Source organism: Pseudonocardia sp. ICBG601 (assembly GCF_020496245.1).
In genome coordinates, this window is sequence record NZ_JAHLJA010000002.1 from 854,491 (window position 1) to 960,000 (window position 105,510).

Sequence of the window (105,510 nt, forward strand, 5' to 3'; positions counted from 1 at the left end):
CGGCACGACGCCGAGCCGGTCGCCGACCGGTGCCGGGCGCGAGGTGGGGGCCGCCATCCGCCCGACGGTAGGACCGTCGCGTTACCCCGGTGTTGCCGTCGGCGAACGCGTCGGCCCCGCCGGACCTCAGAGGTGGTTGAGGACGAGGTCGTGCAGGTCACGGCTGCGCAGCACCCCGGAGCGGAACCGCCGCGCCAGGGGCCCGGCGACCGGCCGGCTGGTGATCAGCGGGATCGGCTGCTCGTGCCGCCCGCCGTGCGACCGCAGGGCGCCGTGCAGGCCGGACAGGTCGTGGTCGCGGGCCCGGGTCCCCAGCGCGACGTGCGCCGACGACGAGACCGCGAGGTCCCCGATCCGGTCGGCGGGGTGCTCGTGGACGGTCGCGGCGTCGGCGCGGTCCCACACCTCCTCGATCCCGGGCAGGGCGGCGAGCACGGCGCGGGCCCGGTCCCGCTCGGGTTCGGGCAGGTAGATCCACGCGAACGAGCCGAGCGCGCCGTGGTGGCGGACGTAGGGGTCGGTGATCGGGAGCACGACCTCGTCGACCGCGACCCCCGCCTCCTCCAGGACGTCGGTCAGGTAGTGCACGGTCGGCTCGCCGTCCGCGCCGTGCTTGGCGTTCATCCCGTGGTCGGCGGTGATGCCGACGACGAACCCGGCGTCGAGGTACTCGCCCAGCAGGGTGTCGAACTCGGTGAGGAACCGGTCGGACAGCTCGTCGCCGGGGGCCGCGGCGTGCTGCACGCGGTCGGTGAGCGAGACGTAGAACAGCCGGATCTCCGGCCGGGCGCGGTGCACGGCCAGGCCGATCCGCATGGCGTAGTGGCTCGCGTCCCAGTCGTAGATGCCGGGCGGGGCGAGTCCGACGAGCGCCGCGAGGTCGTCGATGCCGTACTCGGGGAGGTCGGCGACCCGTTCGACGCTCACGCTGGGCACCCCGCCGTGGCCGAGCAGCCGACGGAGCTTCTCCTTCGTCGTGACCATCAGGGTCGGCACCCCGTGCTCGGCCAGGACCGCGTGGATGCTCGGGGCGCGCAGGAACGCGGGGTCGTCGAACAGCTGCAGGGTGCCGTCGGGGAGGCGGCAGTAGTTGCCCGGCACCCCGTGCAGGGCGGGCGCGACCCCGGTGACGATCGAGAGGTTGTTCGGGTTGGTCAGGCTCGGCATCTCCGAGGCCCCGCGCCGGTACTCCCCGCCCTCGGCGAGCATCCCCGCGAGCCGCGGCACGATGCCGCGACGCAGCGCGTCGTCGAGGTAGTCGGGGTCGCCGCCGTCGACGGTGAGGACCACCGTCGGCCGGTCGGGAACGCGGTAGTGGCGGTCGTTGGCGACGATGGTGGTCATGGCGTGGTCCTCTCACGGGCGAGGGTGACGAACTCGGACTCGGGGCGGGTCAGCACGCGGCCGGTCCGCAGGACGAGGTGGACGGGTCGGGTGGCGGGGGCCGGTGCCAGGCCGAGCTCGGCGATCCGGCCGAGTCGCAGCGCGTCGTCCGCGGCCCCCCGGGGCACGCAGGCGATACCGAGTCCCGCGGCGACGGCGTGCACGATCGCGGCGGTGCCGCCGACCGTCCACACCCGCGTCCCGGGGATGCCCCAGCGCTCGAGCAGGTCGAGCTGGTAGGCGCGGGTGGTGGAGCCGCGTTCGCGGACCAGGACGGTGCTGCCCCGCAGGGCGGCCGGGTCGGCCGTGCCGCCGGCGAGCGGATGGTCCGCGGCGGCGACGACGATCTGGGTCTCGGAGGCGACGACGACGCTCTCGTGCCCGGGGCCCACGCCGTCGTCGGCGGTGACCGCGATCCCGATGTCGCCGGCGTCGAGCCGGCGCAGCGTCTCGGTGGTGTTGTCGATCCGCAGGTCGACGTCGACCAGGGGGTGCAGGCGGGTGTACTCGGTGAGCAGCCGCGGCAGGACGCCCTCACCGGCCGTCGCCGTCCCGCCGATCGCGAGCGTCCCGCCGACCGGCCCGTGTCCGAGCTCCTGGACACCGGCGACGGCCTCGGCGTAGAGGTCGAGCAGCCGGCGGGCGTGCTCGAGCATGGTGTCGCCCGCGGGGGTGGTCCGCAGCCTGCCCGTGTCCCGGGCGAGCAGCCGGGTGCCCAGCTCGGCCTCCAGCTGGCGCAGGTGCGCCGACACCGAGGACTGCGCCAGGCCCAGCGTGCGGGCGGCCGCGGTGACCCCACCGGCGTCCACGATGGTCACGAACACCCGCAGCCGTTGCAGGCTGGGGCCGCTCACGCCCGGTCACCGGCACGGCTGACCGCGTCGCCGCGCGGCCCGGGGACCGGCCCGCCGGCCGGGTCGTCGGCCGTGCCGCCGTCGCCGGCGGTCGCGTCGGGAGGCCCGGGCCCGGTGAGCTCCGGGAGGAGACCCGGGCGGCGGCCGGACATGATCGCCGTGACGTCCGCGGCGGTGGTCTCGCCCTGCCAGCGGGAGACGACCAGCCCGGCGACCGCGTTGCCCAGCGCGTTGACCACGGCCCGGCACTCGGACATGAACCGGTCGATCCCGAACACCAGCATCACCCCGGACACCGGGAGGAACGGCAGCGAGGACACCGTCGTGGTCAGCATGACGAACCCGCCGCCGGTGACCCCCGCGGTCCCCTTCGACGACAGGAGCATCACCAGGAGCATGACGATCTGGTCGCCGATCGACAGGTCGATCCCCAGGGCCTGGGCGATGAACACGCTCGACAGCGTGAGGTAGAGACACGTGCCGTCGAGGTTGAAGGAGTAGCCCGCGCTGACGGTGATCCCGGCCGTCCCCTTCGACACCCCGGCGTTCTCGAGCTTGCGGACGATGCCGGGCACGGCGACCTCCGACGACGAGGCCCCGAGCGCCAGCAGGATCTCCGAGCGGAAGTAGCGGAAGGTCCGCAGCGGGTGCAGGCCCACCAGCAGCAGCACCGAGCCGAGCACGACGACCACGAACACGATCGACGTCACGTAGAAGGTGGCGACGAGCGCCAGCAGCGACCCGATCGTCGCGGCGCCGAAGGTGCCGGTCGTGTAGGCCATCGCACCGAAGACGCCGACCGGGGCCGCGTACGTCACGAACCGGACGACGGTGAACAGCACCCGCGAGAGCTGCTCGATCCCGCGCGCCACCGGCCGTGCCGGTTCCCCGATCACCGCGAGCGCGATCCCGAAGAGCACGGCGAACAGCAGGATCTGCAGCACCGCGCCCTCGGCGAAGCTGCCGACCACGTTGTCCGGGACGATCTGGGTGAGGTGGTCGGTCCACTCCACGGCACGGCCGGTCTCGATGTGCTGTTCGACGTCCGGGTCGAGCGCGAGCGCGCCGGCGTCCGCCCCCATCCCGGCGCCGGGCCGCACCAGGTTCACCGCGAGCAGGCCGAGGACGAGCGCGGCGGTGGTGACGATCTCGAAGTAGACGATCGAGCGCAGCGCGACCGTCCCGACCTGCCGCAGGCTCGCCACGGAGGCGATGCCCCCGACGACCATGCAGAAGATGATCGGCCCGAGCACCATCGTCAGGAGCCCGACGAACGCGTCCCCCAGGAACTCCAGGGAGCGGCCGAACGCGGGCTCGACGAGCCCGGTGAGGGCACCGAGGACCATGCCCGCGAGCACCCAGACGTAGAGCTGCCGGTACCAGGGTGTCCGGGGGTGGCCCGCGCTCGGTCGTTCGGACATGGCTGCTCATCTCCAGGGGTGCGGGACGCGGGGACCTCCTCGGTCCCGCTGCGGAGTCTGGGCGGCCGACCCCGCCCCACCCGGAACGGCGCCGGGCGGGGCCGGGAAGTCCCGGGGGCGCGGAGGTGAACGGGCGATGCCGGCCATCGGCGGACCCGATGCCGCGGCCCGGCGCCTAGGGTCGACCGCGTGAGCGAGCGCTACCGGGTCGTCCCGGCGTCCTACGTCCTGCTGCTGCGCGGCACCGGTGACCGCACCGAGGTGCTGCTCCAGCTGCGCGCCGGCACCGGGTTCATGGACGGCCACTGGGCCGCCGCCGCGGCCGGGCACGTCGAGGCGGGCGAGGACGCGGCCGCCGCCGCGGTGCGCGAGGCCCACGAGGAGCTCGGCGTCACCGTCGACCCCGCCGACCTCGTCCCGCTGACCGCGGTGCACCGCACCCAGCGCAACGGGAACCCGGTCGACGAACGCGTCGACTTCTTCTTCACCTGCCGCCGCTGGACCGGCGAGCCACGCCGCGCCGAGGACGGGAAGACCGCGGGGCTGGACTGGTTCGCCCTCGCCGACCTGCCCGCCGACACGGTCCCGCACGAACGCGCGGTGCTCGACGCCCTGCGCGACGGCGGCGTCGCCGCGGTCCGCAGCCACGGCTTCCGGTAGCGGCCTACTCCGGGTCGACGAGCTGGATCTCGACGGTGACGTCCGGGCTGTCGGTGTCGTCGGGGTCGATCGCCCAGTGCAGCACCCAGTCGACCTCGTAGTCGTCGCGCCCCCGGCCGGGCGGGGCGAAGTTGACCCACTCGCCGGCCCGGGGCAGCGTCTGGAACAGGCGGACGAAGTCGGGCTGCTGCCCGATCCTCACCCGCGCGGTGATCGGTGTCTGCGACGACGGGGAGCCCACGGCCGCGATGCTGCCCGACCGGCGCCCCGCGCGCCACGCCCGCCGGGTCAGGGCCGGACGGCGCCCAGGAACCAGCGGTCCACCGAGAACGGCTCGTCGCCGCAGGACGCGACGCCCGACGCCCACGCGTCGACGTCGGCCCGGGTGAGCCCGCACCGGCCCGGCGCGGCGTCGGCGACCATCTCCCGCAGCGCGGCGCCGTAGCCGGTGGAGGCCGGCCCGCGCATCGGCATCCGGCGCGTCCACTCCCCGTCGAACCCGGCGCGCTGCAGCAGCGGGCCCAGCTCGTAGGGCAGCCGCGACCGCGGCACCGTGGTGCACCACGCGTCGCGGACGCGGCGGTGCCGGTCCTGCCCGGGCCCGGGCCAGTGCAGCGAGGTCCAGTCCGTGTCCAGGACCAGCAGCCGCCCGCCCGGGCGCAGGACCCGGTACAGCTCGGCGACGGCCGTCGGCAGGTCCTCGAGGAACTCCAGCACCTGCAGGCAGGCCACCGCGTCGTACGGCCCGCCGGGCAGCGAGCCCGGACCGGCCAGTGCGCGCTGGGTGACGACGGCCCGGGTGCCGCACCGGCGTCGCGCCAGCGTCACCATCACCGGGTCCGGGTCGACACCCGTGGCGCCCGGACCGACGGCCCGGGCGACCTCGTCGAGCAGCTGTCCCGGTCCGGTCCCGACGACCAGGATCTGCTCCCCGGCCCGCGGACCCAGCAGCTCCAGGGTCCGCTCCCGTTCGGTGCGGGCCTCGGCGGTGTCGTAGGTGTCCGCGACCCGCCGCGCGCTCGCGGCGTCGACCGGCAGCATTCCGGCTCCGTGTCTCACCCGCCGGTGTAGCGCGCCGACTCGATCAACGCCTCCACCGACTCGGGTGGTACACGGAACGAGCGCCCGAAGCGCACCGCGGGAAGCTCCCCGGAGTGCACCAGCCGGTACACCGTCATCCGGGAGACCCGCATCCGGTCCGCCACCTCCGCCACGGTGAGGAACGGCGCGTCCTGCCCGGACCGTTGCTCCGGGATCCCTGCCGCCATGCTGCGCCCCTCCTTCGCCGACCCGCCCCCAGGTCGACCTCTGATCACCGAACGCAGGGACGGTAGCGCGGATCGGGCCACCCTCCCGGTGCGAACATGTCCCACCCTCGGGTGGACTGTCCGGAAACTGTCGGCTCTCGGTGTCCGACCGGACACGCGGGGTGATGATGTGACCCCGTGGAGGGTGCCGCGGGCCCGGACGCCCGTGTGCGGTCATCTATCGTCGGGAGGTGACCGCCGCTCCCACCGTGACCGATGACGACCCGGACGGCGACTGGACCGCGCCGGGCGTGTTCCGCAGCGCCCCCGGCGTCTACCGGATCCCGTTGCCACTGCCCCAGGACGGGCTGCGCGCCGTGAACGTCTACGCACTCGCCGACGACACGGGCTGGACCCTGATCGACTCCGGCTGGGCGATCGACGAGGCCCGCGACCTGCTCGGCAAGGCGCTGGCCGCGCTGGGCTCCGGTTTCGGCGACGTCCGTCGCTTCCTCGTCACCCACGCCCACCGCGACCACTACACCCTGGCCGCGGTGCTGCGCCGCGAGTACGGCACCCGGGTGCTGCTCGGCGCGGGGGAGCGGCCCAACCTGGAGATCATCACCGATCCCGACCGCCCGCAGGGCGAGCCCGACCGGACCCGGCTGCTGCGTGCCGGTGCCGCCGGCCTCGTCGACGAGCTCGGCCGGGCCGGGCCGTGGCCGCGCCCGCTCCCCGAGGAGTGGGAGGCCCCCGACGAGTGGATCGCCGACCGCGCCGCCATCGCCGTCGCCGACCCGGCGGGCACCCGCTTGCTGACCGCCGTGGAGACCCCGGGGCACACCCGCGGGCACCTCGTGTTCGCCGACGAGGCCCACGAGCTGCTGTTCGCCGGGGACCACGTGCTGCCCCGCATCACCCCGTCGATCGGCCTGCAGCCGTCGCCGGTGGCGAGCCCGCTCGGGCAGTTCCTCGACTCGCTGCGCCTGGTCCGGTCCCGGCCGGACGCGACCCTCCTGCCCGCGCACGGCCCGGTCGGCGGCAGCGCGCACGCCCGCACCGACGAGCTGCTGGCCCACCACGACGTCCGGCTCGCCCAGTGCCGCGACGCCGTCGTCGCGGGCCACCCGACGGCCGACGCCGTCGCCCGGGTCCTGCGCTGGACCCGGCGGGAACACCGGCTGGAGGACATGGACCTGTTCAACCGGACCCTCGCGGTCCTGGAGACCGGGGCGCACCTCGACGTGCTCGCCGACCTCGGGGAGCTGCGCCGGACCGAGGTTCCCGACGCCGCCACCGGGGTCGCCGTCGCCACCTACACCGCCTGACCCGCGCGCCGGGCCGCGACACGCCGGGCGCCGTTCACCCGGTCGTCGTGTCGGGGTGGCTCCTCGGAGCGGAATCGGGCAGAGTGAGGCCACCGGAGTCCACTCACGCCACGGAGGTCACCACACCCACACCCAGCACATCAGTACCGCGGGTCCGAGCACCGGCCGCGCTGCGCCGAGGACGTAGGGGAAGACGATCCTCGTCGACGACAGCGGAGGTTGGCAGTGAGCACACGCGGAGTGGTGTTCGTCCACTCGTCGCCGACTGCGGTCTGTCCGCACGTCGAGTGGGCGCTCTCGGGCGTTCTCGGAACGCGGGTCTCCCTCGAGTGGTCCGCGCAGCCGGTGGCGTCCGGTCAGATGCGGGCCGAGTGCACCTGGAGCGGTCCCGCCGGTAGCGGCGGGGCTCTCGCGGGGGCGCTGAGGGCCTGGTCGATGCTGCGGTTCGAGGTGACCGAAGAACCGAGCCCCGGCGTGGACGGGGAACGGTTCATGCACGTCCCCGGCCTCGGCATGTGGCACGGACGCACCAGCGCCAACGGTGACGTCGTGCTGCCCGAGGACCAGCTGCGCACGGTCATGGCCGAGCACGGCGGCGCCGGGCTGTCCCGGCGTCTCGACCAGCTGCTGGGCACGGCCTGGGACGACGAGCTGGAGTCCTTCCGCTTCGCCGGCGACGGCGCGGCGGTGACGCTGCTGACCCACCGGGTCGGCTGAGCCGAGCCGGGCCGGGCAGACTGTCGTCCCATGGGGGGCGAGGAATGAACGGCCGGGCCGCGATCACGGTCGGCGTGCTGCTGGTGGCGCTCGTGGCCGTCGGCGGTGTCGCGTGGACGGTGTCCGGGACGACCCGTTCCGGCGTCGCCCCCGCCTCCGCGCCGCAGACCGTGCCCGACAGCGGCGCGGGCAGCAGTGAGGTGACCATCAGCGCGGGCGCGGCCGAGCATCCGGCCGCCCAGCTGGTGATGCAGCAGGTGCAGCTCTACTTCAACGCGGTCAACGGCCGCGACCACGCGACCTGGACCCGCGTGGTGAACCCCGAGACCGCTGACCGGCAGCCCCGCGAGACGTGGCTGGAGGGGATCGGCTCCACCACCGACGGCACCATCCGCATCGACCGGATCGACTCCGCGACCGGCGGCGGTGTGCTCGCCCTGGTGCGCTTCATCAGCGTCCAGGATCCGAACGACGGCCCGCCCGGCCTGCACGTCGGCCGTATCTGCTGGCAGGTCGCCTTCCCGATGGCGGGCTCGCCGCCGCGGATGGACGTCGGCAACCCCGACGGGATCCTGCGCGCCCCCTGCTGAGCGGGCCGTGCGGGCCCCCGGCCGGGGACCCGCACGGAACCGTCAGGCCTTGGTGAACACCAGCGAGGCGTTGTGCCCGCCGAAGCCGAACGAGTTGTTGACGGCGGCGTCCACGATCATCTTCCGCGGCTCACCGGAGACGACGTCCAGCTCGACCTTCGGGTCCTTGTCGGTCAGGTTGAGCGTCGCGGGGACGATGTCGTCGCGCACGCTGAGCAGCGCGATGATCCCCTCGACGGCCCCGGCCCCGCCCACGAGGTGCCCGAGCGCCGACTTCGGCGCGGTCAGCACCGGGTGGTCGCCGAACGCCCGCTTCACGGCGGTCGCCTCGCCCACGTCGCCGACCACCGTGGAGGTGGCGTGGCAGTTGACGTGGACGATGTCGGAGGCGGTCAGACCGGCCCCGGCCACCGCCTTCTGCATCGCCCGGATCTGGCCCTCGCCCTCGGGGTCGGGCCCGGTGATGTGGTACGCGTCGGACGTCAGACCGATCCCGGCGAGGCGGCCGTGGACGGTGGCGCCGCGGGCCTTCGCGAACTCCTCGCGCTCGAGCACGAGCACGCCCGAGCCCTCGCCGAGGACGAAGCCGTCCCGCCCGGTGTCGAACGGCCGGGAGGCGCGCTCCGGGTCGTCGTTGCGGGTGGACAGGGTCCGCGACTGCACGAACCCGGCCACGGTGATCGGCACGATGCAGGACTCGGCGCCGCCCGCGAGGACGACGTCGACCTCCCCGTCGCGCAGCAGCTTGTAGGCCCAGGCCAGTGCCTCGGCGCCGGTGGCGCACGCCGAGGCGGGGGAGTGCACCCCGCCCTTGGCCTTGTACTCCAGGCTCACCAGCGCGGCCGGCCCGTTGGGCATGAGCATCGGCACGGTCAGCGGCGAGACCTTGCGCAGCCCGTGCTCCTCGAGCAGGTCGTCCTGCGCGAGCAGCGTCGGCGCGCCGCCGATGCCCGCGCCGATGACGACGGCGAGCCGCTCGGCCTCGACCGCGGCCCCGTCCTCGCCGGGGATCGCGCCGAGCCCGGCGTGCGCCCAGGCCTCCTTGGCGGCGACCATCGCGACCTGCTCGCACCGGTCCATCCGGCGGGCCTGCACGCGGGGCAGGACCTCGGTGGGCTCCACGGCGAGCTGGGCCGAGATGGACACCGGCAGGTCGAACCGCTCGGTCCAGTCGGCCCGGGTGGTTCCCACCCCGGACTTCCCGGCGAGCAGCGCCTCCCAGGTGGAGGCGGCGTCCCCGCCGAGCGGGGTGGTGGCCCCGAAACCGGTGACGACCACTCCGTCGGTCATGACGTCTCCTTCTCCCCGGCGGACAGCGCTACCGGTGCGTGCCCGCCGGTACGGATCACTGGTGCTTGGCGATGAAGTCGACGGCGTCGCCGACGGTCTTCAGCTCGGCGAGCTGGTCGTCCGGGATCTTGGCGCCGAACTTGTCCTCGGCCTGCACGGCGATCTCCACCATCGACAGCGAGTCGATGTCCAGGTCGTCCACGAAGGACTTCTCGGGGGTCACCTCGGCGGTGTCGATGCCGGCGACCTCCTCGACGATCTCGGCCAGCCCGGTGAGGATCTCGGCGTTGTCAGCCACGATGGTTCTCCTTGCGCGGTGGTTGGGTGCGGGTGCCAGGTCTCGGGTGCCCCGTCAGGGGCAGACGACGACCTGTCCGGCGTAGGACAGTCCTGCGCCGAAGCCTACGAGGAGCAGCACGTCGCCGGACCGTACCCGGCCGGCCGTGCGCATGTGGTCCAGCGCCATCGGGATGGACGCGGACGAGGTGTTGCCGGAGTGCACGATGTCGTCGGCGACGACCATGTCCTCCCGGGCGCCGTGGCGGCGCAGCTTCTTCGCGATCGCCTCGACGATGCGCAGGTTCGCCTGGTGCGGGATGAGCACGTCGATGTCGGCGGGGGTGAGCCCGGCCCGCTCGATCGCGTCCAGCGCGACGGGGGAGATCGCCGTCGTCGCCCACCGGAAGACCGCCTGGCCCTCCTGGTGCAGCTTATTCGTCGTCTCGCCGAGGACCCGGATGGTCGACGCGTGGTCGCCCGCGCTGCCCCAGCTGACCGGGCCGACGCCCACCTCGTCCTCCCCAGCCGCCGGTCCGAGCAGGGCGGCGCCCGCGCCGTCGGCGAAGATGATGCAGGTCGAGCGGTCGTCCCAGTCGACCCAGTCCGAGAGCTTCTCGGCGCCGATGACCAGCACGTGCCGGGCCGAACCGGCGCGGATCATGTCCGAGGCGACGGCCGTGGCGTAGCTGAAGCCGGCGCAGGCCGCGTTGAGGTCGAACGCCGCGACGCCGTTCGCGCCCAGGCCGGTCGCCACCTGGGCGGCGGCGTTCGGGATCGGATTGGGCATCGTGCAGGTCGCGACGATCACGGCGTCGAGCCCGGCCGGGTCGAAGCCGGCGTCGGTCAGCGCCGCCGCCCCGGCCGCCGTCGCCATGGCCGTCAGCGAGGTGTCGGCGTCGGCGATCCGGCGCTCGGCGATCCCGACGCGGCTGCGGATCCACGCGTCGTCGGTCTCGACCCGCTTCTCCAGGTCGGCGTTGGTGACCACGTGCTCGGGCTGCCAGCTGCCGAGGCCCAGGAAACGGGCCCCGGCGACGGTCGGGGTCGCTCGCATGGGGCTCACTTCCCGTGCTCGGAGATCAGGTCGACGGCGGCGTCGAGCTGCTCGGGGGTCTTGAGCGCCAGCGTCGGGGTGCCCTTGACCGCGCGCTTGACCAGCCCGGTCAGCGTCGCGCCCGGGGGCAGCTCGAGGGTCGCGCCGGTCCCGCGGTCGGCGAGGGTCTGCATGCAGGCGTCCCAGCGGACCGGCCGGGTGACCTGCGCGACGAGCCGGCGCAGCGCCTCGGCGCCGGTGTCGACGGTCCCGCCGTCGGCGTTGGACAGCAGCGTGAGCGTCGGGTCCGACACCGGCACCGACGACGCGTGGCTCTCCAGCGCGGCACGCGCGGGCTCCATGTGCGCGGTGTGGAACGCCCCGGCGACCGGGAGCTCCTTGACCCGCGCCTTCTCCGGCGGCGACGCGACGAGCTCGGTGATCGCCTCCTTCGCCCCGGCGGCGACGATCTGGCCCGCCCCGTTGCGGTTGGCCGGGTCGAGACCCAGCTCGGCGAGGCGGGCCAGCACGACCTCCTCCTCGCCGCCGAGCACGGCGGCCATCGAGGTCGGCGCGACGGCGCAGGCGGCGGCCATCTCACGGCCGCGGACCCCGGCGAGGGCGACGGCGGCGTCCTCGGTCAGCACGCCCGCGATCGCGCAGGCGGTGATCTCGCCGATCGAGTGCCCGGCGACGACGGTCCCGGACGGCAGCTCGACCCGCTCGCGCAGGCGGCGCGCGGCCAGCAGGCCCAGGGTGACGATCAACGGCTGGGTGACCGCGGTGTCGGTGATCTCCTCGGCGTCGGCGGTGGTGCCGAGACGCGCCAGGTCGAGCCCGACGGCGTCGGACCAGCCGGCCACGGCCTCCGCCGCGGCCGGGTCCTCCAGCCACGGAGCGAGCATGCCGGGGGTCTGGGCCCCCTGGCCGGGTGCGAGCAGGGCGATCACGGGGACATCACACACCTCTCGGGGGCGGCGCCGGGATACCGGTTACGACGAAGTCGGACCACCGAAGTTGTAGGAAACCTACGAACCGCAGGTGTGACCGGGGCCTCGTTACCGATCCGTAGGGGCCGGTGTTTGTAGGGTTCACGACAACGCCCCGCCCACCGGGACACGGACGCCGTCGACCTCCTGATCATGCTCCCCGGTCGGGTCCAGAGGAGTCAGCGGGGTGTGCGCGGCGACGGCCGGGCCGTCGGACGCGCGGGCGGTGCGGTCCGCGACGAGCGCGGCGCGCAGCACGAACGCCTCCCGCGGGTCGGTGGGGGAACGCCCGACGAGCTCGCCGATGCGGCGCAGGCGGTAGCGCACCGTGTTGGGGTGCACGTAGAGCGCGCGGGCGCAGCCCTCCAGGCTCGCCCCGCCCTCCAGGTACGCGGCCAGGGTGCGCAGCAGCTCGCCACCGGTGTCGTGCAGCGGGGCGAGGACGTCCTCGGCGAGCCGGCGCCGCGCGGCCGGGTCGCCGTGCAGGGCGCGCTCGGGCAGCAGGTCGGCGGCGTCGACCGGGCGCGGGGCGTCGGGGTGGCCGGGGGCCGCGGCCAGCCCGGCCAGTGCCTCGGCGACGGCGGCGCCCGCGGTGGCCAGGTCGGTGCTGGGCGGGCCGGAGACGACCGGCCCGGGCCCGAAGTGCGCCGCAACCTCGGCGAGCACCCGCGCGGTGACCGCGCTCGTCCCCGGCGCCGGCCCGGGCCCGGTCGGCGCCGGACGCGCCGAGGTGGTCTCGGCGAGCCGGTCGGCGACCCGGCGCGCGGGCCGCCCGGTCAGGTGCAGCAGGACCACCAGCCGTCGCCCCTGGACGCCGACGAGCACGTCGTGGCCGAGCCGCGCGGCGACCCGGCGCAGCTCCACGATCAGCTGCGGGGACTCGGGGCCGGAGCCGGGGGCGGAGCCGACCAGGCAGTGCACCGGGGCGGCGGGGTCCCAGCCGAGCGCCGCGGCCCGGGACACGAGCGCGCCGTCGGTGTCACCGCGCAGCACGGCGTCGACGACGAGTGCCTCCAGCCGGGCGTCCCAGGCGCCGCGGGACTCCGCGGCGCCGGCGTACACGGTGGCGGCGGCGAAGGCGATCTCCCGGCCGAAGCGCAGCACGGCCTCGGTGAGCTCGTGACGCTCGGTGCCGTCGTCGGCGAGCGGGGGCAGGTGCTCCTCGAACACGTCCGCGGCGATGCGGACCAGCTCGACGGTCTGGCGCAGGCTGATCCGCCGGGCCAGGTCGCGCGGCGCGATCCGGAACGCCTCGGCGGTGAGCGGGGTGGTGCGGTCGGGCTCGCGCAGCCAGGACACGAAGTTCGCGACGCCGGTCTGGGTCACCAGGGCCACGCCCGCGCGCTGGTCGGCGGGCAGCCCCGCGAACCACGGGCAGCGCCGCTCCATCTCCGCCAGGCAGGCCGCGGCCAGCCGGGACGAGGCGAGCTCGAGGCGGCGCAACGTCGCGTCCGCGACCGGGTGGCGGTGCACGTCGGGCAGCATGACACGACGATGGACGCACCCACAGGACACGTCACGCTGTACCGCGCGGGCTCACGGGCACGCACGGAGACCGGCTGGCTCGACTCGCGGCACAGCTTCTCCGCCGGGGCGCACTACGACCCGGCCAACACCCACTTCGGGTTGCTGCTGCTGCACAACGAGGACCGGCTCGTCCCGGGACGCGGCTACGACGAGCATCCGCACCGCGACACCGAGATCCTCACCTGGGTCCTCGACGGCGAGCTGGAACACCGCGACAGCACCACCGGGCGGACCGCACGGGTCGGGCCGGGCGGGGTGCAGTACCTGGGAGCGGGGTCGGGGGTGCGGCACTCCGAGTACGCGACGCCGGACGGGGGCGTGCGGTTCGTGCAGATGTGGGTGGTGCCCGAGGAGCCGGGCGGCGACCCGCGCCACCTCGTGCGTGCGGCGGACGCGGGGGAGCGCGGGGACACGGTCGTCCTGGCCTCGGGCCTGGAACGGCACCGCGAGGCGACCCTGCTGCCGCTGCGTCAGCGCGCGGCGGCCCTGTCGGTGGCACGGCTCGCGCCGGGGTCGGCGACGGAGCTGCCGACCGCCCCGTTCGTGCACGCGTTCGTGGTACGTGGGGGCGCGACGCTGGAGGACGTGCCCGGTGACGAGCTCGGTACGGGCGACGCGGCCAGGGTCGTCGACGACGGCGGCCGGCGGATCACCGCCGGACCGGACGGGGCCGAGATCCTGGTGTGGGAGATGCACGCGGCGCTGGGGTGGTGACACCCGGACACCGCGGAACCCGGCCGGGGCGCGCGGGGCCTCGGCCGTGACGGGCTGCTGCCGGTCACCACGACGGACGGGTGACCGGACGGCTCAGAGCGGCGTGACCGCGCTGGCCTGCGGCCCCTTCTGCCCCTGCTCGATGTCGAACGACACGCGCTGTCCCTCGTCGAGGCTCTTGTAGCCGTTCGTCTGGATTGCCGAGTAGTGCACGAACACGTCCGCACCACCACCGTCGGGGGCGAGGAAGCCGTAGCCCTTCTCGCTGTTGAACCACTTGACGGTGCCTTCTGCCATTCCCGCTCCCTGGAGATCATCGGCCCGGAGCACCTCGCCCCGGGACCGCAGGCCAGCGACGCACACGGTCGACGCCCTGGTCAGGACGGCGAGTCGCTAGGACGAGTGATCACCGCCACCGCCGTCGCGCGGAGCCTATCGTGATCTGCGCCGCCCTGGGAGGGGCGAAAATCGGCGACGGCCCGCCGCCCCGTGCGGGGCGGCGGGCCGTCGTGTGCCGGTGGGGTCAGGCGGCCCCGCCGTCGCCGATCTGCGGGCCGGCGGCCTGCGGGTCGTCGATCTTGTAGCCGGCCGCGGCCTCGGCCGCGGTCTCGGTCTTCACCAGGCCCTGCTTGGCCAGCACCGACAGCGCGCCGACGACGATCGACTCGGCGTCGACCGCGAAGTGGCGGCGCACGGCCGGACGGGTGTCGGACAGGCCGAACCCGTCGGTGCCCAGCGACAGGAACGGCGCCGGGGACCACTGGCGGATCTGGTCGGGGACCGCGCGCATCCAGTCCGAGACCGCCACGACCGGGGCGTCGCCGTGCTCGCCGTCGCCCAGCTTCTGGGTCACGTACGGCACGACCGGCTCGTCACCGGGCTTGAGCAGGTTGGCGTGCTCGGCCTCGACACCGTCGCGGCGCAGCTCGCCCCAGGACGTCACCGACCAGACCTCGGCGCGGACGTCCCACTCGTCGGCCAGCATCTTCTGCGCGGTCAGCGCCCACGGCAGCGAGACACCGGAGGCGAGCAGCCGCACCACGGGGCCGTTGCCCTCGGGCGCCGCGGCGAAGCGGTGCATCCCGCGCAGGATGCCCTCGCGGTCCACGTCCTCCGGCTCGGCCGGCTGGCGGTAGGGCTCGTTGTAGACCGTCAGGTAGTAGATGACGTTCTCGGGCTTCTCGCCGACCATCCGGCGCAGCCCGTCCTGGACGATGTGCGCGACCTCGAAGGAGAACGCCGGGTCGTAGGCGACGACGGCCGGGTTGGTCGCCGCGAGCAGCAGCGAGTGACCGTCGTTGTGCTGGAGACCCTCACCGGTCAGCGTGGTGCGACCGGCGGTGGCGCCGACGAGGAAGCCGCGGGCCATCTGGTCCGAGGCGGCCCAGATCGAGTCGCCGGTCCGCTGGAACCCGAACATCGAGTAGAAGATGTAGATCGGGATCATCGGCTCGTCGTGCGTGGCGTAGGAGGTGCCCGCCGCGGTGAACGACCCGACCGATCCGGCCTCGTTGATGCCCTCGTGCAGGATCTGGCCCTGCTCGGACTCCTTGTAGGCGAGCATCAGGTCGGCGTCGACCGAGGTGTAGTTCTGGCCGTTCGGGTTGTAGATCTTCTGGCTCGGGAACATCGAGTCCATACCGAAGGTACGGGCCTCGTCCGGGATGATCGGCACGAAGCGCGCGCCGATCTCCTTGTCCTTGATGAGCTCGCGCAGCAGCCGGACGAACGCCATCGTCGTGGCGACCTCCTGCTTGCCGGAGCCCTTCTTGACGAAGTCGTAGACCTTGTCGCCGGGGAGCACCAGCGGCTTGCTGACGGTCCGGCGCGACGGCAGCGGCCCGCCCAGCTGGCGACGGCGCTCCCGCAGGTACTGGATCGCCTCGTCCTTCTCGCCGGGGTGGTAGTACGGCGGCAGGTACGGGTCGGTCTCGAGCTGCTTGTCCGAGATCGGGATGCGCTGCTCGTCGCGGAACTGCTTGAGGTCGTCGAGCGTGAGCTTCTTCATCTGGTGGGTGGCGTTGCGGCCCGCGAAGTGCGTGCCCAGGCCGTAGCCCTTGATGGTCTTGGCCAGGATGACGGTCGGCTGGCCGTGGTGCGCGGTCGCCGCGGCGTAGGCCGCGTGCACCTTGCGGTAGTCGTGCCCGCCGCGCTTGAGCTTCCAGATCTCGGCGTCGCTCATCGGGTCGACGAGCGCCTTGGTGCGGGGGTCCCGGCCGAAGAAGTGGTCGCGGACGTAGGCGCCGTCGTTGGCCTTGTAGGTCTGGAAGTCGCCGTCCGGCGTGGTGTTCATCAGGTTGATCAGCGCGCCGTCGCGGTCGCCGTGCAGCAGCGAGTCCCACTCGCGGCCCCAGATGACCTTGATGACGTTCCAGCCGGCGCCCCGGAAGAACGCCTCCAGCTCCTGGATGATCTTGCCGTTGCCGCGGACCGGGCCGTCGAGGCGCTGCAGGTTGCAGTTGACGACGAAGTTCAGGTTGTCCAGGCCCTCGTTGGCCGCGACGTGGATCAGGCCGCGCGACTCGGGCTCGTCCATCTCGCCGTCGCCGAGGAAGGCCCACACCTGCTGCTGGGAGGTGTCCTTGAAGCCGCGGTCGCCCAGGTAGCGGTTGAACCGCGCCTGCATGATCGCGTTCATCGGGCCGATGCCCATCGAGACCGTGGGGAACTCCCAGAAGTCCGGCATCAGGCGCGGGTGCGGGTACGACGGCAGGCCGCCGCCCGGGCCGGCGTGGCTGAGCTCCTGGCGGAAGCCGTCGAGGCGGTCCTCGGACAGGCGGCCCTCAAGGAAGGCGCGGGCGTAGATGCCGGGGGAGGCGTGGCCCTGGATGTAGATCTGGTCGCCGCCGCCGGGGTGCTCCTTGCCACGGAAGAAGTGGTTGAAGCCGACCTCGTACAGGGTCGCCGACGAGGCGTAGGACGAGATGTGCCCGCCGACGCCGATGCCCGGCCGCTGCGCGCGGTGCACGGTCATCGCGGCGTTCCAGCGCACCCAGCGCCGGTAGGTGCGCTCGACGTCCTCGTCGCCGGGGAACCACGGCTCACGGTCGGTCGGGATGGTGTTCACGTAGTCCGTCGCGGTCAGCGACGGGACGCCCACGTGCTTCTCACGGGCGCGCTGCAGCATCGTCAGCATGAGGTAGCGGGCGCGCTGCTGCCCGGCGTTGTCCAGGACCGCGTCCAGGGAGTCCAGCCACTCGGCCGTCTCCTCGGGGTCGATGTCCGGCAGGTGGGCGGCCAGCCCGTCCCGGATGACGTTGACGCGGCGCTTGTCGTCGCCGGGCGTGCTGCTCTGCGCGGTCAAGGGTTCTCCCTGCCTGATTCCGTCGGTGGCCGGGATCGCCCGGCCCTGTCTTTCCGCCGCCGGCTGTGGGGCGACGTCGCCGGCCGGACTCGACGGTCGTGGCCGTGGCTCGGTCCATCGTGCCTGTTCCGGCGCGGTCCCGAAACTCGTCGTTCACGAAGTCGGGCTCTGGCCGCGAGGATAGGTACTACTCGTACGTAACTGAACGGAGGGCGGGGTGACCTGCGCGTCACCGGGCCGCGAACCGCGAGCCGGTTGCATCCGGTCGGGCCCCCGTGATCGGATGCCCCATCCGATTTCGCGCGAAGGGTGGCGCCCGCACGCGGAACCGAAGACGATGGACTGCGTGAGCAGCGTGAAAGGGGAACGAGTGGTGACCGCGGCAGATGCCGGTGCGTCCGACATCGCGGCAAAGCTCGGCATCGAGCCGGGCATGATCGTCCAGGAACTCGGGTACGACACCGACATCGACGACCAGGTCAGAGAGGCCGTCGAGGACACGACCGGTGAGGAGCTCCTCGACGAGGACGCCCAGGAGGTCATCGACGTCGTCCTCCTGTGGTTCCGCGACGGGGACGGCGACCTGATCGACACCCTGGTCGACGCCCGAACGCCCCTCTCGGACGAGGGCTTCGTGTGGGTCCTGACACCCAAGACCGGCCGTGACGGCCACATCCAGCCCTCCGAGATCGCCGAGGCGGCCCCGACCGCCGGGCTGTCGCAGACGTCCAACGCGACGCTCGGGGACGACTGGGTGGGGTCGAAGCTCGTGCCGCCGAAGCAGGGGAAGGGCAAGCGCTGAGCCCAGTCGTCGAGGGCGCGACCGCCCCGGACTTCGAGCTCCCCGACCAGAACCGACAGCCGGTCTCGCTGGCGTCGGTACTCGGGTCGGGGCGCTCGGCGCTGTTGGTCTTCTACCCGTTCGCGTTCTCCGGGATCTGTGGCGGGGAGCTGGCTGCTGTGCAGTCCGCGCTCGAGGACTTCCAGAATTCCTCAGTGCAGGTGCTGTCGATCTCGTGCGATCCCACGTTCGCGCTGGGAGCGTGGGCCTCGTCCGCGGGGTTCGGGTTCCCGCTGCTGTCGGACTTCTGGCCGCACGGGGCCGTGGCGTCGTCCTACGGGGTGTTCCACGCACCGAAGGGCATGGCGTTGCGGGGGACGTTCCTCGTCCGCCCGGACGGCACCGTCTCGTTCGCGGAGGTGAACGGGCCGGGGGAGCCGCGGGACCAGGACGGGTGGCGTCGGGCCCTCGGGGCCGTGTGAAGATGTCCGTCCCGGGCGCGTAGCTCAGCGGGAGAGCACTCGGTTTACACCCGAGCGGTCGCAGGTTCGAACCCTGCCGCGCCCACGCATCTGACCAGGGGCTCCAGCCCCCGGCAAGATCACCCGATGGCCCGCGTGACACGTTTCGTGACACGAAGGGCTCGTATCCTCGTGTCATGACACGGGCGAAGGCCGGTCGCCGGAGGCAGCGCGGGACGATCGACAGGCTGCCGAGCGGTGCCCTGCGCGTCCGCGTGTACGGCGGCCAGGATCCGGTGTCGGGGAAGCGGAACACCCTCGTCGAGGTGATCGAGCCCGGTCCGCGCCAGGAGGCCCGCGCCGAGGCCGCGTGGACGCGGCTCCTCGATGCTGTCGACGAGCAGCGCAGCCCCCGCACGAGCGCGACGCTGGACCAGCTGCTCGACCGCTACCTGGAGACCCTCGACGTCGACGCGACCACCCTCCGCGCCTACACCCGGTGTCTGTCCACCACGGCCGCAACGGCTACCGCTACCCGCCCGGCGCTCCCGATGTGCTGGCCGGGCATCTGGGCCGCCTGCCGGCCTGCTCGGACGAGATGGGCCGCGCCGGTCGGCGGAGTCCGGAGATCGTCGGAGGGCACACGCTCGACGCGACGTCGGCCGACTTCGAGGACGTCCACACCCGCGTGGGTTCGAGGCTGCTGAAGGGCCACTCCGCGTCGGCCCGCACAGAGGTCACGGCGTGGTGACATGTCCGACCCCGGTGGCCGGTCCGCCGGACACCTCACTGCGAGGCGTCCCCGACACCGACACCGACACCGCTGTCGCGCCGGGTCGGTGCGGTGCGGTGCGGTGCGAACCCGTCGGTGAGGAGCGCGAGACCCGCTTCGAAGGCGAGCTCGTGGTCGATCCGGGGGATCTCGGAGCCCGCGGCCTGCCCGGGAGAGGTGGTCTCGGCCTGCTCCTCCAGCACGGAGCCGACCGTGAACCGGCTCGCGGCGAGCATCGCCAGTTGCGCGTGCCGCTCTCCGAAGCCGGCGCCGATGAGGAACGCCATCTTGTGGCGGACGCGTTCCCGATCGGAGGGCCCCGGCCGAACACCCGCGTGCAGACGTGCACCATCGCGCCGCATCAGGAGTGTGCGACGGAAGCTGCGGTTGTTGTCGAGGAACCAGACGTACCAGTCGTCGGTGGGCGCTGGCAGAGGCGCGGCCGCGTGGGGCGCCATCGCAACCTCGGCCATCGCGCTGAGGAGATCCTCCTTCTTGCGGAAGTGGTAGTAGAGCGAGGGCTGCTCCACCCCGAGCCGTCGTGCGAGGCCGCGGGTACTGATCTTGTCCAGCCCCACCTCGTCGAGCAGGTCGAGTGCCTCGCGGATCACGGAATCCCGGTTCAGCTTCGCCACCCTTGACAGTCTATCGGTGATAGTCGGAGACTGGAACGGAATCTATCAGCGATAGATGCCGGGTGATGGGATCGCCATGAGTACGAGCTGTGAGACACCGCCGCTGCGGGTCCTGATCTGCGGTGGCGGAATCGCGGGGCAGGCGCTGGCGTACTGGCTGGGGCAGGGCAGACACCGGGTGACGGTCGTGGAACGTTTCCCCGCGCTCCGCGCCACCGGGGCCCAGGTCGATCTGCGTGGGCAGGGGATCGACGCGATCAGGAGTATGGGGGTGCTCGACGTGGTCCGCGAGGAGCTCGTCGACGAGCCGGGGGTCGCGTTCGTGAACTCCCGCGGCGAGCCGCGGGCGACGATCATGGCGAACGCCTCGGGGCGGGGTCGGCAGACGCTGACCTCGGAGTACGAGATCATGCGTGGCGACCTGGTCCGGATTCTCCACGACCTGGCGAAGGACGACGCGGAGTATGTGTTCGGGACCGGCCTGGACCGGGTCGAGCAGGACGACGAGAAGGTCACCGCCCACTTCTCGGATGGTACGACCGGCGAGTACGACGTCCTCATCGGTGCGGACGGTCAGGGTTCCCGCGTCCGTCGGGCGGCCCTTCCCGCCGGCGCGGCCGAGCCGTACTGGCAGGTCGGGATCCACATGGCGTACTGGTTCATCCCGCGTACGGGGTCGGACAGCAACATCCGCGACACCTACATGGTTCCGGGTGGTCGCCAGATCATGCGGCGAAGCCACAATCCCGAACAGACCCAGGTCTACTTCGTGCTCCGTGAGAAGTCTGCGGAGGCATCGGCGATACATCGCAGCCCGATCGAGGACCAGAAGCGGTTCTGGGCCAACCGGTTCCGCGATGCCGGCTGGCAGGTCGACCGCTTCATCGACGGCATGCGAGACGCACCGTTCTTCTACTCCCAGGAAGTTGTCCAGGTGCGTACCGACACCTGGTCGAACGGCCGCGTCGTCCTCGCCGGGGACGCCGCGCACTGCGCGTCGCCCTACAGCGGCATGGGAGTGTCGGCCGGTCTCGTCGGCGCCTACGTGCTCGCCGGGGAACTCAACCGACACCCGGACGATCTGACCACGGCGTTCGCGAACTACGACGCCACCCTGCGCCCGTTCATCGACGAGGTCCAGGCGAGCGTCAAGCCTGCCCTGCTCAAGCTCGGCATGCCGAAGAGCCGTGCAGCGATCACCGCCTTCCAGGCGGCGACCGCCGTGGCGACCACGCTGCGCATCCCCGAGCTTGTCGCCCGCTTCTCGAGTGAGGACCGTGGCGGGGACTGGCGACTGCCGCCGAGCCCGGTGGCGGGCCGGGAACTCTGAACTGGGCCGGCGGTACATCCCAGTCGGATGCGAGAGGCGATGAACTCGACCCCGAACGCGCGGCGCGCTCGGCTCGGCCCTCTGATCGCGCTGATCGTCACCGGCGGTTTCCCAGCCGGCTGGATTCCTCGCTGGTCGACGTCGGATTCTTCACGATCGCGGACGGCCTCGGCGGGTCACTCGCGGGCGCTCAGTGGGTGACGAGCGGGTATGTCCTGGCGTCGGCGGCGGCGCTGCCTGGCTGCGCCTGGTTGCAGCAGCGCATCGGACCGTCGCGGCTGCGGATGATCGCGAGCGGTCGCTGATCCGGACTCCTGACGTCGGCCGGGCGATGGGTCTGATCGGCAACACGCCCGACGCCTTCGGGTGGACCTGGCATCTGCCGACAGACCCTGACCGCCTCACCCATGAGCAGCTGAGCGGCGTCGCCTCCGACGTCGTCGGCCACCGCATCAGGCACTCGACGGTCCCTGGGCTCGTGTTCAGGACCGGGGGTCTGGTCGACCGGTCGGTCGAGGAGGCGTCCGAACTGCTTCCGCGCTACCGGGGATCGCCGCGATTCTCGGGTGATCGTCTCGCCCCGCGTGACGCGACTCGTGACACGAGAACGCCGCCACCGCCGGTGTCGACGGGGGTGGGTGGAGGTGGATTCGAAGGATCGTTGCAGGTGAGCTCTGCCGCGCGCACCCACCGGACACCTGTAAGGCGGAGTCACATCGACCACAGAACTCACGTCCGCCCGACCCTGGCGCGTGCAGGGGAGACGCCTGAGCCCCCGCGACCGCCCGGTCGCGGAGCGCCGCGACGGCGGCAGGAGGAGCTCGACGGCCCGATCCTCGCGCTCGGGCCGGAGAGGGGGCAGACCGGCTACGTCGCCCCGCGGAGCTGGGACGACGGGTGAGCACCGGTGCTGTCGGGAGCGGGCCAGGTGAAGCGGCTGTCGCCGGCGTAGTCCTCGCACCGGGCCCGGAGCGCCGTTGTGACCTGGCCGGGTGCATCGGCCCCGACGAGCAGCCGGAACGGTCCGTCGGGTGCGGCGACGTGCCGGCGGAGCGCCTCGACCGCGACGTCCACGGGCGCTCCGAGCGGCCCCTCCGTGTGCCACGGGACCTCGGCCGTCCCGAACAGCTCGCGACGCAGGTCGTCGTAGCCGGCGGAGGGGGTCGCGAAGTGCATCCCCGGGCCCGCCCAGTCCGTGTCGAACCCGCCCAGCTGGGCCACGGTGACGCGGATGCCGAAGCGTGACACCTCGCCGGCGAGCGCCTGCGAGAAGCCCTCCAGCCCCCACTTGCCCGCGTTGTAGAGACCCAGGGTCGGCATGGCACCGACCGCGCCGGTCGTCGAGATCTGGACGATGTGTCCCGCTCCGCGGGCGCGGAGATGGGGCAGCACCGCCTGGGCGACCCACAGCGGTCCCAGCAGGTTCGTGTCCACGATGTCGCGCGCCTCGGCCTCGCCGACCTCCTCGACCGCTCCGACGAGGCCGTAGCCGGCGTTGTTGACGACGACGTCGAGATGCCCGAACCGCGCGACACCGGCCGAGACTGCCGCCCGGACCGCGTCCCGGTCGCGGACGTCCGCCGTCGCCACGTGCAACGCCGACGGGAACTCCGCACGCAGGTCGGCGAGCGCGTCGGCCCGCCGGACGGTCGCCACCACCCGCTCGCCGGCCGCGAGCGCGGCCTGCGTCAGGGCCCGGCCCAGCCCGCGGCCGGCGCCCGTCACGAACCAGACGGGTCGTTCGGTCACGGGGCTCTCCTCGTCGCGACGCACACTCATGGCACCTACGATACGGAACGTTCCGTTTCGATCGCTATCCTGATCGCGTGGACGACGACAGCCGTGACCGCCCGCCGGTGCCGACCAGCCGCTCCGAACGGGCGCGCACGGCCGCGCTCGAGGCCGCCCTGGCCCTGGCGGCGGAGCTGCCGTACCCGCAGGTGACGATGGAGGCGATCGCGGCACGTGCCGGCGTCGGCAAGGCCACGCTCTACCGGCGGTGGCCCCACCGGGGGGCCCTGCTGGTCGACGCCGTGGCCCACCGCAACGCGCGCGCGGCCGTCGGCGACGGGGGGATTCCGGACACCGGTGACCTGCAGGCCGACCTCACCGCGGTGCTGCGCGCGGTCGTCGACGAGCTCGCGGTGCCCGCATGGGACGCGCTGCTGCGGGCGCTGTGCGTCGAGGCGCTCGTCGACACCGCGGTCGGTGCGCAGGTGCTGGAGGAGGTCTTCGCCCCGCAGATCGCCCTGTTCGCCCGGCGGTTCGCGACGGCGAGGGCCACCGGCCACATCGACGGTTCCGTGGGCGACGTCGAGGCGTTTGAGCTGTTCGTCGCGCCGGTCTTCCACCGGTGGCAGCTGCGGACCGGGGCGCTCGACCACGCCTACGCCGACGCCGTCGTCCGGCGCGCGTGCCGCGCTCTCGCGCCCCTGGTTACGACGAGAAGCGGGGGTGCAGCGTCGGCGCGCTCCGGTCGTACTCCGCGAGCCACTCCCGGCCCGCCGGGGTGAGCCGCACCCGTCGCAGGTCGCCGTCCGGCCCGCCGGCGGGCTCGACGTGGCCGAGCTCCCGGACGGTCGCGGCGAACTGCAGCGCGATCGACTCCTGCACCTCGGAGACCTCGCCCGTCCCGAAGACGACGGCGGCCGGAGCGGCGGCGTCGCCGCTCGCCTCCACCCGGCGCAGGAACTCGGCGAGCCGGGAGTCGGACTTGGCGCTCATGGGCCGACGGTAGCCGCCGGCACCTCACCGCGCGACGACGACGATCCCGTCCTCGTCGGAGTAGAGGATCTCACCCGGGGCGAAGTCGACCCCGCCGAACGTCACGGTGCCGTCGACCTCCCCGGCCCCGGTCTTACTGCTCTTGCGGGGGTTCGTGCCCAGCGCCTTGAGGCCGAGGGGGAGCGCGGCGAGTGCCACGCTGTCGCGGACGACCCCGTTGACGACGATCCCGGCCCAGCCGTTCGCCACGGCCAGGCCCGCGATGACGTCGCCGATGAGCGCGCAGTGGGTCGAGCCGCCGCCGTCGACGACCAGGATGGCGCCGTCACCGGGGCCGTCGAGCGTGGCGCGGAGCAGGGCGTTGTCGTTCTCGCACCGCACGGTCCGCACGGGGCCGGCGAAGCGGGAGTGTGCGCCGAAGGAGCGGAACTGGACGTCGCAGGAGCGGACGGCGTCGCCGAGGTCGTCGGCGAGGTCGTCGGTGGTACGGCGGCCCAGGAGGAACTGCGGGTCGATCGACATGGTGCCCACTCTCGTCCGGACCGGGCCAGGTGTCAGCGGGCGGGTTCCGGCGCGTCCGAACGGGGCGACGGCAGGGCCGAACGGGATTCCCGCTCTGTGACCGTGACCGCGCTCCGTAACCGGCGCGCGTCCGAATCGTTGAATCGGCACGGCTACCAAAGGGGGGCGTCGTGTCAGGACCGAGATGGGACCCGGACTCGGGTCGCTGGGTGCTCGGGGACGAGTCGTCCCCGGTGACCCGACGTGGACCTCGCCGATCGGTCGAGGTGATGGACCGGTCGGCCGACGTCGTCGAGGCGTCGGCCCGGGATCTCTCGCCCGAGGACCTCGTCGCCGGGATCGTCTTCCCGTCCGCCCGGGAGCCCGAGCCCCGGCCGTCCACGCCCCGTGGACGTCCCCGGTCGATCACGGAGCGTGATGATCTGGCTCGGCCAGGAGCGGGCCGGACCGACCACGGCTCCCGGCGTGGGCGTCGCCGCGCTCCGGAGACTCCCGGACCGGACGCACCCTCGGCCGATCCGTACCCCGAGGGACCGTTCGCCGGGGAGCTGCGCCCGAGCGCGACGACTCCGCCCCGGCCGCTCCCGGTGCACCGGCCGCCGACGCTCGTGTCGCCGCCCGGACACGTCCACAGTGGGCGTCCCCGGCACGGCGGACGGCGCCGGGCCGAGGACCGCGACGCCGGGCCGTACGGCGTGGACGGGTTCGCGGTCGCCGGTCCCGGCGACACCCCCGCGCCGTGGGACGGCCCGGAGCCCGGGCCGGGCCCCGACCTCCGCGACGGCCGGGCCCGGCCCGTGGACCCGCACGACCTCGGGTACGACCCGCGTGACCTCGACCTCGATCCCGACGAGGACGGACCGCAGCCCGACCCGGCCCCCGGTCCCGACGACGTCGTCGAGGACCCGCCGCGTCGTGGACGCCGCCGCGCCGTGCAGGAGGACGCCCGTCGACGCCGATGGCCGTGGGTCGTCGGCGTCGTCGCGGCGGCTGCCGCGGCCGTGCCGATCGGGCTCGCCGTGTTGGGTGGCACCGAGGACGAGACCCCGGCCGCGTGGCGCGAGGGTCAGGTCGCGTTCGGCGCGTCGACGGGCGGCGGCCAGCCCGGCGTCGTCCCGGCCACCGAGGTCGCCGCTGCACCCACGACGTCCGCGGCGGCCCAGATCACCTACGAGGTCACCGGGCCCGGCTCGGGGGTCACGATCACGTTCGGCCGGGGCACCTCGGTCGCCCAGGTCTCCGGCGCGGACCTGCCGTGGGAGCGCACGGCCCCGGCCGCCGGTGAGCCCACCGACTACTCGGTCACCGCCGCGGGCGGGTCCGGTGAGCTCTCCTGCCGGATCCTCGTCGACGGCGCCGTGATCTCCGAGGAGTCGGCCGACGGCGACTACTCCGCGGTGTCCTGCAACGGACGCCGCTGACGGCGGCCGGTCACCGGGGCCGCTCGTCCCGGAGCAGGGACGACAGCCGCTTCTTCGTCCTGTTCCGCTGCACGATCCATGCGACGTCGGGGTCGGACGTGTCGAGATCCCGGAACACCGCGAGCCCGGGGCCGGGATCCGCGGCGACGGCGACGCTCCAGCAGTAGCCCAGCGCCTGCCGCAGCGTCCGCACCCCGGGGCGCCTCCGGTGCTCGTCCGGCAGCGCGGCCAGCCACTGCGTGGCCCGGCGGCACACCGCGACCGCGGCCGCCGCGGCGTCCGGGCTCCGCAGCAGCCGCGGCTCGCAGATCGCGGCCACCGCGGCGCGCCGCACCAGCGGGTCCGCGTCCGCCGACCACCGCGACACGACGGTCAGGAGGGCCCCGGGATCGGCCTCGCCCAACAGCTGCAGGCCGAGCGCGACGCCCTCCCGTACCCGCCAGCGGTCGTCGGCGGCCAGCGCACGGGCGTCGGCCTCGCACCCGGGATCGGCCGCCCGCCGCCCGAGCGCCGCGGCCGCGCAGGTCGCCGGGTACTCGCCGCCGTCGGCCAGCAGCGCCCCGATCGTCGCCGCGTCCGCCCGACGGGCGGCCGCCGCGACCAGGGTGAGGTTCGCCCGCGGGCCGGGCAGGCCGGAGTGCGCGGTGAGATACGCGGGCCACCGACCGGGGGCCAGCTCCCGCAGGGCCGCGTCCCAGGGGGTTCGGGAGGTGCTCAGTGCGGCGTCTCCCGGAACCGCTTCCGCGACGCCTCCAGCTCCGCCTCGGCCGCCGCCCGGTTCGCCCAGTCGGCGCCCTCGACGCTCTTGCCCGGCTCCAGGTCCTTGTAGATCTCGAAGAAGTGCTGGATCTCCCGGCGGTGGAACTCGGGCAGGTGGTGGATGTCGCGCAGGTTCTCCAGGCGGGGGTCGTGGGCCGGGACGCAGAGCAGCTTGTCGTCGCCGCCCGCCTCGTCGGTCATCCGGAACATGCCGATGGTGCGCACGAGCACGAGGACACCGGGGAACAGCGGCTCCCCGGTGGTGACGAGCAGGGCGTCGAGCGGGTCGCCGTCCTCCCCGAGGGTGTCCTCGACGAAGCCGTAGTCGCCCGGGTACTGGGTGGCGGTGAACAGCGTCCGGTCGAGCCGGATGCGCCCGGTCTCGTGGTCCACCTCGTACTTGTTGCGGCTGCCCTTCGGCACCTCGACCAGCATGTCGAACTCCACGGGCTCCTCCGATGCGTTGGGCGTCAGGTGAAGGAGATACACGCTCGCCCGGCGGGGCGCACCCCTGCGGAGGAACGGGGACCCGGTCGGGCGGGCAGTATCGGAAGGGATCCGGTCGGCGACGACCGGGGACGAGGAGACCCGTGATGAGCAACCCGGACCGCCCCGGCGGCACCTACGCGCTCGCCGGACGCCCGGTCGCCCGCGTCGGCTACGGCGCGAGCGCGCTGGCCCGCCTGCGCGACGACCGCCCGGCCGCGGTCGCGCTCCTGCGCCGGGCCGTCGAGCTGGGGGTCGACCACGTCGACACCGCCCAGTTCTACGGCGACGGCCTGGTCAACGACCTGCTGCGGGAGGCGCTGCAACCCGGGGACGGCGTCGTCGTCGCGACCAAGGTCGGAGCCGACCCCGATCCGGGCGGTCCGTTCCCGATGCGGCTCGCACAGCGGCCCGAGCAGCTGCGGGCGAGCGTCGAGGACAACCTGCGCAGTCTGGGCACGGACCACGTCGCGCTGGTCAACCTGCGACGGCTGGAGGGGACCTCGCGGATCCGTGCCGAGGGCGACCAGCTCGTCGACCTGGACGACCAGCTCGCCGTCCTGACCGCACTGCGCGACGCGGGCACCATCGGCGCGATCGGGCTGAGCAGCGTCGAACCTGACATCGTGCGCCGTGCGCTCCCGGCGGGGATCGCCTGCGTGCAGAACGAGTACAGCCTCGTCGAGCGCGACGACGACGGGCTGCTCGACCTGTGCGCGGCGGAGGGCGTCGCGTGGGTGCCGTTCCACCCGCTGGGCGGGGTGCTGGCGGGCGCGCGCAGGGTCGCCGACGAGCCCGCGGTGCGCGAGGTCGCCGCGGCGGCGGGGGTGACGGCGTCGCAGGTGGGGCTGGCCTGGCTGCTCCACCGCAGCCCGGCGGTGCTGCTCATCCCGGGGACGGCGTCCCTCGCCCATCTCGAGGCGAACGTCGCCGTCGGGTCGCTGCGGCTCGACCCGGAAGCGCTCAGGGCCCTGGACGGTCACTGACCCGGTCGGACCACCCGGCCCAGCCGGAGAAGTCCAGGATCCCGGCACCGGTGAGCCGGTCGGCGAACGCGAACAGCGCGGACGTCGCGGACGGGTGCACGTCGAGCGCCTCGCGCAGCTGCGCGCCGACGCACGGCAGGTCGGTGAACACCGTCAGCCCCCAGACCGTGCAGACCTCACCGTCGGGGGAGCGGGTGAGCGGCCCGAGCGCCCGCACCCCGCCGAGCAGGTCGGCGAGACGCGCGTGGTGCGCCGGGTCGGTCGCGGCGGCGGCCACCGCACCGCTGGCGGCCCAGGCCAGGCCCTCGACGCGGTCGTCGGCCCGGTCCTCGACCCACGCCGCCCGCAGCGGCGCGGCGAACCGGGCGACGCCGTCGGCGAGGGGGACCCGGCCGGTGACGTGGTCGTCGACGAGGGCACGGTAGACGGTCTCGGCGTCGTCGAAGTCCACGCGGGCGAGGCTAGTTCCTGCGCTCCGCCTCCTCCCTGCGGTGGAGACGTGAATCGTCCTCCGGACCGATTCGCCGGACCGCGACGACGGGCAGGCTCGGTCTCGTCCCCGAGCCACCTGCGAAAGGCCCCACGATGACGACCGAGAGCCCGGCCATGGTCCGGCTGCGCGACGCCGTCGGCCGCACCGTCGCGGCCGGCACCGCCCGTGCCACCCTGCTGATGGACATGTCCGGGACCCGCGCCGTGGGCGAGGCGCTCCCGCGGCGACGGCGCCCGCTCCCGGCCCTGGCGCGGGCCGTCCTGCGCCGGGTGCCGCGGCAGGTCGTGACCAGCCGAGTCCTCGACCTCACCCGGCGCCGCGCCATGGTGGGCCACGACCACATCGCGTTCGTGCAGATCGAGGACCGGGTCTGGAGCGGGCGGCCCGGCCGCAGGCTCGACCGGCTGGGCCTCACCGATCCCGGCCGGATCGTCACCCCGCTGGCGGCGTTCGACCGGCTCGCCGACGTCACCGAGGCCCACGACCACGGCGTCGTCGCCGACCGCGGCGAGCGCTGGCGACGGCTGACCGTCACCACCGGCGACGGCGAGCCGGGCGAGGTGTGGCTCGACGGCGCCCACGTGCGCCGGATCCGGCTGCCGGAGCAGCGCCAGGACTCGACGACGGTGACGCTCGACGCGTTCGGCACCGACGTCGACGACCGCGACTGGACCCGGCTGCCCGGCTGAGGGCCCGGGTCAGCCGGCGGCCGCGGTCATCCGCTCGTTGTCCCGGCGCACCGTGCGGGCGGCGAGGAACAGCCCCGCCGACGCGATCGCCATCGACAGCGGCACGATCACGGCGAGGGCCTGCCGCAGCCCGTTCGCCGCGGCGTCGGCCGGGCTCGCGCCCGCGGCGAGGGCGTCTGCGGCGAACGCGTCCGACAGGGCACCGGCGATCACCGGCCCGACTGCGCCGCCCAGCAGGTAGAACGCGGCGAAGAAGACCGCCGTCGCCGTCGACCGCAGCCGCGGCCCGACGACGTCGGCGACGGCCGGGTAGGCCGAGGTGTAGTAGAGGTACTGCAACAGCCAGCCGGCGCCGAACAGCACGACGAACGTGCCCGTCGCCTCCGGTCCCACGGACAGCGCGAACCAGGTCAGCGGGACCGACACCAGCGTCGCGACCGCACCGACCAGCACCCGCGCACCCGCCCCGCGGCGGGCCGCCCGGTCCGAGACCCAGCCGCCGACGAGCAGCCCGACCAGCCCCGTCACGCCGACGACGACGCCGGTCAGCACCGCCGCCCCGGTCAGGGACGCGCCGAAGTAGCGCTGGAACAGCGGCACGGTGAACGTGTTGACCGAGTAGGCGGCGAGGTTCGCGCCGATCCCGGCGACGATCAAGAACCACATCGTCGGGACGGCCAGGATCCGCCGGAACGGCCGGTCGACCGGTGCGGGCGTCGCCTCGACCGTGGTCCTCGACGCCGGTTCGGACGCGCCGCGGCGGGGCTCGCGCACCAGGAAGAACCCGGCCGCGATGAGCAGCCCGGGGATCGCGGCCAGCACGAACGGGGCCCGCCACGTCCCGAACGCCTCGGCGATCGCACCGACCGAGAAGTAGGCGAGCACGAGCCCGACCGGCAGCCCGAGCTGGAACAGCCCGAACGCCCGCGCCCGCTTCCCCGCCGGGTAGAGGTCGGCGATCGTGGAGTTCGCGGCGGGCGCGTAGCTGGCCTCACCGATACCGACGCCGACCCGCATCAGCAGCAGCGAGACGTAGTTCCAGGCCGCGCCGCTCGCGGCCGTCAGCAGGCTCCACGCGACGATGCCCCAGCCCATGATCCGGGCCCGCGAGCGGTGGTCGGCGAGGCGCCCGAGGGGGAGCCCGCACAGGGCGTAGACGACGGTGAACGCCGCGGCCAGGACGCCGATCTGCAGGTCGGAGAGCCCGAACTCGAGCTTGACGGGCTCGGCGACGATCGCCGGGACGGCCCGGTCGTAGAAGTTGAACGTGTTGGCGGCGAACAGCAGCGCCAGCACCCGGCCGGCGTTGGGGGCCTGTTCGCCCTGCTCGGTGGGCAGGAAACGTTCCCGTTCGGTCGTCATGTGACCCCCGGTCCTCGGCGTGGCCGCGCCGTTGCGGTCACGCCGGTCAGACTGCCCGACGGGGACGAATCCGTCACCGTCCACGGCTCACGCCCTGCTCGGGGCCACCATCGACCGGGTCCGGTCCGCGGGGTGGTCGTGCGGGCGCAGCCCGACGGGGCGCCGGGAGCGCGCCGCGGCCGCGGCGAGCGCCGTCGCGGCCGCGACGAGGGTCACCGGCACGGCGACCACCCCGACCGGGAGGACCCGGTGCAGCGAGCCCGTCGCGGCGACGGCGAGCACGAAGACCGCGATGCGGGCACCGGCGCCGGGGTTCCAGCTGCGCCCGGCCGGGTCGACCATGCCCGACACCCAGTTCGTGACGACCCCGGTGAAGTAGTTGGTGGGGGTGCCGGCCGGGCCGATCCGGCGCAGCGCCGCCCCCTGCAGTCCCATCGCCAGGGTCGCCGTCCCGATCATCGGCTCCACGGGGAAGGCGTGTCCCGGCCCGCCGAGCAGCCACGCGAGGCCGAACGCGGACAGGACCGCGAGCTCCAGGCCGAGCGTGACACCGACGGCGCCCCGGGCCGGCAGCCTCCGCTCGGCCAGACCGGCCGTCACGGTGCCGGCGACCAGGCCCAGCACGTAGCCGCCCAGCGCCCAGGCCGCGGGGGCGAGCACCGACACCGACCCCAGCCCCCGGCCGAGCGCGACGAAGCTGCCGGTCATGGCGCTGACGACCACGTCGTGGAACGCCGTGAACGAGGCCCCGTCCAGGGCGCCCGCCGCCGCGGCCAGCAGCAGCGGTACCGCCGCGAAGATCCGGGTCGTCCGCTTGTCATGATCTGTGGTGAGCACGGCGGCAGCATTCGGCCGTTCGGCCTAAGGGGACGCTAAGTGGGGGGAATGATCAGCTCGCCGCCCGGCTGAGTCCCCGCCCACCCGGCCTGCGCGGTGTGCCGAGGACTCGGATGGTTCGATCACCCCATGCTGCGTGCCGAGCGGACGAGCGTATGGCGCCGCGACTACGAGTTCACACTGGACGGCGCGCCGGTCAGCACCTTCAGCTCGCACTGGTGGCGCTCCGGCGGGCAGATCCAGGTCGAGGGCCGCGAGTACCAGATCGGATCGACCGTGTGGGGCAGGACCTACACGATGACCGACTCCGCGGGGACCGTCGTCGCCACGGCGGAGCGGGCTGGTCGCAAGCACTGGACCGTCACCGCCGACGGCCGGTCCTACCGCTTCCGCCGGGCCTCGGTGTGGAGCTCCGAGCAGCACCTCGTCGAGGGCGACCGGACCGCCGGGACGATCCGGAAGTCGAGCTGGTGGCGCGGCGGGGCCGAAGCGACCTTGCCGGGTCTGAGCCTGCCGGCGCAGCTGTTCGTCGTCGCGGTCGTGCTCTCGGTGTGGGAGCAGCAGAACGCGGCCGCCGCGTCGAGTGGGGGAGGCTGAACCGGAGGGCGAGTGTCCGGACGGATCTGTCCCCGGCCGGCGATGCCGCTTCCGGCACGATGCCCGCTCCGGGTCAGGACGCCACGACGCTCGCCGCCCGGAACGTCTCGCCCGGCATGGCGCGGCGCAGCTTCCAGGTGATCGCGATCGGCTTGCTGCCCTGGTGGGAGACGTACCGGCAGGCGCCGAGGCACAGGAACGGCGCGCCCGGGCCGGTGTCGTCGCCGGGGGAGTCCCGGACGAACAGCACCACGTGGCTGCCCTGCTCGGCGTGGGTCAGGTAGCGCCGGCCCATCCCCGTCTCCGGGGAGGCCGCGTTCTGCGACTCCCAGTGGAACAGGTCGGGCTGCAGCGCGAAGTCCCGGTACATCGTGGTGGGGGAGAAGTCCCGCTCGGTCTTGTGCAGGTTGACCAGCAGCGCGTCGACCCGTGGGACGTCGGCCCAGACGACGCCGGTCGCGTGCCCGGATGCCTTGCGTTCGAAGGATGCCCAGTCCAGCGCGGCCAGGATCTCCTCGCGCCGGTAGTGCGCGTGGCTCTGCAGCGGCACGTTCTGCAGTCCCTCGCCCAGCGAACGCGGCAGGTGCCGGGCCTGGTCGAGCGTGTACGCGGTCAGCTCGCGGATCTCGGCGCAGACCGCGGGGTGGCGGCGCAGGTGGTCGACCCCGGCCTGGTAGCTGTCGAACCCGCCGCGGTCGGGCCAGAGCTGGAAGAACAGCATCCGGGCCAGCCGCTGCTCGCGCTCGGTCAGCTCGGCGTAGCCCGGACCGGCCGGGTCGGCGACGCGGGCGTAGACGGCGGCCCGCTCGGGGTCGTCGACGTGGGTCAGCATCGCGAGCCGCCGGAGCAGCGCGGTCTCGTCCGGTCCGGTGGCCGGGCCGGTCAGGCCCGCGTCGCGGCGGAGCGCCGTCCAGGAACCCTTGCTGCGGTAGACGTCGGCCAGCTCGCCGCCGGACTCGTGCAGGTAGCGGGCCAGGGCCGACTCGCCGTGCGAGCGGACATCGGCGATGAGGTCCTTGCGGGACAGGCGGAGCCGGCTGCGCACGTTGTCCAGCACGATGTCGCGGGCGACCGGGTCCAGCACCATCGCCGAGCCGGACGGCAGGAACGGGAAACCCTCTTCGACGTCGCGGACGACCCCGGCCCGGCTGCTGCCGGTCAGAGCCCGGAAGCGCAGGTCGAAGCGGAACTCGCGGCGGTGCTGGCCGATGAAGTCCAGGACGGTGAGCACCGCCTTGTCCGGAGCGCGCCGCAGCCCGCGGCCGAGCTGCTGGAGGAACACCGTCGCGCTCTGGGTGGGGCGCAGCAGCAGGACGGTGTCGACCTGCGGCACGTCGAGCCCCTCGTTGAACACGTCGACGGCGAACAGGCAGTTCACCCGACGGTCCCGCAGCCGCCGCAGGGCGCCGTCACGGTCGTCGCGGGCCGTCTGCCCGGTGACCGCCTCACTGGGAATGCCGGCCGCGGTGAACACCCGCGCCATGTACTCGGCATGCGCGACCGAGACGCAGAACCCGAGCGCCCGCATCGCGGTCACGTCGGTGACCTTGGCGCGGGTCTCGCGGATGACCTTGGCGGCGCGGGCGTCGTTGCCGGTGTAGAGGCCGTCGAGGGAGGTGATGTCGTAGCTGCCGCGCTTCCACTCGATCCCGGTGAGGTCGACGTCGTCGGCGACCCCGAAGTAGTGGAAGGGCACCAGCAGGTCCGCCGACAACGCATCCCACAGGCGCAGCTCGGCGGCGGTACGTCCCTCGAAGAACAGGTCACGGACGTCGACGCCGTCGGAGCGTTCGGGGGTCGCGGTCAGACCGAGGAACTCGGCGGGCCGCAGGTGGTCGAGCAACGCGCGGTAGGTGGGCGAGGCCGCGTGGTGGAACTCGTCGATCACGACGACGTCGAAGTGGTCGGGCGGGATGTTCTCCACCCCGTAGGACGCCAGCGACTGCACCGAGGCGAACACGTGGTTCCAGCGCTGCGGGCGGTCCCCACCGACGTAGGTCTCGCCGAAGGCGCCGTCGGCGAGCACGTTGCGGTAGGTGCGCCGGGACTGGTCGAGGATCTCCTTGCGGTGCGCGATGAACAGCAGCCGCGGGTGCGCGTGGCGCAGCCGCGCGTAGTCCAGCGCCGCGACGACGGTCTTGCCGGTCCCGGTCGCGGCGATGACGAGGTTCCGGTGCCGGTCGTGCACCTCGCGCTCGGTCGCGAGGGCTTCGAGGATCTGCTCCTGGTGCGGGAACGGGCGGACCTCCAGCCCGGACAACGGGGTGGTGTCGTCCTCACGACGGCCCAGGGCGTCGGCGAGACGCTGGGAGTCGGCGGGCAGGTCCGGGTCGTAGGAGACGAAGTCGGGCGCAGCCCAGTAGGAGTCGAACGTCGAGGTGAACTTGCGGATCAGCTCCGGCGTGGCCACCGAGGACAGCCGGACGTTCCACTCCAGACCGTCGACGAGCGCGGACCGCGACAGGTTCGAGCTCCCGACGAACGCGGTGTCGAAGCCGGAGTCCCGGCGGAACAGCCACGCCTTCGCGTGCAGCCGGGTGGTCGCGCTCGCGTAGCTGATCCTCATCTCGGCACCGTGCCGCCGGACGAGCTCGTCGACCGCCCGCTGCTCGGTGGCGCCCATGTAGGTGGTGGTGATGACCCGGAACGGGACGCCGCGCTCGTGCAGCACGTCGAGCTCGTTCTCCAGCAGCCGGATGCCGTGCCAGCGGATGAACGCGCACAGCAGGTCGACACGGTCGGCGCTGGACAGCTCGGACTGCAGCGCGGTATGCAGCTTCGGCTCGCCGGCGGCGTTGGTGAACAGCGCCGCGTCCGACAGCGGGGTCAGGGGGCGCCGGACCTCGTGCACTCCGGGGGCGATCTCCCGGGTGAGCGCGATGAGCTGCTGCGGGTCGGCGGAGAGCTGTTCCTCGCGCTCGACCTGGGCGAGCAGCCGGTTGACCAGCGCGACCCGCTGCTCCGGGTCCCGGTCGGCCAGCGCCTGTTCGACGACCCGGGCCACGTGCCGCGACAGCACCCGCGGCTGGGTCGCCTCCTCGACCTCGTCCCAGCGCGGGGTCAGGTCGCCGACGGCGGCGAGGGCGGTGTCGAGCCGGGCGGTGCGCAGACGTTCGTGCGCCCCGGCGCGCAGGGGTTCGCTCACGCCGTCAGCTTGCCGGGTGCCCCCGACGGACAGGCGGCCGTCGCGCATCGTCGCCGGCCCGCCGGCGTGTCACCCGGCCGTGATGATCACCCCCGCGCCCGCTTCATGATCACCACGGCCTCGAGCGCCTGCCCGTTGCCCGACGAGGGCACGAGGGTCCCGACCGCCTCCCATCCCTGCGAGCCGAGCTCGTTGAGCTCCCGCTCCATCCCGGGGTAGTCGAAGCCCTTCCAGCCGAGCTTGTACTTCAGCACCTTGTGTTCGAACATCGGTCGTCCTCTCCGTTCAGGGGTGGTCAGGTCAGGGGGTGGTCTGCAGCAGCGCCGCGAGGCGGACCAGGACGTCCACCTGGGCCGGGTTGTAGAGCTCCCGCATCGCCGCACTCGTCGTCTCCGCGAGGACCTGTGCTCCGCGCGGGGCGTCGTCGTCGGGGCCGACCAGGCCCGGATGGGCCTCCCGCATCCGGCGCACGTGCGGCGCCATCCGCTCGGCGAGGCCGGCGCGGACCTCCTCACCGGAGTCGGCGGGCAGGCGGTCGAACTCGCCGTCGGTCGGGTCGGCCGGCAGGTCGCGCAGCAGCTCGCCGTAGGCGGTCAGCTTGCGTGGCCCCATGAACCGGCTCATGAGCAGCATCACCGACCGGTCGGACTCGGTCAGCGCGGCCGCCTGCGCCGGCGCCATGGCCACCGGCAGGTCCGCCGGGGCACGTCGGTCGATGATCGTGGCGAGCTCGAGGCGGGCCCGCTGCAGCCGTTCGATCGTGGCGGCGAGCTCGGCGTCGAGCGTGCGCAGCGCCTGCTCGGGATGGTCGCCCTCGTCGAGGGTGTCCGCGATCTGCGGCAGCGAGAAGCCGAGGTCGGCCAGCCGCTTGATCCGCAGCAGCCGCACGAGGTGCTCGACCCCGTACTGCTTGTAGCCGTTCGCCCGTCGTGCGGGCTCGGCCAGCAACCCCACCTCGTGGTAGTGCCGCACCGCCCGCAGGCTGGTGCCGGCCAGCTCGGCTACCTCCCGGGTGCTCCACGTCATGGGGTGAGCCCACACCGTGCCGTCGCGGCACGGTCAAGCCGGCAGTGACCTGAACCACACGACGGGCCCTCGGGCTTGAGTGTGCCGTGGCGGCACGGCCTTCCCTCGTTGCAGCACATCACGACGAGGGAGGACGGCATGACCATGACCGAGCCGCAGCACGACAGGACCCGCGACCGCGCCACCCCGAGCCTGCTCGACCAGATGGGCGGGACCGCGGGGTTCGTCTACTCGACAATCCCGGTGATCGTGTTCGTGACGGCGAACGCCTTTCTGTCCCTGCCGCTGACCATCGGCATCGCCGTCGCGACCGGTCTGGCCCTGTTCGGCTACCGGCTGCTGCAGCGGGAGAAGTTCAGCTCCGCGGTCGGCAGCCTGCTCGGCGTCGCGCTGGCGGCCGGGATCGTCGCCTGGACCGGGTCGGCGCGCGACTTCTTCGTCATCGGCATCTGGGCCTCGCTGGCCGGGTTCGTCGTCACGGCCGGGTCGCTGCTGGCCCGCCGGCCGATCACCGGTGTGATCTGGAACGCCGTCCACGGGGGCACGCACCCCTGGCGCTCGACGCCCGCGGTCCTGCGCGCCCACGACCTGGCCACCGGTGCCGCGGCGCTGGTGCTCGGCGCGCGGTTCGGGATCCAGCAGTGGCTCTACGTCGCCGAGGCCACCGGCGGGCTGGGCATCGCCCGGGTCGCCATGGGCACCCCGCTGACCGTGCTGGCCGCGCTGGTGGTCGTCTGGGCGTTCCGGCGCAGCACCAAGGCCCTGGTCCGGTGAGCACGCTGCGACGCAGCCCGGCGCTGTGGCTCGCCGCCTACGGGCTGACCCTGCTCGGCGGCGGGATCATGGCGGCGGTCCTGCCGCTGCTGGTCCTGCAGCGCACCGGGGACGTGCTGGCCGCGGGCGTGCTGGCGACGGTCACCACCACGGCGTCCGCGCTGACCGGGCTGGTCTCGGGGCTGGTCGTGGACCGGGTCGACCGCAGGCTGGTCACCGTCGTCGCCGGGGTCCTGGGGGCCGCGGTGGTCGCGGCGCTGCCGGTCGTCGACGCGCTGTGGGGGCTCGGCATGACCGCCTTCCTGGTGCTCGGCGTGCTCGGCGCGGTCGTGCGGGTGCCCGCGATGACCGCGCAGGAGGTCCTGCTGCCGGCACTGGTCCGGCTCGACCCGCGGCCGGGCCGGCTGGACCGGCTGATCGCGCTGCGGGAGAACCTGGCCAACGTGCTGCTGCTGGCCGGACCGGCGATCGGCGGCCTGCTGGTCGCCCTGGCCGGGCCGGCGTCGACGGTGCTGGTGGTGACGGCGTTGACGAGCCTGCTCGCGGCGCTGACCGCGGCGCTGCTGGACCCGCGGGCCGGGCGGGTCGAGGTGGTCCTGCGCACCGCTCCGGGGGGTGCGGTGCGCAGGGCCGTGCGGGATCTCGCGGCGTCGTGGGTGTTCCTCGCCGGGCAGCGGCTGGTGCTCGGAGCGACGCTGGTGTCGGCGGTGCTGGTCGCGGTCATCGCGGCCCTGCAGACGACGCTGATGCCCGCCTACTTCACGGCGCTGGACCTGCCCGCGCTCGCCGGGCTGACGCTGAGCGCGCTCGCCGCGGGCGGGCTGGCCGGCTCCGTGCTGTACGCGGCGCTGGTGAACCGGGTGCGGCGCCGGACCTGGTTCGTGCTCGGGATGCTCGGCTTCGGCGCCGGGTTCGCGCTGGTCGGGAGCCTGGCCTCGCCGTGGGTGGTGCTCGGCGCCGCCGCGCTCGTGGGGTTCACCAACGCCCCGGTCGGCGCGGTGCTCGGGGTCCTCACCATCGAGGCCACCCCGGACGCCCTGCGCGGCCGCGTCCTCGGAGCGCAGAACACCCTGCTGCTCGCCGCGCCCGCGCTGACCGCGGCGCCGGTCGCGGCGCTGGCCTCCGCGGTCGGCCTCGGCGCCGCCGGGATCGCGCTCGCCGCGGTCGCGGTCGGCACCGCGCTCGTCGCGCTGGTGGCGCCCGCGTTCCGTGACCTCGGCGAACCGGGTGCGGCCGACGCCGCCGCACCGGCCCCGGCGACGGCGGGTGCCCGGTGAGCCCGCGGCTGCGGCCGCTGCGCCGCCACGAGATCCTGACCCGCTCGGTGTATGCGGCCCCTCTCCCCGAGCCCGGCGGGCCCGGCGCGATGTGGACCGTCGAGGTCGACCAGGCACGGGACTGGGACGCACGCCTGTACCGCGACGGCGAGCAGGTCGCGCGGGCGGAGATGCCGGCGTCGCTGCCGGTACCGGGGGTCGCCGCGGCCGAGCACGCCCTCACCCGGCGCCGGCACCGCGTCGTCGACGCCGAGACGATCTGGACCGCGCTGTGACCGGCACCCCGACCCCGGAGACCACCATGGCCCCGCCCGACCGGATCCCCGCCCGCGACCTGCTGCGCATGCCCGACCGCACCGCCGCCACGATCTCCCCGGACGGCACCCGCATCGCCTTCCTCGCCCCCTGGAAGGGGCGCCTGAACGTGTGGGTGACCGACGTGGACGGCGGCGACGAGCGCTGCGTCACCGCCGACGAGACGCGCACCGTGCTGCGCTACCTCTGGACCGACGACCCCCGCTACCTGCTCTACCTGCAGGACACCGGCGGCGACGAGAACTGGCACGTGTTCCGCGTCGACCTGACCGCGCCGGACGCGCCCGCGGTGGACCTCACCCCGTTCGAGGGCGCGACGATGTTCGGGATCGAGCAGCGGCCGGACCGGCCCGGGACGCTCCTGCTGCAGAGCAACGCCCGCAACCCCGTCGAGTTCGACCTGTGCGAGCTCGACGTCGCCACCGGTGTGATGACGGTGCTCGCGCAGAGCCCCGGCGGGGGAGCGGGCTGGACCCTCGTCGGCGACGAGCTGCTGCGCGAGACCCTCACCGAGGACGGCGTCGCGCAGGTGTGGCGCGGCGACGACCTCGTCGCCACCTTCGACGGCGACGCCCACCCGCTCGGCGTGTACCCCTACGAGCCCACCCCGGACGGCACCGGCATCTGGGTCGGCACCCACGGCGACGGCGACCGGCTGCACCTCGGCCGCCTCGACACCACCACCGGCGAGGTCACCGAGGTCGACCGGCACCCCGAACACGACATCGACGTCCGCGCGCAGATCTTCCCCAGCCTGCCGTCGCCGCTGATCCGCCACCGCGGCACCGGGGAGCTGCTCGGCGTCCGCTACCTCGGGGCGCGCCAGGAGATCCGCGCGGTCGACCCGGGCTTCGCCGAGGTCCTCGCCGCCCTGCGCGGCCTGTGCGACGGCGACCTGTCCGGGGTCTCCGGCGACGTCGACGGGCGCCGCTGGGTCGCGACGTTCGCCCACGACCGCGACCCGCAGACCTGGTTCCACGACCACGCCACGGGGGAGTCGCGGCTGCTGTTCCGCCCGCGCGCCGACCTCGACCCGGCCGCGATGGCGCCGATGGAGGCGGTCACGATCACCGCCCGCGACGGCCGGGACATGCTCGCCTACCTGACGCTGCCGGTCGGCGTCGCACCCGAGGGCCTGCCCCTGGTGCTCATGCCGCACGGCGGGCCGTGGTCGCGGGACTGGTGGGGCTTCGACGCGAGCGTGCAGCTGTGGGCCAACCGCGGCTACGCCGTGCTCCAGCCGCAGTTCCGCGGCTCCTACGGGTTCGGCCGCGCCCACATGGAGGCCGCGGTCGGGGAGTTCGCCGGCGCCATGCACGACGACCTGCTCGACGCCGTCGACTGGGCCGTCGCGCGCGGGTACGCCGACCCGGACCGGATCGCGATGTTCGGCGGGTCTTACGGCGGCTACGCCACCCTGGTCGGGGTCGCGTTCACCCCGGACCGCTTCGCCGCGGCGGTGGAGTACGTCGGCATCTCGAACCTGGCGGACTTCCTGCGCACCGTCCCGGAGTTCACCCGACCCGGCCTGGTCAACAACTGGTTCCGCTACGTCGGCGACCCCGCCGACCCCGCTCAGGAGGCGGACATGCTGGCCCGCTCGCCGATCACCCGGGTCGACGACATCCGCACCCCGCTGATGGTGGTGCAGGGTGCCAACGACGTCCGCGTGGTGCGCGCCGAGTCCGACAACCTCGTCGCCGCGCTGCGCGGGCGCGGGGTGGACTTCGAGTACCTGGTGTTCGACGACGAGGGCCACGCCATCGTCAACCAGGAGAACCTGGTGACGATGTTCGAGACGGCCGACCGGTTCCTGGCCACCCACCTGCGCGGGAGCTGATCCACCGGCGCAGGAGTGGGGTGCCGGATCCCGGGTAGACGGCCGCCGTGACCCCGATGCTGCTGACCCCGCCCGGGGTCTACCGGCCGCAGTCGGACTCGGAGATGCTGGCGCGTGCCGTCGCCGTCTCCGGTCGGGCCCGTGGCGCCGTGCTCGACCTCGGGACCGGCACCGGCACCGTGGCCCTCGCCGCGGCCCGGTGCGGCGCCGGTGCCGTCACCGCGGTCGACCTGTCGCACCGTGCCGTGGCCGCGGCCCGGCTCAACGGGCGGCTGCACCGCGCACCGCTCACCGTGCACCGCGGCGACCTGTTCGGCCCCGTCCGCGGCCGCCGGTTCGCGCTGGTCACGGCCAACCCGCCGTACGTGCCGTCGCGCACCGACCGGCCGGCCCGGTACCGCCGGGCCCGCAGCTGGGACGGCGGCCGCGACGGCCGGGTGGTGATCGACCGGATCTGCGACGGCGTCGCCGACCACCTGGAGCCGGGCGGCGCCCTGCTGATGGTGCACAGCGCCGTGTCCGGGGTGGAGGCCTCGCTGGAACGGCTCGCCGCGGCCGGGCTCACCGCCCGCGTCGCCGACCGGACCCGGATCCCGCTCGGCCCGGTCATGCGCGCCCGCGCCGCCCTGCACGAGGCCCGCGGCCTGGTGCAGCCCGGCGCCGTCGACGAGCAGCTCGTCGTGATCGAGGCGCTCCGTGCCGTCTGAGCCGACCCGCGTGACACTGACCGACGACAGTCCGGTGCTCGTCCGCGGCCCCGTCGAGGTCGAGCTGCCCGACGGCACCCGGGTCCGCTCGCAGCGGCCGGTGACCGCCCTGTGCACCTGCCGGCGCACCCGTCGTCCGCCGTTCTGCGACACCAGCCACCGCACCCGGGTCCGGGAGGAGCGCGACGCATGACCGTCCTGCCGCACACCACACCCGGTACCGGGATCGCGCCCCTGCCCGAGGCCCGCGGCCCGCTGTCGGCGGCGGTGCTCGCACTGCTGCGCGGCGACCCGGCCGGGCTGCCCGGCCCGGACGACGCCGACCCCTGGGGCGAGGACCTGCACCTGGCCCTGCACTGCTGCTACGAGCTGCACTACCGCGGCTTCGCCGGGATCGGCGACGAGCACGAGTGGGACGTGCGGCTGCTCGGGCTGCGCGTCGGGTTGGAGGAACGGTTCCTGGCCGCACTGCGCGCCGCGGTACCCGCCTCCGACGACGTCGCCGGCGCCGTCGACGCGCTGCTCGTCGAACCGGTCGGGCCCGGTGCCGAGACCGGCGTGACCCACCACCTGCTGCGCCGCGGCGAGCTGTGGCAGCTGCGCGAGTACGTCGTGCACCGCTCGATCTACCACCTCAAGGAGGCCGACCCGCAGGCCTGGGTGATCCCGCGGCTGCCCCCGGCCGCCAAGGCGGGCCTGGTCACCGTCGAGCACGACGAGTACGGCGCGGGCGACGCCGCCCTCATGCACGCCGTGCTGTTCGCCGACATGATGCGCGACCTCGGCCTGTCCGACGCCTACGGCGCGCACGTCGACGTCGTCGGCGCCGAGACCCTCGCCGAGGTCAACTTCATGTCGCTGTGCGGCCTGCGGCGCGGCCTGCGCGGCGCACTGGTCGGGCAGTTCGCGCTGGTGGAGCTGACGTCGTCGCCGGGGTCGGAACGGCTGGTCCGGGCGATGCGCCGGCTCGGCTGCGGCCCGGCCGCGGTCCGGTTCTACGACGAGCACGTGGAGGCCGACGCCGTCCACGAGCAGGTCGTGCGCCGCGACGTCCTGGCGCCGCTGCTGCAGATCGAGCCCGCGCTCGCCGCCGAGGTCGTGTTCGGCATCCGGGCCGCCGGGCTGCTCGGCGACCGGCTCGCCGACCGGGTGCTGGCCCGCTGGTCGGCGGGGGAGTCCAGCCTGCGCCCGCTCGGGGACGGGCCCTCCCGGTGACCGCCGCACCGGTCGAGCTGGAACAGGGGTCCTTCTGGGACGACGTCGCCGTGCTGCGCGCCCACCTCGCCGAGCCGCTGCCGCGGATCCCTCCCTGGTTCGGCTACGACGCGCTCGGCTCGGCGCTGTTCGAGCAGATCACCGACCTCCCGACCTACTACCTGACCCGCTGCGAGCGAGCGCTCCTGGAGCGGTACGGCACCGACATCGCGGCCCGGTTGGGCTGCCCACGCGTCGCCGAGCTGGGGTCCGGGAGCGCGAAGAAGACGCGGCTGCTGCTCGAACACTGCTCGGCGACCCGGCCGACGACCTACCTGCCGATCGACGTGAGCCGCGAGATGCTCGTGCTCAGCGCCGAACGCATGGCGGACCTGCCGGGGCTGACCGTCACCGGGCTGTGGGGGCGTTACGAGGCCGGCCTCGACCGGCTGCGCGACGACGGCGGAGCACCGGTGGCGGTGCTGTTCCTCGGCGCCAACATCGGCAACACCACGGCCGACGAGCGCTCCGCACTGCTCGCCCGGATCGGCGCCACGCTGCGCCCCGGCGACGCGCTGCTGCTGTCCGCGGACCTCGTCAAACCCGCCGCGGTGTTCGAGACCTGCTACAACGACCCGCCCGGGTACGACGCCTTCGCCCGGTTCCGGCTCAACCACCTCGACCACCTCGCCCACCGCTTCGGCGGGGTCGTCGACCTCGACGGTCTGCACGCCATCGCGCACTACGACGCAGGCGCCGGGGTCGTCGACGGGCGGCTGTGGGCCCGCCGCGACCAGACCGTGCTGCTGCCCGGGCTGGACCGGGTGCTCCACCTGCGTCGCGGCGACAGCGTCAACGTCGGGTTCTCGGCGAAGTTCGAGCACGACCGCCTGCTCGCCGACGTCGCCGCGCACGGTCTGCGGGCCGAGGCCGAGTGGGTCGACGACGGGCACCGCTACGGGCTGTTCCTGTTCCGGAGGGACTGGAGGAGCAGTACGACCTTGCCGGTCACGTGACCGTCCTCGACCAGCGCCAGCGCCGCACCGGCGTCGTCGAACGGGCGGGTCTCGCGCACCAGCGGGTCCAGCTCCCCGTCGGCGACGAGCCGGGCGAGCGCGTCGAGCACCGCGGTGCTGCGGTCGCGGGTGACGTCGCGCCCGCCCAGCTGTGCGACCAGCGGCTTGTCCGCGATCGAGTACAGCGTCGCGGGCGGGACGAGCCCGGCCACCGCGCGCAGCGCGTCGCCGCCGACCAGGTCCAGGGCGCCGTCGACACCGCCGGGCGCGGCCGCGCGGATCCGGTCGGCGACGCCGTCGCCGTAGGCCACCGGGACGGCGCCGAACCCGGCGAGCAGGGCGTGCTTGCCGGGGCTCGCCGTGCCGACGACGGCCAGCCCGCGGCGGCGGGCCAGCTGCACCAGCGGCAGGCCGACCCCGCCGCCCGCCCCGTTGACCAGCAGCGTCGCCCCGGCGGGCAGGTCGAGGTTCGTGAGGGTGTCCCAGGCGGTGCCCGCGGCGACCGGCAGCGCCGCCGCCTGCTCGGGGGAGACTCCCGGCGGGCGGTGCGCGGCGAACCCGGCGGTGACCCGCGCCCGCGGCGCCCAGCCGCCCTGCATGTCCGGGCAGCCGCCGAACACCTCGTCGCCGGGGGCGAACCCGGTGACGCCGTCGCCGACCTCCAGCACGGTCCCGGCGACCTCGCGGCCGAGCACCGCGGGCCCGGCGACGCCGTAGTCGCCGTCGCGCATCCGCCAGTCGCCCGGGTTGACCCCGGCCGCCCGGACCCGCACGAGCAGCTCACCCGGCCCGGGCCGGGGTTCCTCGACCTCGACGAACGCCTGCTGCTCCGGGCCACCCGCCGCCACGAACCCGTACCCGCGCACCCGCCACCTCCGTGATCCGTCCTGGCGGCCCACGCTACGTCCGGCGGGCCCGGGATGCGCGAAGATCACGATCCGGTATATCGTTAGCATATGCAACGGACTGTGCCGACCGCGTCCGACCGCCTCCTCCGGGCCCGTGACCGGTTCGTCGCCTCCGACCCCGGCCTCGTCCGGCTCGTCTCGGCGGTCCGCGCCGTGCTGGCGATCGCCACCACGCTGGGCGTGGAGTACCTCGTCGCGACGACGACGGGCACCCCGCCGCTGGTGCCGATGATGCTCGGGGCGGTGGTGGCGATGCTGGCCTCGTTCGGGATCTTCGACGCCACCCGCGCCGGGCAGGCGGTCACGCTGTGCTTCCTGGCCCTGTCGATGCTCGCCGGGATGGGCGTGGCACTGCTCGTCGACCGGAACCGGATCGCGTCGCTGACCGCGTTCGTCGTGGTGGTGTTCGTCGCGGTCTGGGTGCGGCGCTTCGGGCTGCGGTTCTTCGTCTGCGGCATGGGCGGGTTCATGGGCTACTTCTTCGCCCTGTTCCTGAACCTGCGCCCGGAGATGCTGCCCGGGGTGGCGTTCGTCGTCGCGGTCGCGATCGTCTGGGTGATGCTGCTGACGCTGGTGCTGCTCCCGATCCGCAACGACCGGGTGCTCCGCCGGATGCTGCGCTCGTTCGAGGCGCGGCTCGCCGGTCTCGCCGGGACCGTGCTGGCCCTCGACGGGCACGCCCCCGGCACCGCCGAGCGGGAGCGCGCCGAGGCCCGGCTGGCGAGCCTGCTGGTCCGGGTGAACGAGGCCGCGCTGGTCATCGACGGGCAGCTGGGGACCCCGGCCGCCGTCGCCGACGACGACGCCGCCCGGATCGTCCGCCGGGCGGTGTTCGACGCCGAGCTGGCCGTGACCGCACTGACCCGGGTCGGCCCCGGCGCCCTGGACTGCGACGACGCCCGCACGGTCCTCACCGCGCTGCACGGCGGCCGCTGGGACGCGGTGCGCGAGCGGGCCGGACGGGTCGCCGACCGGGTGGCGGCCCCGGGGCCGCGCCGGCTCGCCGTCGACGCGACGGTGCTCGCCGACGCCCGCGCCGACTGGACCGCCGCCCTCTCCACGGTGCGGGCGGGCACCACCGGCACGGTGCCGGAGGACACCGCCGCCCCGACCGTCGGGGAGGCGGCCGCGTTCGCCCCCGCCGTCCAGCTGTTCGGGGGAAACCTGCCCGGCTCGGCGGGCACGGTGACCCGGCTGCACCGCCCGCCGGACCCCGGCCGTCCCGCCTCGCGGCTGTCGCTGACCACCCGCCAGGCCGTGCAGGTCGCGGTGGCCACCGCGGTCGCGATCGCGGTGGGCGACGCGCTGTCCGAGCAGCGCTACTACTGGGCGGTGCTGGCCGCGTTCATCGCCTTCACCGGCACCGCGACCGTCGCCGAGACGGTGCGCAAGGCCGCGCACCGCATCGTCGGCACCATGATCGGCCTGGTCGGTGCGATCGCGCTGGTGCCGGTGCTGGGACCCGACGTCGCCGTGGTGCTGCCGGTGATCCTGCTCAGCATCTTCGGCGCGCTCTACCTGTTCCGGCTCTCCTACGCGTTGATGATCTTCTTCATCACGCTGATGCTCGGCGAGCTCTACGCGTTGCTCGGCACCTTCACGGTGGACCTGATGGTGCTGCGCCTGGAGGAGACCGTGGTCGGCGGTCTCATCGGCTGCGCGGTGTCGGTGCTCGTGCTGCCCACCCGCACCCGGTCCGCCGCCGAGGAGGCCCGCCGCGGGCTGCTCGACGCGCTGGCCGAGCTGCTGGGGACGGTCGACCGTGCGCTGCGCCGTCCCGGCCCGTGCGAGGACCTGCGTGCCGGGGCGCGCGCACTCGACGCCGCGCTGCACCAGACACTGCTGCTGGGACGGCCGCTGACCCGGACCTGGCTGGGCTCCACCCACCGCGACGTCGCGCACGGGCTGACCGCCTGCACCGCCGTCGCCGAGCACGCGCGGCGCCTGGCCCGCTCCGCCGAGGGGGTGTCCGGGACCCCGGCGCTGACCGCGGGCTGTGCGCGCCTCGCGCAGCTCACCGCGGACGCCGTCGCCGGGCGGCCGGTGCCCGCGGGCAGCTGCGCGGCCGTGCTCGACCTGCTGATCGGCCCGGCCGGCGGGACCGGGCGCGGCGCCGCGCTCGCCCGCGAGGCCGGGCTGCTGGCCGCCGAGCTCCCGGCGCTGCTGGAGACCGGCGACGACGGGCCCGTCCCGGCCACGGTCGGGCGGGTCCGCGGACCCGACGGCGCACCCGCCGCGGCGACGGTCACCGTCGTCGACGGGGCGGGCCGCCAGCTGGACCGCGTCACCACCGGCGACGACGGCGGGTTCGCCGTCCGCGTGCCGTCCGGGACGCACCTGCTCGTCGCCGCACCGGCCGTCGCCGGGCCCGCGCCCTTCGGCGAGCACGTGCACCTCGGGCCGGGGACGGTGCTGCCGGACGTGGTGCTGGCCGCGCCCCTCGCCCGTCCGGTGCCGGTGCCCGTGCCGGCCGGGGTCGGCGCCCCGCTGCGCGGACCGGCGCGGGCGGTCGGGCGGGCGTGCGTCCGGCACGCCTGAGCGCGGGCGGGCTCAGGGCGGTGGGGCCAGCTCCGCGTCCAGCCCGTCGTTCACGGTCGCGAGCGTGTCCACGTGGTGGGCCAGCCACACCATGAACTGGGTGTCCGAGGAGCGGATGTCCATCCCGATCGCCCGCGAGACCCGGTCGAGCTTGTAGAGGGTCGTGTTGCGGTGCAGGCCCAGCCGTCGCGCGGCCGCGTTGAGGTTGCCCGACTCGGCGATGTAGGCGAGCACCACGCTCTCCAGGCTGCGGTTGTGCCCGTCCGCGCGGCGCAGCGGGGCGAGCACCTCGCGGGCGAACCGCCGTCCGTTCTCGGAGTCGGCGACCTCGCGCAGGGCGACGAAGATCCGCAGGTCCTCGTAGCCGATCACCGGGGCGGCGTCGACCCGCCGGGCCAGCGAGAGCGCGGTCCGGGCCTCGCGGTAGCTCTGCGCGGTGCCGCTCGCGCCGGGACCGGGGGCGCCGAACGCCACGCGTGCAGTGCCGGACAGCTTCGCCTGCACCGCCGACGCGACCGCACCGGCCAGCGCGCGCGGCTCGTTCCCGTCGGCCCCGGTGCCGACCGGCGCGACCACGACGAGGTTGCCGCCGAGCTGCGCGGCCAGCACGGGGGCACTGCCGCGGTGCTCGATGCGCTCGGCCGCCCGGGCCGCGGCCTGGAACCGGCGCACGGTCCGGGCGTCGTCGGACACCGGGGGGTCGGGTTCGACGACGAGGGTCACGTACCGCTCGTCGGGCACGAAGCCGTGGTGACGGGCGCGGGCGAGCAGCTGCTGGCCGTCGGCGAAGCGTCCGTGGACCAGGTCCACGACGAAGTCGCCCCGGGTCCGTTCCTCCGCCTCGGTCATCGACCGGATCCGCAGCATCTCGGCGCCGATCAGGACGGCCCCCTCCTGGACCACGACGCGGCGCTGGGCGCGGTCGTGGGCCGTGGCGTCGACCGGTTCCAGGACGGCGACCAGACCACAGGGCTCACCACCGATCGCGACCGGCGAGACCAGCGGCACCACCGCGCCCGCCGGGGTGCCGACGGGTTCGAGCGAGACCGCGTGCTGGTGCCCCCCTGCGGCGACGCCCACCGTGTCGGAGTAGCGGTGGAGCGCCTGCACGACCTGCTCCGGGGCCCGTGCGACCCGCCCGACGGCGGACTCGTGGGCGAGGACCGTGCCGTCGAGGTCGACGACGAGCGCGGGGACGCCCGCCATCCGGGACATGCCGTGGGCCAGCGCGGGGATCCCGGTGCCGCGGGCCAGGATCTCGCCGAGCGAGCGGTGCACCCGGTCGCTGTACTCCAGGACGTGCGTCGACTGGGCCAGCACCTTGGTCGCCACGAGCCGGCTCACCGACCGGAAGTCCGCGCCGGAGGGCAGCAGCGCGAGCGGCAGCCGTGCCTCGTCGGCGGCGGCCCTGGCCTCGGGCAGCAGGCGGGCGAGCACCGCGGGCGCGGCGGCGTCGACGGGGTCGAGGCGCACCAGCAGCGCGACCGCGCCCGCGGCCACCACCTCCCGCACCAGGCCCGCCCCGTCGGGTCCCCGCAGCCGTGACACCGGGGCGTGCACGACCAGGCCCGCCTCGGTGGGGTCGGCGCCCTCCGCCAGCTCGGACAGCGGCACGCACCACCGCGCGACCGCGGACGTCCCGTCCCGGCCCGCCACCAGCGTGTTGCGCAGCTGTGGCTCCGCCAGCAGGTCGGTGACGGTGACGGTCTCGGCCTCCTCGCCCCGGGCGGCCGGGACGTCGTGCTCCTCGACGGGTCCTGCGCTCTGTGCCATCTGCCTATATCCGATCCGTGGGCGGCTGCACTTCGTCCAGTGCCGGTCATGCTGGCCCCGCCCCAGAATCGGCGGTAGCCGTCACACTCCACAATCCGCCGGAGGTTCTTCGTGCACCCCGCACCGACACGTCCCGCCCCGGATGCGTCCGGGTCCGAGGCCCGGACCGTCGATCCGGCGCGTCCCGGCCGCACCGTGAGCCACTACCGGCCGTCCACCCCGGACGACGTCCGCGCCGCGGTGGACCGGGCCGCCGGCAGCGACTGGCCCGCGACCACCCCGGCCCGCCGGGCGGCCGTGCTCACCGGCCTCGCCGGGGCACTGGAGCAGTCCCGCGACCGGATCGCGGCCCTGGTCACGGCCGAGGAGGGCAAGCCGCTGGCCGCCGCCCGCGGCGAGGTCGGCAAGGCGGCCGAGCAGTTCCGGCTCGCCGCGCAGCTGGCGTTCCTCGTGGAGGGGACCACGTTCCCGGCCGAGACCCCCGGCACGACCGCGCACACGCTGCGCGGCCCGCTGGGCGTGGTCGCCGCGGTGACCCCGTGGAACTTCCCGCTGTCGCTGGCCGCCCGCAAGATCGGCCCGGCGCTGGCGGCGGGGAACACCGTGCTGTTCAAGCCCTCGCCGGTCACCGCCGGGGTCGGTGAGGCCCTCGCCGCGGCCGCGTACGACGCCGGGCTGCCCCGCGACGCGATGCCCGTCCTGCACGGCCACGACCCGGACGCGATGGACGTGCTCCTGGGCGACCTGCGGGTCCGCGCGGTCAGCTTCACCGGCTCCGACCGGGTCGGCGCGCTGATCCGCGACCGCGCGCACGGTCAGGCCCGGCTCCAGCTGGAGCTCGGCGGGCGCAACTGCGCCGTCGTGTGCTCCGACGCCGACCTCGAGCGGGCCGCCGACGACATCGTGACCGGCGCGTTCGGGCTCACCGGGCAGGCGTGCACCTCGACCGACCGGATCCTGGTCGCCACCCCGGTCGCCGCGGAGCTCATGGCGCTGCTCGCCGACCGGGTCCGCTCGCTGCGGGTCGGCCCGGGCGACCACCCGGCGACCACCACCGGCCCGGTGGCCACCGAGGCCCAACTCCACCGGCTCGGCGCGCTGCGCACGAGCGCCCTCGCGGCGGGGGCCCGGGTCGTCGCCACGGCGTGGGACGTCGAGGGCCGCGACCCGGACGGCTACTGGGTGCCGCCGACCCTGTTCACCGACGTCCCGGCCGGCCACGACCTGCTGACCGAGGAGGTCTTCGGGCCGTTCGCCACGGTGCTGCCCGTCGCCGACCTCGACGAGGCGCTCGGGATCGTCGGCGCCTCGACCCACGGGCTGGCCGCGTCGGTGCACACCCGCGACCTGGCCGCCGCCCACCGCTTCGCCGCCGAGGTCCCCTGCGGCGTCATCAAGATCAACGGGCCGACGACCGGCAACGGCGTCGCCCCGCCCTTCGGTGGGCACCGCGCGTCGTCCGGCGGGGCCTTCCCCGAGGGCGGCCGCCAGGCCCTCGACTTCGTGACCGACACCCGGACCGTCTACCTCACGCCCTGACCGCCACCACCCCACCCCGGAGGCAACCGTGCACACCGTCCACCGCCTGACCCTCGACGACGCCCTGGTCCTGCTGCGTGCGGCCGAGACCGAGGCCGAGCGCATCGGCGTCCGCCAGACCATCTGCATCGCCGACGACGGCGCCCACCCGATCGCCCTGCACCGGATGACCGGTGCCCGCCTCACGGGCGTGGAGATCGCCATCGCCAAGGCGTTCACCGCGGCCGGGCACCAGCGGGCGACGCACCTGTTCAACGAGGCGCCCGACGGCCCCGCCCTGCCCGGCAACGAGGCCTTCGGCATCCAGCACATGCATCCCGGCCGCTTCACGGTGTTCGTCGGCGGCTTCCCGCTCGTCCACGACGGGCAGGTCGTCGGAGCCGTCGGCATCAGCGGCGGCAACGGGGAGCAGGACAAGGCCGTCGGCGCCGCGACGCTCGCGGCCTTCGCGGACCTGGTCGCCGCCGTCCCGGCCTGACCCGCTCCCGCCCCACCGGCCCCCGTCGCCCGCGCGCGACGGGGGCCGTCCCGCGTCAGGGGACGCGACCCGCGAACGACACACCCAGCGCGACCAGCGCGCAGCCCGCGCAGACCAGCGCGACCACGACGGTGGACAGGCGGTCCGCGGGCGCGTCGCCGACGGCCAGCGCGACCACCACACCCCCCAGCGCCGCACCGACGAAGCGCAGCGCGTTGAACACCCCCAGCCCGGCACCGGAGTCCGCCTCGCGCGCCGAACGCGCCGCGCCCGCCGCCGCCGGCGTCTGGGTCAGCGCCATGCCGACACCGACCACACCGCACACCACGGCCAGCGCCACCGGGCCGGCGCCCCGGCCGACCGCGACGGCCAGGCACGTCTCGGCGGCGACGAGCACGCCCAACCCGTGGCGCAGGGCCAGCCGGGGCCGCCAGGCCTCGGTCAGCCGCCCGACGACCGGCGCCAGCACCGTCATCACCGCCGGCACCGCGACGACGAGCAGACCGGCCTCGGCGGTCGACATCCCGCGGGCGGTCAGCAGGTACAGCGGGACCACCAGCAGCGTCGCGGTCAGGCACAGCATCTGCGCCAGCGCGGCGACCGCGGAGCGGGCGAACCGGGCCTCGCGCAGCAGCGACAGGGGGACGAAGGGCTGCTCCACCCGCCGTTCCACCACGACGAAGGCGACCAGCGCCAGCACGCCGGCGGCCACCGGCACCCAGACCGCGGGGGAGGCGGGGCCCGCCGCGGCCGCCGTCGCGGCACCCCCCAGCAGGCCGAGGGTGCCGAGGGTCAGCGTGAGCGCCCCGGCGACGTCGAGCCGGACCGGCCGCGGGGCGTCGCGCTCCAGCAGCCGGGCCGCACCCCCGAACGCGACCAGCGCGAACGGGATGATCACCACGAACACGCTGCGCCATCCGGTGGCGTCGGCCAGCACCCCACCCACCGAGGGACCGGCCGCCTGGCCCGCGCCGTTCGCGGCGGCCCACCAGGAGACCGCGCGGGCGCGGTGCTCCGGGCCCGCGGTGGTCGTGAGCAGGGCCAGGACGGTCGGCAGCACCAGCGCACCGGAGAGCCCCTGCACCGCGCGGAACGCGACCAGCGCCGGCAGCCCGGGCGCCAGGGCGGCGCCCGCCGCGCCCACGGCGACCCCCACCATCGACACCAGGAACAGCCGGCGCCGCCCGACCCGGTCCCCGAGCCAGCCGGCCAGCGGCAGCATCGCCGCGCAGGTCAGGTTGAACGCGACCACGACGAGGCTGCCCGCCCCGAGCGGGGCGCCCAGGTCGGTCACGATCCGGTCCAGCGGCACTGTCACCAGGGTGTTGGCGATGGTGCTGGCGAACGTCCCGACGACGAGGAACACCGTCGCCGGCGCCGCCGCCGGGCGGGTCACCGCGGTCGGTCCGGGGCGAGGGCGACGACGAGCGCCACCTCCACCGGGGAGCCCCCGGGCAGCGAGCACACCCCGACCGCGGCACGGGCGGGGAGCCCGTCGGGGCCGAAGCGGCCGGCCAGCACCGCGGACGCGCCGTCGGCCACCGCGGAGTGCCCGGTGAACGTGTCGATGCAGGCGACCCACACCGTCATCGCGACCGGGCGCAGCAGGGTCCGGCCGGCGCGGGCGGCGGCGTCGGTGCAGGCGGCGAGCGCGTTGCGGGCGGCGAGACCGGCCGCGTCGACGGCCGCGGCGGCGTCGGTCCCGGCCCCCACCCGGCCGGTGACGAGCAGGACCCCGTCGCTGCGGCGGGGCGTCATCCCGGCGCTGTGCACGGCGTCGCCGTGCACCACCGCCGCGACGTAGCGACCCCGGGGCGCGGGTGCGGCGGCCTCAGACACCGAGCGCCACCCCCTCCTGGCGCCCGTCGCTGCCGCCGGCGAGACAGCCGGTGTCCGGGTCCACCGACACGACCTGTGCGCTGCCGCCCGCACCGTGGTCACCGACCCCGACGACGCGGTGCCCGAGGTCCGCGAGACCGGCGAGCACGTCCGCGCCGAGCCGGTCCTCGCACCGCAGCTCGGCGGGTTCGCCGAGGTCACCGGCGTCGCTGCCGGGGAACACGGTGAACCGCGGGGCGTCGACCGCGTCCTGCGGCCCGGCCCCGTGGTCGAGCAGGTGCGAGAGCAGCTGGGTGTTCCACTGGACCTGGCCGTCACCGCCGGGGGTGTTGCCGACGTGGCGCAGCCGGCCCGCGTCGTCGGTGACGATCCAGGTGTTGAGCGTGTGCAGGGGGCGGCGCCGCGGCCGCACCTCGTTGGGGTGCCCGGGGATCGCGTATGCGCCCCGGCCGAGCCGGTTGTTCAGCACGACACCGGTGCCCGGGACCGCGCGCCCCGAGCCGAAGGTGAACGCCAGCGACCCGATGAGACCGACCGCGCGCCCGTCGCCGTCGACGGCGACCATCGAGGTGGTGTCCCCGTCCGGGCGGGCGCCCGCCGGATCCGGCAGCGGACCGGTCCCCAGGAGCTCACGGCCCCGGGCCAGCAGCACCGGGTCGAGCCTGCGGTCCGGGGCGGGCCGGTCGGACCCGGCGAGCCGGAACCGGTCGTCGAAGGCGATCCGGGCCGCCCCGGCCAGCCGGTGCACGGCGTCGACGCCGAGGGGCACCCCGGCCGGACCGCCGGGGCCCAGCAGGCCGTCGCAGAGGGCGAGCTGGTCGAGCACCATCCAGCCGGGCGTCGGCAGCGGGGTCTGGTGCACGACGTGGCCCGCGTAGCGGGTGGAGACCGCGTCCTCGGCGACGACCCGGCCGGACTCGGCCCACTCGTCCCCGGAGAAGGGGGCGCCGCCCGCGACGAGGTCCGCGACCGCCCGGTCGGCGAGCGCCCCGGTGTAGAACGCGGCCGGGTCCCGGGCCAGCGTCGCGATCGTGGCCGCCAGCCGCGGATGGACCAGCCGGGTCCCGACCCGCGGCAGCCGGCCCCCCGGGAGGAACGCCGCGGCGGTGTCCGGGTCGGCGGCGAGGCGGTCGCGGTGTCCGGCGATGTCGTCGCGGGTCCGCGCCGTGCAGGGCAGCCCCCGGGTCGCGACCCGGACCGCGGGCCCCCACAGCTCGGGCAGCGGCCGGGAGGCGCCGTGGGCGTGCAGGGCGGCCAGCGTCGCGACCGCACCGGGCGCGGTCACCGACGACGCCCCGTACCGGGGGAGCAGCCGTCCGGACCCCGCGCGGCGGTGGTGCTCCGGCGTGCCGCCGTCGGGGCCGAAGCCGCTCCCGCAGAACGCCCGGACCCGGCCGTCGGGGTCGCGGACCAGGACGAACGCGTCGCCACCGACACCGCACTGGCCGGGCAGGGCGAGCCACGCCACGGCCGCCATCGCGAGCGCGGCGTCGACGGCGTTGCCACCCGAGGACAGCACCTCGGCGCCGGCCCGGCTGATCGCCGGATGGCTGGCGGACACCATGCCGTCGGCACCGAGGGCGGGGACCCGGGCGGAAGGGGGGAAGGACGCGGGCGCGAGGACGGTCATGCGCGCGACCCTCCCCGCGCGACGACCCGGCGCCTATGGCGAAGGTGCACACCGGCACGGCCGCGACCTGGGCATGGTGCCGTAACAGCACGGTGCACAATCGGAAACCCGCTGCCTGTGCACTGTGGGCCTTCTCGGGGTGGCGACGGGGTGTGAGTGTGTTCCGTCACACCACCACCACACACCACCACACCACCGCCGGATCCCGGCGGGAAGGAGGCCGCAGTGGCCTTGTCTGCTGCGCACTGGGTCTATCTCGGCGGGGTCGTGCTGATCCTCGGCACGACGATCGCCCGGAGGAACGTCCTCGTCCCGGCACTCCTGGCGACGGTCGCGACGGCCGCCGCGATGACGGGTGACCCCGTCGTCGCGATCCAGGCCCTGTTCAACGCCACGCTCACCGCCGCGTCCGAGCTGTTCAACATCTTCCTGATCATCGCGATGGTGACGGCGCTGCTCGGGACGCTGCGGGCCATGCACGCCGACCAGCGGATGGTCACGCCGTTCCAGAAGGTCATGCGCGGCGGGTGGTCGGCCTGGACGGTGCTGATCGTCGCGACGTTCGTGATCAGCCTGTTCTTCTGGCCCACCCCGGCGGTGCCGCTGATCGGGGCCATCCTGGTGCCCGCCGCGATCCGTGCCGGGCTCCCCGCGATGGGCGCCGCGATGGCGATCGCGGTGGCCGGGCAGGGCATGGCGCTGTCCAGCGACTACGTCATGCAGGTGGCGCCCGGGCTGTCGGCGACGGCGGCCGGTGCGGACCCCGGCCGGGTCGCCGACATCGCGCTGCTCCTGTCGCTCGTCACCGGCGGCACCGCGCTGACGATCATGGGGCTGATGCTGGCCCGCCAGATGCGGACGCCCTCGGACGCGTTGCTGGAGGAGTGGGAGTCCGGTGTGGTCACCGGGCCACGGCCGTCGACGGGGCTGCTCCGGCGGCTGCGCCGCCGGCTCGGCGGAGGTCCCGGCGCCGCCGGGCCGGTGACGGTCGTCGAGGAGGTCGAGGAGCGCGTCGCGGTGGGGGGCGGCGGACCGCCGCCCGCGTCCGGCGGCGTCCCGGACGTCCCCGGACCCGCCGGCCCCGCCCCCGGTGACGGCCCCGGCGCTCCTGGCCCAGCTCCGGACGGCGCCCCCGACGACCCGCGCACGCAGCGGCTGGCCCGCATCTTCGCCGTCGCCGTGCCCGCCGCGTTCGGCCTGATGATGGTCTACCTGGTGCTGGGCCAGGTGGGTGTCGTGCCCGCGGTGCAGAGCGGGTCGGCGGCGGCCCTGGTCGGCGGGCTCGCGACCGTGCTCGTCGTGGTCGCCTGCGTCGCGCTCGACGGCCCGCGGGCCGCGCTGACCTCGGTCGGCGAGCACGTCACCGACGGACTGGTGTTCGCCTTCCGGGCGATGGGCGTCGTCCTGCCGATCGCGGGGTTCTTCTTCCTCGGCAACGCCGAGTTCGCCGGCCGCATCCTGGGACTGCCGGACGGGACCCACGCCCCCGGCCTGCTGGTCGACCTCGTCGTCGCGGCCGAGCGGTTCATCCCCGGCAACCCCGTGGTCATGTGCTTCGGGGTGCTGGTGATCGGCCTGCTCTGCGGGCTGGAGGGCTCCGGGTTCTCCGGGCTGCCGCTGACCGGGTCGCTCGCCGGTGCGCTCGGGCCCAGCGTGGGGGTGGACCCCGCGACGCTGGCCGCCGTCGGGCAGATGGGCTCGGTCTGGGCCGGCGGTGGTGTCCTGGTGGCCTGGTCGTCGCTGCTCGTCGTCGCCGGGGTGACCCGGGTCCCGGTGATCGAGCTGGCCCGGCGCTGCTTCCTGCCGGTGATGGCCGGGCTCGCGGTCTCGACCCTCGTGGCGGCCCTGCTGCTCTGAGTCCCCGCGGCGCCCACCCGGCCCCGGTCCCCGCAGCGACGGTCTGCGGGGACCGGGGCCGTCGTCGTGCGCCCGTCCGCCGGCGGAGCCAGTGCGTCCTGCTGCAACTCGTCGCCGATCCTTGTGCTGTCTGACCAGGGAGGACGGGGGTGCCGACGCCTAGCGTCGAGGTCACCGGAGAGGCGGAGCGACGCCCCCGGTTCCACCCCACATCCCTGATCTGGAGGGTTCGTCATGACCCTGACCGTGGACGAGACCGCAGGCACCCCGGTGCCGGGTCTGCTCTCCCGCGAGGACTTCCGGGCCGCACTGGAGGACGCCATCAAGGGCCGCGAGGCCAAGAACGCGTCGTTCTCCCAGGCCTGGGCGGACGGGACGCTGACCCGCGAGCACTTCAGCCGGTGGGCGGAGAACCACTACCACTACGTCGGGCCGTTCGCCGATTACCTCGGCTACATCTACGGCAACACTCCCGACCACTGCACCGACGCCAAGGACTTCACCCTCCAGAACATGTACGAGGAGGAGCTCGCCGACATCCGGCACACCGACCTGCTGATCCGGTTCGGCGAGGCCTGCGGCACGAGCAAGGAGCGCATCGAGAACCCGGACAACATGAACGCGGTCACCCGCGGGCTGCAGTCCTGGTGCTACGCCGTCGCGATGCGCGAGCACTTCGTGGTCGCCACCGCGGCGCTGGTGGTGGGGCTGGAGTCGCAGGTCCCGGGCATCTACCGGAAGCAGATCGTGCCGCTGCGCGAGACCTACGGGTTCACCGAGGACGAGATCGAGTTCTTCGACCTGCACATCACCTCCGACGAGGTGCACGGCGAGCGCGGCTACCAGATCGTGCTCGACCACGCCGACACCCCCGAGCTGCAGCAGCGCTGCCTGCAGTTCGTGCGCTGGGGCGCGGAGATGCGCTTCTCCTACACCCGCGCGCTCTACGACACCTACGTCGCTCCGTCCCTCTGACCGACCACCGCGACGGGCGCGCACCCCGCGCCCGTCGCGGCCCGACGCCCGGGAGTGCACGTGAGCGACATCGAGACCACCCGGTGGGTCGCCACCGTCCCGCTCGCCGACCTGGCCCGCCGCCGTCGCCTCCGCGTGGAGGTCGACGGCAGGCCGGTCGCCCTGTTCCTGGCCGGGGACCGCGTCGTCGCGCTCGACGACGTCTGCATCCACAAGGGACGGTCCCTGGCCCGCGGCGTGCTGTGGCAGGGCCGGGTCGTCTGCCCCGCCCACCAGTGGGCCTTCGACCCCGTGACCGGCCGGGCCGACGGACGTGACGAGTGCCAGCCGGTCCACGACGTCCGGGTCGTCGACGGCGTGATCCACGTCGACGCCCGCCCCCGCAGCCAGGAGGAGAACTGATGTCCGAGCCGGTACGCAGCCTCGTCACCGTCGGGGCCGGGCAGGCCGCCGTGGCCACCGTCCGGATGCTCCGCCGTCGTGGCTTCGACGGTCCGCTGACGGTGTTGTCCGACGAACCGCACCTGCCCTACCAGCGGCCGCCGCTGTCGAAGGAGTTCCTGCGCGGCGACGCCGGCTCCGCCGACCTCGTGCTGCTCGACGAGACCTGGGCCGCGGCCCACGACGTCGAGCTGCGGACCGGGGCGGCCGTCACCGCCGTCGCACCGGGCCGGGTGGAGCTGGGGGACGGGTCGCACGTGAGCGCCGACGCCGTGCTGCTGGCCACCGGGGTACGGGCCCGCACGCTGCCCGGGGTGTCCGGCGACCGGGTCGTGCACCTGCGGACCGTCGGCGACGCCGTGCGGCTCCGCGACGCCCTGCCCGGGCTGCGGCGGCTCGTCGTCGTCGGCGGCGGGCTGATCGGCGCCGAGGTCGCCTCGTCGGCGCGGGAGCTCGGGGTCGAGGTCGTGGTGCTGGAGGCCGGACCACTGCCGATGCTCGGTGCGCTCGGGCCGGACATGGCCGCGTTCTGCGCCGGGCTGTACCGCGACCACGGGGTGGACCTGCGGTGCGGCCAGGAGATCTCGGCCGTCTCGCCGACGGCAGCGGGAGTCGTGGTCGAGACCTCGTCCGGGCCGGTGGAGGCCGACCTCGTCGTCGTCGCGGTGGGGTCGGTGCCCCGCGACGAGCTCGCCCGCGCGGCGGGGATCGCCGTCGACCCGGTCCGCGGGGGAGTGGTCGTCGACGAGATGTGCCGGACCTCGGCTCCCGGCGTGTTCGCGGCCGGGGACGTCGCCTGCCGTGCCGTCGGTGACGGGTTCGTCCGCGTCGAGCACGTGGACAACGCGACGACCCAGGGCGGAACCGTCGCCCGGGCCCTGCTCGGGAAGGCGGTGCCGCCGCCGGAGGCGCCGTGGTTCTGGTCGGACCAGTTCGACCTCAACCTGCAGGTCGTCGGGCACGCCCCGACCGGTGCGGAGGTCGTGGTCCGCGGCAGCGTCGCCGACCGCGACTTCACCGCCTTCTACCTGACCGACGACCGGGTGCGCGCCGCGTTCTGCGTCGAGCGCGGCGGTGACGTCCCGGCCGTCCGGGCCCTGCTCGCGCTCGACGCCCCGGTGCCCCGCGCGCAGCTCGCCGACGACGACCACGACCTGTTCGACCTGCTCGACACCATCAGCGCCTGAGGAGAGACGCCGTGGACTTCCACAAGATCGCCCGTTCCGGTCAGGTCCCCGAGGGGGTCGTCCGCCGCTTCTTCGCCGGAGAGGTCGAGGTCGCCGTCTCCCGTTCCGACGGCGAGGTGCACGCCACCTCGAACTACTGCAGCCACCTCGACTGCCTGCTGTCCAGCGGCAAGGTCACCGACGAGGGACTGCTGTGCTCGTGTCACGGCAGCGTCTTCGACTACACCTCCGGCGAGCCGCTGTGCCCGCCGGCGACCCGGCCCATCACCGTCTTCCCGGTGCGGGAGGAGGAGGGCCACATCTGGGTCGGCGTCGACGACGAGCTCGCCGAGGCGGCCATGCGCCGGCGTGCGGTCGGGGCCCGCCGGCTGGGCGACGCGGCGGGCTGATCCCCCTACCGACGACCACCGGTCGTGAGCCCGGAGACGATCGTGTCGGCGTAGGACCGCCCGATCTCCGCGGCCTCGACCGGTGAGGTCGACGGGTCGAACCAGCGGTTCGACCACGCCACCATCCCGATGACCCCGTAGGCGATCACCCAGGGCTCCCCGGTGCGGCGGAACGAGCCGTCGGCCATGCCGTCCTCGACGATCGCGACGACGACGTTCTCGTAGCGCTTGTTGTAGCGGGCCATCGTCCGCGTCCACTGCGAGCGCTCCGCGAACGCCGCGAGGTCCTCCTGGATGTAGAGGTAGAGGTACGGGTAGTACTCGGCGTAGGACACCATCAGCTCGGTGACCAGCGTCCGCAGCTTCTCCGCGGGTGTGCCCGGCCCGGCGAGGATCTCCTCGGCGCGCAGGCAGTTGCGCTCCACGGCGTCGCCGACGGCGGTCTGGAACAGCTCGTCCTTGTTGCCGGCGTAGTAGTAGATCGACGCCCGGTCCATCCCGACGGCCTCGGCGATGTCGGTGATCCGGGTGCCGCGGAAGCCGCGCTCGCGGAACACCGTCCCGGCGGCGCGGATGATCTCCTCGCGCCGGGCCAGGTAGGCGGCGCCGCCCTCGTCGCGTGCCGCGCTGCGCCGCCTGCCGATCCCGCTGGTCACAGATCCCCCCACGTCAGACCCGGTGTGCTGCCCGCAGCTCGCGTTTGAGCACCTTCCCGGACGCGTTGCGCGGCAGGCTGTCCACGATAGTGACCGAGGTGGGGCACTTGTAGCGGGCCAGCCGGGTGCGGACGTCGGCGAGCAGTGCCTCGGCGTCGACGACGGCGCCCTCGGCCGGGACGACGACGGCCGCGACCGTCTCGCCCCAGCGCGGCGAGGGCACTCCGATCACGGCCACGTCGCCGACCGACGGGTGCGCGGCGAGCGCGTTCTCGACCTCGGCGGGGTACACGTTCTCCCCGCCGGTGATGATCATGTCCTTGATCCGGTCGTGCAGGTGGAGGTAGCCGTCGGCGTCGCGCCAGGCGGCGTCGCCGGTGCGCAGCCAGCCGTCGTCGAGCGCGGCCGCGGTCTCCTGCGGGCGGTTCCAGTAGCCGGGGGTGTTCTGCCCGGAGCGGACCCGGATCTCCCCGACCTCGCCGTCGGCGACGGGCGCGCCGGTCACCGGGTCGGTCAGCGCGACCTCCAGCCACGGCAGCGGCCGCCCGACCGAGCGCAGCAGGTGTGCCCGCGGCCCGCCGGGGTCGTGCTCGTCGGGGGTGAGGGTCACCACCGTCCCGGACGTCTCGGTCATCCCGTAGACGGCCATGAACCCGCAGCCCAGCACGTCGATCGCGCGGCGCAGCAGCGCCTCGGTCATCGGGGCGCCGCCGTAGGCGATCCGGTCCAGCGCCGACAGGTCCGCCTCGGCGATGCCGGGCGCGGTGAGCAGCGCCGCGACCACCGCGGGGACGGCGAAGGCGTGCGTGACCCGCCGGCGCTCCAGCTCGGCGAGCAGGTGCTCCGGGGTCAGCGCGGACAGGAGCACGGTGTGCCCGCCCTGCCCGAGCGCGGTGAGCCCGTAGCCGATCCCGCCGATGTGGAACAGCGGCGAGGGCACGAGGTTCACCGTGTCCGGGCCCATGCCGTAGAACTCCCGGCCCATCCGCGGGGTGTACGCGAGGTTGGCGTGGGTGATCAGCACGCCCTTGGGCAGGCCGGTGGTGCCGGAGCTGTAGAGCTGCAGGACGACGTCGTCGGGCCCGACCGGGACGTCCGGCGGCGTGGCCGGGTGCCCGGCGAGCCACGCCTCGTAGCCGTCCTCCAGCAGCAGCGGGTCGGTGCCCGCCGGGAGCAGGTGCGCCTCGCCCCGGCCGGTGAGGATCAGCGCCGGGCGGGCGTCGCCGAGCACGGCCGCGATCTCCGGCGCGGCGAGGCGCCAGTTCAGCGCGACGAGCACGACCCCGGCCCGGGCGGAGCCGAACAGCACCTCGACGTACTCCGGGGTGTTGCGCAGCAGGACCGCGAGCCGGTCCCCGGGCCGCAGCCCGGCCGCGGCGAGCGCGTGCGCCACCCGGTTGGCCCGGGCGTCGAGCTCGCCGAAGGTGACGGTGCGGTCGTCGAGGGAGACGGCGGGGCGGTCGGCCCCCAGCGCGGTGACCCGGTCGAGCAGGTCCGAGAGCGTGGCGTCCATGGTCAGTAGCTCTTCGGGAGGCCCAGGTTGTACTGGGCGACGTGGTTGAGCACCATCTCCCGGCTCACCGGCGCGGTGCGGAACATCCGCGCGGTGAACCACAGGTCGGCCAGCCCGTACTCGTTGGACAGACCGTTGCCGCCGTGGGTCTGGATCGCCTGGTCGACGGCCTTCGCCGCGGCCTCGCCCGCCGCGTACTTGGCGACGGTCGAGGCGCTGCCCGCGTCGGCGCCGGCGTCGGTCAGCTCCGCGGCGTGCATGGTCATCAGCCGGGCGAGCTGGACGTCGACGAAGCAGGCCGCCAGGGGGTGTGCGACGCCCTGGTGCGCCCCGATCGGCGTCGACCACACGGTCCGCTCGGCGGCGTAGCGCGCGGCGCGGCGCAGCGCGTAGCGGGCGATGCCGTTGGCCTGCGCCGCGGCGGTGACGCGCTCGGGGTTGAGGCCCGCGAACACCTGGCGCAGCCCCGCGCCCTCGACGCCGATCAGGTCGTCGCGGGTCACGCGGACGTCGTCGAAGAAGGTGGTGAACTGGTTCTCCGGGATCTGCAGCGCGGCGTCGATCCTCGTGAACGACAGGCCCGGGGCGTCGGTGGGCACCAGGAACATCGAGATCGGGTGCCGTCCGTCGGGCCCCGCCTCGGCGCCGCGGCACACGACGATCACGGCGTCGGCGTCGTCGATGCCGGAGGTCCAGTACTTCTGCCCGCGGATCCGCCAGCCGTCGCCGTCGGGGTGGGCCGTGGTGGTGATGTTGTGGGTGTTGGTGCCCGCGTCGGGCTCGGTGATGGCGAACGCGATCCGCTTCGTGCCGTCGGCGACGCCCGGCAGCCAGGTGCGCTTCTGCTCGTCCGAGGCGTGTGCCACGAGCAGCGACCCGGCGATCGCGGGGGAGATGACCAGCATGAACAGCGGGCAGCCCTGCGCCGCGGTCTCCTCGATGACGATCGCGAGGTCGGTCAGCCCGCCGCCCCCGCCGCCGTGCTCCTCCGGCAGGTGCACGCCCAGGTACCCGGCCCGGCCGAGGTCGGCCCACAGGTCGTCCGGGCGGCCGCCGGAGCGTGTCACCTCCTGGAAGTAGCTGCGCCCGTAGGCGCCCACGAGCTTCGCGACGGCCTCGCGCAACGCGCGGCGCTCGTCGGTGTCGACGAGCAGGTCGTCCTGCATCCGTCCGTCGGCGGCCACACTGCCTCCTAGGTCAACGTAGGTGTTGACGGTACTCCGACCGTCACGTCCAGTGGAAGAACCCGCGGCCGGTCTTGCGACCCAGCCGGCCCTCGCCGACCAGCCGTCGCAGGATCGCCGGGGCGGCGTAGCGCTCGCCGTACACGCTCTCGAGGTGGCGGGCGATGTCGAGCCGCACGTCCAGCCCGACGACGTCGGACAGCCGCAGCGGGCCGATCGGGTGGCCGTAGGCGAGCACGGCGGCCCGGTCGATGTCCTCGGCGCTCGCGACGCCCTCCTCCAGCATCCGCATCGCCTCGAACGCCGCGATGTTGTCCAGCCGGGAGGTCGCGAAGCCCGGCACGTCGGCGACGACGATCGACTCCTTCCCGATCCGGGTCGCGTGGTCGCGGGCGGCGGCCACGGCGTCGTCGGAGGTCGCCGGGCCCCGCACCACCTCGACCAGCGCGATCGACCAGACCGGGTTGAAGAAGTGCATGCCCAGGAACCGGTCCGGCGCCGCGAGCCCGGCGGCCAGCGACCCGATCCCGACCGAGCTGGTGTTGGTGGCCAGCAGCCGGGGGGAGCGGGCCTCGGCGGCGGCGAGCACCCGCGCCTTCAGCTCCGGGTCCTCCGGCACCGACTCCACGACCAGGTCCAGGCCGGTGGGCAGCTCGGACACCGCGCCGACGACCCGCAGCAGCCCGGGCAGCGCCTCGGCGACGCCCGGGTCGACCCGGCCGCGTTCCACGCCGGTGCGGGCCCGTGCGGTCAGCTCCCCGACCAGCCGGTCGGCGCGGCCCGCGTCGGGCTCGACGACCGTCGTCGCGGTCCCGGCGGCGGCGAGCACGTAGGCGATGCCGGCGCCCATCGTGCCGCCGCCGACCACGGCCGCCGTGCCCGAGTCCGGACTGCTCATGTCTCCTCCCGGGACAGCTCGTCGGCGATCCAGGCGACGAGCTCGGCGGTGGCGGCGAGCTCGCCGCCCATGCCGAGGAAGCCGTGGATCATGTCGGGCCACTCGCGCAGCGACACCGGCACGCGGGTCTCACCCAGCCGGACGGCGTAGGCGACGCCCTCGTCGCGCAGCGGGTCGCAGCCGGCGACCGCGATCGACACCGGCGCCACCCCGGCGTGCCCGGGTGCGGTCAGTGGGGCGGCGTCGGGCGGCGGGGTGGCGGCGTGGGGGTCGCCGCCCAGGTAGTGGTGCCAGAACCAGGTCATGTCCTCGCGGGTCAGCAGGTGCCCCGCGCCGAACTCCTTCCACGACGGGTGCGCGTCCGGGTCGGGCGGGGTCAGCGGCGGGTAGACCAGCACCTGCCGGCGCAGCCACCGGGCCCCGCGCAGCCGGCGGGCGGCCGCCGTGGCCAGCGTCGCGCCCGCGCTGTCGCCACCGACGGCGACCCGCGAGCCGTCGGCCCCCAGGGTGTGGGCGTGGGTGGCGAGCCACCGGGTCGCGGCGACGGCGTCGTCGAGCGGGCCGGGGAAGGGCGTCTCGGGGGCCCGCCGGTACTCCACCGAGGCGACGACCGTGCGCGACGCCGCGGCGATCGCCCGGCACGGCCGGTCGGCCAGCGCGACGCTCCCGGTGACCCAGCCGCCGCCGTGCAGCCAGACGGTGAGCGGCAGCTCGGTGCCCGGTTCGGGGTGGTAGACCCGGACCGGCAGCGGGCCGTCCCCGCCGTCGGCGAGGACCTCGCGGGTGCTGACGCCGCCGGGCTTCGCGCCCTGCATCCAGCGCGACGCCTCGACCGCATGCCGCGCCCCGAACACGCCGATCTCGGTGTAGGGGCGCATCCCGAGGTCGTCGAGCCGGGCGAGCAGTGCGGCGGCCTCCGGGGCGGGGGCGTTCACCGGGCCCGCTCCAGGGTGCGGTGCAGACCGAGCCGGTCGCGCACGACGTGCCCGGTGACCGTGCCGTCGGCGCCGGGCTCGACCAGGCCCGCGATCCCGAGGGCCACCGGGGTGCCGGTCGCACCGGGGGCGTCGGGCAGACCGCCGGCGTAGCGGCCGCGCGCCACCGCGTGGAAGGCGACCCGCCGCCCGGCCGCGAACAGCGCGGTGACCTCGCAGGTCACGTCGTCGAGCACGGGGTCGGCGCCCCGGCCGTCGTCGGCGACGACGCCGGGCAGCGGCCCGGTCACCCGGCCCGCGGCGAGCCAGCTGCGCACCGCCTCCTCGGCGCCGGGGTCGGGCCCGGCGACCGGTTCGGTCCACGGCGCCACCATCGGCGGGTCGACCGGGTCGGGCGCGCCGCCGTGGAGCTGGCGTCGTCGGCCGAGGTAGTCCTCCTCGCAGGCGTTGTGCACGAGCACGCCGTCGCGGGCGGTGAACAGCCCGATCCCGCGCCAGGCCGCCGCGCCGCCGCGGGCCGAGGCGCCGTGCTCGGTGAACCGCAGCGCGACCCGGCCGTCCGGGGTGTAGAGCGCGTCGTGCACCGTGATCGTCAGACCGGGGAAGCGGGCGAGCTGCCCGGAGGTGGCCTCGACGTAGTCCTCGCGGCCGCGCATCGTGTACGCGCCGATGACGATCGTGTAGTCCGGCGCCATGATCTCGGCGGGCACCGCGGGGTCGGCCCGGTCGAGCCAGTCGACGGCGAAGCGGCGCATCAGCGACCCCAGCGGGTGCAGCTCCGGCGCCGCGGTCATCGCTGCTTCCCGGCCTGGTAGGCCTCCCAGTAGGTGCGGTGCTCGCGGAACGGCGCGTCCCGGTCCTCGACCGCGGCCCGCACGCCGCTCGCCCGCTGGATCCGCTCGAAGTCGGCCATCGCGGGCCCGGCGATGGCCATCGCGTCGGCGTCGTTGGCGGCGGCGATCGCGGCGGTGATGCCCATGGCGTCCCACCAGCGGTTCGTCGACTCCTTGTGCGCGTAGATCATCTCCAGCGGCACGTTCGCGACGCGTTCGGCGTAGGCGTAGGCGACGGCCTCGACCTCGTCGGCGGGCACGGCGCGGTTGGCCAGGCCCAGCTCGGCGGCCTCGACCCCGGTCATCTCGTCGCCGGTGAACAGCCACTCCTTGGTCCTGCGCATCCCCAGGTGCACCGGCCACATGCCGAACATGTGGATCTCGCCCATGGTGCGGGCCTCGGGCTGGCCGAACCGGGCGTCCTCGGCGGTGAAGACGATGTCGAGAACCCCGGCGAGGTCGAGCCCCCCGGCGACGCAGGCGCCCTTCACGACACCGATCGTGGCCTGGCGGATCCGCCACAGCCGCATCCAGCGCTCGCGGGACTCGTGGAACTCGCGACGGGAGAAGATCGGCGCCCGGCGGTGCGGGCGGGCGTCCTCGGGCCGGCTCGGGGTCTCGGCGGTGCCCCAGAGGTAGGCCCACTCGGTCAGGTCGTAGCCGGTGCAGAAGTTCTTGCCGTTGGACTTCACGACGAGCACCCGGGTGTCGTCGTCGGAGTCGAGGTCGTCGAGGGCCAGGTCGATCTCGTCGCGCAGCGCCCGGCACAGCGCGTTGCCGCGGTGCGGGCGGTTGAGCGTGAGGGTCGCGATCCGACCCTCCTTCTCGTAGATCAGGTGCTCGAACTCCACGCCTCGACTCCTTTGTCCTCGGCCGTCGTGGCCCACGCTAGGAGCGCGCTGCGGAATCGTCAACACATCCGTTGACGGACGGCGCCGGTGCTGCCTACCCTCGGCCGGGCCGGTCGCGGCAACGGTGTCGTGACCGTCCGAGGGAGGTCGGAATGACCGGACGCGTGGTCGACGCGCTCGTCGTCGGGGCGGGCTTCGCGGGGCTCCGCAGCCTGCACACGCTGCGCGAGCGCGGCTACGACGTGGCCGTGGTCGAGGCCAACGACGACATCGGCGGGGTCTGGTACGTCAACCGGTACCCGGGCGCCCGCTGCGACGTGGAGAGCTACGACTACTCGCTGTCGTTCTCACCCGAGCTGGAGCAGGAGTGGCGCTGGAGCGAGCGCTACGCCACCCAGCCGGAGATCCTGCGCTACGTCGAGCACGTCGCGCAGCGGTTCGACCTGCGGCGCGACGTGCACCTGTCCACCCGGATGGAGCGCGCCGAGTTCGACGAGACCACCGGGCGCTGGCGGGTCGACACCGATCGCGGCACCTGGGACGCCCGGTACCTGGTGATGGCGACCGGGCAGCTGTCGGTCCGCGCCGTCCCCGGGATCCCCGGCGCCGACGACTTCGCGGGCACCACCCTGCACACCGCGGACTGGCCGCACGAGGGCGCGGACCTGTCCGGGAAGCGGGTCGGGGTGATCGGCACCGGCTCCTCGGGCACCCAGCTGATCCCGGTCGTCGCCCGGGAGGCGGCGCACCTGACGGTCTTCCAGCGCACCCCGAACTTCTCGGTCCCGGCGAACAACGGGCCGATCGACGACGCCCGCGACGCCGAGGTCAAGGCCGGCTACGCCGACCGTCGCGAGCGGGCGCGCCGCTCCCCGAGCGGGCTCGGGTTCGTCCCGAACAAGCAGTCCGCGCTGGAGGTGTCCGACGACGAGCGTCGCGCGCTCTACGAGGAGCAGTGGCGCACCGCCGGGTTCGGCTTCCTGCTGGCCTACTACGACCTGATGCTCGACCAGGAGGCCAACGACACCGCCGCCGACTTCGTCCGCGCCAAGATCGCCGAGAAGGTCGACGACCCGGCGACCGCGGAGAAGCTGATGCCGCGCGGCCACCCGTTCGGCGCGAAGCGGCCGCCGGTGGACTCGGGTTACTTCGAGACCTTCAACCGCGACGACGTCGACCTCGTCGACCTGCGCGAGACCCCGATCGAGCGGATCACCCCCACCGGGGTGCGCACCACCGCCGGCGAGGTCGGGCTCGACGTCCTCGTGTTCGCCACCGGCTTCGACGCGATGACCGGGGCCCTGCTGCGCCCGGAGATCGCCGGCCGGGGCGGGGAGACCCTGCGCGAGCACTGGGACGCCGGGCCGCGGACCTACCTGGGCGTCGGCGTCGCCGGGTTCCCGAACCTGTTCGTGATCGCCGGGCCGGGCAGCCCGTCGCTGCTGTCGAACGTTCTGCTGTCCATCGAGGCGCACGTGGACTGGCTCGCGGACCTGCTCGACCACGCGAGGGACCGCGGCGCGACCGTCGTCGAGGCCGACCCCGGTGCCGAGGCCCGCTGGGTCGAGCAGGTCAACGCCCGCGCCGAGGCGACGCTCTACCCGCGGGCCGACTCCTACTACATGGGCACGAACGTGCCGGGCAAGCCACGCGTCTTCACCCCCTACGTCGGCGGGGTGCGCGGCTACCGGCGGATCCTGGAGTCCGTCGTCGCCGACGGCTACGACGGCTTCCTCCTGTCCGGGAAGGGACGGGACGTGAGGGCGTCGTGACCGCGCACCCGCTGCCCCCGGCGCAGCGGCGGGCCGCGATCGGGGCCCGGCACCCGCGGTGGGTGCCCCGCACGCTGGCCGGGGCGCTCGACGCGGCCTGCGCGGAGTTCGCGGACCGGCCGTTCGTGGTCACCGAGGCCGGGACGTGGACCTACCGCGAGCTGCGGGCGTGGGCGGACCGGCTGGCCGGGGGCCTCGCCCGGCTCGGCGTCGGCCGCGGCGACCGGGTCGCGGTCGTCCTGCCCAACGACGCCGAGTTCCCCGCCCTGCGCTACGCGATCGCCCGGCTCGGCGCGGTCACCGTGCCGGTCAACACGGCCAACCGGACCGCCGAGCTCGGCTTCGTGCTGCGCCGCTCCGGTGCCCGCGTGCTGGTCACGGTCGACCGGTTCCGCGACGTCGACCACCTCGCCGCGCTCGACGCGCTGGCCCCCGGCTGGGCGGAGCGGCCCGGCGGCGCGGGCGGGGAGGCGCTGCCGGACCTGCGCCACGTCGTCGTGCACCCCGGGGGCGCGGCCCCGCCGCGGCCCGGCGTCACCACCGTGGCCGACCTCGCCGCCGCCGACCCGGTCACGGCGACGGCGGGGGAGCCCGGCGACGTCGCCGACATCCTGTTCACCTCCGGCACCACCGGCGAGCCCAAGGGCGTCCAGCTCACCCACGACATGCTGCTGCGCACCGCCTACGGCTCCACCTGGGGCCGGGCCTACGCCGACGGGCACCGCGTGGTGTTCTCGCTGCCGTTGTTCCACGTCTACGGCTACGTCGAGGGCCTGCTCACCGTCGGGTTCGTCGGCGGCGCGGTGATCACCCGGCGCACCTTCGACCCGGCCGCGCTGCTCGCCACGATCGAGGCCCACCGCGCCCACGACGCGCTGCTGATCCCGACGATGACCGCCGAGCTGGTCCGGGTGCAGCGCGAGCGCGGGTACGACCTGTCGTCGCTCACCCACCTGTACTCCTCGGGCGGGGTGTCCCCGCACGGGATCTGGGCCGAGATCGACGAGGTGCTCGCCCCCGGCGAGGTCGTCACCGGCTACGGCATGAGCGAGACGACGGCGTCGACCACCTGCACCTGGCCGGAGGACCCGGCGGAGCGCCGCGCGACGACCAACGGCTGCGTCAAGACCGCGGGCGTGGCCGGTGACCCGGCACTGGGCGGACGCCTCGTCGAGTACCGGGTGCTCGACACCGCGACGCTCGCCGAGCTGCCGACCGGCGCGGCCGGGGAGCTGGTGTGCCGCGGCCCGGGCGTCACCCCCGGCTACTACCGCAACCCCGAGGCCGACGCGGCCGCGTTCCTGCCCGGCGGCTGGCTGCGCACCGGGGACCTGGGCACGTTCGACGCCGACGGCTACCTGCACCTGGTCGGGCGGACCAAGGACAGCTACCGCTGCGGCGGCGAACAGGTCGTGCCCGGCGACGTCGAGGCCGTCCTGGCCCGGCACCCGAGCGTGCACCAGGCGTTCGTCGTGCCGGTGCCCGACGCCCGCAGCGGCGAGGCCGGATGGGCGTGGGTCGTGCCGCGCGCCGGGCACACCGTCGACGCCGGGGTGCTCGTCGCCTGGTGCGCGGAGCACCTGGCCCGGTTCAAGGTGCCCCGGCACGTCGCGGAGATCGCCGTCGACGACGTCCCGCTGACCCCGTCGGGGCGCGCACGGAAGTTCCTGCTGGCCGAGCGGGCGGCGCGGGAGCTGCACCCCGGCGGCTGAGGCGGGTGGGTCAGTCCGCGTCGCGCTCCGCGGCGAGTGCCTTCCCGGCGCGCACGAGCACGTCGAGCTGGGCGCGGTTGTACAGCTCCCGCATCGCCCGGCCCAGGGTCTGCTCCGCCCGCTGCTCCCCGACGGGTGCGTCGGTGTTCGGCGCGACCAGGCCGGGATGGGTCTCGTAGAGCGCACGCAGGTACGGCACCATCCGGTCGGCGAGCTCCTGGCGGGTGGCCTCGTCGGCGTCCGCCGGGAGCGTGTCGAACCGGTCCTGCGTCGGGTCCGGGCGGGCGTCGGCCAGCATGTCCGCGACGGCCTGCAGCCGCTCCGAGCCCAGCACCCGCGGCAGGACGAGGGTGAGCGACCGGTCGGCGTCGGACATCGGCTGGTCCGCGGCCGCGGCGAACTCGGTGGGCAGGTCGGTCGGTGCGGCGCCGTCCAGGATCAGCGCGAGCTCGGCGCGGGCCTGCTGCAGCCGGTCGATGGTGGCGGCCAGCTCGGCGTCCAGCGCGCGGGCGGCCTCCTCCGGGTGGGCGTCGGCCTCGTTCATCTCGGAGATCTGGGCCAGCGAGAACCCGAGGTCGACGAGCCGCTTGATCCGCAGCAGCCGCACCAGGTGCGCCACCCCGTACTGCTTGTAGCCGTTCGCGCGCCGATCGGGCTCGGCCAGCAGCCCGATGTCGTGGTAGTGCCGCACCGCCCGCAGGCTGGTCCCCGCCAGCTCGGCGACCTCACGGGTGCTCCAGGTCACGACGTCCCCCTCGTCCGGTTCCTGCTCCTCCACCACCCTGCCGTATCCGGCGGTCAGCGCCCCGAGTGGGCGTCGGCGTAGTGGTCGAAGAACAGCGCCGCGGTCAGCTCGCCGCGCCCGGACACGCCGAACTTCGCGAACAGCCGCTTGACGTGGTCGAGCACCGTGTACTCGCTCATCCCGCACTCGCGGGCGATCCGCCGGTTCGACGCGCCCCGGGCGAGCGCGGCGAGCACCTGCCGTTCACGTGGGGTGAGGCCCTTGCTGCGCACCACGAGGTCGGCGACCTGGTGCGGGCGCACCTCCTCCACGACGACGGCGAGCGCCCCGCCCAGCGGCGACGCCCGGAACGACAGCCACCGGCCGTCGGTCAGCGGGACCGTGCCCTCGGCCGGCAGGCCCGCGGCCCGGCGCGCCGCGACCGCCTGCACCACCTGCGGGACGGCGTCGCCGCCGAGCAGGGCACGGGCGTCCTCGGACAGGTCGAGCACCCGGCCGTCGGCGTCGGTGAGGATCGTCCCGGCCGGGGCACCGCCGACCAGGTCGCGCCCCGTCCGCACCAGCGCGTCGCGCAGGGCCTCGCCGAGCGGGCGGGCCACCGCCGAGGCCGCGGCGACGTCGGCGGCGGCGAACGTGCCGCCCGCCCGCAGCAGCACCGCCGCGCCCCAGGTGGTGCGGCCGTCGTGCAGCGGCACCCGCAGCTCGTCGGTGAACCCGCGCGGGGCGAGGACGTCGCGGTAGCGGGCGCTGGCCGCCGGGTCCCCGCCGGTGACGGCGCTCAGCGCCCCGGCCCGGCCGGTCGCGGCGACGTCGGTCAGCTTCAGCACGTCGTCGACGCGGTACTCGTTGTCGAACACCGCGTTCTCGAACGCCACGTCGCGTTCGGCGCCCACCAGCACGCAGTCCGACCACAGCAGCGTCGCCGGGTCCAGCACCGCCCACACCGCGAGGTCGGCCGGGACCCGGCGGGCGAGCGCCGCGGCGGCACGGCGACGCAGCTCGGCGTGGTCGGCCACGGGGCCACCCCCCTGGAAGCAGGGATGGGACCGGCACCCGCCGCTCCCTACCGTCGTCCCAGCAGCACACCCCACAGGAGGCCGCCATGGAAGCCAGGATCATCACGACTGACGACGCCGACGCGTTCGGCATGCCGCACACCCGCGCCGTCCCGCTCGCCACCGGCGTCGACACCGGCGACGCCTGGGAGGCACTCGAGCTGACGCTGGGCCCGGGTGCGGCGTCGCCGCCGCACACGCTGTCCGCGGACAAGGTGTTCTACCTGGCCGCCGGCGAGCTCGACGTCGACCTCGACGGCGTCACCCACCGGCTGCGCGCCGGGGACGTCGCGCACGTCCCGGCCGGGGTGCTGCACCGCTACCGGGCCGACACCGACGCCCGGCTGGTCGTGCTGGTGACGGGTGCGACGCAGGTGCCGTTCCTGCGCGGGATGAGCGAGCTCGGGCGCTCCGGCCCGCCCGCGCCGGACGCGGTCGCCGCGCACGCCGCCGGGCACGGGGTGCGGATCGCGGCACCGTCGGCGGGCTGACCGGACGGTCCCCGGGATGCCAGACTGCGCCGGAGGAGGTCGGCATGGCGGTGGTGGTGATCGTCGGCTGCGGCGCGATGGGCTCGGTGTACGCCGGGCTGATGGCCGACGCCGGGCACGAGGTGCACGCCGTCTGCCGGCGCGCCGGGCACACCGCGGCGGTGCGGGAACGCGGCCTGCGGGTGACCGGGCACAGCGGTGACCGCACGGTCGGACTCGCCTCGGCGGTCCTCGACGCCGCCGACGTCACCCTCGACCGGCCCGCGGACCTGGTGATCGTCGCGACGAAGGCCTACGACGTCGCCGTCGCCGCGCGGTCGTGCACGCATCTGGTCGGCCCGGGCACGGTCGTGCAGACCATCCAGAACGGGCTCGGTTCCCCGGAGGTCGCGGCCGCCGAGCTGGACCCGGGGCGGATCGCGGTCGGCGTCGTCGGCGGGTTCGGGGCGTCGCTGCCCGAGCCGGGCGTCGCGCACCACAACGGCATGGAGATGGTCCGCTTCGGCCCCTACGACGGGCTGCCCGCGGCGCAGCTGGAGGCCTCGGCGGAGATCTGGCGCTCGTCGGGCTTCGCGGTCGCGCTCTACACCGACCTGGGCCGGATGGTGTGGGAGAAGCTGGTCATGAACGCGGCGTTCTCCGGCTCGACCTGTCTGACCGGGCTCACCATCGGCGGGGTGCTCGAGGACCCCGACGCCTGGGCCGTCGCCCGCGCCTGCGCGGCCGAGGCCGTCGCGGTGGCGGCGGCGTCCGGGGTGACCCTGCAGGTCGGCGACCCGATCGAGCACGTCCGTCGCCTCGGCGGCGCCATCCCGCACGCCCGCCCGTCGATGCTGCTCGACGCGCTCGCCCGGCACCGCTGCGAGGTCGACGCCATCAACGGGGCGGTGGCCCGCGAGGGCGCCCGGCTCGGCGTGCCGACCCCGGTCAACGACACCGTCGCCCGGACCATCCGGGCCCGCGAGAGGACCTGGCTGTGACCGAGCACCTCATCCGCTACTCCGGCCGCGGCGGCTTCACCCCCGGCGTGATCGCCCGGGCCCAGGGGAGCACCGTCACCACCGAGGACGGCCGGGAGCTGCTCGACTTCACCTCCGGGCAGATGAGCGCGATCCTCGGGCACTCGCACCCGGAGATCGTCGCGACCGTCCGCGACCAGGTCGGGCGGCTCGACCACCTCTACAGCGGGATGCTGTCGCGGCCGGTGCTGGAGCTGTGCGAGCGGCTGTGCGCCTCGGTCGGCGGCGGCCTGGACCGGGCGATGCTGCTGACCACCGGCGCGGAGTCCAACGAGGCCGCGATCCGGATGGCCAAGCTCGTCACCGGCCGGCACGAGATCGTCTCCTTCGCCCGGTCCTGGCACGGCATGACCCAGGCCGCGGCGAACGCGACCTACGTCGCCGGCCGCGCCGGGTACGGGCCCGCCGCCCCCGGCAACTTCGCGCTGCCGGTTCCCGACCGCTACCGCCCCGACCTCGTCGACGACGCCGGGGAGCTCGACTGGCGCCGCCAGCTCGACCTCGGGTTCGCCCTGATCGACGCCCAGTCCGTCGGCAGCCTCGCCGCCTGCATCGTCGAGCCGGTGCTGTCCTCCGGCGGGGTCGTCGACCTGCCGTCGGGCTACCTGGCGGCGCTGCGCGACAAGTGCCACGAGCGCGGCATGCTGTTGATCCTCGACGAGGCCCAGACCGGTCTGTGCCGCACCGGCGACTGGTACGCCCACCAGCGCGACGGCGTGGTCCCCGACATCCTCACGCTGTCCAAGACGCTCGGGGCGGGCCTGCCGCTCGCCGCCGTCCTCACCACGGCCGCGATCGAGCAGGTCGCGCACGAGCGCGGCTTCCTGTTCTTCACCACCCACGTCAACGACCCCCTCCCGGCGGCGGTCGGGCTCACCGTGCTCGACGTGCTCACCCGCGACCGGCTCGACCTGCGCGCCCGCGAGCTGGGCACGCTGCTGCAGGACGGTCTGCGGGACCTGGCCCGCACGACCGGGATGATCGGCGACGTCCGCGGCCGCGGCCTGCTGGTCGGGCTGGAGCTGGCGGGCTCCGACACCGACGCGCTCGGGGCGGCCGTCACCGCGCGGTGCGCCGAGCTGGGACTGCACATGAACATCGTGCAGCTGCCCGGCATGGGCGGGACGTTCCGGATCGCGCCGCCGCTGACCGCGACCGAGGCCGAGATCCGCCGCGGCGTGGACATCCTCGGCACGGCCCTGGGGGAGGTGGCTCAGCCCTCGACGGCGGCCGCGAGCCGGTCCAGCGTCGCGGCGAGCCCGTCGGCGTCGACGACGGGCAGGTAGGGCAGCAGCCGCTCCAGGGTGACCTCGGACCAGTCGTAGACGTGGGTGACCCGGGTGCCGTCGCCCTCGGGGGCGAGGTGATGGGCCCAGCGCTGCCCGCCCCGGTCGCCGCCGTGGGTGGCGGGCGCCCACTCGATCTCGCGGTCCTCGACGAAGGCGACGACGTGGTTGTCGACCAGGTAGTCGCCCATGTCGCGGCCGTGCATCTCCATCACGAACACGTCCCCGGCGCCGGTCAGCCTGCCCTCGGTGCGCGACCGGAGCACCGTGCCCGAGGCGTCGATCTCCGGGTGCCGGGCGGGGGTGGCGAGCAGGTCGAACACCGCCGACGGCGGCGCGGCGACGTGACGGCTGGCGCTCAGCGACTTCTCGGTCATGGGGCCCGGATACCCGTCAGCGCGGCGTGACGATCAGCAGCTTCCCGTCGGGCCGGACCCGGACAGCCGCCCCGGCCGGGTCGCCGGCGAGCAGTTCCAGCAGCTCGTCGTCGCGGCCGCAGCCGACGAACCGCGCACCGCCGTCGTCGAGCCGGCCGACGACGACCGCGTGCCGGCTGCCGTCGCGGTCGTGGCGCACCGTCCAGGTCTCGACGGTCGCGGTGCCGTCGGCGGCGGTCGTCGTCGGGACGGTGGGCACGGCGTCGAGCCGGGCCTGGAGTGCGGCACTGTCGTCGTCGCGCCAGGGGGTGGGGCGGGTGGAGTAGACCCCGGCGGAGTACTTGGACAGGAACCCGCCGTTCGCACCGACCAGGCCGTACGTGCCCGGGTCGGCCCGCAGGCGTCGCACGACCTCGGCGACCGCGTGCATCGAGTAGTCGTTCCCCGGCCCGCCGAAGAACGGCAGCCCACCGGTGACGGTGAGCCTGCGCGGGTCGTCGGCGGCCAGCCCGAGGGGGTCGGCGACCGAGGACACCGCGATCGGGAAGCAGGAGTACAGGTCGATCGCGGCCAGGTCGTCCACGCCGGTCCCGGCGCGGTCGAGGGCGCGCCGGACGGCGGCCTCGGCGGCCGGGTAGGCGCCCAGGTCGGGGCGGTCGAGCACGGCGCGCTCGGTGAGGTCGGCGTGGCCGTGCAGGAACACCCACCGCTGCGGGTCGATCCCCAGGTCGTGGGCGGTGCCGACCGAGGTGAGGAGGACCGCGGCGCCCTGGTTGACCTGGTCGCGCGAGACGAGGAACCGCGGGTACGGGTCGGTGATCATCCGGTTGCGGTCGTCGGCGGTGACGAGCTCGTCGGGCTTGCGGACCTGTGGCGCGGCGGCGTGCGGGTGCCCGGCGGCGACCCGGGTGAACGGCGCGAACAGCTCGCCCATCCCGTGGGCGTAGGCGTCCCGGCCGAGGCCGAGCCGGGCGCGTCGGGCGTTCTCGCACAGCGCGTAGTAGGCGGCGGGGGAGAGCACGCCGTGCGCCTCGGCGACCGGGCTGCGCAGCTCCGAGCCGTACCCGCGGTCCTCCAGCGTGCCGCCGACGTGCTCGCCGTGGTCGGGCCGCTCGGCCTCGGGGCGCGACATCAGGTCCCGCACGGTCGACATCGCCTCGGCCCCGACGAGCAGCACCGCCCCGGCCTCCCCGCGGGCGATCGCGCCGGCGAACTCGGTGACCAGCCGCTGCGGGGACTGCCCGCCGACGACGTCGAGCACCGCCCGCCGCGGGTCGGCGCCGACGCGGCGGGCGACCGCGCGCGGGTAGTTGTCCGCCCGGCCCAGCGGCGCGACCGCCCCGGGCACCGACATCTCGAACTGCCGCACCCCGGCGACGACGGTCAGCGCCGCCGCGACCGCGGCCGGGTCGGCGCCGGTGTCGGCGAGCGCCGCGGCGGCCGCGGCGGCGCCGAGCCCGACCGGTGACAGGGCGGCGTAGCCGGGCTCGCCGATCCGCTCCGAGGCCTCTCCGACCCCGACGACGACGGGTGTCCGCGGGTCGAGGCTCATCGGACCAGCCCCGCCAGCGCGGCGATGCGCTGCTCGCAGCCGCGCGCCATCTCCCGGGTGATCTCACCCGCGCCGCGCAGCTCGGTGAACGCGCCGACGACCTGCCCGACGAAGAACGACTGCAGCTCCGTCGCTCCCGGGTTCCCGGCGTCGGCGGCGGCGTCGATGCTCGACCAGGCCTGCAGGGTGAGCAGCGGCTGCAGCGGCATCGGCAGCGGCGCCGGCGCGCCGGGTGCGGACCACGCGTCGTGGTAGGCGCTGCGCAGCTGCCGGGCGGGCTTGCCGGTCCGGGCGGGGGAGCGGACGGTGTCGCCGCTGCCCGCGGCGAGGAACTTGCGCTTCACCGACTCCGGCGCCACGTCCTCCACACTGGACAGCCACACCGAGCCGCACCACACCCCGGCCGCGCCGAGCGCGAGCGCGGCGGCCATCTGGTCGCCCGAGGCGATGCCGCCCGCGGCCAGCACCGGACGGTCCCCGGCGACGCCGACGATCTCCGGGGTCAGCACCGTCGTCGCGATCGTGCCGGTGTGCCCACCGGCCTCGGTGCCCTGCGCGACGAGCACGTCGACCCCGGCCGCGAGCTGCCGTTCGGCGTGCCGGCGGGTCCCGACCAGCGCGGCGACGGCCATCCCGGCGTCGTGCGCGCGCTCCACGAGGTGCGGCGGCGCGGTACCGAGCGCGTTCGCGACGAGCGCCGGCCGGTGGGCGAACACCGCGTCGAGCTGGGCCTCGGCGCCGCGCCGGCTCATCCCCGCCGCGATCGCGTCGCGCCCGGGGTCGACCGGCAGCCGCGGGATGCCGTAGCGGTCGAGCAGGTCGTCGACGAAGGCGAGGTGCTCGGCCGGGAGCTGCGCACGCAGCGTGGCGACCAGGTCCTCCCGGTCGGCACCGGTGTCGGCGGTCTTCTCCGGGACGAGCAGGTCGACCCCGTAGGGGCGCCCGTCGAGCTGCTCCTCGATCCAGGTCAGCTGCGCGTCGAGCTCCTCGGCGGTGTAGGAGACCGCGGCGAGCACCCCGAACCCGCCGGCGCGGCTCACCTCGGTCACCACCGCGGGGGACCGGTTGAACCCGACGATCGGGTGCTCGACGCCCAGCAGATCGGTCAGCGCTGTCCTGATCACACCGGTGAGCGTATTACGGACGGACACCGTCCATAAGTGGGTCGGTGGTCACAGCACCGTCTGGCAGGATCGCCGCCGTGCCCCCGCCGTCGCGCCGCAGCGGACGTCCGCGCGACCCGGACGTCGACCGTCGCGCCCTCGCCGCCGCCCGCGAGGTCTACGGCGAGCGCGGCTGGTCCGGGCTGTCGCTGGAGGAGGTGGCCCGCCGGTCGTCGATCGGGAAGGGGTCGCTGTACCTGCGCTGGCCGACCCGGGCGGCGCTGCTGGTGGCCGCGGTGCGTGACCGGGCCCGGTTCGTCGCCGACATCGACACCGGCTCGCTGCGCGAGGACCTGGTGACCTTCGCCGAGCTGTGGACGGCGTTCGCCACCAGCGACGACGGCCGGCTGGTCGAGCGGCTGCTCGTCGACTCCCACCGGGTCCCGGAGATCGCGGGCGCGCTCGCCGACGACGCCTATCCCGAGCACGTCCGTGGCGCCCGGACGATGGTGCGCCGCGGCATCGAGCGCGGCGAGCTCCCGGCCGGGACGTCGGTGGCGCTGGTCGCGGACCTGGTCGCGGGGGCGGTGCGCAACCACGTCGCGACCACCCCCGCGCACCTCGCCGCCCGCGACGACGCCCGCGGCCACGCGGCCGCGGTCGTCGACACCGTCCTGGCCGGGGTACGGGCGCGGGCTCAGCCCTCACCGTAGGCGGCGGCGATCTCCTGCGGCCCGGCCCACCGGCTGTAGGTGGGGCCCTGCGGCCAGCCCTCGGGGGAGTCCTGCCAGACCTCCTGGCGGCCGTAGGGCAGCACGTCGACCAGCGGGAACAGGTGGGACAGCTGCTCGGTGCCGCGGCCGTCGGTGTGCCAGGTGCGGAAGACGCGGTCGCCGTCGCGCAGGAACACGTTGACCGCGAAGCCGCCCCCGGGCGGGGCGCCGACGTCGGTGCCGAAGCTGCTGTCGGCCGTCGAGTACCAGGTCATGGTGTTGCCGACGCGACGCCGGTAGGCCAGCGCCTCGTCGATCGGGCCCTGGGTGACGATCACGAAGCGGGCGTCGAACTTCTCCAGGCCGGCGAGCCGGGTGAACTGCGAGGTGAACCCGGTGCACCCGCCGCACTGCCAGTCGGCGCCGTCGTGCCACATGTGGCTGTAGACGATCAGCTGCGGGTGGCCGTCGAAGATCTCGGCGAGGCGGACGGGGCCGTCCTCGCCGCGCAGGACGTAGTCGGGCATCTCGACCATCGGCAGCCGGCGACGGGCGGCGGCGATGGCGTCGAGCTCGCGGGTGGCGGCCTTCTCCCGGACGCGCAGCGCGGCGAGCTCGCGCTCCCAGGTGGCGGTGTCGACGACGGGGGGCAGGGCGGCGGTGGTCGGCTCGGTCATGTGAGGGGTGACCGGCGTCGCGCCCGGAACTCATCGCTCACAGACCGGGCACAGGGAGTCGACAGCATCGCGACAGTGCCGGGACCGACGGTGATGCCAGTACGCCCCGACCCCGAGGAGATCGTCCGTGAGCACCGCGACCCCGGTCCGGCCGGGACGGCACCGCGCCGCCCCTCCGCAGTCCGCCCCGCCCCCCGACACGCGCCCCGGGACGGTCTCGGCGGGCGCTCCACGCTGGGCGCGGCCCGGGCTGGTGGTGCTGCTCGCCGCGACCGCGCTGCTGTACCTGTGGGACCTGTCGTCGTCGGGCTGGGCGAACGACTTCTACGCCGCCGCGGTGCAGGCCGGGACGCAGTCTCCGACGGCGTGGCTGTTCGGGTCGCTGGACTCCGGGAACGCGATCACCGTCGACAAACCGCCCGCGGCGCTGTGGGTGATGGTGGCCTCGGCGCGGCTGTTCGGGTTCTCCTCGTGGAGCCTGCTCGTGCCGCAGGCCCTGATGGGTGTGGGCGCGGTGGCCCTGCTGCACGCGACGGTGCGGCGGTGGGCCGGGCCCGCCGCGGGTCTGCTCGCGGGCGCGGCGCTGGCGCTGACCCCGGCGGCGGTGCTGATGTTCCGGTTCGACAACCCGGACGCGCTGCTGACGCTGCTGCTGGTCGTCGCGGCCTGGGCCACCTCGCGCGCCGTCGACGCCGCCTCGGTGCGGACGTCCACCTGGTGGCTGGTCGCGGCCGGGTCGGCGGTCGGGTTCGCGTTCCTCACGAAGATGGGGCAGGCGCTGCTGGTCGTCCCGGCGCTCGGGCTGGTGTACCTGGTCGCGGGCTCGCCGCGGCTGCGGACCCGGATCCTGCAGCTGGGTGCCGCGGTGGCGGCGATGGTCGTCTCCGCGGGGTGGTTCATCGCGCTGGTGGAGCTGTGGCCCGCGTCCGACCGGCCCTACATCGGCGGGTCGACGACGAACTCGCTGCTCGAGCTCGCGCTGGGCTACAACGGCCTCGGCCGGCTGCTCGGCGGCACCGGCAACGGTGGCGGCGCCGGCGGGGGTGGCGGTGGTGGCGGTGGTGGTGGCAACACCGGCTTCGGCGGCTCGGCCGGTCCGCTGCGGCTGTTCACCGGTGAGCTCGCCTACGAGATCTCCTGGCTGCTGCCGGCCGCGCTGATCCTGCTCGTCGCCGGGCTGTGGGTCACCCGGCGGGCGCCGCGGACCGACCGGACCCGCGCGGCGCTGCTGCTGTGGGGTGGCTGGACGCTCGTCACGGCGGCGGTGTTCTCGATGATGAGCGGCACGATGCACCCGTACTACACGGTGGCGCTGGCCCCGGGGCTCGCCGGAGTGGTGGCCGTCGGCGGGGCGGCGCTGTGGCGGGAGCGGGGTGCCCGGTGGGCGCGGATCGTCGCCGCGACGACGGTGCTCGTCACCGGTGGCTGGGCGGTCGCGCTGCTGGTGGTGAGCGCGGAGTCCTTCTCCTGGCTGTGCTGGCCGGTCGGGGTGGTCACGGTGGTCGCGGCGGGGCTGATGCTCGCGCCCGGCCGGGGACGCGCGGTGGTGCGGTCCGGTCTGGTCGCGGTGCTGGTGGCGGGGATGCTCGGGACCGGGGTGTACGCGGTGGCGACGGCGTCGACCGGGCACACCGGCAGCATCCCCTCGGTCGGGACGGTGTCGAGCTCGTTCGGCACCACCGCCGGTTCGTCCGGTGGTCCCGGCTCGGGCCCGGGATCGGCCGGTCCGGGGGGTCCGGGTGCGGCCGACGGCACGGGTGGGTTCGGTGGTGCCGGGGGAACGGCCCCGGGACAGGGCGGTGGTGGACCCGGCTCCGGCGGCGCGACCTCGGCGGAGCTGACCTCACTGCTCGCCGCGACCCGGTCCTCGTCCGGAACGACCTGGGCGGCCGCGGTCGCCACCTCCCAGACCGCGGCGTCGCTGGAGCTGGCGAGTGGGACCGCGGTCATGTCGACCGGTGGGTGGGCCGGCAGCGACTCCGCCGTCACCCTCGCCGAGTTCCGGTCCGACGTGGAGCAGGGCCGGATCGCCTACTACGTGGCGGGCGGCCAGGGCGGCGGCCCCGGTGGGCAGAGCGACTCGACGAGCAGCCGGATCGCGACCTGGGTCGCCGAGCACTACACGGCGACGACCGTCGGTGGTCAGACCGTCTACGACCTGTCCGCCCCGACCTCCTGACACGCTCGTCGCCACCTCGCGCACCCCATCGGATCGGTGGGGTGCGCGCGGCGTTGCCGGTGGGTATGTGCCCGGGCGAGGGGCTGTATCCGGTCCCGGCCCCGCTCCCGGTCCCGGCCGAGCCAGGCCCGACGTAGCCAGGCCCGACGGATGCGGGGACGGCGCCGACCACATGCCGGTCCGATGGGCCGGCGGCGGGCGGGTGGCGCGTGGCGACGCGACGTAGCCCGGCCCGACGCAGCCCGGCGTGCACGCCGGCGCCGCGACGGGGCGGTCGTCGGCGTCGAGGTCAGGTCGGTGCGCGCGGTGGTGGTGCGGGCGGCAGTGGTGGTGCCGGACCGCAGTACCTGTGCCCGGTCGGTGTCACGGTGACCACGATGCCGTCGGGTGCGCGGAAGACCTGCCACCCGGGTTGTTCGCGGACGTGGTTGTGGAACTCGCAGACTCCACGTCCGTTGTCCAGCTCGGTGCGTCCGCCGTCGGCGTCGCGGTGGATGTGGTCGAGGTGGCGGACGGGTGCGTCGCAGTAGGGCTCGGTGCACTGGTTCCCGGCGCGGGCTTTGACGAGGGTGGCGAGGAGTCCGGTGAAGGTGCGTTTGCGGGAGTCGCCGCCGATGACGATGCCCTGGTCGGTGAGCAGTCTGCGCAGGGATTTCGTCCCCTCGGGGGTGGCGAGCAGGTCGGCCGGGACCGGTCCGAAGCCGGGGATCTCGGCGGGGAGCGGGGAGGTCGGGTCGAGCAGGGCCTGGATCGGGACGGTGACCTGGACTTCGAGGTTCACCGCGGTCGCGGTGGCCTGTCCGGTCACCCGCTCCACCAGGGTGTCGGCCAGGACCTGTCCGCGGGTGCGGGTCAGGGGTTCGGGGTCGATCTGGATCTCGACGAACGCTTTCTGCAGCGCGGCCAGGCAGGCGGCGCCCTGTTCGACCGGGACGTAGGCGGTGAGGTAGCTCATCGCATCCGGTGCCGGGCGCAGTGTCACTCGGCGTTCGGCCTTGGCGGCGTGGACGCGGGCGCGGAAGCGGTCGGGGGCGATCTCGGCGACCAGACGCCGGGTCATCGCCCGCAGCCGCCCGATGCCGTACCGGGTGAGGTCGCGGACGGCGGCGAGCCGGGAGTCGACCCGCGCCCGCTGGGTGGTGTTCAGGTCGCGGCACTCGACGGCGATCGCGGACACCTTCGCGGCGCTGAGCTCGCCGGCTCGGTGCAGGCCACGGATCCAGTCGAGCCCGGAATGCAGGTCCCGGGCGTTCGCCGCCCGGGTTCGGGCCTCGGCGGTGGAGACCCGGCAGGCCAGCTGGATCTGGGCGACCACGCTGCGGTGGAGCTTCTCGGGATCCAGGTCGGCCGGGCCGTTCTCCACGTGGGAGCGGGCGAAGGCCCGGATCCGGGTGGACTGGAGCGCGGCGAGCGAGGCCTGGAGGGCTTCGATCTCCTGGATCTGGTCGACCAACTCCGACTCGGACCACGCGCAGGTGTCGGCGCTGAGGGCCTGTTCGACGAGGAACCGGAGCAGAGTGAGATCACCGGAGGGGAACCCGCCGCCGGGCACGCCGGTGGCGTGGGCGGGTGGTTCCTGGGTCGCGGTCACACCATCGACGATACTCGAACGTGTGTTCGATCGCCAGTTCGCGTTCGCGATCGCGAATCCGTGGCCTGCGGCGATGCGGACCGTTCGCGGCGGTGCCTTGTGGTGTGGTGGCCGCGCGCGGAAAGGGGACAGTGAGATGCCGACCGGCTGCATCGTGAGGTGGCGCGAGAGGGACGGCCGCACCGGGTACCCGTCGTGACGGCGTGGCCGCCACCGGCAGGAGGTGGCGAGGACGGATCGCAGACGGCTCCGGGCACTGGCCCGGGCCGGGGTCCGGCGACCGCGCCGGGGGACGACGCGCGGACGAGTGCGGCCATCGGAGTGACGCTGCCACCCGGCCGACGCGACCCGGAACCACGGAGCCCGACAGGGACCTCAGCCCCACTTCTCCCGCACCGAGGTGAACACCTTCTGCCCGTACGAGAACTCCACGACGTTCCCGTCCGGATCGGTCAGCGCGCAGATGTACCCCACCGGCCCCGGCATCTGCCGCGGCTCCCAGTGCAGGCACCCCGCGTCCCGGGCGCGGTCGGCGGCGGCGTCGACGTCGTCGCGGGTCGGCACCTCGATCCCCAGGTGGGCGAAGGGGCGCAGCAGCCCCAGCTCGCCACCCTGCTCGGCGTCGAACGACACCAGGACCAGCACCATCGGCGTCTCCACCTGACCGGCGTTGGACAGCCAGGCGCTCCGCCCGGCGTCGTCGGAGAAGCGTTCGACGACGGTGAGAGGTGTCATCGTCGTGTAGAAGTCGATGGCGGCGTCGAGGTCGCCGGTGGGCAGCGCGACGTGGGTCCACCGCGCCTCGGTCAGCTGTGCGTCGGTCACGGGGATTCTCTACCCGACGACGCCGCGGTCGTGCAGCCCGCCGATGGTGCGCTCGTCGAGACCGAGGACGTCGGCGAGCACCTCGTCGGTCTCCCGGCCCAGCTCGGGGGCGGCGCCGGGGTCACCGTGGTCGGCGTCCCACCGGATCGGCGAGCGCGCGGTGATGCCGGTGGCGCCACCGGGCAGCGCCAGGTCGGCGAGCAGCGGGTGCCCTCCGGCGCGGTGTTCGGCGACGACGTGGGTCATCCCCTGGTAGCGGCCCCACAGCACCCGCGCGGTGTTCAGCTCGGACTCGACGGTCGCCGAGTCGCGCGCGGCGAACCACGGCCGCAGCACCGCCGCGATCGTCTCGCGCAGCCGGTAGCGCTCGGTCTCCGAGGTCAGGTCGGCGTCGAGGGCGGGCTCCAGTGCGGCGAACACGTCGCCGGTCCCGGTGACCGACACCAGCGCGTTCCACTGCGCCGGGGTCAGCGCGACGACCATCACCCGGTTCCCGTCGGAGCAGGCGAAGTCGACGCCGAAGCTGCCGTAGACGTGGTTGCCGTGCCGCGGCCGCTCGTGCCCGCGCTCGTCGGCCTCGGAGAGCCACCCCAGGTTGGCGACGCCGGCCAGCGCCACGTCGGACAGCGCGATCTCGGAGTACACCCCGGCACCGGTGCGGGAGCGCTGGTACACCCCGGCGAGCACGGCCGTCGCGACCGACATGCCGGTGACCAGGTCCCACGCGGGCAGCACGTGGTTGACCGGAGCCGCGCCCTCCTCGCTGCCGGTGATCTGCGGGATCCCGACCTCGGCGTTGACGGTGTAGTCGACGGCGGGGCGGCCGTCCGGGTAGCCCTGCACGCGCACGTGCACCAGGTCCGGGCGACGCGCGACGAGCGCGTCGTTGGCCATCCAGCGGCGGCCCACGACGTTGTCGACGAGGACACCGCGGTCCGGGCCCGGCGCCGTCGCCAGGCCGAGGACGAGCTCGCGGCCCTCGTCGGAGCGCAGGTCGATGCTGATCGACCGCTTGCCCTTGTTCAGCGATGCCCAGTAGTAGGAGTCGCCGGTGCCGTGCCCGGCGGCGGGCCAGCGACCGTGGTCGGGGCCGCCCCCGAGCGGGTCGATGCGGATGACCGAGGCCCCGAGCTGCGCGAGCGTCATGCCACCGGTGGGACCGGCGACGAAACTCGCGCACTCGACGACGTGCAGACCGGAGAGCGGGCGCGACATGGCGACCATCCTGCCCGGCGGTGCGGCCGGACGGATCAGAGGTGTTCGATCAGCCGCTGACGGGCCAGGCGCTCGACCATCTCGGGGAGCGCCGCGGCGGAGACGACGTCGAGGTCGCGGCGGGAGCCGCGCACGACGTGGTCGACGAGGTCCTGGGTGAAACGGCCGGCGAACTCGGCGGTGAGCCGGTCGACGGCGCCCCGGACGGTGGGGTCGGTGACGGGTGGGTGGACGGAGGCCTGCACAGGAGTGGTCGTTTCGGTCGAGGTGGTGTCCGGTACGCGGCGGAGTGCCGCGCCGCGCGGGTTCGCGCGGTGCCGGTACGGGTTCGGTGGCACCGGCCGTGGCCGGGGCGCCGGGTGGGCGCCTCCCGGGGACGGTCCGGGCGGTTGGTCACGGCCGGCGTGTCACCGGGCGCGATCGACTGAGACCACCGTATCGGACATACGGGTGGCGCGTCGACCGATTACGCGGGCCCCGGCCGGTCGCGGTCGAGGTGGACCTCGCGGTCCGGCTCGACCGCGGCCACCCCGGTGACCGCCCGCAGGGCGTCCGGGTCGTCGCACGTCCCGACGACCACCCCGACCCCCGTGAGCACCTTCTCCACCTGCAGCCCGGCGGCCGCGCAGGCCCGCGCGACGTCGTCGGCGACGTGCCCGTCGGCCACCGACACCAGCAGCCTCCCGGTCGTGCTCATCGGCCAGGGGCCCGGACGAGGCCCGCGCCGACGTCGCCCGAGGGCAGCGGCAGCCGCTGGGCGGCCTGCGTGAGCTGGGTCCACAGGTCACGCCCGCGGGCCCCGGTGCGCTGCGACCACAGCGCCGCGATCCCGGAGACGTGCGGGGTGGCCATCGAGGTGCCCGAGATCGTGTTGGTGCGCTGGGGCATCGGCCACGACGAGTAGACGTCCACACCGGGACCGGCGATGTCGACCTGCCCGCCCTCGACCGCGGAGCTGGCCGCGGAGAAGTCGGCGATGGCCAGCGCGGCGTCCACCGCGGCGACCGCCATGATCGACGGGCTGTTCGCCGGGACGCCGACGAAACCGACGTTCCCGGTCGAGCGCTCGGCGTTGTTGCCGGCCGCGGCGACGATCAGGGTGCCCGCGTCCAGCGCGCGCCGCCCGGCGTTCTCGTAGGCGGCGGAGACCTCGTTCAGGTCCGCGCCCAGCGACATCGACACGACCTGCGCGCCGGAGGAGATCGCCCACTCGATGCCCTCGAGGATGCCGGCGTCGGTGCCGGAGCCGTCGTCACCGAGCACCTTGCCGACCAGGATCCTCGCCTCGTGGGCGATGCCGTAGCGGCGTCCCGAGCCGGGGGCCAGCGGCCCGCAGGAGGTGCCGATGCAGTGCGTGCCGTGCCCCTGCACGTCGGCGACCTCCTGGCCGTCGACGAACGAGCGCGACTCGATCTGCCGCCCGGCGAAGTCGGGGTGACCGAGGTCGAGGCCGGTGTCGAGGACGGCGACGGTGATCCCGGCGCCGGTCTCGGCGGCGACGTCCGCGCCGGTGGCCTGCAGCCCCCAGGTGACCTGGTCGTTGTCGGCGAACCGGGCCGCGACGGGCGCGTCGGCGGTCTCCGACGCGGCGGCCCGCTCGGCCAGGAAGCCCGCCGCGTCGGCGAACCCGCGCAGGTAGTCGGCGCTCAGCCCGGGCCCGGACAGGGCGCGCAGCACACGTTCGGGCTCCACCGACAGCACCCGGCGGTCGGCCCGCACGGTGCGCAGCCGGGCCGGGTCCAGCTCGGCGACGGCGACGCCGAGCCGGGCGAACAGCGTCGGGTGGACCCCCGGGGTGTCGTCGCGGCTGCTGGTCACCTCGGACAGACCGGTCAGCTCCGCCACCGCCGAGCGTGCCGTGTCGTGGTCGGCCAGCAGGTCGTCGCTGAGCACCAGCAGGTACCGGCCGGTCAGCGTGCCTGCGGTCCGGCCCGGGACGGCCGCGTGCGGGTCCACCATGTCGCCTCCGTCGATCGACTCGTGACCACCCATCGTGCCCCAGTGATCGCGCTCCGGCACGGTCTGCGGGCGAACGGGTGGTGACGGCTCAGGGCTGCTGCCCGACCGTGTCCGCCAGCAGCGCCTCGGCGACCACGTGCAGCTTCCGGTTCGTCTCGTGCGAGAGCCGGCGCAGCAGGGTGAACGCCTCGTCGGCGGAGCAGCCGCGCTGGGCCATCAGGGCCCCCTTCGCCTGCTCGATGCTGACGTGCCGGGCGAAGCGGGCCCGCAGGTGGCTGTTCTCGGTGTCCAGGGCGCGGGCCAGCGCCGCGGCGGCGAGGTCGCTGCCGTCGGGGCCGGGGCTGATCAGGCCGGTGACGTCCTCGATGTGGTGCAGTACCCCGATGACCCGCCCGTCCGGGGCGACCAGCGGGGAGTTCACAGTGACCCACACCCGTTCGACGAAGCCGGACGTGCCCGTCGCCGCGGGCACGTCGTGACGCTGCACCGGCAGGTGGTCGCGCAGCCCGAGGCGCAGCACCCGCGACAGCGACGCCGTCAGCCGCGCGACGCCGTCGGCGCCGGGCTGGTGCGGGTTGTCCGGCAGCGCGGCCGTCAGCGGCCTGCCGACCAGCTCGCCGGGCGCGCGCAGGGTCGCCGCGCAGAAGGCCGCGTTCGCCCCCACGACCGTGAGCTCCCCGTCGACGACCACGTACGGGGAGCGCGTGGCACGGAACGCGGGATCGTCGCAGCAGGCGCGCAGGATCTGCGCGTCCGAGGACCCGGAAAGCATCTCGACCTCCGCCGCGCCGGAAACGCGACGGTTCGGCGGGTGCCGCGGCGAGCGGCACCGGAGGCCTGGCCCGGCGCGTCCGGCAGATGATGTCTGCGCGGAAACGGTTCCCGGGGCGGACCCCGGGATGCCGGGCCGGTTGCTTGACCCTGCGTGCACGCGTCCGGAACCTGACGGTTCGCGGACGTCGGGAAGAACGTTAGGACAGTGCGTCACACCTGCTGACAGCGGGTGTCCGATTACTCCGGACGCCGCGTTCGCGACCCCCGGATGCAGTGACCGGATAGTCCAATCCATATCCGAAGTTACGGTAGGGTCGCGTCGACCCCACCCGGAACGCCCCCAGGAGCAACGATGCTCGGTCTGATGCAGGACCGTCCCCTGACGCTGCCGCACGTCTTCCACCGTGCCGAGCAGTACTTCGGACACAAGGAGATCGTCACCGCCACCCCGGCGGGGACGGTCCGCACCACCACGGTCGCCGAGTGGGCCGTGCGCACCCGCCGGCTGGCCACCGTGCTCGACACCCTCGGCGTCTCGGCCGACGGCCGGGTCGGGACGTTCTGCTGGAACACCGACCGGCACCTGGAGCTGTACCTGGCGGTGCCGTGCACCGGCCGGGTCCTGCACACGCTCAACCTGCGGCTGTTCCCCGACCAGCTCGTCTACGTGGCCGACCACGCCGAGGACGAGGTCGTGTTCGTCGAGCGCTCCCTGCTCGGCCTGTTCTGGCCGCACGTGGACCGGATGACCACGGTGCGCCACGTCGTCGTCATCGACGACGGCGCGCCGACCGAGATCCCCGACGACCCGCGGATCCGGCTCTACGAGGAGCTCCTGGCCGCGGCCGAGCCGTTCGCGGGCCGGTTCGTCGTCGAGGACGAGAACACCGCCGCCGCCATGTGCTACACCTCCGGCACCACCGGCAACCCCAAGGGCGTCGTCTACTCGCACCGCTCGACGCTGCTGCACTCGCTCGCGACCCTGTTCGCCGACGGCGTCGGGCTCTGCGAGCGCGACGTGGTCCTGCCGGTCGTCCCGATGTTCCACGCCAACGCCTGGGGCCTGCCCTACGGCTGCCTGCTCGCCGGCACCTCGCTGGTGCTGCCCGGGCCCGGCATGACCCCGGACGCGGTCCTGACACTGATCCAGGACCACCGGGTCACCGTCGCCGCGGGCGTCCCGACGATCTGGATGGGCCTGCTGCCCAAGCTCGGCGAGTATGACTGCTCGTCGCTGCGGATCCTGCTCTGCGGCGGCTCGGCGGTGCCGAAGTCGATGTCGGAGGGCTTCCGCGCCGCGATCGGCCTGCCGGTCCTGCAGGGCTGGGGGATGACCGAGACCTCGCCCGTGGCGACCCTGGGCGTGCTGCGCTCCCAGCACGACGACCTGTCCGACGACGACAAGGCCACCGTGCGCGCCCTGCAGGGCCCCCCGGTCCCGCTCGTCGACCTGCGCATCGCCGACCCCGAGACCGGTGCCGAGCAGCCCTGGGACGGCACCACCAGCGGTGAGGTGCAGGTGGCGGGCCCGTGGATCGCCTCGGAGTACTACCGCGGCGAGGGCGGCGGCACGCAGTTCACCTCCGACGGCTGGCTGCGCACCGGCGACGTCGCCGTCGTCGACGGCTCGGGCTACGTCAAGCTCGTCGACCGCACCAAGGACCTGGTCAAGTCCGGTGGTGAGTGGATCAGCTCGGTCGAGCTGGAGAACGAGATCATGGCGCACCCGAAGGTCGCCGAGGCCGCGGTCATCGCGATCCCGCACGAGCGCTGGGTGGAGCGCCCGATGGCGTGCGTCGTGGTGAAGGACGGCGAGACCCTCACCGCCGACGAGCTCATCGCCTTCCTCACCGACCGGGTCGCCAAGTGGTGGCTCCCCGACGCCGTCGAGTTCATCGACGAGGTGCCCAAGACGAGCGTCGGCAAGTTCTCCAAGAAGACCCTGCGGGAGAAGTTCGAGGGCTACTCGCTGAGCTGAGCGGCCGCCTCGCGGTCCGTGGTCCCGGTGCGTGGCGCCGGGACCACGGCCGCGCCGCCCTGCTCGGGGATGACACCGTCCGGGACGGCCGCGGCGGCCCCGGCGAGCAGGTCGAGGCAGTGCACCTCGCCGCACCCGTCGCCGACGACCACCGTCCCGCCCCCCACCGCGACCGCGGTCAGCGGCGCGTCCAGCGGCACCCGGCCGAGCGCCGTCGCCGAGGTCAGGTCCCACAGCACCGCCGTGCCGTCCGAGCCCGCGGTCACCGCGCGGCACCGGCCCGCACCGGCGGCCGCGGTCAGGTGCGCCGCGTCGGCGCGCACCGTCGTCACCGTGGCCGACCCGGCCCGCCAGACGTGCACCCGGCCGTCGGCGTCGCAGACCACGCCGTGGCAGCCGTCGTCGTCGACGGCGACGGCGGTGACCAGCCCGGCCGGCAGCGCCACCGTGACCACCTCCGCCGAGGCGGGCCGCCAGCAGGCCAGCAGGCCGTCCGCGGCGAGCAGCACCGTCGCCCCGCCGGGGGTCGGCGCGGCCACCCGCGGTGCCGACGGCAGCCGGGTGGTGCGGAAGGCCCGCCCGCTGCGCGCGTCGCGCACGGCGACCGTGCCGTCCGGCTCACCGGTCACCACCAGCGCGCCCCGCCCGGCCAGCACACGGCCGGGCAGCGACACCGCACCGGCCCGCACCCCGGTCGTCGCGTAGCGCTCCTCGACGGTCGCGGTCCCGGTGACCGCGAACAGCCTCGTCCCGGACGGGTCGAACCACAGCGGGCCCGCACCGGCCGGGACGCCCCAGCGACGCGCGCCGGTGGCCGGGTCGTGCGCGAGCAGCCCGTCGGAGCGGCGACCGGCCGAGACGACCAGGCCCGTGCCCGCGGCGACCGCACCGACCGCGGGGGAGACCCCGGCGTGCCCGCCGGCACCCGGCCGGGCCCGTGCCGGGTCCCAGACCAGGACACGGCCGTGGTCGTCCCCGGACGCGACGACGGTGCCCGCGGCGTCGGCGGTGACCGCCCGCACCGCGGCGCCGTGCCCGGCGAGCTCGGCGACCGGGCCGGGGCCGGTGGTCGGGACGAGCTGCACGGTCCCGTCCACCCGCCCGACGACGACCCGGCCCTCACCGGCGCACGCGGCCGCGGTGACCGCGACGCCGTCGCCGGGGACGTCGAGCCGCACCGCGTCCTGCGGCACCCCGTCGACCAGCGCGAACACGTGCAGCGCGCCGTCGGCGGTGGCCGCGAGCAGCTGCCCCGCCGTCGGCACCACCACGGCGACCACGGCGGGCCCGCCCTCCAGCAGCCCCAGCGGGGCCCCGGTGGCCGGGTCCCAGGACCGCAGCGTGCCGTCCACCCCGCCGGACACGACGGTGCCCTGGCCGGTCGCGGTCAGCGCGGTCACCGGGCCGGCGTGGCCGCGGGCGACCGAGACGGCCGCGCCGCTGGTCACGTCCCACACCCGCACCGCGCCGTCGGCGCCGCCCGCGACCACCCGGGTCGGGGCGGTCCCGGTCACCGCGAGCGCGGTCACCGGGCCGGGCCGCCCGGCCAGGGTCGTGACCTCGGCGCCGCGGGCCGGGCCGTCGGTGGCCAGCACCCGCACCACGGGGTCGTCACCGGCGAGGGCGAGCAGGCCGCCGTCGGGGGACAGGGCGACCGTCCGGGCGTGGACCGCGGAGGCCGGGGGTCGCGGACCGCCGGGCCCGGCCAGCGGGTCCGGGACCGCGTGTCCGGTCCCGGCGTCCCAGGCGCCGCTCTCACCGGAGGCGTCGAGCGACAGCAGCAGGCCGTCCGGCCCGGCGAGCAGCGCGACGACCGCGTCGCCGTGGCCCTCCATGACCCGGCTCAGCGCGGCCGACGGCGGCCGGGTGCGCCAGCGGGTGGTCAGCGCGGGGACGCCCTGGGCGGTGAGCCGGGCCCGGGCGGCCCCGGCCAGCGCGGCCTCCCCGGCCAGGACGGCCCCGGCGAGCAGGTGCTGGGCGACCGGCGCGGTGCCGGAGCGGCGCAGGTGGTGCGCCTCGAGGTCCAGGACGCGGCGCAGCGCCTCGGGAGTCACTCCGTCCGGCGCGACGCCCGGGTGCTCCCCGTACGGCGGTTCGCCGGCGGCGATGCGCCGTTCCAGCCCGTCCCAGAACGTCTCGACGGCCATGCGTGTGAGCCCTCCCCGGGGTCGCGTTCGGTTACCTGTCGTGGCCCCGCGCCCCATCGTTAACGTGGGAGGGGGTGTCGCCACCCGAACCGGCGGTGACCGGCGGCGAGCCCTCGGTGACCGGCGCGCGGCCCGTGGGTGTCGGGGACAGGGGCTACCGTCCGTCCCATGCCCGCCACCACTCGTGCCGTCCTCTCGCTCGCCGAGATCGCGGTGTTCGCGCCGCTGGTCATCGCGCGTCGCACCGCCCGGATGCTCACCTCGGGCTTCCCGCCCCCGGCGCGCGAGGTCCGGGAGTTCCACCGGATGTGGGCCGAGAAGGTCGACGGGTTCTCCCGGGCCGCGGTCGTCCTGGTCACCTCGAAGCCGGGCCCGGAGACCCTCGGGCGGGCGCTGGAGCCGATCCGCGCCCGGGTGCGGGCCAACGCCCGCCGTCTAGGCTGACCGCCCGGCGAGCACTCGGGGGTGCGGTGTGACGGAGGGGACGGCGGTCCGGCGCGGACGGCGGCCGATGAGCGACCGTCGCCGCACCCTGCAGCGCCTGGAGATCTCCCGGGCGGCGATCCGGCTGTTCCGCGAGCACGGCGTCGCCGCGACCGGCGGGGAGCAGATCGCCGAGGCGGTCGGGCTGTCGGCACGCACGTTCTGGCGCTGGTTCCGCACCAAGGAGAGCTGCGTCGAGCCGGTGCTGAGCCTGGCCACCGACGCGTTCACCGCGAGCCTGGCCCGCTGGCCCGCGGGCGTCGCGCTGACCGAGCACCTCGCCGGGGACTACGCCGAGCACCCGGACGCGGGGCCGGACGACGGTGACCTCGTCCTCGCGGTGATCCGGATGAGCCGCTCCGAGCCCGCCCTGCGCGCGATCTGGCTGGTCGTGCAGGAACGGGCCGAGCCGGTCCTGGCCGGGATCCTCGCGGGACGGTTCGGCCGCGACCCCGAGGACGTCGCCGTGCGGGTGCAGGCCGCGGCGCTCAACGGGGCGCTGCGGGTCGCCACCGAGGACATCGCAGCCGCCACCGCCGACGGGCGCCGCCCACCGGCCGCGCAGCTGCGGGAGCGGCTGTCGGCGGCCGTCGACGCCGCGACCCACGGCGTCGACGGCGAGCGGGCGGCCGGTCAGGGGCCGACCCGCAGCACGTAGCCCGCGCCGTTGACCGCGACGAGCACGGAGTCGTCGTCGGCCCCCGCGACCCCGGCGAACGGGGCGGGCCGGGCGGCCGCGCCGCTGCGGCAGTCCGCGGGAACGTGCGGCGGCCGCACGTCGAAGGGCAGCCCCGACGCCGCGACGGTGACCGCCCGGCCGTCCGGGTCGATGCGCAGCAGCCGTCCCGCGGCGGCCTCGGCGCACCACAGCGCGCCCCCGGCCACGGCGATCCCCTCCGGCCGGTGCAGGCCCGCGGCGAGGACGGTTCCGGCGCCGGCGCCCTCGTCGCCGCGGGTGAGCCGCACGACCTGCCCGCCGCCGGTCAGCGTGACGTAGGCGGTGCCGGTGCCGTCGACGGCCACGTCCACCGGCCCGTCGAGACCTGTGGCGAGCACGGTGACGGTGCCGTCGTCGGCGAGGTACAGGACCCGCCCGGCGCCGGTCTCGGCGACCAGCAGCCCGTCCCGGCAGGAGGCGACGCCGGTCGCCCCGGCCAGCCCGTCGGCCAGCGGCGTCCAGGAGCCGGGATGTCCGCGCCACACCCCGGTCCCGGTGGTGACGACCGTGTCGCCGTGGTGCCGGGCGAGTCCGCGGACCCCGCCGCGGACCTCGGTGACGACGTCGCCGAGCGCGGTGACGGCGCCGCCGGCCACCCGGGCCAGGGAGAAGTGGTCGGCGACGAGCGCGCCCGCACCGTCGGCGGCCACGCCCCAGGGGCCGCACAGCCCGGCCGGCAGCATCGTGGTCACCGTGCCGTCGACGCCGGCCCGGACCAGCCCGCCGTGGAAGGCGCCGGTCACCCAGGCCGCGCCGTCGGCGGTGAACACCACGTTGTCCGCGCCGCCGACGCCGGTGTCGAGGGTGGCGGTGACCCGCCCACCGTCGGCGGTCCACAGGGCGCCGCGTCCGCCGTTGGACAGGATGCGCAGCCGTCCCGCGGGGTCGAAGCGCACGGCCACCGGCCGGTCCAGCCCGGTGAGCAGCCGTTCGGGGGCGCCGCCGTCCGGGTCGACCCGCCAGACCTCGCCGGAGAGCAGGTGCGGGTAGTACAGGAGCCCGTCCGGGCCGACCTCCATCGCGTTGCCGAGCGCGAGCCCGGTCGCGAGCACCCGCGGCGGCCCGCCGGTCGGGTCGATCTCCAGCAGCCGGCCGTCCGGGCACAGCTCGTTGACGAACAGCCGTCCGCGGTGCCAGGCGATCCCGTCCGGGGCGGTGATCCCGTCGGCGACGACGGTCATGGCCCCGTCGGACGCCCGGCGCCACACCAGCCCGGCGGGCAGGTCGACGACGAACAGCTCGCCGTCGGCGCCGAACACGAGGTCGTCGGGCGCGGTGAGCGGCCCGTCCGGCCCGAGCACCGTCTCGAGCCCGCCGGTCGCCGGGTCGAACGCGGACACGGTGCCGCCGAGGAACTGCGCGATCCACAGCCGGCCGTCCGGACCGGCCACGATCCCGTTGGACGCCCACAGCGGGTTCGGCGGGCACAGCGGTTCGGCCCGCAGCCCGGGCGTGGTCCGCACGGGTCCCCGGTCCGGCCCCGCGACCGGGCGCACGCTCACGGGGCGCCGCCGGAGAGCACGTCGTCCATCCCGCCGGCGCGCCAGTCGCGCAGGATCTCGTGGAACTCGACCGGACCGCCGCCGAACTGCTCGCTGCGCTTCCGCGGGCGGCCCTCGAAGTTGTAGTAGCCGGGTGTGCACCCGGCGAGGAAACCGTGCTGGTCCTGCGCCCGCTCGCGGATGGTGGCGACCCACGCCGCCTCCGCCTCGGCGGTCGGCTCGACGACGCGGACCCCGCGCCGGTCGGCCTCGGCGCAGACCGCCGCGATGTGCCCGGCCTGCTCCTCCAGCACGTGCGCGAAGTTCACCGACGCCGAGTTCTGCCCGGCCCCGACGTGGAACAGGTTGGGGAAGCCGCGACTGACCCAGCCGTGCAGTGTGGACAGCCCGTCCGCCCAGTGCTCGGCGAGGGTGACGCCGTCGCGCCCGCGGATGTCGGCCCCGGCCCGGGTGGCGGGGTCGGCGCCGAGCTCGAACCCGGTGGCGAACACGATCGCGTCCACCGGGTACTCGACGCCGTCGACCACCAGACCGTCGCGGGTGATCCGCTCGACGCCCTGCCCGCCGGTGTCGAGCAGCGTCACGTCGTCCCGGTTGAAGGTCTGCAGGTAGGTGTCGCTGAAGGTGGGCCGCTTGCACATCTGGCGGTACCAGGGCTTGAGCGCCGCGGCCGTCGCCGGGTCGGCGACGATCTGGTCGACCCGGGCCCGGATCTCGTCCATCTTCTCGGCGTCGGCGATCTCCAGCGCCTCGGCCGGGTCCTCGGTGCCCCGGGTCCGGGCGAGCCGCTGCGCGCCCCGGATCGGGGCGGTGTCGGTCCACCTGTCCGCGACGCCGTCGGGGCCGTGCGAGCCGTGCGGCGCCGGTCGCATGTCCATCAGGTTCAGGAAGTCCTCGCGACGGCGGCGCTGCCAGCCCGGGGTCAGCGCCCGCCACCAGGCCTCGTCGTAGGGGGCGTCGTCGCGGGTGTCGACCGACGACGGCGTCCGCTGCACGACGTAGAGGTGCCGCGCGGCCCCGGCCAGGTGCGGGACGCACTGGATCGCCGTGGCCCCGGTACCGACCACGGCGAGAGTGCGGTCGCCGATCCGGTCGAGCGGGCCGCCCCGCTCGTCGCCGCCGGTCCAGCCGTAGTCCCACCGGCTGGTGTGGAAGGTGTGCCCGGCGAAGTCGGCGATGCCGGGGATCCCGGGCAGCTTGGGCCGGTTGAACGGCCCGGAGGAGATCACCACGAACCGGGCGGTGACCGCGTCGCCGCGGTCGGTGCCGACCTGCCAGGCCCGCGCGTCGTCGTCCCAGACCAGGGTGGTGACCTCGGTGTGGAACAGGGCGTCGCGGTAGAGGTCGAAGTGCTCGCCGACCGCGCGGGCGTGCGCCCGGATCTCCCCGCCCGGCGGGTAGCGACGGCTGGGCATCCCGCCCAGCTCCTCCAGAAGCGGCAGGTAGATCGAGCTCTCGATGTCGCAGGCGATGCCGGGGTAGCGGTTCCAGTACCAGGTCCCGCCGAGGTCCCCGGCGACGTCGACGATCCGGATCCGCTCGTGGCCGGCCTGCCGCAGCCGGGCCGCGGCGACCAGCCCGCCGAAACCGCCGCCGACGACCAGCACGTCCACCTCGTCCCGGACCGGGTCGCGGTCGGTGGGCTCGGACCACGGGTCGTCGGCGTAGAAGCCGAACTCCCCGGTCGACGCCCGGTACTGGGCGGTGCCGTCGGGGCGCAGCCTGCGGTCGCGCTCGGCGCGGTAGCGCTCCCGCAGCCGGTCCAGGTCGGCCGCGGTGGGGTCGGTGGTCCCGGTCGTCGTCACGCTCGTGGCTCCCTCGGCGTTGCATGATCACGTGCCCGACCAGCGTGGCACAAACTGCCAAAAAGGCACTGTGAGACGAGCGTCTCGTGGCCGGTCCCGGCCGGTCTCATTACTGTCAGGCAGTGACATGAAGACACTCGACGACACCCGACGCGGGCGGGCGCCGATGAGCGACCGCCGGCGCGAGCTGCAGCGCCTCGAGATCTCCCGCGCGGCCGTGGCGCTGTTCCGGGAGCACGGCGTGCACGCCACCAGCGGCGAGCGGATCGCCGAGGAGGTCGGGCTGTCCGGCCGGACGCTGTGGCGCTGGTTCCGCACCAAGGAGAGCTGCGTGGAGCCGGTCCTCGCACGCAGCATCGACGCCGTCGTCGCGACGCTGCGGCGCTGGCCGGCGGGGGTGGGCCTCGACGAGCACCTGCTCGCCGAGTACCGCCCGCCCCAGGACCCGGTCGACGCCGCCGACGCCGACGCCGCGATGGCCGTCATCGCGCTGTCGCGCACCGAGCCCGGTCTGCGGGCGGTGTGGCTGGCGGTGCACGAGCGGGCCGAGCCGGTGCTCGCCGAGGTGATCGCGGCCCGCGCCGGCCGCGAGCCCGGCGACCTGGACGTCCGGGTGCACGCCGCCGCCGTCGCCGCCGCCCTGCGGATCAGCGGCGAGGACCTCGCCGTCGAGCTCGCCGCGGGCGTCCGGTGCACCGACCCCGTCGACCGACTCGGCCGCGCCCTGCGCGCGGCCACCACGACCCTTCCCCGGGCAGGAGACCCCGCGTGACCACCACCCCGTCCCGTACCGAACCGGTACCGGCGAACCGGACCGGACCGCTGATCGCCGTCCTCGTCGGCGCCGCGTTCGTGATGATCCTCAACGAGACCGTGCTGAGCGTCGCGCTGCGCGACCTGAGCGTCGACCTCGGTGTCCCCGCCACCACCACCCAGTGGCTGACCAGCGGCTTCCTGCTGACGATGGCCGTGGTCATCCCCACCACCGGCTACCTGCTCGACCGCTTCACCCCGCGGCAGGTCTTCCTCACTTCGCTCGGGCTGTTCACCGCGGGGACCGCGATCGCCGGGTTCGCACCCGGATTCGCGGTGCTGCTCGTCGGCCGCATCGTGCAGGCCGGCGGCACGGCGATGATGATCCCGCTGCTGATGACCACGATCCTGCGTCTGGTGCCCGCCGAGCGGCGCGGCGCGACGATGGGCACGATCACGATCGTCATCGCCGTCGCGCCCGCGATCGGCCCGACGATCGGCGGCGCGATCCTCTCCGGTCTGGGCTGGCGCTGGATGTTCTGGCTGGTCCTGCCGCTGGCCGTGATCGCCATGGCGGCCGGCGCACGGTGGCTGCGCATCGACGGCGGCGGCCGCCCGGTCCCGCTCGACGTGGTGTCGGTGCTGCTGTCCGCCGTCGGGTTCGGCGGCCTGGTCTACGGGCTGTCCTCGCTGGGCGGCCACGGCGGCGGGGGGCTCCCGCCGTGGGTGCCGGTCGTCGTCGGGCTGGTCGCGCTGGCGGTGTTCGTGCTGCGCCAGCTGCGGCTGATGCGCTCCGGCCGCGCGCTGCTGGACCTGCGCCCGTTCCGGCGGCGCCAGTTCGTCGTGGCGCTGGTGCTCACCGCGCTGGTGCTGCTGTCGCTGATCGGCGTCGCCGCGGTGCTGCTGCCGCTCTACCTGCAGACCGTGCTCGGCACGAGCACGCTGGTCTCCGGGCTCGTGGTGCTGCCCGGCGGGCTGCTGCTCGGCCTGCTCGGCCGCCCGGTCGGCGCGCTGTTCGACCGCGTCGGCGCCCGCCCGCTGGTCATCCCCGGCGCGGTGCTGATGGCGACCGGTCTGCTGCTGTTCTCCACCCTCGGCCCGGGCACCCCGCTGGGCGTGGTCGTCGGCTTCCACCTGGTCCTGATGGGCGGGCTCGCGCTGATGATGACGCCGCTGATGACCGAGGCGCTGGGCTCGCTGCCCGACGAGCTGTACTCCCACGGCAGCGCGATCCTGTCCACGCTGCAGCAGGTCGCGGGCGCGCTGGGGACGGCGCTGTTCGTCACCGTCGCCGCACTGGGCTCGGCGAGCGCCGCCGGGGCCTCCCCGGACGCCGACGGGCTGCACGCCGCGTTCGCCGTCGCCGGCGGGGTCGGGGTGCTGGCCGTCCTGCTGTCGCTGCTCGTCCGGCGCCGCACCGTGGCCCAGGCCCCCGTCAGCTGACCTCCACCGGGTCGCCCACGGCGATCGCACCGGAGGTCAGCACCCGGCAGACCGCGCCGCCGCGGTCGTGCAGCGCGCGGCGCGCCCCCGGCCCGACGGCGGTCTCCATCACCCGGCAGGGTGCGGCCTTCCGCACCACCTCCAGCTCGACGTCGCCGAGCCGCAGCCGGGTGCCGGGCGTCGTCGGGACGGTGCCGTGGTCGACGGTGACGGTGCGCCGGGTGCCGCCCGAGGGCACCGGGGCCCCGAGCGCGGCCGCGGCGTCGTCGAGCTCGTCGCGGCTCTGCACCGAGACGTGCCGGTGCCGGGTGCCGAAGTACCGGTCGCCGACGACGCCGCTGCCCGCGACCACCTCGACCCGCCCGACGTCGTGCATCGGCGCACCCCGCTCCGCGGCCACGTGCAGCCCGAGGACCCTCACTCCACCGTCACCGACTTCGCGAGGTTCCGCGGCCGGTCCACGTCGCGTCCGAGCGCGACGGCGGCGTGCCGGGCGAGCAGCTGCAGGGGGATCCCGAGCAGGATCGGCGCCAGCTCCGGCTCGGTGCGCGGCACCCGCAGCACGGCGTCGGCGAGCCCGGCGGGCAGCTCGGCGTCGGTCACCGCGATCACCGGCCCGCCCCGGGCCCGGATCTGCTCGATCGTGCCGACGTTCTTCGCGAGCAGCTCGTCGTCGGGGACCACGACGACGCTGGGCATGTCTGGGGTGACCAGCGCCAGCGGGCCGTGCTTGAGCTCGGAGGCGGGGTAGGCCTCGGCGTGGCAGTAGGAGATCTCCTTGAGCTTCTGCGCGCCCTCCCGCGCGACCGGGCTGCACCGGGTGCGCCCGACGAAGAACATCGACGACGCGTGCGCCCACCGCTGCGCGACCGCGGCGACCGTGCCGTGGGCGGCGTCGTCGGCCAGGACGGCCTCGACGTGGCGGGGCAGCGCCGCCAGCCCGTCGAGCAGCCGCCGCCCGTCGGCCACCGACAGGTCCCGCACCCGGCCCAGCAGCACCGCGAGCATCGCGAACGACACGCTCATGGTCGTGACGGCCTTGGTCGAGGCGACCGACACCTCCGGCCCGGAGTGCAGGAACACCCCGGCCCCGCACTCGCGGGAGATCGCCGACCCGATCACGTTCACCGCGCCGATCACCCGGCCGCCCTTGCGGCGCAGCTCCTGCACCGCGGCGAGGGTGTCGGCGGTCTCGCCGGACTGGCTGACCGCGACGTAGAGGCAGTCCGGGTCGACGACCGGATTGCGGTGGCGGAACTCGCCGGCCGGTTCGGCCGCCGCCGGGATCCGGGCCAGCTGCTCGACCAGCCCGGCGCCGATCTCCCCGGCGTAGTACGCCGACCCGCAGCCCAGGAACAGCACCCGGCGCACCCCGCGCAGCTCGCGCGGGTCCATCCCGAGCCCGCCCAGCCGGGCGGTGGCGAACCGGGTGTCGAGCCGCCCGGCCAGCGCGCGGCGGAGGGCGTCGGGCTGCTCGGCGATCTCCTTGGCCAGGAAGTCGGGGTGCCCGCCGAGCGCGTAGTCCTCGGAGCCGGTGTCGACGGTGGTCGGGCTGATCCGGGTGGAGCCCTCGATGCCGTCGGCGCGCACGGTGACGATCTCGCCGTCGTCGAGGAACACGACCTTCTGGGTGTGCCGCACGACCGCGGCCAGGTCGGAGGCGACGACCATCTCGCCGTCGCCGATGCCGAGCACGATCGGGCTGCCGTTGCGCGCGACGACGATCTCGTCGGGGGTGCGGGCGTCGAGCACCGCGAGGCCGTAGGTGCCCTCGACGCCGGCGAGCGCCGTGCGCACCGCGTCGGCGAGGGTCGCCGCCCCGCCGTCGAGCGCCTCGGCGACCAGGTGCGCGAGCGCCTCGGAGTCGGTGTCGCTGCGCAGCACGACCCCGCGCGCGGTGAGCGCGCCGCGCAGCGCGTCGGCGTTCTCGACGATGCCGTTGTGCACGATCGCGACCCGCCCGGACGCGTCGGTGTGCGGGTGCGCGTTGGCCTCGCTCGGCTCGCCGTGGGTGGCCCACCGGGTGTGCGCGACGCCCGACCGGCCCGGGGGAGGGGCGTCACCCAGCAGCGTGCGCAGGTCCTCCACCCGCCCGGCGGTCCGCCGCACCGTCACCTTCCGGCGGTGCGCCACGGCCAGGCCCGCCGAGTCGTAGCCCCGGTACTCCAGCCGGGACAGCCCGTCGAGCAGCACACCCGCCGCCTCCCGCGGCCCCACGTAACCCACGATCCCGCACATGCACGTTCCCCCGTCGTCCGCTCAGCCGTAGACGATCCGGCGCAGCCGCCGCTGGGAGACGTCACCGGGGGCGACCACCCGCGCGGCGAGCTCGGCCGCGATCCGCGGCCAGATCTCGTCGTTGCGCCGGTCGCGGGCCTGCAGCTCGCGGTGCCGGCGGCGGACGAACTCCTCGGTGGTCTCGCCGAAGTAGGCGACGACGTCGGCGACCACGCGGGCCGCCACCGGCTCGGCGAGCCCGGTGGTGGCGGCCACGTGCCGCACGAGATCCGGATCCACGCCGCCGATCCTGACCGGCGACGGGGCGAAGAACCAGGATCCTGCCCGAAATCGGGCAGGAATCAGCGATCGCGGGCGATCCGGAAGGTGAACTCCAGCAGCCGCCACTCCCCGTCGGGCTCGACGCCGTCGGGCATCGGGCCGCGGCGCGGGGCGAACTCCACGACCAGGTCGTCCTTCACCCCGAACACCGTGTCCGAGTCGAGGTGCTCCCCACCGGCGACGAACAGCTGCGTGATCAGCTGCCGGTGCCCCGGCGCCTCGATGAGGAAGTGCAGGTGCGGCGCCCGGAAGGGGTGCCGTCCGGTGGCGTGCAGCATCTCCCCGACCGGTCCGTCGGCCGGGATCGGGTAGGCGGCGGGCAGGATCGAGCGGAACCGCAGCCGGCCCGCGTCGTCGGTGCGGAACCGGCCGCGCAGGACGGGGCCCTCGGTCTCGGGCAGCTGCAGGTCGTAGAAGCCGTCCTCGTCGGACTGCCAGATGTCGACGACCGCCCCGGCGACCGGCTCGTCATCGGTGTCGGTGACGACCACGTCCACCCACAGCGGGGTTCCCTTCTTCCCCGCGGAGACGTCGGTTCCCTGGTCCAGCTCGGGCGGGCCGTCGGTGTAGAACGGCCCGAGCACGGCCGAGGACGTCGTGTCCGGGGTGCGCGAGTGGGTCAGCACGTCCACCACGCTGGACAGCCCGAGGGTGTCCGACAGCAGCACGAACTCCTGGCGCCGCTCGTCGGTGAGGTGCCCGGTGCGGGTGAGGAAGTCGATCGCGGCCTGCCACTCGTCCTGGGTCAGGTCGTGCTCGCGCGCATAGCCGTGCAGGGTGGCCGCGAGCCCGGCCAGCAGGGTGCGGAGCCGCTCGTCGGGCCCGCCGAACGACGCGGTGACCTGCGCGGTCAGCGCGTCCAGGGTGGCGCGCACCGGATCCCCCGGCCGCCGCCCGGCCCAGGCCCGCCCGAGCAGGGCGCGCACGCCGTCGCGGGTCACCGGCACCGGGTTCGGGTACGGCCGGGCGACGGCCTGCTCGGCGAGCCGGTCCAGGTCGGCCTCGTCGACGCCCAGCGCGGCCAGCGACGTCGGCCCGCCCGCGGCGACGAGCAGGTCGTACACCGCCCCGGCCGGGTCCGGCCCGAGCGCCTCGGCGATCCGCGGCGCGGCGGCCGCGTTGTAGGCGATGACGTGCGGCAGCAGCACGGCGTGGGTCGGCGCGTGCGGCAGGTCCAGCGTGCCGCCGACGGTGTGGGCGAGCTTGTGCTGCAACGCCATCCCGGCCCGGTCGAGGCAGGTCCCGGCCAGCCACGCCCCGCGCAGCAGCGCGTCGGTGTCGCGCTCGCGTAGCCCCGCGGTGAGCAGCCGCACCGACTCCAGCGCGGCGGCGTCGGTCAGCGGGTCGCGGTCGGTGCTCCACAGCGCCTCGACGGCGTGCGCCAGCGCGTTCACCGCGCTCGGCACCCCCACCTGCGACGGCAGGTCGGCGACGAGCGTCGTGTCGTAGACGACGGTCTCGGGCCGGATCGCCGGGTCGGTCCGGGTGGTCTTCACCCCCGGCGTGTCCACCCCCAGCTCCCCGAGCACCGCGGTGCACTCCGAGCCCGAGTACGTCGTGGGGACGACGACCTGGTCGGCACCGGTCCGCACCGCGAGCGCCTTGGACAGCCCGATCTGCGAGCCGCCCCCGATCGCGACGACGCAGTCCGCCCCGGCCGCGGTGAACGCCGCCAGCGCCTCGTCGGTCACCGTCACCGGGGTGTGCACGGCGGCCCGGTCGAACCGTCCGGCGAGCAGCGACCCGAGCGCGGCCCGCGCCCGGTCCGCCGCGCCCGCGGGGTGGCGGCCGCCGACGAGGAACACCCGCGACCGGCCGAGCCGCGTCACCTCCGCGGCGAGGTCGTCGATCGTGCCGGGGCCGAACACCACCCGCGCGGGGGAGGGCTCGTGGACGAAGCCGGTCATGCGGTCACCTCCGGGGTCCGGTCCAGGATGCTCCCCAGTACCGCGCGCAGCGCGGCCGCCGGGTCGGCGACGAGCGCGTCGCTGCGCCAGGCGACGTGGGCGTCCGGGCGGACGAGCACACAGCCGTCCTCGCCGACCTCGCGCAGCCGCGCCCAATCGTCGTAGAGGTCGGTGTGCTCGCGGCCCGGGCCGACCACGTGCGCGGCCAGGTCGATCCCCAGCTCGGCGGCGACGGTGGCCGCGGCCGTGGCCCAGGCGCCGCCCGCGATGCCCGTGAGCAGGGCGAACCGGCCCTTGCCGGTGATGTCGTGGGTGGAGACCCGGTGCCCGTCGCGGCCCAGCCAGCAGTGCGGCAGCCGGTGCCCGGGCCGGGTGGTCGGCCGGTAGAACAGCTCCGGGTCGCGCTCGGGCGGCGGCTCGGGCGTGCCGTCGGCGACGACGCCGGGGCCGGTGTAGGCCTGCCCCATCTCGACGCCGTGCGCATTGAACTCGTAGTCCTTGGCCTCCAGCGCCGCCCGCAGCTCGCCGCGCCGCCGGGCCCCGGTGGGGGAGTCGTCGGCACGGGCCGCCATCGAGGCGCGCATGGCCTCGGGATCGGCACCCGGGGTGAGCCCGAGCGCGGTGAAGATCGGGCCGAACTCCTCCACCGAGCGGTTGGCGCGACGCACGATCTGCTCACCGACGGGAGCGCGCTCGGCGTCGTAGGAGTCCAGCAGCCCCGGCCCGGCGGTGCCGCGCAGCACCATCGCGAGCTTCCAGCACAGGTTGTAGGAGTCCTGGATCGAGGTGTTGGAGCCCAGCCCGTTCGACGGCGGGTGGCGGTGCACGGCGTCACCGGCGCAGAACACCCGGCCCGACCGGTAGCGGGTGGCCCACTGCTCGTTGACCGTCCACACCGAGGTCGAGCGGATCGTCACCGGCACGGAGTCGTCGCCGATCAGGTCGTGGACGATCGCGGTGGCCGCGGCGTCGTCGAGCTCCGGCGGGGGACCGGCGAGGTCGTAGCCCCAGATCGCCATCCAGCGGGTCCACGGCCGCACCATGCGCAGCACGCCCATCCCGATGCCGCCGACGTCGGCACCGGGCTGCAACACCCAGTACAGGACGCTCGGCCGGTGCTCGACCAGCGCGGTGAGGTCGGCGTCGAAGACGATGTTCATGCTGCCCGCGAGCTCGCCGCGGCCGTCGAAGGGCAGGCCGGCGTCCCGGGCGACGGCGCTGCGCCCACCGTCGGCGCCGATCACGTAGCGGGCCCGGATCGTCAGCTCCGCCCCGGTGAGCCGGTCGCGCGCGGTGACGGTGACGCCGTCGTCGTCCTGGACGTGGTGGCTGTACTCGGTGTCGAAGCGGATGCGGCTGCCGCGCTCGGCGGCCCGTCCCACCAGGATCGGCTCGAGGATGTTCTGGGGCAGGTCGCAGTGCGACGACGGGCTGGCCAGGGTGTAGTCGGCGCGCCGCGCGGGGTGGGTGCCCCAGGTCCGGACCCGGCCGAGCTCGTCGCCGGCGAGCGCGGTGCAGAACACCGTCTCGCCCATGAGGTGCGACGGCGTCCCCTCGGCGACGACGTCGGCCTCCACCCCCTGGTCGCGCAGGATCTCGACGGTGCGCTGGTTGGTGATGTGCGCGCGCGGGGTGTCGGCGGTCCACCGGTACTTGGTGATCACGAGGTGGTCGACGCCGAGCCCGGCGAGGAACAGGGCGGCCGAGGAGCCCGCGGGCCCGCTGCCGATCACGAGGACGTCCGTCGTCACGGTGCTCACCCGGCGCATCATCGTTGAAGAGTCAACGATCGTCCAGGTCCGTCGTCCGGATCCCCATCGCGCGTCCGGCCTCGGGGGAGATGTCGTCGGAGATCCGTGTGATGAAGGCGTCCATCGCGTCCTGCATGCGCGAGCGGAACGACGACAGCAGCGCCAGCGTCGCGACCGGCTGCAGCTGCTCGACGGTCTGCTGGATCCGGGGTGCGTCGCCGGCGGGCAGCCCGGCCGCGACGTGGCCGTCCCACACCTGCCGGGCGAACAGCTCGACGAACATCTCGGCGACGGCGCCGGTGTGGTCGTCGAGCCGCCGGCGCAGCCCCACCAGCGCGGCGGGCGGGATGCCCAGCCGCACGGCCTCCGCGGCGGCCCGGGCGAGGTCCGGCCGCAGGATACGCAGCCGTCCGTGGGCCGCGGACTCGACGACGCCCGTCGCGCACAGGTGCCGGACCAGCTCGTCGGCCGACACCGCGTCCGGGTCGAGCCCGAGATGGGTGGGCAGCTCCGTCCCGTCGACCTCGACGGGCTCCTCCGGCTGCCACGGGGCGAGCATCCCGCGGTAGAGCCGCAGCGCCTCCTCGGCGGTCCGTCCGGGGTCCTGGGTGACGAGCACCTCGATCGCCCCGAGGGAGAAGCCGCGCCGGCGCAGCCCGTTGACCAGGTCCAGCCGGTCGAGGTGGGTGTCGGTGTAGCGGGCGGCCCGGCCGGCCCGTTCACCCGGCGGGAGCAGCCCGCGCGTGATGTAGGAGCGCACCGTCCGCACGGTCATCCCCGCCCGGCGGGCCAGCTCCTCGATCGGGAAGTCCGCCACCCGGACGATCCTAGACAGTCGATCTCGACATCGTTGACGAGAAAACCGATGTAACGTTCCTGCAGGTCGGAGGCCGACGCCGTCGTCACTGGTGACGGGGGTGTCGCCGTCCCAACTTGCCGTCGCCACCGAGATCGGGTCCGATGGTCCCCGACCGCGACGACGAGGTGGGTCATGACCGACGCCGTACTGCCGAGGGGACTGCGCCGCGCACGCAAGACGGCCGCCCGTTTCACCACGCCACTGCTGCCCGACGACTACCTGCTGCTGCTCAACCCGCTGTGGTCGGTGCGGGAGCTGCGCGGGCGGGTGGTGAAGGTCGTGCCCGAGACGGCCGACGCCGCGACGCTGGTCATCCGCCCCGGCCTGGGGTGGTCGTTCGACCACCGCGCCGGCCAGTACGTCGGGATCGGCGTCGAGGTGGAGGGCCGTTTCCACTGGCGCTCCTACTCGCTGACCTCCGAGCCGCGTCGCGACCGCAGGCACATCTCGATCACCGTGAAGGCGATGCCGGAGGGCTTCCTGTCCCGCCACCTCGTCGACGGTGTCGGGCCCGGCACGGTGGTGCGCCTGGCGCTGCCGCAGGGCGAGTTCGTGCTGCCCGACCCGCCCCCGGAGCGGCTGCTGTTCCTCACCGCGGGCAGCGGCATCACCCCGATCATGGCGATGCTGCGCACCCTGGACCGTCGCGAC

Annotated in this window: 103 protein-coding genes and 1 tRNA gene (2 of these 104 cut by a window edge); 44 read left to right on the top strand and 60 right to left on the bottom strand. The window is 74.9% G+C overall.

All coding sequences use genetic code 11. From position 1 onward, the window contains the following. From KPL57_RS04005 to KPL57_RS04020, 4 genes are all read right to left on the bottom strand, one after another. On the bottom strand, nucleotides 1-57 hold the start of the coding sequence (locus KPL57_RS04005; RefSeq protein ID WP_226350511.1) for an alpha/beta fold hydrolase. 951 nt of this gene lie to the left of the window's left edge; only the first 57 of its 1,008 coding nucleotides appear in the window; its start codon is at nucleotides 55-57; the stop codon falls past the left edge of the window. Nucleotides 58-126: 69 nt separating this feature from the next. Further along, entirely contained in the window at nucleotides 127-1,344 is a 1,218-nt protein-coding gene (locus KPL57_RS04010; protein ID WP_226350512.1) for an alkaline phosphatase family protein, read from the bottom strand. Then, nucleotides 1,341-2,237 (bottom strand): LysR family transcriptional regulator, encoded by an 897-nt coding sequence (locus KPL57_RS04015; RefSeq protein ID WP_226350513.1) that lies wholly within the window; start codon nucleotides 2,235-2,237, stop codon nucleotides 1,341-1,343. The genes KPL57_RS04010 and KPL57_RS04015 overlap by 4 nt, the downstream gene beginning before the upstream one ends. Further along, a complete protein-coding gene (locus tag KPL57_RS04020) occupies nucleotides 2,234-3,658 on the bottom strand; it encodes a cation:dicarboxylate symporter family transporter (protein WP_226350514.1) in 1,425 nt (474 codons plus the stop codon). Before KPL57_RS04020 ends, KPL57_RS04015 begins: the two co-directional genes overlap by 4 nt. Nucleotides 3,659-3,847: 189 nt before the next feature. Between KPL57_RS04020 and KPL57_RS04025 the strand changes: the two genes are divergently transcribed. After that, on the top strand, nucleotides 3,848-4,318 hold the full coding sequence (locus KPL57_RS04025) for an NUDIX domain-containing protein (RefSeq protein ID WP_226350515.1): 471 nt from the start codon (nucleotides 3,848-3,850) through the stop codon (nucleotides 4,316-4,318). A 4-nt stretch (nucleotides 4,319-4,322) separates the two neighbouring features. Here KPL57_RS04025 and KPL57_RS04030 read toward each other — a convergent pair whose 3' ends face one another. From KPL57_RS04030 to KPL57_RS04040, 3 genes are read right to left on the bottom strand one after another with little or no spacing between them, the layout of a single operon-like run. Next, nucleotides 4,323-4,559, bottom strand: a complete 237-nt coding sequence (locus tag KPL57_RS04030; protein ID WP_226350516.1) for a hypothetical protein — start codon at nucleotides 4,557-4,559, stop codon at nucleotides 4,323-4,325. Nucleotides 4,560-4,606: 47 nt separating this feature from the next. Then, nucleotides 4,607-5,359 (bottom strand): methyltransferase domain-containing protein, encoded by a 753-nt coding sequence (locus KPL57_RS04035; protein WP_226350517.1) that lies wholly within the window; start codon nucleotides 5,357-5,359, stop codon nucleotides 4,607-4,609. Between the two features lie 14 nt (nucleotides 5,360-5,373). Further along, the gene (locus KPL57_RS04040; RefSeq protein ID WP_020623051.1) at nucleotides 5,374-5,586 is read right to left on the bottom strand and encodes a helix-turn-helix domain-containing protein; all 213 of its coding nucleotides are present in this window, start codon (nucleotides 5,584-5,586) and stop codon (nucleotides 5,374-5,376) included. Between the two features lie 230 nt (nucleotides 5,587-5,816). Here KPL57_RS04040 and KPL57_RS04045 point away from each other — a divergent pair, with 230 nt between their 5' ends. The 3 genes from KPL57_RS04045 to KPL57_RS04055 all read left to right on the top strand — a co-directional run bounded on the left by KPL57_RS04045 (nucleotide 5,817) and on the right by KPL57_RS04055 (nucleotide 8,200). Then, nucleotides 5,817-6,893 carry an MBL fold metallo-hydrolase gene (locus KPL57_RS04045; protein ID WP_226350518.1) on the top strand — a complete coding sequence of 359 codons (1,077 nt, stop codon included), beginning with the start codon at nucleotides 5,817-5,819 and terminating at the stop codon, nucleotides 6,891-6,893. A gap of 225 nt (nucleotides 6,894-7,118) precedes the next feature. Next, on the top strand, nucleotides 7,119-7,610 hold the full coding sequence (locus KPL57_RS04050; protein WP_043277342.1) for a DUF3145 domain-containing protein: 492 nt from the start codon (nucleotides 7,119-7,121) through the stop codon (nucleotides 7,608-7,610). Nucleotides 7,611-7,654: 44 nt separating this feature from the next. Further along, the gene (locus tag KPL57_RS04055) at nucleotides 7,655-8,200 is read left to right on the top strand and encodes a hypothetical protein (RefSeq protein ID WP_226350519.1); all 546 of its coding nucleotides are present in this window, start codon (nucleotides 7,655-7,657) and stop codon (nucleotides 8,198-8,200) included. A 42-nt stretch (nucleotides 8,201-8,242) separates the two neighbouring features. Here the strand turns inward: KPL57_RS04055 and KPL57_RS04060 are convergent, their stop codons facing one another. The 5 genes from KPL57_RS04060 to KPL57_RS04080 form a co-directional block, all read right to left on the bottom strand. After that, complete coding sequence (locus tag KPL57_RS04060; protein WP_226350520.1) at nucleotides 8,243-9,490, bottom strand: beta-ketoacyl synthase; 1,248 nt, start codon at nucleotides 9,488-9,490, stop codon at nucleotides 8,243-8,245. Nucleotides 9,491-9,545: 55 nt separating this feature from the next. Beyond that, the gene (locus KPL57_RS04065) at nucleotides 9,546-9,788 is read right to left on the bottom strand and encodes an acyl carrier protein (protein WP_020623056.1); all 243 of its coding nucleotides are present in this window, start codon (nucleotides 9,786-9,788) and stop codon (nucleotides 9,546-9,548) included. A 54-nt stretch (nucleotides 9,789-9,842) separates the two neighbouring features. Beyond that, nucleotides 9,843-10,823, bottom strand: coding sequence for a beta-ketoacyl-ACP synthase III (locus KPL57_RS04070; RefSeq protein ID WP_226350521.1), 981 nt, complete (start codon nucleotides 10,821-10,823; stop codon nucleotides 9,843-9,845). Nucleotides 10,824-10,828: 5 nt separating this feature from the next. After that, nucleotides 10,829-11,752, bottom strand: a complete 924-nt coding sequence (locus KPL57_RS04075) for an ACP S-malonyltransferase (protein ID WP_100878358.1) — start codon at nucleotides 11,750-11,752, stop codon at nucleotides 10,829-10,831. Nucleotides 11,753-11,893: 141 nt separating this feature from the next. Then, on the bottom strand, nucleotides 11,894-13,276 hold the full coding sequence (locus KPL57_RS04080; protein ID WP_226350522.1) for a CdaR family transcriptional regulator: 1,383 nt from the start codon (nucleotides 13,274-13,276) through the stop codon (nucleotides 11,894-11,896). Nucleotides 13,277-13,285: 9 nt separating this feature from the next. Between KPL57_RS04080 and KPL57_RS04085 the strand changes: the two genes are divergently transcribed. Continuing rightward, nucleotides 13,286-14,032: a pirin family protein gene (locus KPL57_RS04085; RefSeq protein ID WP_226350523.1), complete on the top strand. Its 747-nt coding sequence runs from the start codon at nucleotides 13,286-13,288 to the stop codon at nucleotides 14,030-14,032. Nucleotides 14,033-14,125: 93 nt separating this feature from the next. Here KPL57_RS04085 and KPL57_RS04090 read toward each other — a convergent pair whose 3' ends face one another. Together KPL57_RS04090 and aceE are read right to left on the bottom strand one after the other, a co-directional pair. After that, nucleotides 14,126-14,329, bottom strand: a complete 204-nt coding sequence (locus KPL57_RS04090; protein WP_020624180.1) for a cold-shock protein — start codon at nucleotides 14,327-14,329, stop codon at nucleotides 14,126-14,128. A 226-nt stretch (nucleotides 14,330-14,555) separates the two neighbouring features. Next, entirely contained in the window at nucleotides 14,556-17,336 is a 2,781-nt protein-coding gene (aceE, locus tag KPL57_RS04095; protein ID WP_226350524.1) for a pyruvate dehydrogenase (acetyl-transferring), homodimeric type, read from the bottom strand. A gap of 370 nt (nucleotides 17,337-17,706) precedes the next feature. Here aceE and KPL57_RS04100 point away from each other — a divergent pair, with 370 nt between their 5' ends. From KPL57_RS04100 to KPL57_RS04115, 4 genes are all read left to right on the top strand, one after another. Continuing rightward, nucleotides 17,707-18,138 carry a DUF3052 domain-containing protein gene (locus KPL57_RS04100; RefSeq protein ID WP_020624178.1) on the top strand — a complete coding sequence of 144 codons (432 nt, stop codon included), beginning with the start codon at nucleotides 17,707-17,709 and terminating at the stop codon, nucleotides 18,136-18,138. Continuing rightward, entirely contained in the window at nucleotides 18,135-18,599 is a 465-nt protein-coding gene (locus KPL57_RS04105) for a peroxiredoxin (protein ID WP_226350653.1), read from the top strand. The genes KPL57_RS04100 and KPL57_RS04105 overlap by 4 nt, the downstream gene beginning before the upstream one ends. Before the next feature lie 13 nt (nucleotides 18,600-18,612). Then, nucleotides 18,613-18,684: transfer RNA gene (locus tag KPL57_RS04110), tRNA-Val, on the top strand. Between the two features lie 91 nt (nucleotides 18,685-18,775). Beyond that, nucleotides 18,776-19,285 (top strand): hypothetical protein, encoded by a 510-nt coding sequence (locus KPL57_RS04115; protein WP_226350525.1) that lies wholly within the window; start codon nucleotides 18,776-18,778, stop codon nucleotides 19,283-19,285. A gap of 79 nt (nucleotides 19,286-19,364) precedes the next feature. On the opposite strand, the gene KPL57_RS04120 is transcribed toward KPL57_RS04115, so the two are convergent. Next, complete coding sequence (locus tag KPL57_RS04120; protein WP_226350526.1) at nucleotides 19,365-19,985, bottom strand: TetR/AcrR family transcriptional regulator C-terminal domain-containing protein; 621 nt, start codon at nucleotides 19,983-19,985, stop codon at nucleotides 19,365-19,367. A gap of 76 nt (nucleotides 19,986-20,061) precedes the next feature. Here KPL57_RS04120 and KPL57_RS04125 point away from each other — a divergent pair, with 76 nt between their 5' ends. After that, entirely contained in the window at nucleotides 20,062-21,315 is a 1,254-nt protein-coding gene (locus KPL57_RS04125) for an FAD-dependent monooxygenase (RefSeq protein ID WP_226350527.1), read from the top strand. Between the two features lie 867 nt (nucleotides 21,316-22,182). Here the strand turns inward: KPL57_RS04125 and KPL57_RS04130 are convergent. Beyond that, the gene (locus KPL57_RS04130; RefSeq protein WP_226350528.1) at nucleotides 22,183-23,094 is read right to left on the bottom strand and encodes an SDR family NAD(P)-dependent oxidoreductase; all 912 of its coding nucleotides are present in this window, start codon (nucleotides 23,092-23,094) and stop codon (nucleotides 22,183-22,185) included. A gap of 47 nt (nucleotides 23,095-23,141) precedes the next feature. Between KPL57_RS04130 and KPL57_RS04135 the strand changes: the two genes are divergently transcribed. Next, the gene (locus tag KPL57_RS04135; RefSeq protein ID WP_226350529.1) at nucleotides 23,142-23,828 is read left to right on the top strand and encodes a TetR/AcrR family transcriptional regulator; all 687 of its coding nucleotides are present in this window, start codon (nucleotides 23,142-23,144) and stop codon (nucleotides 23,826-23,828) included. Here KPL57_RS04135 and KPL57_RS04140 read toward each other — a convergent pair. After that, the gene (locus KPL57_RS04140) at nucleotides 23,752-24,039 is read right to left on the bottom strand and encodes a hypothetical protein (RefSeq protein WP_226350530.1); all 288 of its coding nucleotides are present in this window, start codon (nucleotides 24,037-24,039) and stop codon (nucleotides 23,752-23,754) included. The two genes, KPL57_RS04135 and KPL57_RS04140, sit on opposite strands and share 77 nt — an antisense overlap. A gap of 24 nt (nucleotides 24,040-24,063) precedes the next feature. Further along, nucleotides 24,064-24,561 (bottom strand): ribonuclease E activity regulator RraA, encoded by a 498-nt coding sequence (gene rraA / locus KPL57_RS04145; protein WP_226350531.1) that lies wholly within the window; start codon nucleotides 24,559-24,561, stop codon nucleotides 24,064-24,066. A 269-nt stretch (nucleotides 24,562-24,830) separates the two neighbouring features. Between rraA and KPL57_RS04150 the strand changes: the two genes are divergently transcribed. Next, nucleotides 24,831-25,982: an MmpS family transport accessory protein gene (locus KPL57_RS04150; protein ID WP_226350532.1), complete on the top strand. Its 1,152-nt coding sequence runs from the start codon at nucleotides 24,831-24,833 to the stop codon at nucleotides 25,980-25,982. 10 nt (nucleotides 25,983-25,992) lie between these two features. Here KPL57_RS04150 and KPL57_RS04155 read toward each other — a convergent pair whose 3' ends face one another. Further along, nucleotides 25,993-26,349 carry a hypothetical protein gene (locus tag KPL57_RS04155; RefSeq protein WP_226350533.1) on the bottom strand — a complete coding sequence of 119 codons (357 nt, stop codon included), beginning with the start codon at nucleotides 26,347-26,349 and terminating at the stop codon, nucleotides 25,993-25,995. Nucleotides 26,350-26,696: 347 nt separating this feature from the next. Beyond that, on the bottom strand, nucleotides 26,697-27,188 hold the full coding sequence (locus KPL57_RS04160) for an inorganic diphosphatase (protein WP_226350534.1): 492 nt from the start codon (nucleotides 27,186-27,188) through the stop codon (nucleotides 26,697-26,699). A gap of 146 nt (nucleotides 27,189-27,334) precedes the next feature. On the opposite strand from KPL57_RS04160, the gene KPL57_RS04165 reads away from it, so the two are divergent. After that, nucleotides 27,335-28,213, top strand: coding sequence for an aldo/keto reductase (locus KPL57_RS04165; RefSeq protein ID WP_226350535.1), 879 nt, complete (start codon nucleotides 27,335-27,337; stop codon nucleotides 28,211-28,213). Here the strand turns inward: KPL57_RS04165 and KPL57_RS04170 are convergent. After that, nucleotides 28,191-28,664: a DUF3632 domain-containing protein gene (locus KPL57_RS04170; protein WP_226350536.1), complete on the bottom strand. Its 474-nt coding sequence runs from the start codon at nucleotides 28,662-28,664 to the stop codon at nucleotides 28,191-28,193. The two genes, KPL57_RS04165 and KPL57_RS04170, sit on opposite strands and share 23 nt — an antisense overlap. A gap of 134 nt (nucleotides 28,665-28,798) precedes the next feature. Between KPL57_RS04170 and KPL57_RS04175 the strand changes: the two genes are divergently transcribed. Beyond that, nucleotides 28,799-29,395: a hypothetical protein gene (locus KPL57_RS04175; protein WP_226350537.1), complete on the top strand. Its 597-nt coding sequence runs from the start codon at nucleotides 28,799-28,801 to the stop codon at nucleotides 29,393-29,395. Between the two features lie 9 nt (nucleotides 29,396-29,404). On the opposite strand, the gene KPL57_RS04180 is transcribed toward KPL57_RS04175, so the two are convergent. Both KPL57_RS04180 and KPL57_RS04185 read right to left on the bottom strand, forming a co-directional pair. After that, nucleotides 29,405-30,757, bottom strand: coding sequence for an MFS transporter (locus tag KPL57_RS04180; RefSeq protein WP_226350538.1), 1,353 nt, complete (start codon nucleotides 30,755-30,757; stop codon nucleotides 29,405-29,407). 87 nt (nucleotides 30,758-30,844) lie between these two features. Continuing rightward, a complete protein-coding gene (locus tag KPL57_RS04185; protein WP_226350539.1) occupies nucleotides 30,845-31,594 on the bottom strand; it encodes a DUF1275 family protein in 750 nt (249 codons plus the stop codon). 129 nt (nucleotides 31,595-31,723) lie between these two features. Here KPL57_RS04185 and KPL57_RS04190 point away from each other — a divergent pair, with 129 nt between their 5' ends. Beyond that, complete coding sequence (locus tag KPL57_RS04190) at nucleotides 31,724-32,191, top strand: hypothetical protein (RefSeq protein WP_226350540.1); 468 nt, start codon at nucleotides 31,724-31,726, stop codon at nucleotides 32,189-32,191. Nucleotides 32,192-32,264: 73 nt separating this feature from the next. Here the strand turns inward: KPL57_RS04190 and KPL57_RS04195 are convergent, their stop codons facing one another. The 3 genes from KPL57_RS04195 to KPL57_RS04205 form a co-directional block, all read right to left on the bottom strand. Continuing rightward, nucleotides 32,265-35,336 (bottom strand): DUF3427 domain-containing protein, encoded by a 3,072-nt coding sequence (locus tag KPL57_RS04195; RefSeq protein WP_226350541.1) that lies wholly within the window; start codon nucleotides 35,334-35,336, stop codon nucleotides 32,265-32,267. Nucleotides 35,337-35,422: 86 nt separating this feature from the next. Beyond that, nucleotides 35,423-35,605 (bottom strand): DUF4177 domain-containing protein, encoded by a 183-nt coding sequence (locus KPL57_RS04200; protein WP_226350542.1) that lies wholly within the window; start codon nucleotides 35,603-35,605, stop codon nucleotides 35,423-35,425. A 31-nt stretch (nucleotides 35,606-35,636) separates the two neighbouring features. Next, the gene (locus KPL57_RS04205; protein WP_226350543.1) at nucleotides 35,637-36,362 is read right to left on the bottom strand and encodes a MerR family transcriptional regulator; all 726 of its coding nucleotides are present in this window, start codon (nucleotides 36,360-36,362) and stop codon (nucleotides 35,637-35,639) included. 138 nt (nucleotides 36,363-36,500) lie between these two features. Here KPL57_RS04205 and KPL57_RS04210 point away from each other — a divergent pair, with 138 nt between their 5' ends. From KPL57_RS04210 to KPL57_RS04245, 8 genes are read left to right on the top strand one after another with little or no spacing between them, the layout of a single operon-like run. Then, the gene (locus KPL57_RS04210; protein ID WP_100878273.1) at nucleotides 36,501-37,136 is read left to right on the top strand and encodes a DUF3159 domain-containing protein; all 636 of its coding nucleotides are present in this window, start codon (nucleotides 36,501-36,503) and stop codon (nucleotides 37,134-37,136) included. After that, complete coding sequence (locus tag KPL57_RS04215) at nucleotides 37,133-38,413, top strand: MFS transporter (RefSeq protein ID WP_226350544.1); 1,281 nt, start codon at nucleotides 37,133-37,135, stop codon at nucleotides 38,411-38,413. Before KPL57_RS04210 ends, KPL57_RS04215 begins: the two co-directional genes overlap by 4 nt. Next, nucleotides 38,410-38,688, top strand: a complete 279-nt coding sequence (locus KPL57_RS04220) for a hypothetical protein (RefSeq protein ID WP_226350545.1) — start codon at nucleotides 38,410-38,412, stop codon at nucleotides 38,686-38,688. Before KPL57_RS04215 ends, KPL57_RS04220 begins: the two co-directional genes overlap by 4 nt. Continuing rightward, complete coding sequence (locus KPL57_RS04225) at nucleotides 38,685-40,568, top strand: S9 family peptidase (RefSeq protein ID WP_226350546.1); 1,884 nt, start codon at nucleotides 38,685-38,687, stop codon at nucleotides 40,566-40,568. Before KPL57_RS04220 ends, KPL57_RS04225 begins: the two co-directional genes overlap by 4 nt. Before the next feature lie 56 nt (nucleotides 40,569-40,624). Then, nucleotides 40,625-41,275, top strand: coding sequence for a HemK2/MTQ2 family protein methyltransferase (locus KPL57_RS04230; RefSeq protein ID WP_226350654.1), 651 nt, complete (start codon nucleotides 40,625-40,627; stop codon nucleotides 41,273-41,275). Nucleotides 41,276-41,285: 10 nt separating this feature from the next. Further along, the gene (locus KPL57_RS04235) at nucleotides 41,286-41,468 is read left to right on the top strand and encodes a CDGSH iron-sulfur domain-containing protein (protein WP_226350547.1); all 183 of its coding nucleotides are present in this window, start codon (nucleotides 41,286-41,288) and stop codon (nucleotides 41,466-41,468) included. Further along, nucleotides 41,465-42,490: an iron-containing redox enzyme family protein gene (locus tag KPL57_RS04240; protein ID WP_226350548.1), complete on the top strand. Its 1,026-nt coding sequence runs from the start codon at nucleotides 41,465-41,467 to the stop codon at nucleotides 42,488-42,490. Before KPL57_RS04235 ends, KPL57_RS04240 begins: the two co-directional genes overlap by 4 nt. Further along, on the top strand, nucleotides 42,487-43,485 hold the full coding sequence (locus tag KPL57_RS04245) for an L-histidine N(alpha)-methyltransferase (RefSeq protein WP_226350549.1): 999 nt from the start codon (nucleotides 42,487-42,489) through the stop codon (nucleotides 43,483-43,485). Before KPL57_RS04240 ends, KPL57_RS04245 begins: the two co-directional genes overlap by 4 nt. On the opposite strand, the gene KPL57_RS04250 is transcribed toward KPL57_RS04245, so the two are convergent. Next, a complete protein-coding gene (locus tag KPL57_RS04250; protein ID WP_226350550.1) occupies nucleotides 43,425-44,351 on the bottom strand; it encodes an NADP-dependent oxidoreductase in 927 nt (308 codons plus the stop codon). The genes KPL57_RS04245 and KPL57_RS04250 overlap by 61 nt on opposite strands. Before the next feature lie 90 nt (nucleotides 44,352-44,441). Here KPL57_RS04250 and KPL57_RS04255 point away from each other — a divergent pair, with 90 nt between their 5' ends. Then, a complete protein-coding gene (locus KPL57_RS04255) occupies nucleotides 44,442-46,931 on the top strand; it encodes an FUSC family protein (protein ID WP_226350551.1) in 2,490 nt (829 codons plus the stop codon). A 12-nt stretch (nucleotides 46,932-46,943) separates the two neighbouring features. Here the strand turns inward: KPL57_RS04255 and KPL57_RS04260 are convergent, their stop codons facing one another. After that, entirely contained in the window at nucleotides 46,944-48,704 is a 1,761-nt protein-coding gene (locus KPL57_RS04260) for a CdaR family transcriptional regulator (protein ID WP_226350552.1), read from the bottom strand. Nucleotides 48,705-48,815: 111 nt separating this feature from the next. On the opposite strand from KPL57_RS04260, the gene KPL57_RS04265 reads away from it, so the two are divergent. Beyond that, on the top strand, nucleotides 48,816-50,243 hold the full coding sequence (locus KPL57_RS04265) for an aldehyde dehydrogenase (protein WP_226350553.1): 1,428 nt from the start codon (nucleotides 48,816-48,818) through the stop codon (nucleotides 50,241-50,243). 28 nt (nucleotides 50,244-50,271) lie between these two features. Then, nucleotides 50,272-50,721, top strand: a complete 450-nt coding sequence (locus tag KPL57_RS04270) for a heme-binding protein (RefSeq protein ID WP_226350554.1) — start codon at nucleotides 50,272-50,274, stop codon at nucleotides 50,719-50,721. A gap of 55 nt (nucleotides 50,722-50,776) precedes the next feature. Here KPL57_RS04270 and KPL57_RS04275 read toward each other — a convergent pair whose 3' ends face one another. The 3 genes from KPL57_RS04275 to KPL57_RS04285 are packed head-to-tail and all read right to left on the bottom strand — an operon-like array spanning nucleotide 50,777 to nucleotide 54,190. Then, a complete protein-coding gene (locus KPL57_RS04275) occupies nucleotides 50,777-52,117 on the bottom strand; it encodes an MFS transporter (protein ID WP_226350555.1) in 1,341 nt (446 codons plus the stop codon). Further along, the gene (locus tag KPL57_RS04280) at nucleotides 52,114-52,560 is read right to left on the bottom strand and encodes a RidA family protein (protein WP_226350556.1); all 447 of its coding nucleotides are present in this window, start codon (nucleotides 52,558-52,560) and stop codon (nucleotides 52,114-52,116) included. The genes KPL57_RS04275 and KPL57_RS04280 overlap by 4 nt, the downstream gene beginning before the upstream one ends. Further along, nucleotides 52,553-54,190 carry a gamma-glutamyltransferase family protein gene (locus KPL57_RS04285; protein WP_226350557.1) on the bottom strand — a complete coding sequence of 546 codons (1,638 nt, stop codon included), beginning with the start codon at nucleotides 54,188-54,190 and terminating at the stop codon, nucleotides 52,553-52,555. The genes KPL57_RS04280 and KPL57_RS04285 overlap by 8 nt, the downstream gene beginning before the upstream one ends. Before the next feature lie 225 nt (nucleotides 54,191-54,415). Between KPL57_RS04285 and KPL57_RS04290 the strand changes: the two genes are divergently transcribed. The 5 genes from KPL57_RS04290 to KPL57_RS04310 all read left to right on the top strand — a co-directional run bounded on the left by KPL57_RS04290 (nucleotide 54,416) and on the right by KPL57_RS04310 (nucleotide 59,039). Continuing rightward, the gene (locus tag KPL57_RS04290; protein ID WP_226350558.1) at nucleotides 54,416-56,047 is read left to right on the top strand and encodes a hypothetical protein; all 1,632 of its coding nucleotides are present in this window, start codon (nucleotides 54,416-54,418) and stop codon (nucleotides 56,045-56,047) included. Between the two features lie 234 nt (nucleotides 56,048-56,281). After that, entirely contained in the window at nucleotides 56,282-57,022 is a 741-nt protein-coding gene (locus KPL57_RS04295; RefSeq protein WP_062396477.1) for a TenA family transcriptional regulator, read from the top strand. 60 nt (nucleotides 57,023-57,082) lie between these two features. Next, nucleotides 57,083-57,424 carry a Rieske (2Fe-2S) protein gene (locus KPL57_RS04300; protein WP_224391397.1) on the top strand — a complete coding sequence of 114 codons (342 nt, stop codon included), beginning with the start codon at nucleotides 57,083-57,085 and terminating at the stop codon, nucleotides 57,422-57,424. After that, entirely contained in the window at nucleotides 57,424-58,650 is a 1,227-nt protein-coding gene (locus tag KPL57_RS04305; protein ID WP_226350559.1) for an NAD(P)/FAD-dependent oxidoreductase, read from the top strand. Before KPL57_RS04300 ends, KPL57_RS04305 begins: the two co-directional genes overlap by 1 nt. Before the next feature lie 11 nt (nucleotides 58,651-58,661). Further along, nucleotides 58,662-59,039: a Rieske (2Fe-2S) protein gene (locus KPL57_RS04310; protein WP_062396475.1), complete on the top strand. Its 378-nt coding sequence runs from the start codon at nucleotides 58,662-58,664 to the stop codon at nucleotides 59,037-59,039. A 5-nt stretch (nucleotides 59,040-59,044) separates the two neighbouring features. On the opposite strand, the gene KPL57_RS04315 is transcribed toward KPL57_RS04310, so the two are convergent. The 7 genes from KPL57_RS04315 to KPL57_RS04345 all read right to left on the bottom strand — a co-directional run bounded on the left by KPL57_RS04315 (nucleotide 59,045) and on the right by KPL57_RS04345 (nucleotide 65,909). After that, nucleotides 59,045-59,695: a TetR/AcrR family transcriptional regulator gene (locus KPL57_RS04315; protein ID WP_226350560.1), complete on the bottom strand. Its 651-nt coding sequence runs from the start codon at nucleotides 59,693-59,695 to the stop codon at nucleotides 59,045-59,047. A 13-nt stretch (nucleotides 59,696-59,708) separates the two neighbouring features. Continuing rightward, entirely contained in the window at nucleotides 59,709-61,208 is a 1,500-nt protein-coding gene (locus KPL57_RS04320; protein WP_226350561.1) for an AMP-binding protein, read from the bottom strand. A 2-nt stretch (nucleotides 61,209-61,210) separates the two neighbouring features. Then, entirely contained in the window at nucleotides 61,211-62,374 is a 1,164-nt protein-coding gene (locus KPL57_RS04325; RefSeq protein ID WP_226350655.1) for an acyl-CoA dehydrogenase family protein, read from the bottom strand. 61 nt (nucleotides 62,375-62,435) lie between these two features. Continuing rightward, the gene (locus KPL57_RS04330) at nucleotides 62,436-63,290 is read right to left on the bottom strand and encodes a 3-hydroxyacyl-CoA dehydrogenase family protein (protein WP_062396471.1); all 855 of its coding nucleotides are present in this window, start codon (nucleotides 63,288-63,290) and stop codon (nucleotides 62,436-62,438) included. After that, entirely contained in the window at nucleotides 63,287-64,225 is a 939-nt protein-coding gene (locus KPL57_RS04335) for an alpha/beta hydrolase (RefSeq protein ID WP_062396469.1), read from the bottom strand. The genes KPL57_RS04330 and KPL57_RS04335 overlap by 4 nt, the downstream gene beginning before the upstream one ends. Further along, nucleotides 64,222-65,019, bottom strand: a complete 798-nt coding sequence (locus KPL57_RS04340; RefSeq protein WP_226350562.1) for a nuclear transport factor 2 family protein — start codon at nucleotides 65,017-65,019, stop codon at nucleotides 64,222-64,224. Before KPL57_RS04340 ends, KPL57_RS04335 begins: the two co-directional genes overlap by 4 nt. After that, nucleotides 65,016-65,909: an enoyl-CoA hydratase-related protein gene (locus KPL57_RS04345; protein WP_226350563.1), complete on the bottom strand. Its 894-nt coding sequence runs from the start codon at nucleotides 65,907-65,909 to the stop codon at nucleotides 65,016-65,018. Before KPL57_RS04345 ends, KPL57_RS04340 begins: the two co-directional genes overlap by 4 nt. Nucleotides 65,910-66,061: 152 nt before the next feature. Between KPL57_RS04345 and KPL57_RS04350 the strand changes: the two genes are divergently transcribed. Together KPL57_RS04350 and KPL57_RS04355 are read left to right on the top strand one after the other, a co-directional pair. Further along, the gene (locus tag KPL57_RS04350; RefSeq protein WP_226350564.1) at nucleotides 66,062-67,681 is read left to right on the top strand and encodes an NAD(P)/FAD-dependent oxidoreductase; all 1,620 of its coding nucleotides are present in this window, start codon (nucleotides 66,062-66,064) and stop codon (nucleotides 67,679-67,681) included. After that, nucleotides 67,678-69,393, top strand: coding sequence for a class I adenylate-forming enzyme family protein (locus KPL57_RS04355; RefSeq protein ID WP_226350565.1), 1,716 nt, complete (start codon nucleotides 67,678-67,680; stop codon nucleotides 69,391-69,393). The genes KPL57_RS04350 and KPL57_RS04355 overlap by 4 nt, the downstream gene beginning before the upstream one ends. Before the next feature lie 10 nt (nucleotides 69,394-69,403). On the opposite strand, the gene KPL57_RS04360 is transcribed toward KPL57_RS04355, so the two are convergent. After that, nucleotides 69,404-70,171, bottom strand: coding sequence for a MerR family transcriptional regulator (locus KPL57_RS04360; RefSeq protein ID WP_374203656.1), 768 nt, complete (start codon nucleotides 70,169-70,171; stop codon nucleotides 69,404-69,406). A 20-nt stretch (nucleotides 70,172-70,191) separates the two neighbouring features. Beyond that, nucleotides 70,192-71,154 (bottom strand): helix-turn-helix transcriptional regulator, encoded by a 963-nt coding sequence (locus KPL57_RS69275; RefSeq protein ID WP_062396460.1) that lies wholly within the window; start codon nucleotides 71,152-71,154, stop codon nucleotides 70,192-70,194. 86 nt (nucleotides 71,155-71,240) lie between these two features. Between KPL57_RS69275 and KPL57_RS04370 the strand changes: the two genes are divergently transcribed. Genes KPL57_RS04370 through KPL57_RS04380 form a run of 3 tightly spaced genes read left to right on the top strand, consistent with a single transcriptional unit; the run spans nucleotide 71,241 to nucleotide 73,989 of the window. After that, nucleotides 71,241-71,684, top strand: a complete 444-nt coding sequence (locus tag KPL57_RS04370) for a cupin domain-containing protein (RefSeq protein ID WP_062396457.1) — start codon at nucleotides 71,241-71,243, stop codon at nucleotides 71,682-71,684. 44 nt (nucleotides 71,685-71,728) lie between these two features. Then, the gene (locus tag KPL57_RS04375) at nucleotides 71,729-72,664 is read left to right on the top strand and encodes a ketopantoate reductase family protein (protein ID WP_226350566.1); all 936 of its coding nucleotides are present in this window, start codon (nucleotides 71,729-71,731) and stop codon (nucleotides 72,662-72,664) included. Beyond that, entirely contained in the window at nucleotides 72,661-73,989 is a 1,329-nt protein-coding gene (locus KPL57_RS04380; protein WP_374203657.1) for an aspartate aminotransferase family protein, read from the top strand. Before KPL57_RS04375 ends, KPL57_RS04380 begins: the two co-directional genes overlap by 4 nt. On the opposite strand, the gene KPL57_RS04385 is transcribed toward KPL57_RS04380, so the two are convergent. From KPL57_RS04385 to KPL57_RS04395, 3 genes are read right to left on the bottom strand one after another with little or no spacing between them, the layout of a single operon-like run. Continuing rightward, on the bottom strand, nucleotides 73,917-74,366 hold the full coding sequence (locus KPL57_RS04385; protein WP_178373219.1) for an SRPBCC family protein: 450 nt from the start codon (nucleotides 74,364-74,366) through the stop codon (nucleotides 73,917-73,919). The two genes, KPL57_RS04380 and KPL57_RS04385, sit on opposite strands and share 73 nt — an antisense overlap. 16 nt (nucleotides 74,367-74,382) lie before the next feature. Then, nucleotides 74,383-75,918: an acetyl-CoA acetyltransferase gene (locus tag KPL57_RS04390; RefSeq protein ID WP_226350567.1), complete on the bottom strand. Its 1,536-nt coding sequence runs from the start codon at nucleotides 75,916-75,918 to the stop codon at nucleotides 74,383-74,385. After that, nucleotides 75,915-77,042, bottom strand: coding sequence for a nitronate monooxygenase family protein (locus KPL57_RS04395; RefSeq protein ID WP_226350568.1), 1,128 nt, complete (start codon nucleotides 77,040-77,042; stop codon nucleotides 75,915-75,917). The genes KPL57_RS04390 and KPL57_RS04395 overlap by 4 nt, the downstream gene beginning before the upstream one ends. A 77-nt stretch (nucleotides 77,043-77,119) precedes the next feature. Here KPL57_RS04395 and KPL57_RS04400 point away from each other — a divergent pair, with 77 nt between their 5' ends. Next, nucleotides 77,120-77,734 carry a TetR/AcrR family transcriptional regulator gene (locus KPL57_RS04400; RefSeq protein ID WP_226350569.1) on the top strand — a complete coding sequence of 205 codons (615 nt, stop codon included), beginning with the start codon at nucleotides 77,120-77,122 and terminating at the stop codon, nucleotides 77,732-77,734. Here the strand turns inward: KPL57_RS04400 and KPL57_RS04405 are convergent. Continuing rightward, entirely contained in the window at nucleotides 77,719-78,411 is a 693-nt protein-coding gene (locus tag KPL57_RS04405; RefSeq protein WP_226350570.1) for a DUF899 family protein, read from the bottom strand. The genes KPL57_RS04400 and KPL57_RS04405 overlap by 16 nt on opposite strands. 127 nt (nucleotides 78,412-78,538) lie before the next feature. On the opposite strand from KPL57_RS04405, the gene KPL57_RS04410 reads away from it, so the two are divergent. Next, nucleotides 78,539-80,590 (top strand): glycosyltransferase family 39 protein, encoded by a 2,052-nt coding sequence (locus tag KPL57_RS04410; RefSeq protein ID WP_226350571.1) that lies wholly within the window; start codon nucleotides 78,539-78,541, stop codon nucleotides 80,588-80,590. 289 nt (nucleotides 80,591-80,879) lie between these two features. On the opposite strand, the gene KPL57_RS04415 is transcribed toward KPL57_RS04410, so the two are convergent. From KPL57_RS04415 to KPL57_RS04445, 7 genes are all read right to left on the bottom strand, one after another. Beyond that, nucleotides 80,880-82,181 (bottom strand): HNH endonuclease signature motif containing protein, encoded by a 1,302-nt coding sequence (locus KPL57_RS04415; protein WP_226350572.1) that lies wholly within the window; start codon nucleotides 82,179-82,181, stop codon nucleotides 80,880-80,882. 375 nt (nucleotides 82,182-82,556) lie between these two features. Then, on the bottom strand, nucleotides 82,557-83,006 hold the full coding sequence (locus KPL57_RS04420) for a VOC family protein (RefSeq protein ID WP_060711293.1): 450 nt from the start codon (nucleotides 83,004-83,006) through the stop codon (nucleotides 82,557-82,559). A gap of 9 nt (nucleotides 83,007-83,015) precedes the next feature. Then, nucleotides 83,016-84,221, bottom strand: coding sequence for a CoA transferase (locus KPL57_RS04425; protein ID WP_226350573.1), 1,206 nt, complete (start codon nucleotides 84,219-84,221; stop codon nucleotides 83,016-83,018). A 35-nt stretch (nucleotides 84,222-84,256) separates the two neighbouring features. After that, nucleotides 84,257-84,466: a hypothetical protein gene (locus KPL57_RS04430; RefSeq protein WP_226350574.1), complete on the bottom strand. Its 210-nt coding sequence runs from the start codon at nucleotides 84,464-84,466 to the stop codon at nucleotides 84,257-84,259. Between the two features lie 221 nt (nucleotides 84,467-84,687). After that, nucleotides 84,688-84,918 (bottom strand): hypothetical protein, encoded by a 231-nt coding sequence (locus KPL57_RS04435; protein WP_226350575.1) that lies wholly within the window; start codon nucleotides 84,916-84,918, stop codon nucleotides 84,688-84,690. Then, on the bottom strand, nucleotides 84,915-86,180 hold the full coding sequence (locus KPL57_RS04440) for a S8 family serine peptidase (RefSeq protein WP_226350576.1): 1,266 nt from the start codon (nucleotides 86,178-86,180) through the stop codon (nucleotides 84,915-84,917). The genes KPL57_RS04435 and KPL57_RS04440 overlap by 4 nt, the downstream gene beginning before the upstream one ends. Before the next feature lie 88 nt (nucleotides 86,181-86,268). Continuing rightward, the gene (locus tag KPL57_RS04445; RefSeq protein WP_226350577.1) at nucleotides 86,269-86,952 is read right to left on the bottom strand and encodes an ANTAR domain-containing protein; all 684 of its coding nucleotides are present in this window, start codon (nucleotides 86,950-86,952) and stop codon (nucleotides 86,269-86,271) included. Between the two features lie 354 nt (nucleotides 86,953-87,306). Here KPL57_RS04445 and KPL57_RS04450 point away from each other — a divergent pair, with 354 nt between their 5' ends. Beyond that, nucleotides 87,307-88,932 (top strand): long-chain fatty acid--CoA ligase, encoded by a 1,626-nt coding sequence (locus KPL57_RS04450; RefSeq protein WP_226350578.1) that lies wholly within the window; start codon nucleotides 87,307-87,309, stop codon nucleotides 88,930-88,932. Here KPL57_RS04450 and KPL57_RS04455 read toward each other — a convergent pair. Then, nucleotides 88,917-91,079 carry a WD40 repeat domain-containing protein gene (locus KPL57_RS04455; RefSeq protein ID WP_264197581.1) on the bottom strand — a complete coding sequence of 721 codons (2,163 nt, stop codon included), beginning with the start codon at nucleotides 91,077-91,079 and terminating at the stop codon, nucleotides 88,917-88,919. The two genes, KPL57_RS04450 and KPL57_RS04455, sit on opposite strands and share 16 nt — an antisense overlap. 168 nt (nucleotides 91,080-91,247) lie before the next feature. On the opposite strand from KPL57_RS04455, the gene KPL57_RS04460 reads away from it, so the two are divergent. Both KPL57_RS04460 and KPL57_RS04465 read left to right on the top strand, forming a co-directional pair. After that, entirely contained in the window at nucleotides 91,248-91,523 is a 276-nt protein-coding gene (locus KPL57_RS04460; RefSeq protein WP_226350580.1) for a hypothetical protein, read from the top strand. Between the two features lie 67 nt (nucleotides 91,524-91,590). Further along, nucleotides 91,591-92,220: a TetR/AcrR family transcriptional regulator gene (locus KPL57_RS04465; RefSeq protein WP_226350581.1), complete on the top strand. Its 630-nt coding sequence runs from the start codon at nucleotides 91,591-91,593 to the stop codon at nucleotides 92,218-92,220. On the opposite strand, the gene KPL57_RS04470 is transcribed toward KPL57_RS04465, so the two are convergent. Then, complete coding sequence (locus tag KPL57_RS04470; protein WP_226350582.1) at nucleotides 92,196-93,743, bottom strand: hypothetical protein; 1,548 nt, start codon at nucleotides 93,741-93,743, stop codon at nucleotides 92,196-92,198. The two genes, KPL57_RS04465 and KPL57_RS04470, sit on opposite strands and share 25 nt — an antisense overlap. A 35-nt stretch (nucleotides 93,744-93,778) precedes the next feature. Next, complete coding sequence (locus KPL57_RS04475) at nucleotides 93,779-95,587, bottom strand: NAD(P)/FAD-dependent oxidoreductase (RefSeq protein ID WP_226350583.1); 1,809 nt, start codon at nucleotides 95,585-95,587, stop codon at nucleotides 93,779-93,781. Between the two features lie 127 nt (nucleotides 95,588-95,714). Here KPL57_RS04475 and KPL57_RS04480 point away from each other — a divergent pair, with 127 nt between their 5' ends. Then, nucleotides 95,715-96,359 (top strand): TetR/AcrR family transcriptional regulator, encoded by a 645-nt coding sequence (locus KPL57_RS04480; RefSeq protein WP_226350584.1) that lies wholly within the window; start codon nucleotides 95,715-95,717, stop codon nucleotides 96,357-96,359. Further along, nucleotides 96,356-97,783 carry a DHA2 family efflux MFS transporter permease subunit gene (locus KPL57_RS04485; protein ID WP_226350585.1) on the top strand — a complete coding sequence of 476 codons (1,428 nt, stop codon included), beginning with the start codon at nucleotides 96,356-96,358 and terminating at the stop codon, nucleotides 97,781-97,783. Before KPL57_RS04480 ends, KPL57_RS04485 begins: the two co-directional genes overlap by 4 nt. Here the strand turns inward: KPL57_RS04485 and KPL57_RS04490 are convergent. The 6 genes from KPL57_RS04490 to KPL57_RS04515 form a co-directional block, all read right to left on the bottom strand. Next, the gene (locus KPL57_RS04490) at nucleotides 97,776-98,204 is read right to left on the bottom strand and encodes an MOSC domain-containing protein (RefSeq protein WP_226350586.1); all 429 of its coding nucleotides are present in this window, start codon (nucleotides 98,202-98,204) and stop codon (nucleotides 97,776-97,778) included. The two genes, KPL57_RS04485 and KPL57_RS04490, sit on opposite strands and share 8 nt — an antisense overlap. Beyond that, nucleotides 98,201-100,021, bottom strand: coding sequence for a glutamine--fructose-6-phosphate transaminase (isomerizing) (glmS, locus tag KPL57_RS04495; protein WP_226350587.1), 1,821 nt, complete (start codon nucleotides 100,019-100,021; stop codon nucleotides 98,201-98,203). Before glmS ends, KPL57_RS04490 begins: the two co-directional genes overlap by 4 nt. Before the next feature lie 21 nt (nucleotides 100,022-100,042). Further along, nucleotides 100,043-100,300 carry a hypothetical protein gene (locus KPL57_RS04500; RefSeq protein ID WP_226350588.1) on the bottom strand — a complete coding sequence of 86 codons (258 nt, stop codon included), beginning with the start codon at nucleotides 100,298-100,300 and terminating at the stop codon, nucleotides 100,043-100,045. Nucleotides 100,301-100,362: 62 nt separating this feature from the next. Continuing rightward, on the bottom strand, nucleotides 100,363-102,249 hold the full coding sequence (locus KPL57_RS04505) for a maleylacetate reductase and hydroxyquinol 1,2-dioxygenase domain-containing protein (protein WP_226350589.1): 1,887 nt from the start codon (nucleotides 102,247-102,249) through the stop codon (nucleotides 100,363-100,365). After that, a complete protein-coding gene (locus KPL57_RS04510) occupies nucleotides 102,246-104,009 on the bottom strand; it encodes an FAD-dependent monooxygenase (protein WP_226350590.1) in 1,764 nt (587 codons plus the stop codon). Before KPL57_RS04510 ends, KPL57_RS04505 begins: the two co-directional genes overlap by 4 nt. 22 nt (nucleotides 104,010-104,031) lie before the next feature. Further along, complete coding sequence (locus KPL57_RS04515; RefSeq protein ID WP_226350591.1) at nucleotides 104,032-104,817, bottom strand: MerR family transcriptional regulator; 786 nt, start codon at nucleotides 104,815-104,817, stop codon at nucleotides 104,032-104,034. 174 nt (nucleotides 104,818-104,991) lie between these two features. Between KPL57_RS04515 and KPL57_RS04520 the strand changes: the two genes are divergently transcribed. Beyond that, nucleotides 104,992-105,510, top strand: partial view of a ferredoxin reductase gene (locus KPL57_RS04520; RefSeq protein WP_226350592.1) — the 5' end (the start) only. The gene runs 606 nt beyond the window's last position; the window shows 519 of its 1,125 coding nt (coding positions 1-519); its start codon is at nucleotides 104,992-104,994; the stop codon falls past the right edge of the window.

Coding starts and splice junctions, on each gene's coding strand:
- KPL57_RS04010 (WP_226350512.1), bottom strand. CDS start 1,344: ATGACCACCATCGTCGCCAACGACCGCCACTACCGCGTTCCCGACCGG.
- KPL57_RS04020 (WP_226350514.1), bottom strand. CDS start 3,658: ATGTCCGAACGACCGAGCGCGGGCCACCCCCGGACACCCTGGTACCGG.
- KPL57_RS04035 (WP_226350517.1), bottom strand. CDS start 5,359: ATGCTGCCGGTCGACGCCGCGAGCGCGCGGCGGGTCGCGGACACCTAC.
- KPL57_RS04040 (WP_020623051.1), bottom strand. CDS start 5,586: ATGGCGGCAGGGATCCCGGAGCAACGGTCCGGGCAGGACGCGCCGTTC.
- KPL57_RS04055 (WP_226350519.1), top strand. CDS start 7,655: ATGAACGGCCGGGCCGCGATCACGGTCGGCGTGCTGCTGGTGGCGCTC.
- KPL57_RS04060 (WP_226350520.1), bottom strand. CDS start 9,490: ATGACCGACGGAGTGGTCGTCACCGGTTTCGGGGCCACCACCCCGCTC.
- KPL57_RS04070 (WP_226350521.1), bottom strand. CDS start 10,823: ATGCGAGCGACCCCGACCGTCGCCGGGGCCCGTTTCCTGGGCCTCGGC.
- KPL57_RS04080 (WP_226350522.1), bottom strand. CDS start 13,276: ATGCTGCCCGACGTGCACCGCCACCCGGTCGCGGACGCGACGTTGCGC.
- KPL57_RS04085 (WP_226350523.1), top strand. CDS start 13,286: ATGGACGCACCCACAGGACACGTCACGCTGTACCGCGCGGGCTCACGG.
- KPL57_RS04090 (WP_020624180.1), bottom strand. CDS start 14,329: ATGGCAGAAGGCACCGTCAAGTGGTTCAACAGCGAGAAGGGCTACGGC.
- KPL57_RS04115 (WP_226350525.1), top strand. CDS start 18,776: ATGACACGGGCGAAGGCCGGTCGCCGGAGGCAGCGCGGGACGATCGAC.
- KPL57_RS04125 (WP_226350527.1), top strand. CDS start 20,062: ATGAGTACGAGCTGTGAGACACCGCCGCTGCGGGTCCTGATCTGCGGT.
- KPL57_RS04130 (WP_226350528.1), bottom strand. CDS start 23,094: ATGAGTGTGCGTCGCGACGAGGAGAGCCCCGTGACCGAACGACCCGTC.
- KPL57_RS04140 (WP_226350530.1), bottom strand. CDS start 24,039: ATGAGCGCCAAGTCCGACTCCCGGCTCGCCGAGTTCCTGCGCCGGGTG.
- rraA (WP_226350531.1), bottom strand. CDS start 24,561: ATGTCGATCGACCCGCAGTTCCTCCTGGGCCGCCGTACCACCGACGAC.
- KPL57_RS04150 (WP_226350532.1), top strand. CDS start 24,831: ATGGACCGGTCGGCCGACGTCGTCGAGGCGTCGGCCCGGGATCTCTCG.
- KPL57_RS04165 (WP_226350535.1), top strand. CDS start 27,335: ATGAGCAACCCGGACCGCCCCGGCGGCACCTACGCGCTCGCCGGACGC.
- KPL57_RS04175 (WP_226350537.1), top strand. CDS start 28,799: ATGACGACCGAGAGCCCGGCCATGGTCCGGCTGCGCGACGCCGTCGGC.
- KPL57_RS04180 (WP_226350538.1), bottom strand. CDS start 30,757: ATGACGACCGAACGGGAACGTTTCCTGCCCACCGAGCAGGGCGAACAG.
- KPL57_RS04190 (WP_226350540.1), top strand. CDS start 31,724: ATGCTGCGTGCCGAGCGGACGAGCGTATGGCGCCGCGACTACGAGTTC.
- KPL57_RS04200 (WP_226350542.1), bottom strand. CDS start 35,605: ATGTTCGAACACAAGGTGCTGAAGTACAAGCTCGGCTGGAAGGGCTTC.
- KPL57_RS04205 (WP_226350543.1), bottom strand. CDS start 36,362: ATGACGTGGAGCACCCGGGAGGTAGCCGAGCTGGCCGGCACCAGCCTG.
- KPL57_RS04210 (WP_100878273.1), top strand. CDS start 36,501: ATGACCATGACCGAGCCGCAGCACGACAGGACCCGCGACCGCGCCACC.
- KPL57_RS04230 (WP_226350654.1), top strand. CDS start 40,625: ATGCTGCTGACCCCGCCCGGGGTCTACCGGCCGCAGTCGGACTCGGAG.
- KPL57_RS04240 (WP_226350548.1), top strand. CDS start 41,465: ATGACCGTCCTGCCGCACACCACACCCGGTACCGGGATCGCGCCCCTG.
- KPL57_RS04255 (WP_226350551.1), top strand. CDS start 44,442: ATGCAACGGACTGTGCCGACCGCGTCCGACCGCCTCCTCCGGGCCCGT.
- KPL57_RS04260 (WP_226350552.1), bottom strand. CDS start 48,704: ATGGCACAGAGCGCAGGACCCGTCGAGGAGCACGACGTCCCGGCCGCC.
- KPL57_RS04285 (WP_226350557.1), bottom strand. CDS start 54,190: ATGACCGTCCTCGCGCCCGCGTCCTTCCCCCCTTCCGCCCGGGTCCCC.
- KPL57_RS04295 (WP_062396477.1), top strand. CDS start 56,282: ATGACCCTGACCGTGGACGAGACCGCAGGCACCCCGGTGCCGGGTCTG.
- KPL57_RS04305 (WP_226350559.1), top strand. CDS start 57,424: ATGTCCGAGCCGGTACGCAGCCTCGTCACCGTCGGGGCCGGGCAGGCC.
- KPL57_RS04320 (WP_226350561.1), bottom strand. CDS start 61,208: ATGGACGCCACGCTCTCGGACCTGCTCGACCGGGTCACCGCGCTGGGG.
- KPL57_RS04325 (WP_226350655.1), bottom strand. CDS start 62,374: ATGCAGGACGACCTGCTCGTCGACACCGACGAGCGCCGCGCGTTGCGC.
- KPL57_RS04330 (WP_062396471.1), bottom strand. CDS start 63,290: ATGAGCAGTCCGGACTCGGGCACGGCGGCCGTGGTCGGCGGCGGCACG.
- KPL57_RS04340 (WP_226350562.1), bottom strand. CDS start 65,019: ATGACCGCGGCGCCGGAGCTGCACCCGCTGGGGTCGCTGATGCGCCGC.
- KPL57_RS04350 (WP_226350564.1), top strand. CDS start 66,062: ATGACCGGACGCGTGGTCGACGCGCTCGTCGTCGGGGCGGGCTTCGCG.
- KPL57_RS04370 (WP_062396457.1), top strand. CDS start 71,241: ATGGAAGCCAGGATCATCACGACTGACGACGCCGACGCGTTCGGCATG.
- KPL57_RS04375 (WP_226350566.1), top strand. CDS start 71,729: ATGGCGGTGGTGGTGATCGTCGGCTGCGGCGCGATGGGCTCGGTGTAC.
- KPL57_RS04385 (WP_178373219.1), bottom strand. CDS start 74,366: ATGACCGAGAAGTCGCTGAGCGCCAGCCGTCACGTCGCCGCGCCGCCG.
- KPL57_RS04390 (WP_226350567.1), bottom strand. CDS start 75,918: ATGAGCCTCGACCCGCGGACACCCGTCGTCGTCGGGGTCGGAGAGGCC.
- KPL57_RS04405 (WP_226350570.1), bottom strand. CDS start 78,411: ATGACCGAGCCGACCACCGCCGCCCTGCCCCCCGTCGTCGACACCGCC.
- KPL57_RS04425 (WP_226350573.1), bottom strand. CDS start 84,221: ATGTCGCGCCCGCTCTCCGGTCTGCACGTCGTCGAGTGCGCGAGTTTC.
- KPL57_RS04435 (WP_226350575.1), bottom strand. CDS start 84,918: ATGAGCACGACCGGGAGGCTGCTGGTGTCGGTGGCCGACGGGCACGTC.
- KPL57_RS04440 (WP_226350576.1), bottom strand. CDS start 86,180: ATGGTGGACCCGCACGCGGCCGTCCCGGGCCGGACCGCAGGCACGCTG.
- KPL57_RS04445 (WP_226350577.1), bottom strand. CDS start 86,952: ATGCTTTCCGGGTCCTCGGACGCGCAGATCCTGCGCGCCTGCTGCGAC.
- KPL57_RS04450 (WP_226350578.1), top strand. CDS start 87,307: ATGCTCGGTCTGATGCAGGACCGTCCCCTGACGCTGCCGCACGTCTTC.
- KPL57_RS04455 (WP_264197581.1), bottom strand. CDS start 91,079: ATGGCCGTCGAGACGTTCTGGGACGGGCTGGAACGGCGCATCGCCGCC.
- KPL57_RS04460 (WP_226350580.1), top strand. CDS start 91,248: ATGCCCGCCACCACTCGTGCCGTCCTCTCGCTCGCCGAGATCGCGGTG.
- KPL57_RS04465 (WP_226350581.1), top strand. CDS start 91,591: ATGAGCGACCGTCGCCGCACCCTGCAGCGCCTGGAGATCTCCCGGGCG.
- KPL57_RS04480 (WP_226350584.1), top strand. CDS start 95,715: ATGAAGACACTCGACGACACCCGACGCGGGCGGGCGCCGATGAGCGAC.
- glmS (WP_226350587.1), bottom strand. CDS start 100,021: ATGTGCGGGATCGTGGGTTACGTGGGGCCGCGGGAGGCGGCGGGTGTG.
- KPL57_RS04505 (WP_226350589.1), bottom strand. CDS start 102,249: ATGACCGGCTTCGTCCACGAGCCCTCCCCCGCGCGGGTGGTGTTCGGC.